At 59.1% G+C, this 112,807-nt stretch carries 103 protein-coding genes and 1 tRNA gene (2 of these 104 cut by a window edge); 71 read left to right on the forward strand and 33 right to left on the reverse strand.

All coding sequences use genetic code 11. The annotated features are described in order from the left end of the window. From RDK48_RS07965 to RDK48_RS08010, 10 genes are all read left to right on the forward strand, one after another. Positions 1 to 310 carry the 3' portion of a DVU0524 family FlgM-associated protein gene (locus RDK48_RS07965; protein WP_298994974.1) on the forward strand. It extends 125 nt beyond the left edge of the window, so the window shows 310 of its 435 coding nt (coding positions 126–435); its start codon lies beyond the left edge, outside the window; it ends in the stop codon at positions 308 to 310. 32 nt (positions 311 to 342) lie between these two features. Then, complete coding sequence (gene flgM, locus RDK48_RS07970) at positions 343 to 657, forward strand: flagellar biosynthesis anti-sigma factor FlgM (RefSeq protein ID WP_298994971.1); 315 nt, start codon at positions 343 to 345, stop codon at positions 655 to 657. A gap of 214 nt (positions 658 to 871) precedes the next feature. After that, entirely contained in the window at positions 872 to 1,984 is a 1,113-nt protein-coding gene (locus tag RDK48_RS07975) for a flagellar basal body P-ring protein FlgI (RefSeq protein WP_298994969.1), read from the forward strand. Continuing rightward, entirely contained in the window at positions 1,985 to 3,517 is a 1,533-nt protein-coding gene (locus tag RDK48_RS07980) for a rod-binding protein (RefSeq protein ID WP_298994966.1), read from the forward strand. A gap of 234 nt (positions 3,518 to 3,751) precedes the next feature. Next, positions 3,752 to 4,219, forward strand: coding sequence for a flagellar protein FlgN (locus RDK48_RS07985; protein WP_291443136.1), 468 nt, complete (start codon positions 3,752 to 3,754; stop codon positions 4,217 to 4,219). A gap of 2 nt (positions 4,220 to 4,221) precedes the next feature. Continuing rightward, complete coding sequence (gene flgK, locus RDK48_RS07990; protein ID WP_298994961.1) at positions 4,222 to 6,336, forward strand: flagellar hook-associated protein FlgK; 2,115 nt, start codon at positions 4,222 to 4,224, stop codon at positions 6,334 to 6,336. Positions 6,337 to 6,345: 9 nt separating this feature from the next. Beyond that, a complete protein-coding gene (gene flgL / locus RDK48_RS07995; protein ID WP_298994958.1) occupies positions 6,346 to 7,875 on the forward strand; it encodes a flagellar hook-associated protein FlgL in 1,530 nt (509 codons plus the stop codon). A 95-nt stretch (positions 7,876 to 7,970) separates the two neighbouring features. After that, complete coding sequence (csrA, locus tag RDK48_RS08000) at positions 7,971 to 8,207, forward strand: carbon storage regulator CsrA (protein ID WP_240823687.1); 237 nt, start codon at positions 7,971 to 7,973, stop codon at positions 8,205 to 8,207. Continuing rightward, the gene (fliW, locus tag RDK48_RS08005; protein WP_298994948.1) at positions 8,186 to 8,722 is read left to right on the forward strand and encodes a flagellar assembly protein FliW; all 537 of its coding nucleotides are present in this window, start codon (positions 8,186 to 8,188) and stop codon (positions 8,720 to 8,722) included. The genes csrA and fliW overlap by 22 nt, the downstream gene beginning before the upstream one ends. Before the next feature lie 758 nt (positions 8,723 to 9,480). Beyond that, positions 9,481 to 9,810 carry a YnfA family protein gene (locus RDK48_RS08010; RefSeq protein WP_298994945.1) on the forward strand — a complete coding sequence of 110 codons (330 nt, stop codon included), beginning with the start codon at positions 9,481 to 9,483 and terminating at the stop codon, positions 9,808 to 9,810. Positions 9,811 to 9,888: 78 nt separating this feature from the next. Here the strand turns inward: RDK48_RS08010 and dnaJ are convergent, their stop codons facing one another. Both dnaJ and rpoZ read right to left on the reverse strand, forming a co-directional pair. Beyond that, positions 9,889 to 10,995 carry a molecular chaperone DnaJ gene (gene dnaJ / locus RDK48_RS08015; RefSeq protein WP_298994942.1) on the reverse strand — a complete coding sequence of 369 codons (1,107 nt, stop codon included), beginning with the start codon at positions 10,993 to 10,995 and terminating at the stop codon, positions 9,889 to 9,891. Positions 10,996 to 11,101: 106 nt separating this feature from the next. Then, positions 11,102 to 11,338, reverse strand: coding sequence for a DNA-directed RNA polymerase subunit omega (gene rpoZ, locus RDK48_RS08020; RefSeq protein ID WP_022657721.1), 237 nt, complete (start codon positions 11,336 to 11,338; stop codon positions 11,102 to 11,104). A 259-nt stretch (positions 11,339 to 11,597) separates the two neighbouring features. On the opposite strand from rpoZ, the gene RDK48_RS08025 reads away from it, so the two are divergent. The 4 genes from RDK48_RS08025 to RDK48_RS08040 all read left to right on the forward strand — a co-directional run bounded on the left by RDK48_RS08025 (position 11,598) and on the right by RDK48_RS08040 (position 15,448). Beyond that, positions 11,598 to 12,401, forward strand: coding sequence for a tRNA 2-thiocytidine biosynthesis TtcA family protein (locus RDK48_RS08025; protein WP_298994938.1), 804 nt, complete (start codon positions 11,598 to 11,600; stop codon positions 12,399 to 12,401). Positions 12,402 to 12,436: 35 nt separating this feature from the next. Next, positions 12,437 to 13,336, forward strand: coding sequence for a M23 family metallopeptidase (locus RDK48_RS08030; RefSeq protein ID WP_298994935.1), 900 nt, complete (start codon positions 12,437 to 12,439; stop codon positions 13,334 to 13,336). A 485-nt stretch (positions 13,337 to 13,821) separates the two neighbouring features. After that, entirely contained in the window at positions 13,822 to 14,676 is an 855-nt protein-coding gene (locus RDK48_RS08035; protein WP_298994932.1) for a substrate-binding domain-containing protein, read from the forward strand. Beyond that, positions 14,666 to 15,448 carry a 4Fe-4S binding protein gene (locus tag RDK48_RS08040; protein ID WP_298994929.1) on the forward strand — a complete coding sequence of 261 codons (783 nt, stop codon included), beginning with the start codon at positions 14,666 to 14,668 and terminating at the stop codon, positions 15,446 to 15,448. Before RDK48_RS08035 ends, RDK48_RS08040 begins: the two co-directional genes overlap by 11 nt. A 1,205-nt stretch (positions 15,449 to 16,653) precedes the next feature. Here the strand turns inward: RDK48_RS08040 and gatA are convergent. The 9 genes from gatA to RDK48_RS08085 form a co-directional block, all read right to left on the reverse strand. Then, positions 16,654 to 18,114: an Asp-tRNA(Asn)/Glu-tRNA(Gln) amidotransferase subunit GatA gene (gatA, locus tag RDK48_RS08045; protein WP_298995411.1), complete on the reverse strand. Its 1,461-nt coding sequence runs from the start codon at positions 18,112 to 18,114 to the stop codon at positions 16,654 to 16,656. Between the two features lie 131 nt (positions 18,115 to 18,245). Then, positions 18,246 to 18,542, reverse strand: a complete 297-nt coding sequence (gene gatC / locus RDK48_RS08050) for an Asp-tRNA(Asn)/Glu-tRNA(Gln) amidotransferase subunit GatC (protein WP_298995414.1) — start codon at positions 18,540 to 18,542, stop codon at positions 18,246 to 18,248. Positions 18,543 to 18,576: 34 nt separating this feature from the next. Further along, positions 18,577 to 19,971 (reverse strand): hypothetical protein, encoded by a 1,395-nt coding sequence (locus RDK48_RS08055; RefSeq protein ID WP_298995417.1) that lies wholly within the window; start codon positions 19,969 to 19,971, stop codon positions 18,577 to 18,579. A 141-nt stretch (positions 19,972 to 20,112) separates the two neighbouring features. Beyond that, on the reverse strand, positions 20,113 to 22,029 hold the full coding sequence (dnaK, locus tag RDK48_RS08060; RefSeq protein WP_298995423.1) for a molecular chaperone DnaK: 1,917 nt from the start codon (positions 22,027 to 22,029) through the stop codon (positions 20,113 to 20,115). Positions 22,030 to 22,337: 308 nt separating this feature from the next. Continuing rightward, entirely contained in the window at positions 22,338 to 23,930 is a 1,593-nt protein-coding gene (locus RDK48_RS08065; protein WP_298995425.1) for a methyl-accepting chemotaxis protein, read from the reverse strand. A gap of 354 nt (positions 23,931 to 24,284) precedes the next feature. Further along, complete coding sequence (gene recR, locus RDK48_RS08070) at positions 24,285 to 24,896, reverse strand: recombination mediator RecR (protein WP_298995428.1); 612 nt, start codon at positions 24,894 to 24,896, stop codon at positions 24,285 to 24,287. A gap of 4 nt (positions 24,897 to 24,900) precedes the next feature. Beyond that, on the reverse strand, positions 24,901 to 25,212 hold the full coding sequence (locus RDK48_RS08075) for a YbaB/EbfC family nucleoid-associated protein (RefSeq protein WP_298995431.1): 312 nt from the start codon (positions 25,210 to 25,212) through the stop codon (positions 24,901 to 24,903). Between the two features lie 87 nt (positions 25,213 to 25,299). Beyond that, a complete protein-coding gene (dnaX, locus tag RDK48_RS08080; protein WP_298995435.1) occupies positions 25,300 to 27,324 on the reverse strand; it encodes a DNA polymerase III subunit gamma/tau in 2,025 nt (674 codons plus the stop codon). A 224-nt stretch (positions 27,325 to 27,548) separates the two neighbouring features. After that, positions 27,549 to 28,469, reverse strand: a complete 921-nt coding sequence (locus RDK48_RS08085) for a branched-chain amino acid transaminase (RefSeq protein WP_298995438.1) — start codon at positions 28,467 to 28,469, stop codon at positions 27,549 to 27,551. Between the two features lie 287 nt (positions 28,470 to 28,756). Between RDK48_RS08085 and RDK48_RS08090 the strand changes: the two genes are divergently transcribed. From RDK48_RS08090 to ldhH, 13 genes are all read left to right on the forward strand, one after another. After that, entirely contained in the window at positions 28,757 to 30,580 is a 1,824-nt protein-coding gene (locus RDK48_RS08090; protein ID WP_298995440.1) for a hydantoinase/oxoprolinase family protein, read from the forward strand. Between the two features lie 274 nt (positions 30,581 to 30,854). Continuing rightward, entirely contained in the window at positions 30,855 to 31,388 is a 534-nt protein-coding gene (locus tag RDK48_RS08095; RefSeq protein WP_298995441.1) for a GNAT family N-acetyltransferase, read from the forward strand. A gap of 75 nt (positions 31,389 to 31,463) precedes the next feature. Further along, complete coding sequence (locus RDK48_RS08100; RefSeq protein ID WP_022657741.1) at positions 31,464 to 31,937, forward strand: tRNA (cytidine(34)-2'-O)-methyltransferase; 474 nt, start codon at positions 31,464 to 31,466, stop codon at positions 31,935 to 31,937. Continuing rightward, positions 31,934 to 33,004, forward strand: coding sequence for a CobD/CbiB family cobalamin biosynthesis protein (locus RDK48_RS08105; protein ID WP_298995445.1), 1,071 nt, complete (start codon positions 31,934 to 31,936; stop codon positions 33,002 to 33,004). The genes RDK48_RS08100 and RDK48_RS08105 overlap by 4 nt, the downstream gene beginning before the upstream one ends. Positions 33,005 to 33,011: 7 nt before the next feature. Beyond that, positions 33,012 to 33,758, forward strand: coding sequence for a sulfite exporter TauE/SafE family protein (locus RDK48_RS08110; protein WP_298995448.1), 747 nt, complete (start codon positions 33,012 to 33,014; stop codon positions 33,756 to 33,758). 156 nt (positions 33,759 to 33,914) lie between these two features. Next, entirely contained in the window at positions 33,915 to 37,073 is a 3,159-nt protein-coding gene (locus RDK48_RS08115; protein WP_298995451.1) for an efflux RND transporter permease subunit, read from the forward strand. Between the two features lie 18 nt (positions 37,074 to 37,091). Further along, on the forward strand, positions 37,092 to 37,883 hold the full coding sequence (locus tag RDK48_RS08120) for a YkgJ family cysteine cluster protein (protein WP_298995454.1): 792 nt from the start codon (positions 37,092 to 37,094) through the stop codon (positions 37,881 to 37,883). Positions 37,884 to 38,047: 164 nt separating this feature from the next. Continuing rightward, entirely contained in the window at positions 38,048 to 39,262 is a 1,215-nt protein-coding gene (locus tag RDK48_RS08125; protein ID WP_298995457.1) for a bifunctional 3,4-dihydroxy-2-butanone-4-phosphate synthase/GTP cyclohydrolase II, read from the forward strand. Between the two features lie 110 nt (positions 39,263 to 39,372). Next, positions 39,373 to 39,933: a cytochrome b/b6 domain-containing protein gene (locus RDK48_RS08130; protein WP_298995460.1), complete on the forward strand. Its 561-nt coding sequence runs from the start codon at positions 39,373 to 39,375 to the stop codon at positions 39,931 to 39,933. A gap of 598 nt (positions 39,934 to 40,531) precedes the next feature. Further along, positions 40,532 to 41,917 carry an FAD-binding oxidoreductase gene (locus tag RDK48_RS08135; RefSeq protein WP_022657748.1) on the forward strand — a complete coding sequence of 462 codons (1,386 nt, stop codon included), beginning with the start codon at positions 40,532 to 40,534 and terminating at the stop codon, positions 41,915 to 41,917. 120 nt (positions 41,918 to 42,037) lie between these two features. Beyond that, positions 42,038 to 43,333, forward strand: coding sequence for a (Fe-S)-binding protein (locus tag RDK48_RS08140; RefSeq protein ID WP_298995465.1), 1,296 nt, complete (start codon positions 42,038 to 42,040; stop codon positions 43,331 to 43,333). A gap of 246 nt (positions 43,334 to 43,579) precedes the next feature. Continuing rightward, positions 43,580 to 44,206: a lactate utilization protein gene (locus tag RDK48_RS08145; RefSeq protein ID WP_298995468.1), complete on the forward strand. Its 627-nt coding sequence runs from the start codon at positions 43,580 to 43,582 to the stop codon at positions 44,204 to 44,206. A gap of 3 nt (positions 44,207 to 44,209) precedes the next feature. Continuing rightward, positions 44,210 to 46,360 carry an L-lactate dehydrogenase (quinone) large subunit LdhH gene (gene ldhH, locus RDK48_RS08150; protein WP_298995471.1) on the forward strand — a complete coding sequence of 717 codons (2,151 nt, stop codon included), beginning with the start codon at positions 44,210 to 44,212 and terminating at the stop codon, positions 46,358 to 46,360. A 369-nt stretch (positions 46,361 to 46,729) separates the two neighbouring features. On the opposite strand, the gene RDK48_RS08155 is transcribed toward ldhH, so the two are convergent. From RDK48_RS08155 to RDK48_RS08165, 3 genes are all read right to left on the reverse strand, one after another. After that, positions 46,730 to 47,134 carry a hypothetical protein gene (locus RDK48_RS08155; RefSeq protein WP_298995474.1) on the reverse strand — a complete coding sequence of 135 codons (405 nt, stop codon included), beginning with the start codon at positions 47,132 to 47,134 and terminating at the stop codon, positions 46,730 to 46,732. Positions 47,135 to 47,373: 239 nt separating this feature from the next. After that, positions 47,374 to 47,940: a hypothetical protein gene (locus RDK48_RS08160; RefSeq protein WP_298995476.1), complete on the reverse strand. Its 567-nt coding sequence runs from the start codon at positions 47,938 to 47,940 to the stop codon at positions 47,374 to 47,376. Positions 47,941 to 48,069: 129 nt separating this feature from the next. Beyond that, the gene (locus tag RDK48_RS08165; protein WP_308587884.1) at positions 48,070 to 49,194 is read right to left on the reverse strand and encodes a dienelactone hydrolase family protein; all 1,125 of its coding nucleotides are present in this window, start codon (positions 49,192 to 49,194) and stop codon (positions 48,070 to 48,072) included. 84 nt (positions 49,195 to 49,278) lie between these two features. On the opposite strand from RDK48_RS08165, the gene RDK48_RS08170 reads away from it, so the two are divergent. Continuing rightward, positions 49,279 to 49,923 (forward strand): DedA family protein, encoded by a 645-nt coding sequence (locus tag RDK48_RS08170; protein ID WP_298992166.1) that lies wholly within the window; start codon positions 49,279 to 49,281, stop codon positions 49,921 to 49,923. 3 nt (positions 49,924 to 49,926) lie between these two features. On the opposite strand, the gene RDK48_RS08175 is transcribed toward RDK48_RS08170, so the two are convergent. From RDK48_RS08175 to RDK48_RS08190, 4 genes are all read right to left on the reverse strand, one after another. Continuing rightward, on the reverse strand, positions 49,927 to 51,408 hold the full coding sequence (locus tag RDK48_RS08175) for an ATP-binding cassette domain-containing protein (protein WP_298992163.1): 1,482 nt from the start codon (positions 51,406 to 51,408) through the stop codon (positions 49,927 to 49,929). A 33-nt stretch (positions 51,409 to 51,441) separates the two neighbouring features. Beyond that, entirely contained in the window at positions 51,442 to 52,269 is an 828-nt protein-coding gene (locus RDK48_RS08180; RefSeq protein ID WP_298992160.1) for a histidinol-phosphatase, read from the reverse strand. A 283-nt stretch (positions 52,270 to 52,552) separates the two neighbouring features. Continuing rightward, positions 52,553 to 53,971 carry an NADPH-dependent glutamate synthase gene (gene gltA, locus RDK48_RS08185; RefSeq protein WP_298992158.1) on the reverse strand — a complete coding sequence of 473 codons (1,419 nt, stop codon included), beginning with the start codon at positions 53,969 to 53,971 and terminating at the stop codon, positions 52,553 to 52,555. Continuing rightward, positions 53,961 to 54,803: a sulfide/dihydroorotate dehydrogenase-like FAD/NAD-binding protein gene (locus RDK48_RS08190; protein ID WP_022657761.1), complete on the reverse strand. Its 843-nt coding sequence runs from the start codon at positions 54,801 to 54,803 to the stop codon at positions 53,961 to 53,963. Before RDK48_RS08190 ends, gltA begins: the two co-directional genes overlap by 11 nt. A gap of 298 nt (positions 54,804 to 55,101) precedes the next feature. On the opposite strand from RDK48_RS08190, the gene RDK48_RS08195 reads away from it, so the two are divergent. Beyond that, positions 55,102 to 55,386 carry a hypothetical protein gene (locus RDK48_RS08195; protein WP_192112300.1) on the forward strand — a complete coding sequence of 95 codons (285 nt, stop codon included), beginning with the start codon at positions 55,102 to 55,104 and terminating at the stop codon, positions 55,384 to 55,386. Positions 55,387 to 56,266: 880 nt separating this feature from the next. On the opposite strand, the gene RDK48_RS08200 is transcribed toward RDK48_RS08195, so the two are convergent. The 5 genes from RDK48_RS08200 to RDK48_RS08220 all read right to left on the reverse strand — a co-directional run bounded on the left by RDK48_RS08200 (position 56,267) and on the right by RDK48_RS08220 (position 63,221). Then, on the reverse strand, positions 56,267 to 57,748 hold the full coding sequence (locus RDK48_RS08200) for an aldehyde dehydrogenase family protein (RefSeq protein WP_298992154.1): 1,482 nt from the start codon (positions 57,746 to 57,748) through the stop codon (positions 56,267 to 56,269). Between the two features lie 340 nt (positions 57,749 to 58,088). Beyond that, complete coding sequence (gene cobM / locus RDK48_RS08205; RefSeq protein WP_298992151.1) at positions 58,089 to 58,877, reverse strand: precorrin-4 C(11)-methyltransferase; 789 nt, start codon at positions 58,875 to 58,877, stop codon at positions 58,089 to 58,091. Between the two features lie 4 nt (positions 58,878 to 58,881). Continuing rightward, positions 58,882 to 60,951 carry a precorrin-6y C5,15-methyltransferase (decarboxylating) subunit CbiE gene (gene cbiE / locus RDK48_RS08210; RefSeq protein ID WP_298992148.1) on the reverse strand — a complete coding sequence of 690 codons (2,070 nt, stop codon included), beginning with the start codon at positions 60,949 to 60,951 and terminating at the stop codon, positions 58,882 to 58,884. Then, positions 60,948 to 62,267, reverse strand: a complete 1,320-nt coding sequence (gene cbiD, locus RDK48_RS08215; RefSeq protein ID WP_298992145.1) for a cobalt-precorrin-5B (C(1))-methyltransferase CbiD — start codon at positions 62,265 to 62,267, stop codon at positions 60,948 to 60,950. The genes cbiE and cbiD overlap by 4 nt, the downstream gene beginning before the upstream one ends. Positions 62,268 to 62,270: 3 nt before the next feature. Then, a complete protein-coding gene (locus RDK48_RS08220) occupies positions 62,271 to 63,221 on the reverse strand; it encodes a hypothetical protein (protein ID WP_298992142.1) in 951 nt (316 codons plus the stop codon). A gap of 315 nt (positions 63,222 to 63,536) precedes the next feature. Here RDK48_RS08220 and RDK48_RS08225 point away from each other — a divergent pair, with 315 nt between their 5' ends. After that, complete coding sequence (locus RDK48_RS08225; protein WP_298992139.1) at positions 63,537 to 64,532, forward strand: OmpA family protein; 996 nt, start codon at positions 63,537 to 63,539, stop codon at positions 64,530 to 64,532. Between the two features lie 83 nt (positions 64,533 to 64,615). Further along, positions 64,616 to 65,197, forward strand: a complete 582-nt coding sequence (locus RDK48_RS08230) for a translation initiation factor 2 (RefSeq protein WP_298992136.1) — start codon at positions 64,616 to 64,618, stop codon at positions 65,195 to 65,197. A 282-nt stretch (positions 65,198 to 65,479) separates the two neighbouring features. On the opposite strand, the gene thrB is transcribed toward RDK48_RS08230, so the two are convergent. Further along, positions 65,480 to 66,043 (reverse strand): homoserine kinase, encoded by a 564-nt coding sequence (gene thrB / locus RDK48_RS08235; RefSeq protein ID WP_298992133.1) that lies wholly within the window; start codon positions 66,041 to 66,043, stop codon positions 65,480 to 65,482. 254 nt (positions 66,044 to 66,297) lie between these two features. Here thrB and RDK48_RS08240 point away from each other — a divergent pair, with 254 nt between their 5' ends. The 12 genes from RDK48_RS08240 (at position 66,298) to RDK48_RS08295 (ending at position 77,864) form a co-directional block, all read left to right on the forward strand. Beyond that, a complete protein-coding gene (locus RDK48_RS08240) occupies positions 66,298 to 66,942 on the forward strand; it encodes a hypothetical protein (RefSeq protein WP_298992130.1) in 645 nt (214 codons plus the stop codon). Positions 66,943 to 67,327: 385 nt separating this feature from the next. Next, positions 67,328 to 67,462, forward strand: a complete 135-nt coding sequence (rpmH, locus tag RDK48_RS08245) for a 50S ribosomal protein L34 (RefSeq protein ID WP_022657771.1) — start codon at positions 67,328 to 67,330, stop codon at positions 67,460 to 67,462. A gap of 36 nt (positions 67,463 to 67,498) precedes the next feature. Continuing rightward, entirely contained in the window at positions 67,499 to 67,891 is a 393-nt protein-coding gene (gene rnpA / locus RDK48_RS08250; RefSeq protein WP_022657772.1) for a ribonuclease P protein component, read from the forward strand. Beyond that, the gene (gene yidD / locus RDK48_RS08255; RefSeq protein WP_136400527.1) at positions 67,888 to 68,151 is read left to right on the forward strand and encodes a membrane protein insertion efficiency factor YidD; all 264 of its coding nucleotides are present in this window, start codon (positions 67,888 to 67,890) and stop codon (positions 68,149 to 68,151) included. The genes rnpA and yidD overlap by 4 nt, the downstream gene beginning before the upstream one ends. Positions 68,152 to 68,159: 8 nt before the next feature. Beyond that, entirely contained in the window at positions 68,160 to 69,809 is a 1,650-nt protein-coding gene (gene yidC, locus RDK48_RS08260) for a membrane protein insertase YidC (protein ID WP_298992126.1), read from the forward strand. A 40-nt stretch (positions 69,810 to 69,849) separates the two neighbouring features. After that, on the forward strand, positions 69,850 to 71,316 hold the full coding sequence (locus tag RDK48_RS08265) for a protein jag (RefSeq protein WP_298992123.1): 1,467 nt from the start codon (positions 69,850 to 69,852) through the stop codon (positions 71,314 to 71,316). A gap of 169 nt (positions 71,317 to 71,485) precedes the next feature. Continuing rightward, positions 71,486 to 72,898 (forward strand): tRNA uridine-5-carboxymethylaminomethyl(34) synthesis GTPase MnmE, encoded by a 1,413-nt coding sequence (gene mnmE, locus RDK48_RS08270; RefSeq protein ID WP_298992121.1) that lies wholly within the window; start codon positions 71,486 to 71,488, stop codon positions 72,896 to 72,898. Positions 72,899 to 72,901: 3 nt separating this feature from the next. After that, on the forward strand, positions 72,902 to 73,561 hold the full coding sequence (locus RDK48_RS08275; RefSeq protein WP_298992118.1) for a 3'-5' exonuclease: 660 nt from the start codon (positions 72,902 to 72,904) through the stop codon (positions 73,559 to 73,561). Then, positions 73,558 to 74,757: a GAK system CofD-like protein gene (locus tag RDK48_RS08280; RefSeq protein WP_298992116.1), complete on the forward strand. Its 1,200-nt coding sequence runs from the start codon at positions 73,558 to 73,560 to the stop codon at positions 74,755 to 74,757. Before RDK48_RS08275 ends, RDK48_RS08280 begins: the two co-directional genes overlap by 4 nt. Next, complete coding sequence (locus tag RDK48_RS08285) at positions 74,754 to 75,860, forward strand: pseudouridine synthase (RefSeq protein WP_298992114.1); 1,107 nt, start codon at positions 74,754 to 74,756, stop codon at positions 75,858 to 75,860. The genes RDK48_RS08280 and RDK48_RS08285 overlap by 4 nt, the downstream gene beginning before the upstream one ends. Before the next feature lie 377 nt (positions 75,861 to 76,237). Next, positions 76,238 to 76,867: a DUF47 domain-containing protein gene (locus tag RDK48_RS08290; protein WP_022657780.1), complete on the forward strand. Its 630-nt coding sequence runs from the start codon at positions 76,238 to 76,240 to the stop codon at positions 76,865 to 76,867. Beyond that, on the forward strand, positions 76,860 to 77,864 hold the full coding sequence (locus RDK48_RS08295; protein WP_298992109.1) for an inorganic phosphate transporter: 1,005 nt from the start codon (positions 76,860 to 76,862) through the stop codon (positions 77,862 to 77,864). Before RDK48_RS08290 ends, RDK48_RS08295 begins: the two co-directional genes overlap by 8 nt. Positions 77,865 to 78,280: 416 nt before the next feature. Here the strand turns inward: RDK48_RS08295 and RDK48_RS08300 are convergent, their stop codons facing one another. The 3 genes from RDK48_RS08300 to dut form a co-directional block, all read right to left on the reverse strand. Further along, positions 78,281 to 78,502, reverse strand: coding sequence for a TraR/DksA family transcriptional regulator (locus tag RDK48_RS08300; protein WP_022657782.1), 222 nt, complete (start codon positions 78,500 to 78,502; stop codon positions 78,281 to 78,283). Positions 78,503 to 78,632: 130 nt separating this feature from the next. Then, a complete protein-coding gene (locus RDK48_RS08305) occupies positions 78,633 to 79,832 on the reverse strand; it encodes an aspartate aminotransferase family protein (protein WP_022657783.1) in 1,200 nt (399 codons plus the stop codon). A gap of 74 nt (positions 79,833 to 79,906) precedes the next feature. After that, positions 79,907 to 80,377 carry a dUTP diphosphatase gene (dut, locus tag RDK48_RS08310; protein ID WP_298992176.1) on the reverse strand — a complete coding sequence of 157 codons (471 nt, stop codon included), beginning with the start codon at positions 80,375 to 80,377 and terminating at the stop codon, positions 79,907 to 79,909. A gap of 296 nt (positions 80,378 to 80,673) precedes the next feature. On the opposite strand from dut, the gene RDK48_RS08315 reads away from it, so the two are divergent. The 14 genes from RDK48_RS08315 to RDK48_RS08380 all read left to right on the forward strand — a co-directional run bounded on the left by RDK48_RS08315 (position 80,674) and on the right by RDK48_RS08380 (position 95,160). Beyond that, positions 80,674 to 80,940: a CD3324 family protein gene (locus RDK48_RS08315; protein WP_298992106.1), complete on the forward strand. Its 267-nt coding sequence runs from the start codon at positions 80,674 to 80,676 to the stop codon at positions 80,938 to 80,940. A gap of 179 nt (positions 80,941 to 81,119) precedes the next feature. After that, complete coding sequence (trmFO, locus tag RDK48_RS08320; RefSeq protein WP_298992104.1) at positions 81,120 to 82,487, forward strand: methylenetetrahydrofolate--tRNA-(uracil(54)-C(5))-methyltransferase (FADH(2)-oxidizing) TrmFO; 1,368 nt, start codon at positions 81,120 to 81,122, stop codon at positions 82,485 to 82,487. Between the two features lie 185 nt (positions 82,488 to 82,672). Beyond that, a tRNA-Val gene (locus tag RDK48_RS08325) sits at positions 82,673 to 82,749 on the forward strand. A 162-nt stretch (positions 82,750 to 82,911) separates the two neighbouring features. After that, positions 82,912 to 84,843 (forward strand): threonine--tRNA ligase, encoded by a 1,932-nt coding sequence (gene thrS, locus RDK48_RS08330; protein ID WP_298992101.1) that lies wholly within the window; start codon positions 82,912 to 82,914, stop codon positions 84,841 to 84,843. A 1-nt stretch (position 84,844) separates the two neighbouring features. Then, positions 84,845 to 85,381, forward strand: coding sequence for a translation initiation factor IF-3 (gene infC / locus RDK48_RS08335; protein WP_022657788.1), 537 nt, complete (start codon positions 84,845 to 84,847; stop codon positions 85,379 to 85,381). Between the two features lie 121 nt (positions 85,382 to 85,502). Continuing rightward, a complete protein-coding gene (rpmI, locus tag RDK48_RS08340) occupies positions 85,503 to 85,700 on the forward strand; it encodes a 50S ribosomal protein L35 (protein ID WP_022657789.1) in 198 nt (65 codons plus the stop codon). 369 nt (positions 85,701 to 86,069) lie between these two features. Continuing rightward, positions 86,070 to 86,423 (forward strand): 50S ribosomal protein L20, encoded by a 354-nt coding sequence (rplT, locus tag RDK48_RS08345; protein ID WP_298992095.1) that lies wholly within the window; start codon positions 86,070 to 86,072, stop codon positions 86,421 to 86,423. 328 nt (positions 86,424 to 86,751) lie between these two features. Further along, positions 86,752 to 87,789 (forward strand): phenylalanine--tRNA ligase subunit alpha, encoded by a 1,038-nt coding sequence (gene pheS, locus RDK48_RS08350; RefSeq protein WP_298992093.1) that lies wholly within the window; start codon positions 86,752 to 86,754, stop codon positions 87,787 to 87,789. A 6-nt stretch (positions 87,790 to 87,795) separates the two neighbouring features. Continuing rightward, complete coding sequence (locus RDK48_RS08355) at positions 87,796 to 88,233, forward strand: translation initiation factor IF-2 (RefSeq protein WP_298992090.1); 438 nt, start codon at positions 87,796 to 87,798, stop codon at positions 88,231 to 88,233. 30 nt (positions 88,234 to 88,263) lie between these two features. After that, positions 88,264 to 90,672 carry a phenylalanine--tRNA ligase subunit beta gene (gene pheT, locus RDK48_RS08360; RefSeq protein WP_298992087.1) on the forward strand — a complete coding sequence of 803 codons (2,409 nt, stop codon included), beginning with the start codon at positions 88,264 to 88,266 and terminating at the stop codon, positions 90,670 to 90,672. 78 nt (positions 90,673 to 90,750) lie between these two features. Next, on the forward strand, positions 90,751 to 91,104 hold the full coding sequence (locus tag RDK48_RS08365; RefSeq protein ID WP_192112323.1) for a MerR family transcriptional regulator: 354 nt from the start codon (positions 90,751 to 90,753) through the stop codon (positions 91,102 to 91,104). 104 nt (positions 91,105 to 91,208) lie between these two features. Beyond that, positions 91,209 to 91,928, forward strand: a complete 720-nt coding sequence (gene rpe / locus RDK48_RS08370) for a ribulose-phosphate 3-epimerase (protein WP_298992082.1) — start codon at positions 91,209 to 91,211, stop codon at positions 91,926 to 91,928. 11 nt (positions 91,929 to 91,939) lie between these two features. After that, positions 91,940 to 93,946, forward strand: a complete 2,007-nt coding sequence (gene tkt / locus RDK48_RS08375; RefSeq protein ID WP_298992077.1) for a transketolase — start codon at positions 91,940 to 91,942, stop codon at positions 93,944 to 93,946. A 44-nt stretch (positions 93,947 to 93,990) separates the two neighbouring features. Then, entirely contained in the window at positions 93,991 to 95,160 is a 1,170-nt protein-coding gene (locus RDK48_RS08380) for a phosphoglycerate kinase (RefSeq protein ID WP_298992073.1), read from the forward strand. A 228-nt stretch (positions 95,161 to 95,388) separates the two neighbouring features. Here the strand turns inward: RDK48_RS08380 and RDK48_RS08385 are convergent, their stop codons facing one another. Then, positions 95,389 to 96,294, reverse strand: coding sequence for a LysR family transcriptional regulator (locus RDK48_RS08385; RefSeq protein ID WP_298992068.1), 906 nt, complete (start codon positions 96,292 to 96,294; stop codon positions 95,389 to 95,391). A gap of 122 nt (positions 96,295 to 96,416) precedes the next feature. Here RDK48_RS08385 and RDK48_RS08390 point away from each other — a divergent pair, with 122 nt between their 5' ends. From RDK48_RS08390 to RDK48_RS08425, 8 genes are all read left to right on the forward strand, one after another. Beyond that, positions 96,417 to 97,370: a DMT family transporter gene (locus RDK48_RS08390; protein WP_298992063.1), complete on the forward strand. Its 954-nt coding sequence runs from the start codon at positions 96,417 to 96,419 to the stop codon at positions 97,368 to 97,370. A 100-nt stretch (positions 97,371 to 97,470) separates the two neighbouring features. Continuing rightward, a complete protein-coding gene (locus RDK48_RS08395) occupies positions 97,471 to 98,547 on the forward strand; it encodes a dihydrodipicolinate reductase (protein ID WP_298992058.1) in 1,077 nt (358 codons plus the stop codon). 143 nt (positions 98,548 to 98,690) lie between these two features. Beyond that, positions 98,691 to 99,041 carry a NifB/NifX family molybdenum-iron cluster-binding protein gene (locus RDK48_RS08400; RefSeq protein WP_298992053.1) on the forward strand — a complete coding sequence of 117 codons (351 nt, stop codon included), beginning with the start codon at positions 98,691 to 98,693 and terminating at the stop codon, positions 99,039 to 99,041. A 6-nt stretch (positions 99,042 to 99,047) separates the two neighbouring features. Then, the gene (locus RDK48_RS08405; protein WP_298992049.1) at positions 99,048 to 99,953 is read left to right on the forward strand and encodes a 4Fe-4S binding protein; all 906 of its coding nucleotides are present in this window, start codon (positions 99,048 to 99,050) and stop codon (positions 99,951 to 99,953) included. Then, positions 99,946 to 100,869, forward strand: a complete 924-nt coding sequence (locus tag RDK48_RS08410; protein WP_298992046.1) for an ATP-binding protein — start codon at positions 99,946 to 99,948, stop codon at positions 100,867 to 100,869. Before RDK48_RS08405 ends, RDK48_RS08410 begins: the two co-directional genes overlap by 8 nt. A 12-nt stretch (positions 100,870 to 100,881) precedes the next feature. Then, positions 100,882 to 101,259, forward strand: a complete 378-nt coding sequence (locus RDK48_RS08415; protein ID WP_192112333.1) for a NifB/NifX family molybdenum-iron cluster-binding protein — start codon at positions 100,882 to 100,884, stop codon at positions 101,257 to 101,259. A gap of 6 nt (positions 101,260 to 101,265) precedes the next feature. Beyond that, positions 101,266 to 101,631 (forward strand): response regulator receiver protein, encoded by a 366-nt coding sequence (locus RDK48_RS08420; RefSeq protein WP_298992043.1) that lies wholly within the window; start codon positions 101,266 to 101,268, stop codon positions 101,629 to 101,631. Positions 101,632 to 101,902: 271 nt separating this feature from the next. Beyond that, the gene (locus RDK48_RS08425) at positions 101,903 to 102,619 is read left to right on the forward strand and encodes a DUF134 domain-containing protein (RefSeq protein ID WP_298992040.1); all 717 of its coding nucleotides are present in this window, start codon (positions 101,903 to 101,905) and stop codon (positions 102,617 to 102,619) included. A gap of 102 nt (positions 102,620 to 102,721) precedes the next feature. Here RDK48_RS08425 and RDK48_RS08430 read toward each other — a convergent pair whose 3' ends face one another. Beyond that, complete coding sequence (locus tag RDK48_RS08430) at positions 102,722 to 103,498, reverse strand: MipA/OmpV family protein (RefSeq protein ID WP_298992035.1); 777 nt, start codon at positions 103,496 to 103,498, stop codon at positions 102,722 to 102,724. Between the two features lie 120 nt (positions 103,499 to 103,618). On the opposite strand from RDK48_RS08430, the gene RDK48_RS08435 reads away from it, so the two are divergent. After that, positions 103,619 to 104,218 carry a TetR/AcrR family transcriptional regulator gene (locus RDK48_RS08435; RefSeq protein WP_298992031.1) on the forward strand — a complete coding sequence of 200 codons (600 nt, stop codon included), beginning with the start codon at positions 103,619 to 103,621 and terminating at the stop codon, positions 104,216 to 104,218. 53 nt (positions 104,219 to 104,271) lie between these two features. Here RDK48_RS08435 and RDK48_RS08440 read toward each other — a convergent pair whose 3' ends face one another. Both RDK48_RS08440 and purM read right to left on the reverse strand, forming a co-directional pair. Then, on the reverse strand, positions 104,272 to 104,739 hold the full coding sequence (locus RDK48_RS08440; RefSeq protein ID WP_298992028.1) for a YccF domain-containing protein: 468 nt from the start codon (positions 104,737 to 104,739) through the stop codon (positions 104,272 to 104,274). Between the two features lie 163 nt (positions 104,740 to 104,902). Beyond that, the gene (purM, locus tag RDK48_RS08445) at positions 104,903 to 105,961 is read right to left on the reverse strand and encodes a phosphoribosylformylglycinamidine cyclo-ligase (RefSeq protein ID WP_298992025.1); all 1,059 of its coding nucleotides are present in this window, start codon (positions 105,959 to 105,961) and stop codon (positions 104,903 to 104,905) included. A 143-nt stretch (positions 105,962 to 106,104) separates the two neighbouring features. Here purM and RDK48_RS08450 point away from each other — a divergent pair, with 143 nt between their 5' ends. Genes RDK48_RS08450 through RDK48_RS08465 form a run of 4 tightly spaced genes read left to right on the forward strand, consistent with a single transcriptional unit; the run spans position 106,105 to position 109,352 of the window. Continuing rightward, the gene (locus RDK48_RS08450; protein ID WP_298992022.1) at positions 106,105 to 107,253 is read left to right on the forward strand and encodes a hypothetical protein; all 1,149 of its coding nucleotides are present in this window, start codon (positions 106,105 to 106,107) and stop codon (positions 107,251 to 107,253) included. A gap of 2 nt (positions 107,254 to 107,255) precedes the next feature. Then, positions 107,256 to 108,260 (forward strand): AmmeMemoRadiSam system radical SAM enzyme, encoded by a 1,005-nt coding sequence (gene amrS / locus RDK48_RS08455; protein WP_298992017.1) that lies wholly within the window; start codon positions 107,256 to 107,258, stop codon positions 108,258 to 108,260. Beyond that, positions 108,260 to 108,763 carry a cob(I)yrinic acid a,c-diamide adenosyltransferase gene (locus RDK48_RS08460; RefSeq protein ID WP_298992014.1) on the forward strand — a complete coding sequence of 168 codons (504 nt, stop codon included), beginning with the start codon at positions 108,260 to 108,262 and terminating at the stop codon, positions 108,761 to 108,763. Before amrS ends, RDK48_RS08460 begins: the two co-directional genes overlap by 1 nt. 58 nt (positions 108,764 to 108,821) lie before the next feature. After that, positions 108,822 to 109,352, forward strand: a complete 531-nt coding sequence (locus RDK48_RS08465; protein ID WP_298992011.1) for a translation initiation factor 2 — start codon at positions 108,822 to 108,824, stop codon at positions 109,350 to 109,352. On the opposite strand, the gene RDK48_RS08470 is transcribed toward RDK48_RS08465, so the two are convergent. Together RDK48_RS08470 and RDK48_RS08475 are read right to left on the reverse strand one after the other, a co-directional pair. Beyond that, on the reverse strand, positions 109,349 to 109,777 hold the full coding sequence (locus RDK48_RS08470; RefSeq protein WP_298992008.1) for a GNAT family N-acetyltransferase: 429 nt from the start codon (positions 109,775 to 109,777) through the stop codon (positions 109,349 to 109,351). The two genes, RDK48_RS08465 and RDK48_RS08470, sit on opposite strands and share 4 nt — an antisense overlap. Positions 109,778 to 109,908: 131 nt before the next feature. Beyond that, positions 109,909 to 110,805: a LysR substrate-binding domain-containing protein gene (locus RDK48_RS08475; protein ID WP_298992005.1), complete on the reverse strand. Its 897-nt coding sequence runs from the start codon at positions 110,803 to 110,805 to the stop codon at positions 109,909 to 109,911. Positions 110,806 to 111,292: 487 nt separating this feature from the next. On the opposite strand from RDK48_RS08475, the gene RDK48_RS08480 reads away from it, so the two are divergent. Then, positions 111,293 to 112,807 carry the 5' portion of a methyl-accepting chemotaxis protein gene (locus RDK48_RS08480; RefSeq protein ID WP_298992002.1) on the forward strand. It continues 243 nt past the right edge of the window, so the window shows 1,515 of its 1,758 coding nt (coding positions 1–1,515); its start codon is at positions 111,293 to 111,295; the stop codon falls past the right edge of the window.

Raw genomic sequence — 112,807 nt, forward strand, 5'->3', positions numbered from 1 at the left:
CGACCCTGATCCTTCTGCCAGCCGTCACATGATGGTTGAGAAGGTCGCCCGCGAGCTCTACGAAACCCTGCTCTATACTGGAAGCGACAATCCTGTGGTGGAGGAAATCCGCCAGGAACTTGGCCGTGAAGTGGGGCAGGAAGTGCAGTTTACCTATCCGCCTGGCGGCAGACTGCGTATAGTGGGGCAGGGGCCGGAAGGCCTGGAACCTTTATCGGATGAAAAACTGCGTGCGACCCGTAACGCCCTGTGGCGCGTCACACGAAAAAAAGTTGACGAAAGCATGCTTGACGAACCGCCTGCCATTTAGGTCGGCAGCAGGTTGAGCAAGCGGAGAGGACTATGGAAATTCAGGGAAAGATCAATACGTTTCTCGACCCCTACAGCAACACGGCCAACCTTGAAAAAAGCGGCGAAGCCAGACTGAAGGGCAGAGCCAGCGCCACACCTTCTGAAAGCCCGCAAGGGGACACCGTCAGTGTATCGCAGGATGCCCTGCTGCTGACGGAAGCACGGCGCACAGCCCAGAATACGCCCGATGTGCGCGCCGAAAAGGTGGAAGCATTGCGTATTCAGGTCTCCAACGGCACCTACAAGCCTGACAGCAAGCTTATTGCCGCCAATCTTGTGCGTGAGGAGCCGGGGTTGTTCAGGTAGGGCAGCAGCCGAAAATAATCACTAAAAAATACTCGAAAAGAGCGGTCAGGGAGCAGAATCCCTGACCGCTCTTTTTTGGTGGGCGGAGGGGCAGGAGGAAAACTGGTTGCCCAGGGCAGGGCAAAGGGGGGGAGGGGCCCAGCAGTACGTCGGCATGTTCGGCATGGTTTCTGCAATTCCCTGTGTGCCGGTATTCCGGCAAGGAGTCTGCGCCATGAAATTGACAATACTGCGCCATCCGGCCTTCTGGATAACCACCGCCGCCCTGCTTGTGTGCTGGGCCTTGCCTGCGCATGCCGTGCGCATCAAGGACATAGCAACGTTTTCGGGCGTGCGCGACAACCAGCTCATCGGTTACGGGCTGGTGGTTGGTCTGGCCGGAACCGGCGACAAGAAGGACTCCGTCTTTACGCTCAGTTCCATGAAAAACATGATGGACAGAATGGGCGTGGGCGTGGACGCCTCCGCACTTAAAATCAAAAACGTGGCCTCGGTCATGGTGACGGCGCGCATGCCCGTGTCGGCCAAGCCCGGCACCCGGCTGGACGTGACAGTGTCCTCCGTGGGTGATGCTACCTCCCTCATGGGCGGGGTGCTGTTGCAAACGGCCCTCAAAGGTGTGGACGGCAAGATCTACACCCTGGCTCAGGGCGCGTTGACCGTGGGCGGTTTTTCGGCTTCGGGCAAAGCCGCCAGCACCACAAAGAATATCGCCACCGTGGGTATCATCCCCGGCGGCGGCATTGTGGAACGGGGCATTCCCTTTGAGTTCAACCAGCAGGACAAACTCACGCTCAATCTGCGCGTGGGCGATTTCTCTACAGCGCAGCAGATTGCGGAACGCCTCAATGGAGCCATGGGCGGGCACTATGCCCGCGCTGTGGACGCCACCAGCGTGACCATGGACGTACCCCCCCAGTACCGCAACAACCTCGTGCCGCTCATGGCTTCAGTGGAAAATCTGGATGTCAGCCCCGACACCGCAGCCAAGGTGGTTGTGGACGAAAAGACAGGCACGGTTGTGCTTGGGCGTGATGTGCGCATCTCCCGCGCTGCTGTGGCCCACGGCAACCTGCAAATCACTGTGCAGGAAAGCGAACAGGTTTCGCAGCCCGGCCCCTTCTCTCAAGGGCAGACCGTGGTGACTCCGCAGACGGAAACCAACGTGCGCGAAGAAAACCGCCATCTTATGATGGTGGAAGGCGCGACCCTTCAGGAACTGGTGGACGGCCTCAATGCCATTGGCGCAACCCCCCGCGACCTCATCTCCATTTTACGGACAATGCAGGCCTCGGGCTCCTTGCACGCGGATCTGGAGGTAATTTAAATGACCACGCCCATGTCAACCGCTCTCATTCCTCCTGATGCCGGCGCGGGCGAAATTGCCCGCAAGGAAGTTCAGTCGCGCCTGGCGGGCATTGGCAATCTGGGCGGGAAAAATATTGACCCTGCGCAAAAGGAAAAGAAGCTGCGCGAATCTTGCGAGGGCTTCGAGTCCATCTTCATCCAGAAAATGTGGGAAGAAATGCGCAAAACCCTGCCCAAGTCCACCTTGCTGCACGGCAAAGAGGAGCAGTTCTGGCAGGGCATGTACGATCAGGAACTGGCCAAAAAAATGACATCAGCTGGCGGCATAGGTCTGGCCGATATGATGTACGCCCAGCTTTCGCGCAGTCTCACATCCGCAAGCCGCGCCACGGCAACGGATGCTTCCGCCATTCAGCGGCCGTTTACGCCCGAGGCCGCCCCCATGCTTGCGCCTGTCCCCGATGCAGGCAATGCGAACAGCGGCAATAATGGGGCCTCGGCAAAGGGCAGAAATGGAGCACCCGGTGCAACCACGTCCGTGTACGGTGGTGTTGCCCCCATGCAGGATGCCGGACAAGGCCAGAACGGCTCTGCCGCTGCACGCACCCTTACGGGCGATCAGGCCGCAGCAGGCGGGCAGGATCCTGAAGAAGCAGCGCGTCTTGCCGAGCAGGCCATGCAGGCCTCGGCCCAACCGGAGCGGCACAGGGTTGTGCGCACCACCAATGTTGTCGGCAATATGAATTCCGGCCTCAATCTTGCCCGCAAGGCGCAGTTTGAAGCGGGCAGCAAGCTGGGGCCCAATGCGGTGCGCCCGCCCATGCAGCAGATGCTGGGCCTTGCCCAGCCGCAGAGCAGAGCCACACAGGCAGATGGACAGAACTGGGATCAGGGCGGCATGCAGATGGATATGGCCGGCATGGGTATTCCGCCGCTTACGGGAAATGTATTTGACGCTCAGAATATGGATGCGGCTTCCAACGGGCAGCAGCAGGCAACACAACCGCCCATGCGTCAGCAGCAGATGCCAGGGCAAAATGCTATGGGACCCAATGGCCAACCTATGCAGCCTCCGCAGCCGCAAAAGGTACGCTATACCACCAATATTCCGCCCACAGGGCGAGGCGGCAAGCAGGGCTTGATCCGTACGCTCAATGTTGACGGCGCAGGCCCCAACAGCAATGCGGGTGCCGGCATTGCCGCCTACCATGCCCAGCAGATGCAGGGCGCAGGCATGCAGCAACAGGCTCCTGCACAGGGGGCACAGCCCGCAGCGCAGGTAGGCACCTTGCCCATGGGCCCGGCGGGTCAGCCCGCAGTTCTGGCAGCAAGTCAGCCCGCAAGCCCCGGCGTCCAGGCCCCCAATCAGCCTGTGAACCCCGGTGTTGCCCCAGTGGCTTCGCCCGCATCTACTCAGGGCGTGACCAGCCCAGTGCCACTGACAGGCGGGCAGATATTCGTGCGCCAGGGCGGCCAGGGCGGAGTAGCCAAGAGCGCGGCAGCCTCGGGTATACCGCCGCTGACAGCTACAGACGTGTACGGCAAACCCTAACTAATATCTGTTGCGAGATTGCTCCGGCGAGGGCTGAGCTGACGATGCCGCACGCTTCTGCGGCGCTTGGCTGCTCCCCCTGATCAATCTCTCGTTTAACCACTCTGGAAGCCTGCCCGGAAGGATTTTCAGGCACGAATTTTGCTTTAATTGTGCCGGGGCGGCAGTTTCTGCCTTTCTCTGTCAGGCAATATCCTGACTACGGCTGAAATCAATGGCCCTCGGGAGGTTCACATGCACAACGCCATTTACGAATCGCTTTCGCGTCAGGACAAGGCCCTTTGCCTGCTGCGCGACCTTCTTGAAGAAGAATATACTTGCCTTCTTGATCGCGATACTGATGCCGTGGTGTCTCTTGAGTTCTCCATACAGGAGCTGATCCGTCAGCTGGCCGTGGAAAAAACTTCTGTCATAAGAGGTCTGGGCGGCATGCGGGCCATGGAATATGCCGCTGCGCTGCCGGACGACATGGGCGCTGCCCTGAGGGAAATCCTGCAACGGATTGACACGAGCGAGCAGTCTGTTGCTCGCCAGGCCTCGCGCAACACCAACCTTTCTCTGGCTCTGCTTGATCAGAGTAGCCGCGCGCTTCAGGCGCTCACAAGTCAGGCCATGCCGCCCAAGGCGGAAACCTATGGTCGCCGTGGGGGCATGAGCGCCCAACGGCAGACGCAGGCCGCGTTGATCTCCGGGAGGCTGTAGTCATGCTCAGCGGTCTTATGAATGTGGGCAGGACTGCCCTCAATGCCGCGCAAGCCTGGATTTCGGTCACTGGCAGCAATATCGCCAATGCCGATACCGAAGGCTACACCCGACGCTATGTGGATCAGCGCGATGCGGGCACTCTTGTCTCCAAGCCTGGCGGCGAAGGGTTGGGAGTTAATGCACAGCAGGTATTGCGGTATTTCAACTCGTTTCTTGAAAGCTCCTACGTGCGACAGTCCACCAATTCTGCCCGTTGGAACGAGCAGGAAAACATCATGGGGACGTTGGAAAGTCTTTTCAACGAATCCAACCGGGCTGGCATAAGCTCTTCCATGAACGCATTTTTTACGGCATGGCAGAAGCTTGCGCAGCGCCCTGGCGATACCGCCTCGCGTGAAGATCTGCTCTCATATGCCGACAACCTTTGCGACATGCTCGGCAATACAGCCACATCGGTCAAGGCGCTGCAAAGCCAGATGGATGTTTCCATCAATCAGGGGGTCAGCCGCGTCAATGAGCTTTCCAAGAGCATTGCTTCCCTTAACAAGCAGATCAATGCCACGACCGTCGATGGCGTAAGCAATCCCAATGATCTGCTTGACCAGCGCGACCAGCTGGTGCGCGAAATGGCAACCTATGTCGATGTGAAGACCGTAGACTCTGGGGGCGGTAACTTTACGGTGTCGCTCACCACCGGGCAGCCCCTGGTGCAGGGTGTCAACACCAATGATTTGGAGATTCGTGAACCGCGCGCGGAAAGCCGACTTTCCAACGGTTCGACGTATACTGGCAGTATCAAGTATGACGGTTCCGACAGCCATGAATATACGGTGGATATTGTTTCCGGAGGCAATGCCGGCCCTGCGGGCACTGCAGGCAACCCCACGTTCCGCGTTTCGCTGGACGGCGGCAAAACCTGGCTGCGTGATGAGGACGGCAATGAACAGCACTTTGAAATAAGCGCCACGGGCACATCCACCGATCCCGTTCAGGTGAAGAATCTGAAGATATCCTTCGATTCCACCAGCAATTTTACCGTTGGCGACAAGTTCGACATCGTGCCCAAGACCGGGCTTTACTGGATTGAGCCCTCACGCGGCCCGCAAAACGTGACGCCCCAGGTGGGCTTTGACGGAACGGACACCGCCGGTCGTGTGTCAGGCGGCAAGCTGACCACCTACTTCAATATTCGAGACGACAATTGCGGTCGGTATATGGATGAACTGGACGCCACCGCCAAGTCGCTTATCTGGGAAGTGAACCGCATCCACAGCCAGGGTGCTGGCACCTCTCAGTTCGATTTTGTACAGGGGCAACAGGGCGTTTCCAACACAACGGTACCTCTGGGATCGGCTCAGGCCGTGCTGCCGGAGTCCAGCAGGCTCCAGGCCGGCAACGTCAATTTTTATTTTTACAACAAAACTTCGGGCGACTATGTTTCGTCGGGTCAGCTTGACTTCAGCGCCATTACACCCGGAACGCCGAACTTTGATCCCAGCAAGCACTCGCTGAATGATGTTGTTTCCGCCATCAATTCTTCGTTCCCCGGCAAGCTTACGGCCAGCATTCAGGATGGCAAGCTTGTGCTCAACACTGCGGCTGGCAGCAACCTGCAATTCGCGCTGGGCACCGACAGCACAGGCATGATGGCAGCCCTTGGAGTGAATACGTTTTTTACCGGCACCACTGCCAGCAACATAGCCACAAGCAAACAGTTGCACGACAATGAGAACTACATTGCCGCCGGGCAGGTCAACGGCCAGCAGCAGATAAATAAGGGTGACAACGCCACGGCCACGGCCATTGGCAAACTGGCCAGCACCAACGTGAGTATTTCAACCGCGTGGAAGACCACCACCAACCAGACCATCGGCCAGTACTATGCCAGCCTGGTTACGACCGTGGGCGCTGATACCCGCCTTGCCAAAACAAATTCGGAATACCACAAGGCCCTCACCAGCGACCTTTCCGAGCAGGTTAGTTCTGCTTCTGGCGTCAACCTTGACGAAGAAATGGCCAACCTGATCAAATACCAGCACTCCTACACGGCAGCGGCAAAATTGATAACCACCGCCGACCAGATGCTGCAAACCCTTCTTGGGCTTAAGCAATAGGAGCCCGACATGGCTATACGCGTTACGCAAAATACCATGTACGACAAAATGACGAGCCAGATGCAGAAAAGTCTGGCCGCCTACATGGAAAGCAACGAGCAAGGTTCTTCGCAAAAAAAGATCAACAGGCCATCGGATGATCCTGCTGGCACATACCGCGTCCTGGTGACCCGCAATGACATCAGCGCCACCACCCAGTACCAGAGCAATGTGGATACGGCCAAGGGCTGGCTGTCGCTTGCCGACAACGTGCTTGGCACACAGCTGAGCAACTCGCTGACAAGCCTTAAAGCTCTGGCTGAGCAAGCCTCTACTGGTACCTATTCGGCAGAGAACCGCAAACAGATCGCGGATCAGGCCCGTCAGATATTTGGCCAGATGCTCAATCTTTCCAACACCCAGTACGAGGGCAACAGCATTTTTGCCGGTCAGCGTTATGACGGCAACGCCTTTGAGGAAGGGTTGGCCCTGACCAGTGCCGACACCAACTGGGATACGGCCATTCAGGCCGGGGACTATACGATCCAGGGTGCGTCCAGCAAATCCATGATGGTCCAGTTTACCAGCACCGGGACGCTTGATGGCGGGGCGCAGACTTTCCGCTGGTCCAACGATGGCGGCACCACCTGGAGCACGGGCACTACGGCTGGCAGAACCCTGACTGCCAACGGTGTAACCGTCACCATGAAGAACGATATGGCAGTTACCGCAGCCGATACAAGCGCCGGGGCAGGATCAAAGAACGGTACGCTGGTCTACATCCGTCCCACGGCCGTCTATCAGGGTGACGACAATGATCCGCCGCCGACGATGACTGTTATGGGCGGGCCCGCCAATCTGACGACATCCGCCGCCGGATCTTTTGGCGGCAACGTGCTGTTGCGTATGGACAACAACGCCAACCTTTCCTTGACGGGCAGTACGGTCAACTATTCGTACAGCACTGACAGCGGATCAACCTGGGTAGCGGCAACTGCCACCACTGATGGTTCAAACAAGCTTCGGCTGCTCGTGCCAAGCGGGTATGTGGATATGGATGCCACAACGGTAGCTGGCAACACCGTAAACGCTGGCACGCAGATTCTTGTGCACCCTGACCGCGCCGATCTGAATCTTGAAATCATGAAAGGTTCGTATATTTCGGTAAACAACGTGGGCAAGGATATCTTTGGCGGATACTACGAAGGCAAGCCAGCCCTGCCGGGTTCGACAAACCTGTTTGACATGGTGGGCGAATTCGTCAGCTATTGCGAAAATAACAATCAGGAAGGCTGCCAGCAGACGCTCGCAAAAATTGCCACTGTGCAGCAGAATGTGCTCACCCAGACAGCCCGCATTGGCGGGCTTGAAAATCGGGTGTCAACTGCCAGCGATGTGCTCAGCTTTCAAAAGCTAGACCAGCAGGAACGATTGAGCTATACTGAAGACGTAGACCTGACCGAGTTGCTGACAAAGCTGACCCGGCAACAGTTGACGTATCAGACAGTGCTTCAGTCTTCTTCAAAGATAATGCAGATGAGCCTGGCCAGTTATCTCTGATGCCGAGTAGCGGCGGATTTTGCCGCCTGATGCCGGGCAGACATAAACGCTGCCCGGGAGCGGTTCATGCAACGATATAATTAACGGAAGCACCTATGCTCATATTGACGCGACGCCCAGGAGAAAGCCTATATCTGGGCGAAAATATACGCATAACTATCCTGGGCATGCAGGGTAAACAGGTCAAACTGGGCCTGGAAGTACCCGATGACACCACGGTATACCGCGAAGAAGTTTACAAGCGGGTTGTTGAGGAAAACCGGCGCGCCCTTGAAACCAGTAATAACGACCTCATGGTGGCTGCTGAACTATGGCACGAAACAAAGAAATAGAAATCGACACCCGTCTTGGACGCCGTTGTATCGATACGGATAAGGTTGTGCACTTTCCCCGTGGGCTGGCCGGGTTTGAAAACGAGCGGGATTTTATCCTGCTTCAGATCCGACCTGAAGCGCCCTTGCTTATTTTGCAGAGCGTGAATACCCCGGTAGTGGGCCTGTTGGTTGCCGATCCATACAGTTTTTTTGACAAATCCTACGCACCCCAGGTGGGAGATGCCGAAAGGCAGTTGCTCCATATCGAGAGCCTTGAGCAGGCAGCCGTGCTGGTGACGGTTTCCATTCCTGCGGGCGCGCCCGAGCAGGCTGCGCTTAATCTCACCGGCCCCATTGTCATCAACTATGAGGCCCGCGTGGGTTTGCAGGTGCCGCAGTGCGGCGAAGGATTGCAGCAGGTGAACCTGCACTCGCTCAAACCTGTTGAAGAAAAACAGGATGCGGAAACCACTCTTGCTGATGGTGCCAACCCTCAGGAATGTTGCTGCGCCAAGGCCACACCCACGGAATAACGCGTCACTTTTTTATGCCACGTTGACCCGGCTGTTGTGAAACAGCCGGGTTTTTTTGTATGGCAACTTCGGCTGGGGGGGCGTACTTGTGCATTGTTCACAGGCTTTGCCTGCTGTCATAGGAAAATAATTTTGTAACAATATGTATTTAATGAGTTTAGTGTTGCTTTGTCATGATGAAATTGTTAGTGGAAAAAACAGCGGTGGTGAAATTAATAACTTGCATGCTGTTTGATAAGGTGCTAGATTGAGCGCACAAACAGTCTAGGAAAGACCCAGTTAGCTTTGGAAACGTTAATTGATCGGCCTCATAACAGCCTGTAAAAATTACAGATGGCAACCCTCGGCAAAATCCGCAGACCCCTTCTGCGAATCCGTACCCCTTAACGGAACAGTTTTGCCTGCCTCTGCGTCCGTGCCGCTCTCTCCTCGCCTGGCGGAGCGGTAAACAGGACAATGTTGGCCCGGCGGCATACCACAGATGCCGCCGGGCCAAAATGTTTTTCCCGCCAAAGCAAAAGGTTGTCCACACCAAAAAAGTTTGCCGCACGCTTGCATGAGCGTATTGCTCAGCTTTGTTTCTGTGCTGTTGCACATATATCAGTCGCAGATATGGAGTGCGGATATTTGCTATTTTGCACCGCAGAAGATACTTGCCAAGTATACGGTAGATGTCCGGTTGCTGGCAGATTGAACGTGACACACAAAATCACACTGCGGCGCAATCCACTGCGGCCCACTACAGGGATAGTACATTGATGATCAAGACGTTCGCGCTTTTTGTGGCCACGGCCCTGGCAGAGATAACAGGGTGCTACCTGCCCTGGCTGTGGCTGCGCAAAGGCGGCTCTGCCTGGCTGTTGGTGCCCGCCTGCCTGAGTCTTGCGGTGTTTGCCTGGTTGCTGACCCTGCACCCCGCAGCCAGTGGCAGGGTCTATGCCGCCTATGGCTGCGTATATGTGGTTACAGCCCTCTTGTGGCTGCGCCTGGTTGACGGTGTACCGCTGGCCAGCACAGATATCTTGGGCGGTGCGGTGGCTCTGCTGGGCATGGGCATTATTGTTTCCGGCTGGAGAACCGCCGCTTGAAGGCTCGAATCCTCGGCCACAAATGCAAAAAGCCGGGTGCAAACCCGGCTTTTTTACGCTCAATACTGAGTGGAATGTTTAGTCGATGCCCATGGCCTTGCTGATTTTTTTTGCGGCCTTTTTGACCTTTTCCAGGGGGCTTTTTTCCGCCGCTGCCTCAAATTCGCGCAGCAGTTCTTCCTGCTTGGCAGAAAGGCGGGTGGGGGTAAGCACTTTCACCTCCACCAGCAGATCGCCGCGCGAACGACGTCCGGGGTAGGGCATCCCCTCTCCGGAAACGCGCAGCAGGGTGCCGCTCTGAATACCCTTGGGGATTTCCAGCGGCAGATTGCCGTCAAGGCCGGGAACTTCTGCCCGATGGCCCAGAGCCGCCTGCACAAAGCTGATCTCGAGGGCGTAAATAAGGTCTTGTCCCTGACGCTGCCAGCGTTTGTCCTGCTCAACGGTGAGCACAACATAGAGATCGCCAGCCGGGCCGCCGTGGACACCGGGCTCACCCTCGCCGCGAACACGCAGGCGGGTGCCGCTGTCCACACCGGCAGGCACGCGCACCACAAGTTCGCGGGTGTCTGTGGTGATGCCTTCGCCCTTGCACTTGGGGCAGGGCTTGGTGATGACTCGGCCCGAACCCTGACAGGAGGGACAGGGCATGGATATCTGGAAAAATCCTTGCGACCGGCGCACCTGGCCGCTGCCGCCGCACTGGCGGCATGTTTCCGCCTTGCTGCCGGGGGCCGCGCCGCTGCCGTTGCATTCGGAGCAGGTAACGTGCTTGGGCAGGGAGATGCTGATCTCGTCGCCCTTGGCGGCCTGTGCAAAGGTGATGGTCAGGTTGTAGCGCAGGTCAGCTCCGGCCATGGGCCTGGGGCCGCGCGTTGCGGTAGAAAAGCCAAAAAGATCGCCGAAGATATCGCTGAAATGCGCAAAAATATCATCGTTGCTGCCAAAACCACCCGTGCCGCCCTGAACGCCAGCGCGCCCAAAACGATCATAGCGCGCGCGCTTTTCAGGGTCGCGCAGCACGTCATACGCTTCGGCGGCTTCCTTGAACTTTTGTTCGGCCTCGGCATTGTCGGGGTTGTGGTCAGGGTGATACTTCAAGGCCAGCTTACGGTAGGCCCGTTTTATTTCGTCATCTTCGGCGCTGCGGCTTACGCCCAGCACTTCGTAGTAATCGAGCTCCATCGTAGTTCCGGTCACTGTGCGGCTTGTGCGCCTGTGCTAAAGGTTGTACATAAACGCGGCGGCTCCCCTGGGGAAGCCGCCGCGCGGACAATGTGTCCCCAAAAGGCTATTCCTCTGCGGCGGCCGCGTTATGGCCGGGCAGGGGGTTGTAAAGACTGTCGTCATCAGGCAGAACCTTTCCGGCGGCAATTTCGCGCAGGGCGGTTACGGCCTCTTTGTTGCGGGATTCTACCAGCGGTTCATAGCCTTCGCGGTACTGGTGCACACGCTTGATAGCCATCTGCACCAACAGAAAACGGTTGTCTACGCGCTGCTGACAATCTTCCACGGTAATGCGGGCCATGCTGCCTCCGTAAGTGCGCGGCTGAAACGCCGCATTCCGGGCCGCCACGGGCAACCCGGTTGATAAATAATACCGCCCGACCATTTGTAAAGGCCGGGCGTGTGCAAACGCCTTGGTGCAGGATTCCCCTGCTGAAATAAGAATTGATATATGTCGTCCGCTGTGCTGTCAATAGGGCTGCTGAAGCGGCAGCCAGTGCGGAACAACAAGCATCCTGAAAGTTGACGGGTTTGCCGGAAACAAGTTTACGGAAAAAATTATGAGCAGAGAAAAAAGATCATTCGCGCAGGAAACCTGTGTTAAAAGCGCGGGCAAGGCCATGCAAAAGACCGGCATGCTCTGGCCTGGATGCCGTGTGGCCGTTGCCGTTTCAGGCGGTGTGGACAGTTTTGTGCTGCTGCAAAGCCTTAAAATTCGCCAAGGAATCGTACCTTTTCACTTTGAAATCATGGCGATCCACCTCAACCCCGGCTTTGACGAGCAGAGCCACGCGACTCTTTTGCCCTGGCTGGCCAAGCGGGGCATACCTGGTCACATAGAAATGACAACCTATGGGCCGGACGCGCATTCAGAAAAAAACCTACGCAGGTCGGCCTGTTTCCGCTGCTCCTGGCTGCGGCGCAAGCGCCTTTTTGAGTTGTGCGCCCAGTATGGCGTGACCCACCTCGCGCTTGGGCACAATGCGGACGATCTGGTGCAGACGTTTTTCATGAATCTGAGCCGCAATGGGCGCGTGGACGGCATGAGCATGAATGAATCGTTTTTTGGCGGCGGCCTGCAACTGATACGCCCACTGCTGCTGGTGGAAAAAAAGTTTATCCTCAAGGCCGCCAAGCAGTGGGAACTGCCCATATGGGCCAATGCCTGCCCCTCGGCGGGCAATACCGCCCGCAGTTCCATGGGGGAAACCCTGCAACACCTGTATGGGGTATCCAAAGATTCGCGCCGGTGCATTTTTAATGGTTTGACTCGCTGGCAGCTTGAAAAAAACAGCGCGGCTGCGGGCTTGAGCGATGAGCCGTCCCAGCCGGACGCCGATGCGCGTGACGGCGTTGCGGATTGACACAGGCCGTATCCCGGCTCTAGAGTGTTAGCCCAATGCTGTTCGGCAAATATCACATAGTCATCTTCACTGAAGGTCGTAGCGGCAGCCGCAACCTGCGCATGCGCGGCTGGTTTGGCTTTATTGCCTGTGTGCTGGTGCTGGCCCTTGTGGCCTGCAATGTCTGGCTGCTGCGCAGTTGGCTTGAAACCCGGCATCTGGGCGACGACCTGCGCAATGCAGACAAAACCATTGAAGAACAGCGCCGCCAGCTTGTGAATCTGGTTGAGCGCATTTCTGTTGTGGGGCATGATCTGGAGCGGGTGCAGAGCTTCGACTCCAAGCTGCGCATCATGATGAATATGGAGAAAGATCCCACGGAGGCCGGTTCCATCGGCGACAGACCGGGGGATTTTTCGCGTACCTATCTGCCCTTGCATCGGCAGGAACTTGCCGCCCGCAAGATGCTTGAGTTCCTTACCCGACTCTCTGAATCCGTGCGGCTTGAAGAAGTGCGCCAGCAGGACTTGCTGCTGGCACTGCGCGAAAACCGCGATGCCCTTTCTTCCATGCCGACCATCTGGCCTGTGGTGGGTTTTGTTTCTTCCAGTTTTGGCTGGCGCTCGGCACCATTTGGCGGGCGGGGGCAGTTCCACAAGGGCCTGGACATCACCAACCGCATCGGTACGCCCATCATGGCTCCAGCCCAGGGCATGGTGACCCTCTCGGGGCGCGATGGCGCGTATGGTTTCAGTGTTGAAATCAACCACGGCAGCGGCATTGTCACCAAATACGGGCACATGCAACGTTGCGCAGTGCAGGAAGGCCAGTGGGTCAAGCGTGGCGAAATTGTGGGCTATGTGGGCATGAGTGGCCGCACCACCGGGCCGCATCTGCACTACGAGGTGCGCCTTAACGGAGTGCCGGTTGACCCCATGCGCTATATTCTGGAGTAGGCCCGACCATTTCCGATTGTTCGTTTTTGCATCATGAACCCGCCGCGCGCATCCATAAACGGTTTGCGGCGGCGGGCGCAAGCAATGGGGAAGATACGGCACCATGCGCAAGCACCACAAAATTTCTGGCAGGCCTACTAGCTGCGCGCACCGCATGCCCCGGTATGCTGGCCTGCGTGGCGGTTTCTGCCAATATCTGTCGGATGCTTGCGCGGCATTTTCGTGGTTGCAGATGTTGACTGCTGACATGCTTGCAGTCATGGGCGCGGGCATGACCTGACGTGCGGACTCTGTGGGGCAGGTTGTCTCGCTACGTGCCGCTGGTCGGGCTTTCCGCTGATTCCACTCTCCCGATCAATTAAGCTCAGGCGCTCCCCCTCCACAATCCAGGTTTCGCATCCCGAATGCGGAACCATTTTTTATTTTTAAGGGTTGAATGCGCGCTTTGCGCTTATGCAGGATCACTATTTTTTGTGGAGAGGCATATGGAAACTACCGAAAAAGGACGGCGCAATTTCCTCAAATCCCTGGCGCTGGGGGCAGCGGGCGCTGCCATGCTGACGCCGCAAACCGCCAATGCGGCGGAGGGCGGCACCTTGCAGGTATGGTCGTGCGGCGGCCTTGCCGAAGCCATGATGCCTGCGCATGAGGCCTATCAGCAGCAATCGGGCGTCAAGGTTGTCTACACAGGTGCCTTTGCCGCGGCCTTGGGCAAATCCCTGCTGACTGGCGGCGGGCAGACGGAGGTCTTTGCCGGGCGCGTCCTGGCTCTGGCCCAGAATCTGCGCAAGGCTGGCAAGATGGTCAATTTCAGGCCCTTGTGTTTTACCAGCTACGTCATCGCGGTTCCCAAGGGCAATCCCGCCAAGATCAACGATATTGAAGACCTGACGCGCCCCGGCGTGCGGGTTTCCATGGCGCGGGATGCTTCCGCTCCTGGTGGACAGGCGGTTATGGGCATCCTCAAGGCTGCGGACATCACGCCCAAGGTACTTGCCAACGTGCCCGAGCAGGGCAGTTGCGTGCAGCGTTCTGTGGAAAGCGTTGCCGAGGGTAAGGCTGACGCCATGATTGTGGAGCGGCGCATCACCCGCATGACGCGGTTTGCTGATCGGCTGGACTTGGTGGAAATTCCCGAACGGTTTTTCCCCGCCGGACCGCTGACTTTTACCGTGGGTATGATGGCCAACGCGACTGATCCGGCAAAGGCCGCAGCCTATATGGACTGGATTACCAGTGCGCAAGGGCAGGCCTTTTTTGAAGCGGCGGGTTTTATCCCCGCCATTTCGCCCAAGGGCATGGAACTTGTGGAAAAGCTGGGGGTAAAGGATGTTGCATGAAATTGTCGCCCGTCCCAGCCTGAGGCTGAGGGCGCTCCAGTGGTGTAATCGCGCAGTGCTGTTCGCCTCCACGCTGTTTTTGGGCGAATGGGCCTTGTTTGGCGTGTTCCGCTGCCCCTTTGTTGTGCCCTTTGTGAGCTGCCAGAACTGCCCGGTCATTACCTGTCCCGGTCAGGCCGCGCGGATGTTCTGGGGATTCTGGGGCGTGTGGCTGGCTGTGGCGGCCGTGTTTGGCAAGGCTTTTTGCGGCTGGCTGTGTCCTGGGCAGCTGGCGAACCGGGTTTTGGCGCTCAATCCTTTTCGTTTTGGCCCTAATCCCGTGGGCGTGGCTAATTTTCGCTGGGCCCGGTATCTAATGCTGGCGGCGGGGCTGACAGCCTGGTTTGTTCTGGGGCAACCGCGCGTGGACGTGCCTATTCGTGTGGGGGAATTTTGGCCCTCGGCCTGGCTTACGTGGAAGCATGCTTTCCCCATGTTGGATTTGCGTCTGCTTATCACCTTGGGCGGGCTGGCGTTGGGGCTGGTTGTGCTGATGTGCTGGTGCCGGTTTGTCTGTCCTTTTGGCGCGGCGCTGGAAGTGGCGCGCAAGTTTGCGCCGTTCCGTTTTTACAGAACTGAGCAGTGCAACGATTGCGACAAGTGCAGGCGGGTTTGCGTTATGAGGACGAGGCCGGGCGAGGAGAATTGCACCAATTGCGGTGATTGTGCGGACAGTTGCCCCACGGATTGCATCCAGTTTGGGGTGAAGCGGTATGGTCGCAAGGGGAAGTAAAGCAGAAAGGCAGGGATAGTTTTGCGGCGGGGTAGAGCCTGTCGAGCGTATTTACGCAAACCCGACTTTTTTGGCCTGACGGCGTTAAAATCCTGTTTTTGATGCTCACGTACTTGAGTACGCTGCGCTCAAAAGCAGGATTTTTCCTTGTCAGTCCAGAAAAATGCGTATTTTGCAAATTCACTCAACACCAGCCATCGCCCTCGCTTCGCTCCGGCGAGTTTAAGGAAGGCGACTCCACGACCTGCTTCTGATGTCGGGTGGGGGAAAGGCAGAAAAGGCAAAAAGGCAGGGAGAAAAAGGCAAAAGCAGGGGAGAGGGTGGCGGGGAGGGTGAGCCTGTCGAGCGCATTTACGCAAACCCGACTTTTGCACCCTGAATGCGTCAGCGCCGGGATTTTGATGCTCACGTACATGAGTACGCTGCGCTCAAAAACAGGATTTTTCCTTGTCAGTCCAGAAAAATGCGTATTTTGCAAATTCACTCAACACCAGCCATCGCCTCCGCGTCCGCTCCGGCGAGTTTAAGGAAGGCAACTCCACAACCAGCTTCTGATGACGGGCTGGATTCTTTTGAGTCGTAGATTTTTCGTCTGGTTATAGATGAATGGTAACTGGCATTACTGTATGCAATTTACCGATATGCTAAATTTTTTTGATATCGTGATTAGTCCTGTATTTGTGGCGACTGAAACTCCAGAAACTACGGGAAAAGAGTACGAAGCTATTTCCGAAACGAGCAGCTATACCTGTGGTAGTTGGCTGAAACGGATTCACATTCAAAGTGAAAGCGGACTCTGGCATTAACGCGGCGCGGAGGGAGATCACCTGAGCGAGCGCAGCGAGTGATGGAAGCTCCCGCAGCAGATGCCGCGTTGCCCTCGCCGCATGAAGAATGCTGAAAGCCCTTCTTAGGGGGTGTTCCGGGGGGAGTGCAGAGGGGGCCTAGGAGGGGCGCAGCCCCTAACAGGTCCCCTCTGCCCACGCCGGGGAGGCGTCCCAAACTCCGCCGGAGGACGGAATCCCGTGCCCGAAGGGCAGCAAAAAAGATCAGCATCGTCCAGCCTAGGCGAAATCGCACGTCGCGCAGGCGTCCCAAACCTCGGCGGGCGGCGAAGCGCTGTGCCCACAGGGCGCAATGCCGCCAGCAAAAAGGGAGCAAACCCTTAGGCCTGCTCCCAGCATATTCCATACGTCAAAAACAATTTACAACTTCGCCGCTCCAACCCCCGGCACAACCTGCTCCAAGGCATGCCCAAGAGAAAGCAACTCGCCCTCGGCAAAGGCTTTGCCAAAAAGCTGCATACCCACGGGCAGCCCGCTCTCGGCGCCAACACCCACAGGCATGGAAAGCCCGGGCAAACCCGCCAGATTGAGCGAAAGCGTGTAGGCGTCCATGAGGTACATCTGAAGCGGATCGGCGGTCAGGCTGCCCACATTCCATGCAGGAACGGGCGAGACCGGAGCCCACAGAGCATCGCATTTATCAAGGGCGGCAAGGTATTCATCGCGGATGAGGCGGCGCACCTGCGCGGCCTTGCGGTAGTACGCATCGTAATAGCCGGAGGAAAGCACATAGGCTCCCAGCATGATGCGGCGCTTGACTTCCTGCCCGAAGCCCTCGGTGCGCGAATGCACGTACAGCTCTTCAAGATTTTTGATATCCGTAGCGCGGCGGCCGTAACGAACACCGTCAAAGCGGGCGAGGTTGGAACTGGCCTCGGCCATGGCGATGATATAGTAGGTGGCGATGGCCGCATCGGTGTGCGGCAGGCTCACTTCCACCAGTTCGGCGCCCTGGGCCTGAGCAATGCTCATGGCGTTCTGGCATACGGCGCGCACTTCAGGGGCCAGCCCTTCGCCAAAAAATTCCTTGGGTATGCCCAGCCGCGCGCCCTTGAGGGGCTTACTGTTCAGTGCGGCCACATAGTCGTCCACCGGGCGCGGAGCGCAGGTGCCGTCACGCTGGTCATGCCCGGCAATAACGGCCAGCACGCGGGCGCAGTCTTCCACGCTGCGGGTCAGCGGGCCAACCTGATCCAGTGAGGAGCCATAGGCAATAACGCCGTAGCGCGACACGCGGCCGTAGGTGGGCTTGAGGCCCACGCAACCGCACAATGAGGCAGGCTGACGGATGGAGCCACCGGTATCAGTACCCAGCGAAGCAAAGCATTGCCCGGCAGTGACTGAGGCTGCGGAGCCACCGCTGGAGCCGCCGGGAACGCGATTGACGTCACGCGGGTTGCGGGTGGTCTGGTAGGAGGAGTTTTCCGTGGTGGAACCCATGGCGAACTCGTCCATGTTGTTCTTACCCAGAATGACGGCCCCGGCCTCGCGCAGTTGCTGCACGGCAAAGGCGTCATAAAAGGGGGTGTAATTTTCGAGAATGCGCGAACCGGCAGTGGTGCGCAAGCCCTTGGTGGAGAGGGCGTCCTTGACTGTTACCGGCACACCCCACAGGGACTTGGCAGGATTGGGGCCTTCCTTGTCCATGGCGGCAGCAGCGGCAAGCGCCCCTTCCTTGTCCACGGTCAGCATGGCCGCTATGCGCGGCTCGGTGGCGTCCATGCGCGCAAGGCAGGCCGTAACGGCGTCAACTGCGCTCAGTTCCTTTTTTTGCAGAGCCTGAGCGGCTTGTGTGAGCGAGAGGGAACAAATTTCGGTCATGGCGTTCTCAAATATGTTCTGCACTGCGGTTTGCGCAATGCTGTGCGTTTTTGTGCGAGATGCTCCGGCGTTGGTGATCCACCGGGCTGCTGCACTGGGCCGGGGCAGAGCAATATTGCCCTGAAACTGCGCTAGACGATGCGGGGCACGATGAAATATTCACCATCGGCCTCGGGGGCATTGGCGAGCACTTCACTGCGTTCACGCCGCCGGGCCGACACATCGTCCCGCAGGGGGCCGGGATGCTGGGCCGGGCTGTACAGCGGTTCCACATCCTTGGTGTCCACGCGCGCAAGCACGTCCATATAGGCCAGAATATCGCCCATCTGGCGGGCAAACAGGGTCTGTTCTTCTTCGCTGACGCTCAACCGGGAAAGCGTAGCCATGTGGGCCACTTCTTCCAGACTGATGGTTTTGTTGTCTGCCATGTGTCGTCCTTTAAAGGCATGCCTGCGGGCGCGATCAGCGCGCAGCGGGCAGGCTGAGTTTATACGAGGGGCGCGGCGTGTTGCTCATGATGGGCGCAGACGGCGGCGTCTGCCCCGTCTGCACCGCCGGGGCGGCTTCCGCACCTGCGGCAGGGGCCGCAAGGGGTGCGCCGGTGGCGTCCACGGGGGGCAGACCCTGCATGCGCAGAGCAGCCTGCTGCAATACGCGAGCGCGAGTTTGCTGGAAGGTTTCCACATCCACGGGCGTCATACCCGTGGGCGAAACGCCGAACAAGAAGAGCTTCTGATGGGCAACGCCCGCGTTGTCCCACGTAATGGGGGCCATGCCCCAGATCATCTTGGAGGCGCGCTGCGCGCGGGCCGTAATCTGCGGTGTTGTCAGGCGCGAATCAAGCCCCATGGACACGGCAAAGCGCACGAAGTCGTAGCCCAGGGCGTTCCAGAAGTCCGTGCCGGGTGCCTGAAGGGCGCGGGGGGCCTGCGGCTGGTTCCATGCGCCGGGAAAGACCGCCAGAGCGAATTTGTCGGCATTGGCAATCGTTTTGCCGGAGAGGCTCTGCTCCCAAAGCGTGGTTCCCAGGAGCACCAGCCGATCCTCGCCGTTATAGAGCAGGCTTGTGGTTAGCATTTCCATGCTTTTCCAAGAGTCAGGCAGCAACAGGGCTTCAAAGGAGGTCTGCGGCACAGGGGTTTTGCTGCCCTGCGGCGTCTGGGCGTTGATGAGCGGAGCCACGGCATTGCTCCACGAGGTGGAGTCGGCGGGGTTATACGAGGCCTTTTGCAACAGCATGTTGTGGCTGGCAAGGCTCTGCTCCATGAGGCCGGTCATACGCACACCGTAGGCATCGGTAGGATAAAAAGCCCCGTAAGTGCGGATGTTCAGGCCGGTGCTGGCAAAGTTGATGAGCGTGTCGATCTGGTCTTGCGGGCTGGGGAAAAAGCGCCAGGCGCGCGCACCTTCGTCACCCTGTTCAAGCGAAGGCACAAAGGTGAAGAAGGCTCTTTTTTCGAGCTGACCGTGCTCGCGGGCCTGAGCGTAGTTGCGCGCCTGCAGGGGGCCGCCCACAACAGCGCAGGCCGGGGGCAGCGCGTCCAGACGCTGCAACCAGTCGGCTGCTTCTGTGTTGACCGTTTCAATGCGCATCTTGACGCCGTTGGCGGCAAGCTCGGTCTGGGCCATCTGCGCGCCGTGGCGCACCTTGCTCGCAATGGGAGCATACGTGCCGGAAGACGGCAGGGCCAGCACCACGCAGGGGCCGGAGGCGGGCGCGGAGGCAACCGGTTGGGGTTTGGGTTCGGGCGCTCTTTGACCAAGGCCAAAGGGCATCTGACACGCGGCAAGACAGCCAAGAAGCGCCAGCAGCGAAACGTTGCGAGCCAGCGCGGCGAAAGAGCGGCAAAAATTCATGACGGTATCCTGGTTGTAGTACCGGCAGGCCCGCCGTGCGCGGGCCGCAAAAAAAGGTCTGGTTCAGGGAACCAGACCTTTTTAGTACAGGGTAGGCGTGGTTGCAAGTTCGGGGCGTGTGCCGCCGAGCTGCCCTTGCCCTTATTTCTTCACTTCAGTGTAGTCTGCGTCCACAACATCATCGCCGGCATTGCCATGCTGCTGGCCTGCGCCCGCGGCTCCGGCTTCTGCGCCGGGCTGGCCGCCAGTCTGCTGGGCCTGCTGCTGATAGAGCTGCTCGGCAAGCTTGTGCGAGGTCTTGGCGAGGTCATCGGTGGCAGCCTTGATAGCTGCGGCGTCTTCGCCTTCCATGAGCTTGCGCAGAGCGGCGATTTTGCCGTCAATGTCGCTCTTGAGCGCGGCGTCGGCCTTGTCGCCCAGATCGGTCAGGGATTTCTCCGTGCCGTAGATCAGGCTGTCGGCGTGGTTGCGCGCTTCAATCAGTTCCTGCTTCTTCTTGTCGTCAGTGGCGTGGGTTTCAGCCTCGCGCACCAGGCGCTGGATGTCGTCTTCCGACAGGCCGGAAGAAGCCGTGATCTTGATGGACTGTTCCTTGCCGGTGCCCATGTCCTTGGCAGACACGTTCACGATGCCGTTGGCGTCAATGTCAAAAGACACCTCAACCTGCGGCACGCCACGGGGCGCCGGGGGAATGCCAGCCAGGTCAAAACGGGCCAGGGTCATGTTGTCGGGCGCCATGGGGCGCTCGCCCTGAAGCACGTGGATGGACACAGAGGGCTGGTTGTCGGACGCAGTGGTGAACACCTGGCTTTTGCGCGTGGGGATGGTGGTGTTGCGGTCGATCAGCTTGGTGAACACGCCGCCCATGGTTTCAATACCAAGGGAGAGCGGGGTCACGTCGAGCAGCAGCACGTCCTTGACGTCGCCGGTGAGGATGCCACCCTGAATGGCAGCGCCCATGGCCACAACTTCGTCCGGGTTCACGGAGCGGTTGGGCTCCTTGCCAAAGAACTTGCCCACAACCGTCTGCACCAGAGGCATACGGGTCATGCCACCCACAAGAATGACTTCGTCAATCTGCGAGGCATTCATGCCAGCGTCGGCCAGAGCCTTTTTGCAGGGCTCAATGGTGCGGTCAACAAGGTCGCTGACCAGCGATTCAAGCTTGGCGCGGCCAATCTTGACGAGCATATGCTTGGGGCCGTTTTGGTCGGCAGTGATAAAGGGCAGGTTGACCTCGGCCTCCATGGAGGTGGAAAGGTCTTTCTTCGCCTTTTCAGCGGCTTCTTTCAGGCGCTGGAGGGCCATGCTGTCCTTGGAAAGGTCAATGCCGTTTTCACGCTTGAATTCTTCCACCAGGAAGTTGATGACGCGCTGGTCAAAGTCTTCGCCGCCAAGGAAGGTGTCACCATTGGTGGCGCGCACTTCCACGACGTTGTCGCCAACTTCGAGAATGGAAATATCAAAGGTGCCGCCGCCGAGGTCGAACACAGCGATCTTTTCGTTGGCTTTTTTGTCCGCGCCATACGCCAGCGAGGCCGCAGTGGGCTCGTTGATGATACGCTTGACGTCAAGACCGGCGATGCGGCCCGCGTCCTTGGTGGCCTGGCGCTGGGCATCGTTAAAGTAGGCGGGCACGGTGATGACAGCTTCGGTAACGGTTTCGCCGAGGTAGGCTTCCGCATCTGCCTTCAGCTTGGCCAGAATCATGGCCGAAACTTCAGGCGCGCTGTAGGTGCGACCATCAACTTCCACGCCAGCGTCGTCATTTGCAGCCTTGACGATGGCGTAGGGCGAATGCTCTTTCCAGCGGCCAACTTCGGGGCTTTCAAATTTACGGCCCATGAGGCGCTTGATGGCGAAAACCGTGCGCTTGGGGTTGGTAACAGCCTGGCGCTTGGCAATATCGCCCACCAGACGTTCTTTATCTGTAAAGGCGACCACGGAAGGAGTGGTACGGCCACCTTCGGGATTAGTGATGCACTTGGGGTCCTTGCCCTCCATTACGTAGACGCAGGAGTTAGTGGTACCCAGGTCGATGCCTATGATCTTGGACATATCTGAATCCTCCTCAGGAAAACTTCTCTGTACGCTTCGCGCTACCACCTCCGAGGGGCCTCAGGGAGTGCGCAAACGGCGGCGAGCGCGGGAAAATCAGCGCCATTGGTTGGGCGCGAACAATATGTAAGTCCTTCTCCGTTATCGTCCAGAGCGGTTGGGCAAAAAAAATCAAAAAACTTGCGCAAGTGGTGGGTTGCGAGCGTAACCCTGACATTTTTTCCCCGTGAGCAGCGTAAAAAAAGCCGCCGGAAGTGTTTTCCGGCGGCTGAATTATGTCAGGCTCTGGTGCCCGGTAATTTTATGGATTACGCCTTGGCAGCGTGTTTTTTGTCGTCCTTGCGGATGTCGTCAAGGATGTCCGTTACAATATTGACCTGAGCGGCAAGATCACGCACCTGACCGGCGGCGGCATTGGTGGCCTCGGCAATGCGGGCGCTCAGCGTGTTGACCTCGGCAATATTGCGGTTGATTTCTTCTGAGGCTGCCGACTGTTGGGTGGCTGCCGCGGCAATGGCGGAAACCCGGCTGCTGGAATCGCCTGCGAGATTTGAGATAAGGTCAAGCGAGTGCCCCGATTCCTGCGCCATATGACTCACTTCTTCAATGGAATTGACAGTGTGATCCACTGTGGTGGCGCTTTTGCTGGTACCTTCCTGAATGGCGGCAATGGCTTTTTCCACCTCGCTGGTGGCGCTCATGGTCTTTTCGGCCAGTTTGCGCACTTCGTCCGCCACCACGGCAAAACCGCGACCGGCATCGCCAGCGCGGGCGGCCTCAATGGCGGCGTTAAGGGCAAGCAGGTTGGTCTGGTCGGCAATGTCGCGGATGAGCGTCAGCACTGCGCCAATATCCCTTGCCTGTTTGTCCAGTGTGCTCATTTCGCCCTTGAGGCCAGAGGCCTTGCCCTGAACTTCCTGCATATTCTTGATGGTGCGCAGCACAATGTCCGCGCCTTCCTGAGCGTGTCCCTGCACGGAATTGGCCGCATCGGCAGCGCCATCTGCATTGTGGGCCACTTCAAGTACGGTGGAGTTCATTTCGTCCATGGCTGTGGCGGTTTCGGCCATGCGGTCAGCCACCGTGCCGGACTTGTCGCGTACATCGTTGAGTGATTTGTCGAGAGTATTGGCGGCATGCTGCAATGTTTCCACAACGCCCTCAAGCTGGTTCACAGTCTCCATGCGGGCCTTGTGCGCGGCTTGATCAGCTTTCTTTTCAAGGGCAATGCGTTCGGTGATGTCCTCGCCAATTTCTACATGGCCCACCACGTTGCCGCGCCGATCCTGCAAAAAGTCGAGCATGATCTGCATGGTTTTGCCATTGGGCATCTCATTGATGACCTGCTTGTTGCCCAGGCGTAGTTGCTCAATGCCGCACTGCGGCGTGTTGCAGATGTTGCCCTGCTTTTCCGAGCAGTGCTTGCCCACCACATCCCCCTGACAGGACTTATTCATGCTCTCAAGCGCGATCTTGTTGCAGAAGGTCCAGACCATTTCGTTGTCTGTCACCGAAATGGAGAGGGGCAGGGTATTGAGTATGCTCTCGTACCAGTGGGCCTGGCCTTCGAGCTTGGCAACCATTTCCTGCAGGGCAGTGGCCATGTGGCCCAGGCAGTCGGAGCGGTCTATTTCCAGCTTTGCTTTTTCATCGCCAGCGGCAATAGCCTTGGCGTAGAGCACAATTTTACGGATGGGACAGAGTCTGTTGCATATAAAAAAAGAGCCAGCAACGGCTAGCAGAAGTGTAAAGCCGCCGCCAATCAGCAGGGCTTTCAGGGCGGCAGCGCCGGACAGGGCATCTCCCAGAACCATGGTAAACCCGATGAGCATGGCCATACAGGCCAGCACGAGACCCGCAACAAAAACAAAAATGATACGATAAGCCAAAGTCATGTTCATGGAATGGAACCTCATCCTGCGCCTTTGATTTGCTGGCAAACACCATTTGGCCCGGGCGCTGTCAGTTGGCCAGTGCAAAGAAATGCAACGCGCAAACAGAAACCATCCCATTGAGATTCCTGAAAGTTTTTACGATGCATGTGTCTTTGGCAAAACACGTAGCATATATTATGTAATCAATACTATATGCTGGGAGGCAGAAAAACAAGGAGATTGCGCAAATGTGCACAAATCACAAACGCATTGCAGGGCAACGCAGACAATCTCCGTGTTGCCCTTCTTACGGCAGAATCATCGAAAAATTTATACCGGAGTGAAAAAAAAGACGAGTCGCTGAGTTGGATATGCGGGATGTCAGGAGAGATCCTGCCGGAATTGCAGGGATTGTCGCAGGGTTTCTTTGTCCATGAATTTTACTTCGGCCCCAAGGGGAATCCCCTGCGCAAGACGCGAAACGCGCACGGCGGGGAACTGCCTGCGCACCATCTGCCGAATGAAGGAAGCTGTATTCTCTGCCTCAAGCGTTGCGCCCAGGGCTAGAATAAGCTCCTGCACCTCGCCCTCGCCCAGACGCTTCACCAGTCTGTCCATGTCGAGGCTGTCGGAATCCATGCGCTCAAGAGGGGCGAGCAGGCCGCCCAGTATCAAATACTGGCCGTGATAAAAGCCGCCTTCGTCCAGTGTGAGCATGCTGTCCCATTCCGTGACAAGGCAAAGCGTGTCGCGGGCGCGCTCCGTATCGGAACAGACGGCGCAGGGGTCAGTGGAAGAAAGCCCGCCGCAGCGCGAGCAGAGGTGCAGATTGTCGCGCAGGTCGTGGATGCCGCGCCCAAGACGCCGTGTTTCGGCTTCCGGCCATTTGAGCAGGGCCATGGCAGCCCGCATGGCGGATTTGGGGCCAAGGCCCGGCAGACGCGAAAGCTGCTCTACCAGGGCCTTGAGCGGTTCGGGAATCCGATCGTGCATGGCTCTAGAAAAGGCCGGGCAGCTTGATGCCGCCGGAGATGGAGCTCATTTCGCGCTCCATGGTTTCGCGGGCGATGCGACCGGCTTCGTTAACGGCAGCCAGAATAAGATCCTGGAGCATTTCAACATCATTGCCTTCAAGGGCTTTGGGATCAATGACCAGCTTGCGCAGTTCCTGCTTGCCGGAAACTTCGGCCTTGACCATGCCGCCGCCGCTGCTGGCTTCGTAGCTGTGCTCACCCAGTTCCTGCTGAAGCTTGGCGATCTTGCTCTGCATAACCTGCGCCTGGCGCAGAATGTCGTTCATGTTCCGCATGTGTTTCTCCTTGCGTCTGTTGCATGCTTCCGGTTCCGGCGGCGTGGGCCGGGCGGACGCGGAAAGTTTTTTCAGTTGTCAGCGGCCTCAGCGGTTGTCCTGATCCACCGGGCGGCACCCTTTGACCCGTGCGTTCAGCACTTCAAGGCAGGGCTGCAACTCGGGCCTCTGGCTGAATTCTTCAATAAGTTCCGCCTCAGGGCGATAGGGCCGGGGCGCCACGAGTTCCAGCTGCGTCTGCCCTGCGCCGTAGGCGGCCAGAGCTGCTGTCAGCTCCTCGCGTCCGCGCTCAAGCTGAAACAACTGGGTTTCAGCCTTGGGGGAGAGGCGTAAAATTCCGTCAGCCCATGTGGCGCTCACGCTGCGCAGCAAATGCTGGCGCGGCATGTCGCGCCCGGCGCCTTGCCATGAAGAGCAAAAATCACAAAATGCCGCCCAGTTGCAGGCTGCCTGACCTTCCTGCTTGCCCTGGCCTGGTGTGCCCGCGCCGCTGTGGTTGAGGCCTTGCCCGCCTGTGAGGCTTGCGCCGGAGTCCGGCTGGTCAGAATCACTGGGGCCAGTTCCATATTGTCCAGAATCCTCTTGCCCTAAATTTCGAGGGCCAGAATCTTCCTGACGGGGGGCCTTCTGGCCTGGACTACCCAGACTTGAGTTGCCCAGATTTGAGCTGCTCTGGCTTGAGCAACCCTGGTCAGGCCCGCCATAAGCAGGTCTGTTCTGGTCTGGTTGCACTGCACCTGTTTGCGCACCGGGCCGCCAGGGGCGGTGCGTAGGGGCTGCAAAATTCTGGGCCGCGTCAGGCTCGTCGGCTTCCGCATCGTCCGCATCATTGGCGGCGTGCTGGCCCGTGGCGGCATCCCTGGGCCGGGATTGCGCCATCTGCGCGCTTCCGGCGGGCATTTCCGCTCTGTTTTCCACACGTTGCCCAGAGGGGGGCACGGCATGAGCCTGCTGGGTTCCCTGTCCGGCTCCGCCAGCCTGTCCAACGGGGCCGGGCGTGGCTTGCCCAACGGGCAGCAACTGCGGCAGCAGGGCAAGGTTGAGCAAAAGCAGTTCAAGCGCTGCTGCTGGTTCCGGGCTTTGCACTATGCCGCGCTGCGCGTCAAGGGCCATCTGCCATGCCGCGTGCAGATGCGCGGCAGAAAATTGCGGGGCAATGCCCTGCCACAGGGCGGCTTCGTCTGCAGGAAGGCGCAAGCTCGGCACAATGGCCTGACCGCTCTGGCGCAGCAAAAAAAGGTTGCGCAGATTGCCTGCAAGCTCCCGCATGAAAAAGCCAATATCCACACCTTGCTGCAATATCTGGCCGCACAGGTTTGCCACAGCGGCGCAATCCTGCCCTTGCAGGGCGGTAAACAGCTCCGCAAACAGTTCCTGCCCTGCGAGGCCGAGCACCTGCCGGGTGGCTGCAACGGTGAGTTCCTCGCCGCCAAGGGCAAGGGTCTGATCGAGCAGCGACATGCTGTCGCGCACGCTGCCCGCAGCCCTGCGCGCAATAAGCCGCACGGCCCCCTCTTCAAAGGCGGCGTTTTCTTTGCGCAGCACGGCAGTGAGGTGGGCAAAGAGCGCGTCTTCGCTCAGGTGGCGAAACACAAAATGCTGGCAGCGGCTCACAATGGTAATGGGGAACTTGTGCGCCTCGGTTGTGGCAAAAATAAAGACCACGCGTTCCGGCGGTTCTTCCAGCGTTTTCAGCAACGCGTTGAATGCGTTGCGGGTAAGCATGTGGGCTTCGTCAATGATGAAGATCTTGTAGCGGCCTTCCATGGGCGCGTAGCCGATGGTTTCGCGCAGGGAGCGGGCGTCTTCCACGCTGTTGTTGGAAGCGCCGTCGATCTCGGTCACGTCAACGTGCACGCCCTGGGTGATCTTGCGGCACTGCTCGCACTGGTTGCAGGGTTCCGGCCCTGGTGCATGCTGGCAGTTGAGCGCCTTGGCAAAAATGCGGGCAATCGTAGTTTTGCCCACGCCGCGAGTGCCGCTCAAAAGGTAGGCGGCTGCGGGCCTGTCTTCTGCCGCAGCGCGGGAAAGGACGGCCTTGACCATGTCCTGTCCTGCTACCTGGGCGAAGTTTTGCGGCCTGTATCGTGCGGCGAGGGAAAGATGTTTCATGGCGCTCGTTGCCTTTGAAAGATGACCAACGGGCTGTCGGGCAGTCCCGGATTGCGCTGCGCGCGAACCCGCAGGAAAGGCTGTTACCTGTTGTGTCCGCGCTGCGCCGGATTACGACGCGGGTTGGACTTATTTACTCTTTGGCATCCGGCAGCCCCGCGAGGGCGGAACTGCCGGATGCATATCTCTATAGCGGCGGCATTGCGGCCCGCCGTTTGTCTGCACTAAATGGTAAAGCGGTGCAGCCAGCCTTCGTACTTGGGATTTTCGCCCTTGACGATGGCAAAGTATTCTTTTTGCAGATGCTTGGTCACCGGGCCAGCGTGTCCAACGCCGATCTGGCGGTGGTCAAGCTCGCGGATGGGGGTGATTTCTGCCGCGGTGCCGGTAAAGAACGCTTCATCAGCTATGTAGAATTCATCGCGGGTGAACTGCTGTTCTTCCACGGTGTAGCCGAGGTCTCTGGCAAGCTTCATGACGGAATCGCGCGTGAGGCCGCCCAGAATGGACGTCCAAGGCGTGGTTTTGATCACGCCGTCGCGTACGATAAAGATGTTCTCGCCCGTGGCTTCGGAAACATAGCCGTTGGTGTCGAGCATCACGGCTTCGTCATAGCCGTCTTCCTTGGCCTCCATCTTGGCAAGGATGGAGTTGATGTAGTTGCCGGCGGCCTTGGCCTTGGACATGCTGGTATTCACATGGCTGCGGGCAAAGCTGCTGGTCTTGACGCGGATGCCTTTTTCAAGAGCTTCTGCGCCAAGGTACGCGCCCCACGCCCAGGCGGCGACGATGGTCTGCACCGGGTTGTTGCCGGGGTAGACGCCCATTTCGCCGTGGCCCACAAAAGAAAGGGGGCGCACGTAACCTTCGGGCAGTTTGTTGGCCTTGAGGGTCTCAATACAGGCGACTACGAGCTGTTCAGCCGTGAAGGGTACTTCCAGGCGCATAATCTTAGCGGAGTTAATTAGGCGCTTGCAGTGGTCTTCCAGACGGAATACGGCAGAAGTGCCGTCGGCGCAGGCGTATGCGCGAATGCCTTCAAATACGGCGCTGCCGTAATGCAAGGCGTGGGTCAGCACATGAACCTGTGCTTGTTCAGAAGGGAGCATTTTTCCGTCAAACCAGATAAACTTTGCGTTCTGCATGGCTTTCCTCCGCAGTAGCCTGCTGTATAAGACGCGGGCGCGCCGGGGCAGTCCCGGCGGTTGCCGCAAGAGCAAAAATCTACTGAAAATGACCGAATATGGCAAGCAATTGCGCCAGTGGGAGAAAGAATATCCACAATTGCGGGCGCATGGAGCAGGCAAAGGGGATGCGCGGTGCGGCAGGGCGGGTAAGGCCGCCTGAAAACTGCCCAATAATAAGGGCTGGCCCTGCGGATGGCGATGCCGTATGTTCAGGGCCAGCAAACAAGTATTATGAGGCCGGAATTATGAGCGAAACATATGTGCTGGGCATTGACGCCGGGGGTACGCATACCGATGCCGTACTGCTTGCCTGCGATGCCGCCGCAGAAGAAATGGTTCCGGACGGGACGGGCGCAGATGGATTTGGCGCCGAAGCGTTGCCCTCCGCCCGGCTGGTGGCCAGCGCCAAGGCGCGCACCCGTCACGACAATCTGCCCGCGTCTGTGCGAGAGGTGCTTGCCGCCCTGGCAAAGGCTGCTCCTGACTGCGATTTTGGCGCTATTTCACGCGTGACGCTTGGGGCGACTTTGGCCGTCAACGCCTTGGTGCAGGATCGTGCAGACCCTGTGGGTCTGGCACTTTCCGCCGGGCCGGGGCTTGACCCGCATCGTTTTGCAATGGGCGCGCATGTCTGCGTTGTCCCTGGCGGGCTGGACCACCGGGGCGTGGAGGTCAGCCCTCTGCGTACAGCCTTCCTGCCTGCCGCTGTCAAGGAATGGGAGACGGCGGGGGTTGCCGCCGTGGCCTGCGTGGGCAAATTCTCGCCGCGTAATGCTGCGCACGAGCTGGCCATGAGCGAGGCCGTGCGGTCGGCTGCGCCGCAGATGTCCATAACTGTGGGGCACAGGCTTTCGGGGCGGCTCAACTTTCCCCGGCGCATGGCAACCGCCTATTTCAACGCCGCCGTGCAACGCCTGCACAATGAATTTCTGGACGCCGTGGAGGCGGCCCTTGCCGAAGCTGGCATTACAGCCTCAGTGCGTCTGCTCAAGGCGGACGGCGGTGCGGTGCCGCTGACGCTTTCGCGCCGGGAGCCTGTGCAGTCCATACTTTCCGGCCCTGCGGCCAGCGTCATGGGCGTGCTCGCCCTGTGCGGCGGCAGCAAGGCCATGAGGCAGGGCTGCTCCCTGCTGCTCGATATGGGCGGCACCACAACAGATATGGCGCTCTTTGTGGACGGCTCCCCGGTGGTGGACAGGGACGGCATGCTGCTCAAGGGGCGGCGCACCCTTGTGCGCGCTCTGGCTTCGGTTTCCATCGGTGTGGGCGGCGATTCGCTGCTTACGGTGGATGCCGCGCCCGACGCTGCGCGCCCGGTTCAGGTCGGCCCCTTGCGTGAAGGCCCGGCCATGGCCTTTGGCGGTTCACGGCCCACTCTGCTGGATGCTCTGAACATATTGAATTCTGCCGCTGGCCCGGCTGACGCGCAGGGCATCCATGGCGGGGATGCCGTGGCGGGCGATGTGGCAGCATCCATTGCGGGCATTGCCGCCCTGGCCGCAGAATGCAGTCTGTCTCCTGAATCTCTGGCCCAAATGGCCGCAGACGATGCCCTTGCGCAGGTGGCTGCCGCAGCTCGTGCCCTGACCGATGGCATCAATGCCCGTCCCATTTATACTCTGGCGGCCCTCAAGGCTGTGCGCGAGGCGCGCCCGCAGCATGTGTGGCTGGTGGGCGGCCCTGCGGCCTGCATTGCCCGGCGCATGTCCACAGCGCTGAACATGCCCGTGGAAACACCACCACACGCCGATGTTGCCAATGCCGTGGGCGCGGCCCTGACCCTGCCCACAGACGCGCTCGAACTCTACGCTGATACCGGGCGTTGCGTTCTGACAATCCCGGCGCTGGAGCTGACCGAGCGCATCGGCAAGGGCTACAGCCTGAGCGAAGCCCGCCAGCGGGCCAGCGCCCTGCTGCGCGAAAGGCTGGAGGCGGCTGGCATCAGCGGCGCGCGGGTGGAAGTGACCGAGGCCGACATATTTGCCACGCTGGATGACGCAGGTTTTGGGAGCAAGGATATTCGGGTTGTGTGTCAAGTAGTTCCCGGCCTCTCCGCCAAGGTAGGCTAGGTGAGCGGGTGCGCCGTGCGTGTCTTTTTCCTTTCGGCTGTGTCAGCATCGGTTTCCATTTCGGTCGAGTACCGCGCTGTACACTCCCTGCATGAAAACCGAAGCTTCCTTGCCGAAAGAAAAAATCCATCGCACGGTGCACCCGCTCACGAAGACATTCAAAATTTCGGTGGAAAGCAAGTGACACTCCGTGCAGACATGCCCTGTTGGGGTGAGTTTCAAAGAATTGAAGCCCCTATTTACCGAAAGTGACACGAGAAGCGCGGCGATTGATATGAAAATTCCTCAGGGATACACCATAGAGCTGGCAACGGCAGATCTTGTGCCCCTGCTGGCGGCCATAGAAGTGGCCGCTGCGGGGATTTTTCCTCCAGGTTCCATACCGGATCACATCCGCTCCGATTTCACGCCTGTGGACAAGCTGCATAAAGCTGTTCAAAACAGTCTTCTCTGGGCGGCCCTTGACCAAGCGGGCAATCCTGTGGGCTATGCCTATGTGCGGTTGATTGACCATGCCGCCCTGCTTGCCCAGATTGACGTGCTCCCCGACCACATGCGCAAAGGCATAGGAGCAGCGCTCATTGGGCTGGTTGCAGGGCGCTTGCGGCAGCGCAAACTACCCGCCCTCTATCTGACAACGTTTACCCATGTGCCCTGGAACGCGCCATTTTACGCCCGGTTGGGCTTCACGGCGCTAGATGATGCGGACGTGCCCCAGTTTCTCAAGGATATTCTTGAAGAAGAAAAGCGCTGCGGCCTGACCAACCGCATGGGCATGCGCCTGCCCCTCGCGGGAGAGGGCAACTAAATCTGTTTACCACGGCAATATGGCTGGCACCTCCAGTCTGAGCCATTCACCCTATTACCACCAGTCAGCTACACCATGCAGATAGTTCTTTTTGAGCCGGAAATTCCCCCCAATACAGGCAATATCGCCCGGTTGTGCGCCGCTACGGATACCACCCTGAACCTCATTGAGCCTCTGGGCTTCAAGCTTGAAGACCGCTACCTCAAGCGCGCGGGGCTGGATTACTGGCCCAACGTGCGGCTGCGCGTATGGCCCGATTGGGCTGCCTTTGCGGCGCAAGGGCAGCAGGGTGCGCGTCTTGTGCTGACCTCGGCCAAGAAAGGGCAGGTCAGCGCTCCGGCCCACCAGTTTGCCTTTGAGCCGGAGGACTGCCTTGTATTCGGGCCGGAAACGCGTGGTCTGCCGCAGGAAATTCTGGCGCTTTCACCCCACCGTATCCGCATTCCCATGCTGGAGGGCCGTGTGCGCAGCCTCAACCTTTCCACCTCAGCGGGTATTGTGCTGTACATGGCCCTGGCCCGCACCGGCCTCATGGAGGATTGGGCGTGAGTCTGGCGCAGCTATTCCCCTATTCCGTGTGGGAATGCTGGTGGCTTGCCCCTCTGGCCCTGATTTTTGATCTCTGGCTGGGCGACCCTGACCTGCCGTGGCGGCATCCTGTTTGCGCGGTGGGCAAGCTGCTGAACTGGCTGGAAGCTCCGGCGCGGCGCTTTATGCGCAAGAACGGGCCGGATGTCGAGCGCCAGCGCGGGCGCTTTGCCGGGGCAGTTGCCCTGGCAGTGCTTGTGGGCCTGACGGGCGCGGTTGCGTGGGGGCTGGTTTCCTTGCCGGTGGTTGGGCCGCTGCTGGCCCTGTATCTGGCCTGGGCCGGGCTTGCTCTGGGCAGCCTGCTGCGCACCGGGCAGGAGGTGCTGCGCCGGGTGGAACACTATGACGAGCCGCAAGCGCGAGAAGCGCTTTCGTGGCTGGTCAGCAGGGACACTTCCAGCATGGATCGCCCCCTCATGCGCAAAACCCTGGCCGATACGCTTTCTGAAAATCTTACGGACGCCTTTATGGCTCCTTTTTTCTGGCTGCTCGTGGGCGGACCTGTGGCCATGTGGTGCTACAAGGCCGTGAGCACTACTGATTCCATGTGGGGCTACGTGACGGAAAAGTGGCTCTGGCTGGGCTGGGCCGGGGCGCGCGGCGATGATGCGCTGGCCTACGTTCCTGCCCGTTTGTCGGCCTGCGCGGCCTGCCTTGCGGACAGATGCGCGGCCTTCTGTGAGCATCATCTACGTTTTTTGCCCGGCAAGATGCGGCCTGTACGCCATTGGCAAGGCCGTTGGCCCGGTTTCCGGGTTGTAACCCGACAGGCCGTGGGCATGCCAAGCCCCAATTCCGGCTGGTCCATGACGGTCTGCGCATGGCTGTGCGGCGCGCGCATGGGCGGGCCGTCCGTGTACTTTGGCACGCTGACACCAAAACCCTGGCTCGGGCCGGAACAGGGCGAGGCCGCGCCCTGGGATCGCAAGCGCTTGCTGGCGCTTTGCGAACTCTTGCGCTATAGCGCCTTGTGTGGGGGACTGACGCTCTGGCTGTGCTTCATGGTGGTCAGTCTGCCTAATTTTTGAGGAAGATATGTCGTTAATAGTGCTGGGTGCTGTATGCCTGCTGGTGGGTATTCTGGTCGGGCTTACGGGCGTAGGCGGTATCCTTGTTCCTCCGGGGCTGATCCTGCTGAGCGGGCTTGAGCCGCACGAGGCCATGGGGACGGCGCTGGCATCCTTTTTGCCCATCGCGCTGGTGGGAACCGTCATGTACCGCCGTTTGGGCCATGTGGACTGGTCGCGGGCCACGCCCTTTATGATCGGTGGCCTCGCGGCTCTGCCGGGGGCCGTGCTCAACGCCAGCATCAACGCAAAGCCGCTGGTGATTTTGCTTGCGGGCATCATCCTGTTTGCGGGCTTTTGCGTATTGCGGCCCCCCAAGGCTGGCGGCAGCATTTTTTGGCAGAGCAGGGCGGGATTTTTTTTCATCGGGGCGAGTACGGGCTTTCTGGCGGGCATGACCGGCGCTGGCGGCCCGGTGCTGACCATCCCCTGGATGATAGCCGCCGGGGTTGCCCCAATGACGGCTGTGGGCCTTGCCATGCCGTATCAGGTGGTTACAGCCCTGTTTGGCACCGTGGGCAATATAGCTGACGGGCATGTGGATTTTGCCCTGTTGCCGATAGTATGCATTCTTGAAATCGCTGGTTTTGCATGCGGCGTGGTTCTGGCAAAACGCACGCCCACGGGCATGCTGCGCACCCTCATTGGCGGCGTATGCTGCTTACTTGGCCTGTTTTTGCTGCTGCGCGAACTGGAGCAGTATTTTTTGAATTGATCGGAATGGATTTTTCCAAAGCAGGCTTGGGCGGGCTTTGGCCGCCACAAGGCGAGTGGCTCAGACGTTGATTGTTTTCCACGGGCAGACCTGATTCGGGCTGCCCCTTTGCCGCAAGGCAAGTATGCCGTCCATTGCATTCCCCGAGGGGGCCGCATGAATATCGCCGCGCTTTTTATCCGCCGCCCTGTGGCCACTGTGCTGATAATGCTGGGCATGCTCTTTTTTGGCGTGTCGGGGTACCGCAACCTGCCTGTAAACCAGTTGCCCACGGTGGATTTTCCCACCATTCAGGTGCAGGCCGAGCTTGCCGGGGCCGACCCGGAAACCATGGCTTCCTCCGTGGCTACGCCGCTGGAAAAAGAATTCTTCACCATTGCGGGCATCGATTCCATTTCATCGGTCAATTCCACAGGCCGCACACGCATCACCATCCAGTTTGCCCTTGACCGCAATATCGATGCCGCGGCTCTGGACGTGCAGTCGGCCATCGGCCTTGCCCAGCGCCGTTTGCCCTCCAACATGACCGTGCCGCCGAGCTTCCGCAAGGTGAACCCCGCCGATCTGCCCATCCTGCAATTGCGGGTATCGTCTGCCACCTTGCCGCTCTATGTGCTCAATGAATACGCGGACACGCTCATCGGCCAGCGCCTTTCCATGGTGGACGGCGTGGCCCAGGTGGTCATTTACGGGCAGAAGCAGTACGCCGTGCGCGTGCAGCTGAATCCGGACGAGCTGGCTACACGCGGCCTTGGCATTGACGAAGTGGCCGATGCTGTTGCCGCAGCCAACAGCATGCTGCCCACAGGCTCGCTGGAAGGGTCGCACCGGGCTGATTCCATCAAATCTTCGGGCCAGCTTATGAACGCCCGCGCTTTCAGTGACGCGGTGGTGGCCTACCGCAACGGCGCGCCCGTGCGTCTGCGCGATCTGGGCGAAGTGGTGGACAGCTTCAAGCAGGACAAGCAGCTCACCTGGAGCAACGGCGGCGCGCCCAGCATCATGCTGGCCGTGGAGCGCCAGCCCGGCACCAATACCGTGCAGGTGGTGGATTCCATCCGCGCCCTGTTGCCCGCGCTGGAAAAGCAGTTGCCGCCCTCCGCCAAGGTGGAGGTTTTTTACGACCGCTCCGAATCCATCCGCGAATCCGTGTCGGACGTAAAATTCACTCTGGTGCTTACGGTATTTCTGGTGGTGCTGGTCATCTTTATCTTTTTGCGTAACCTGCCCGCCACCATCATTCCCAGCCTTGCCCTGCCCATGTCGGTTATTTCGACCTTTGCCGTCATGTCTGTGCTGGGCTACAGCCTGGACAACCTCTCGCTCATGGCCCTGACCCTTGCCGTGGGTTTTGTGGTGGACGATGCCATCGTCATGCTTGAAAATATCGTGCGGCATCAGGAAATGGGCAAAGACCCGCAGACGGCGGCCTTTGACGGCTCGGCGGAGATCGGCTTCACCATTGTTTCCATGACGCTCTCGCTGGCGGCGGTGTTCATTCCAGTGCTGTTCATGGGCGGCATTGTGGGGCGGCTGTTCCGCGAATTCGCGGTGGTCATCATTGCCGCGATCCTGAGTTCCGGCGTGGTTTCGCTCACGCTCACGCCCATGCTCTGCGCCTATTTTTTGAAGGCCCAAGGGCGGAACATGGCCGGGCACAAGCCTGCCGTGAGCGGGCTGTACGGCGCACTCGAACGATGTTTTGACAGGCTGGCCGACCTGTACGCCCGTTCGCTGGATGTGGCGCTGCGCCATCGGCGCATTACCCTGTTGGCCTCTTTTGGCCTGTTGGCCCTGACAGTATGGCTGGGCATGATTATTCCCAAGGGCTTTTTGCCCACGGAAGACATGGGTCTGTTGCAGGCCAGCACCGAGGCGGAGCAGGGCGTGTCCTTTGAGGGCATGGTGCGCGCGCAGCACAGCCTTGATCCCATGCTAGAATCCTCCGCCCATGTGGCGGCCTACAACTCCATTGTGGGCATTGTGGGCGGCAGCCAGAGCATGAACAACGGCATTCTGCTCATGCGGCTTGCGGAGCACGACAAACGCCCCGGCATTGAGGCCGTGGCCCAGAAGCTGCGCAAGGATCTCAACACCTCGCCTTCCATGCGCGTATTTGTGCGTGTGCCGCCCACCATCAGCATTGGCGGCCGTGCGTCCAAAGCCCTGTATCAGTACACGCTGTTTGGCCCGGATATGGGCTCGCTTTTTGAAAGCGCCCAGCGCATTGAGGATGCCCTGCGCAAGCTGCCGGAATTGCAGGACGTCAACAGCGATCTGCAACTCAAGAATCCTGAACTGCGCGTGACCATTGACCGCAACCGCGCCGCAGCGCTAGGCGTGACCCCGCAGCAGATAGAACTGGCCCTGCAGTCGGCCTATGGTTCGCGCGAGGTTTCGACAATTTATGCGCCTACGGATGACTATTCGGTCTTTGTGGAATTGCAAAAGCCCTTCCAGAAAGATCGCTCGGCCCTTTCGCGGCTCTATGTGCGCTCCAAGGGCGGCGATCTTGTACCGCTGAATACCCTGGCCCAGTTTTCCACCGGGGTTGGCCCCATCGCGGTTAACCACAACGGGCAGTTCCCCTCCGTGACCATCTCGTACAACCTGCGCCCCGGTATTTCGCTCAGTCAGGGTGTGGGCGCGGTGGAGGCGGCGGCGCGCCCGCTGCTGCCCGATACGGTGACCGCAGAATCGCAGGGCACTGCGCAGGCCTTCCAGAGTTCGCTCAAAGGTATGGGCTGGCTGCTTGTGCTGGCCATTGTGGTCATTTATCTTGTGTTGGGCATTTTGTACGAGAGCTTCATCCACCCGTTCACCATTCTTTCCGGCTTGCCATCGGCGGGTTTTGGCGCGCTGGCGACCCTGTGGCTGTTCGGCATGGAGCTTGATCTGTATGGTTTTGTGGGCATCATCATGCTGCTTGGCATCGTAAAGAAAAACGCCATCATGATGCTCGATTTCGCACTGGAAGCGCAGAAGAAGGATCCGTCCCTTGACCCGCTGGCGGCCATTACCCAGGGCTGTCATGTGCGCTTTCGGCCTATCATGATGACCACCGTGGCCGCGCTCATGGGCGCGCTGCCCATTGCCGTGGGCATTGGCGCAGGGGCAGATGCCCGCCGCGCGCTTGGTCTGGCTGTGGTGGGCGGGCTGTGCTTTTCGCAACTGGTCACGCTCTACATCACGCCAGTGTACTACTACTATATGGAAAAACTCTCCCGCAGGCTGGGACGCCTCTGGGGCGGGCGTTTCAAGCAGAACCGGCAGGAGCATGCGGAGAAAGGGCAAGCCTTTCCTCCTTCGCACTGATCCGGCCCTGGAGAACCTATGAGTATGCAGAATTCCTCTTTTTCACCCATGCCCGCCGATTCCGGCGGGGCGCCTGTTTGCAGGCGCTGCGGCACCTGCTGCCTGCTGGGCGGGCCGACCCTGATGCTGAGCGACGCCGCATTGCTGGTGTCCGGCACCTTGACCCTTGAAGCTCTGGTGTGCCTGCGCGCCGGGGAGTGGGCACGGGACGACGCGCGCAAGGCATTGCGGCCACTGGAAGGGGAACGTATCAAGATTGCCGGGCCCGGCGGCAGGGTGCACCCCTGGCGCTGCCGCTATTATCGTGAAAGCGCGGGCTGCGGCATCTATGAACAGCGTCCTGCGCAATGCACGGCCCTGTTCTGCATGGACACCGGGCCGCTGGAAATGCTGCTTGCCAAGGCCTCGCACCTTGGGCGCTATGCGGCTCTGAACGCGCTGGCCAACGGGATCCCCGGATTTTCCACCCTGAGTGCTGCCAGCAGGGCATTGCTGCCTGACCTTGTGAGTGCGCATGAAGAGCAGGTTTCTGTGCGGGCGGTGCTTGAACTGGCCGACAGGCTGGGATTTTTTCCGCAGCAGGCGCAAGGCCTGACGGTGGAGCGTTGTGCGGAGCAAGGCCCGCTGGAGGGCAGCGAACGGGAAGCCGCCGTGGCGGAACTGGGCGAAGCCGCCCGCTTGGACGCCGCTTTTCGCGACCTTTGCGTGGAGCGCGCAGGCGTACCCCGCGCCATGTTACCCTTTTTGTTCGGTAGGTCGGTCAAGGATCTGCTGGCAGAGGTAGGCCTCAAGCCTGTTTCGGGCGGTTAGCCCCGCGCGGGCGAGTTGCCTCTGCGTGGCGGCCCTGCCCCTTTTGCGGGCAGAAAGGCGCTGGGCGTTTGCCCCCGCCTGCGGTTGACAGAACAGGCCTCCGTACCTAACCTTTGATGAAAGTAAAAAAATCACGCCCCCCGGCGGGCAATGAAGGAAGCAACATGCCATTGTGCAGCATTGAAGAGGCCATTGCCGACATCCGGCAGGGCAAAATGATTATTCTGGTAGATGACGAAGGCCGCGAAAACGAAGGCGACCTCACCATGGCCGCCGAGCATGTGACTTCGGAAGCCATCAATTTTATGGCCAAGTTCGGCAGGGGGCTCATCTGCCTGCCTATGGCTCCCGAAATCATTGACCGCTTGCAATTGCCCCTGATGACCCAGCGCAACGGCTCGCGCTTTGGCACCAACTTCACCATTTCCATTGAAGCCCGCGAGGGCGTGACCACGGGCATTTCCGCCGCCGACCGCGCCACGACCATTCTGGCTGCCGTGGCAGACAATGTGCGGCCTGACGACATCGTCACCCCTGGCCACATCTTCCCCCTGCGGGCCAAGGCTGGCGGCGTGCTTTCGCGCGCCGGGCAGACCGAAGGCGGCGTTGACCTTTCCCGTCTGGCCGGGCTCAAGCCTGCGTCTGTCATCTGCGAAATCATGCGCGACGACGGCACCATGGCACGTATGCCCGACCTTGAAATTTTTGCCGAAGAGCATGGCCTCAAGATCGCCGCGGTCAAGGATCTCATCCGTTACCGCCTTGACCGGGGTCAGGTTTCCGTGCGCCGCGTGGCGCAGGCCCACCTGCCCACGCGTTTTGGCGAATTCTCGGTCATTGCCTATGAAAGCGAAAATGAACCCGGCACGCATCTGGCTCTTGTGAAGGGCGACCTTTCCACGCCGGAGCCGGTGCTGACGCGCATCCACAGCGAATGCCTCACGGGCGATGCCCTGGGTTCACTGCGTTGCGATTGCGGCGGCCAGTTGGGCGCTGCCCTGCGCCAGATTGAAAAAGAAGGACGCGGCGCGCTGCTCTACATGCGTCAGGAAGGGCGCGGCATCGGCCTCGCCAACAAGATCAAGGCCTACGCCTTGCAGGATGAAGGCTACGACACGGTCGAAGCCAACCGCAAGCTGGGCTTCCCCCCGGATTTGCGCGACTACGGCACTGGCGCGCAGATGCTGGTTGACCTGGGCATCCACAAGATCCGTCTGCTGACCAATAACCCCAAAAAGATTGTGGGGCTTTCCGGTTACGGCATCGAGATCGTGGAGCGGGTATCCATTGAAATGGAAGCCTGCCCGGAGAATGAAAACTATCTGCGTACCAAGAAGGAAAAGATGGCGCACATGCTTTCATGCTCGTGCCTCCATTAGATATGTCGCGCCGCCCCTTGGGGCGGCGCTTGTCTTTTTGCAGGGATTGAAGCCACAGGCGCGCCGTTGAGCCGCCGTTCTTGAATAGTTGCAAAACAGGGAGCGACGCTATGGGCTTGGGTGAAATGCTGAAAACCCAGTTGGGTTTGCTGTGGAAGTTTCTTGGATTTTTTCAGCCCCCGGTGCTGCGTTTTTTGCACGCGCTGGTGGTCTGCCTGATAATGGTGCAGGTGCTGACGCAACTTTTTGGCCTTGGCACTGTCCACATGATTCTGGGCCTTGTGTTGTGCGTGCTGGGATTTGGGCTTGTGGCATGTGGGCTTGGCATGCGGGGGCCGCGCCACTACTTTCCCTATCTGTGGGGTGACATGGATCAGCTTGGCAGGGACGTTGCGGCCATACGCAGCGGCAAGCTGATTATCACGCCGCGCCCCAAGGGGCTTGCCTGTGTTGTGCAGGGGCTTGGCATGGGTGCCTTGAGCATGGCCCTGCTCACTGGTCTGTGGTGGTTCCGCTCATGGCAGATGGGTGATGTGTCGCACACTGCGGCAAGCCTGCACAGCATCTTTGTATGGCTTTTGATGGCCTATGCCGTTGGGCATGGTGGCATGGCGCTGGGGCATTTTTTCTTTTGGAAGCAGGCCGCGGCAAAAAAGCCTCAGGCAAGCTAGCAAAATCTGTCCGTTCGGGCATATCCGCTGGTATCTGCCGTTGACGGCAGCTATTGGCAGCGGTAATTTTTTTGTGGCGGCGCGCGCTGCGCCGCCACATCCTCACAATCGCCTGATTCCGGCATGTCTGCCTGGCAATGGGCCGTCCTTTTCACGTCTCCTCTCTGGTTGAGTTTTGCGATCCGTTGGGAGAACACGGAATATCTTTTTTCATGACAGCCGCAGAATTTTTTTTATGTTTTCCTTCCCGCCAGACGGCAGGGAACTTTGTGCGCACTGCGTCTTCACAATACCGCGTATAAGGCTTAACTGTTTAAAACGATTTGAATTGCAATGATGCAGATCGCATTGCCCCGGCATGGGTGCAACGACAGTAGGCAAGCTTTTTTGCGAGAATGTCAGACTGTGATACCAAAGTTTTTTGGCTCGTGCCCTTTGCAAACTTGTCAAACAACGCTATACGACTTCATTCTCGTAAAAAAGTTGACCGACTGTTCAAACAACCGTATGGGAATCCAAATCTGTCAGGCCCGCGCAAGGGGCGCGAGGTCTGTGCCTTACCATAAAGACGTTCATGACGGACTTTTAAGGAGGCCTTATGGCAAGCCAGGCGTTGATTAAGGATTTTGAAGACATGATCGGCAAGGAAAACGTGTTCAGTTCCGAAGCCGACCGCATGAGCTATTCGTATGATTCTGCGGTGCTGCCGCCAGTCATGCCTTCTTTGGTGGTGCGCCCCACTACCAAGGAGCAGCTCGGCCAGTGTGTGAAAAAACTGTATGACAACGGTATCCCCATGACCGTGCGCGGCGCGGGAACCAACCTTTCCGGCGGCACCATCCCGGACAAGTCCGAGACTGTGGTTATTCTGACCACCGGCCTTAACCGCATCATTGAAATCAATTCTGACGACCTCTACGCTGTGGTGGAACCGGGCGTCATTACTGCTGAATTTGCGGCTACCGTTGCCAAGAAAAATCTTTTCTACCCCCCCGATCCGGGTTCCCAGGCAGTGTCCACCCTTGCGGGCAACATTGCTGAAAACGCTGGCGGCCTGCGCGGCCTCAAGTACGGTGTTACCAAGGATTACCTCATGGGCATCGAATTTTTCGACGCCACGGGCGAAGTGGTCAAATCCGGTTCGCGCACGGTCAAGTGCGTTACCGGTTACAACCTCGCCGGCATGATGGTGCAGTCTGAAGGCACGCTGGGCATTATTTCTGAAGCCATTCTCAAGCTCGTGCCGCCGCCCAAGGCCTCCAAGGCCCTGATGGCAGTGTTCTCTGACGTGCAGGACGCCGCCGACGCCGTGGCTGGCATCATTGCCGCCCACGTTGTGCCCTGTACTCTCGAATTCCTCGACAATAACACCATCGTGCGTGTTGACGACTTCACCAAGGCTGGTCTGCCGCGCGAAGCGGGCGCCATCCTGCTCATCGAAGTGGACGGCCACCCCGCCCAGGTTGCTGACGATGCCGAAGCCGTTGAAAAGGTGCTGAAGGCCAATCACGCCACCGCGGTGCACGTGCCCAAGGACGCCGCCGAAAAGTTCAAGCTGTGGGAAGCCCGCCGCATGGCCCTGCCCGTGCTGGCCCGCGCCCGTCCCACCACCGTGCTTGAAGACGCCACCGTGCCGCGTTCGCAGATCCCTGCCATGGTCAAGGCCGTCAACGACATCGCAGCCAAGTATCGCCTTGAAGTGGGCACCTTTGGTCACGCTGGCGATGGCAACCTGCACCCCACATTCTTGTGCGACAAGCGCGACGCCGACGAATTCAAGCGCGTGGAAGAAGCCATCGACGAAATGTTCGATACGGCTATCAAGCTGAAGGGTACGCTCTCCGGCGAACACGGCATCGGCACCGCCAAGTCCAAGTGGATGGAAAAGGAAACCTCACGCGGCACCATTCTGTTCTCGCAGCGGCTGCGCCGGGCTCTTGACCCCAAGGGACTGCTTAACTCCACCAAGCTGGTGGGCATCTAGGCAGTTCGCTCCGGCATTGCAGAGGCGGGGTCTTTTGGCCCCCGTCTTTTCCGGGGGCTGCCCGCCCAGTGCGGGCGCTACCGGGCAAGAGCTAAAATTCAACCGCTCCAGGAGCGTTTCATGAGTACTATGCACGAACTGGCCCAGCGCCTTATGGCCCTGGACGACAGGATCACTGCCTGCATGAAATGCGGCATGTGCCAGGCCGTGTGCCCCATGTTCGGCGCCACCGGTATGGAAGCTGACGTGGCTCGCGGCAAGCTGGCCCTTATTGACAACCTGGCCCATGAGATGATTCAGGACCCTGCGGCTGTGGCCGAAAAACTGGGCCGCTGCCTTTTGTGCGGTTCCTGTCAGGCGTCCTGCCCGCCCGGCGTCCAGATTATGGACGTCTTCATGGAAGCCCGTGAAATCGTAAACGAGTTCATCGGCCTGCACCCGGTCAAGAAGATGATCTTCCGTTCGCTTCTGACCAAGCCTGGCCTCTTCAACTTCGCCATGCGCGTTGGCGCGCCCATGCAGGGCCTGATCTTTGGCTCGAGCAACGACGCGCAGGGTACCGTGTGTGCGCCTCTGCTCAACTTCATGCTGGGCGACCGCCACATCCACCCCCTGGCAAAAACGCCTCTGCACGCCCGCTACGGCGCGCTTGACGAGCCTCGCCGCGCTGGCGGGCTCAAGGTGGCGTTCTTCCCCGGTTGCGTGGGCGACAAAATGTACACAGATATGGCAGAAGCCTGCCTGAAGGTGCTGCGTTATCACAACGTGGCCGTGTTCATGCCCAAAAATCTCACCTGCTGTGGTATTCCGGCGCTTTCGTCCGGTGATGCCAAGGGCATGGTGGAGCAGATGCGCGTGAACGTCGAAGCCCTCAAAAACGGCGACTTCGACTATATCCTCAGCCCCTGCGGTTCCTGCACCTCCACGGTCAAGGAACTGTGGCCCCGCTACGCGCACCGTCTGGGTTCTGCCGAAAAGCACAAGATTGAAGAACTGGCCGCCAAGGCCATGGACATCAATGCCTTCCTGGTGGATGTGCTCAAGGTGCAGCCCGCCGAGCAGGCTCTGGAAAACGCCGTCAGCGTGACCTACCACGATTCTTGCCACCTCAAGAAGTCGCTTGGCGTTGTCAGCCAGCCCCGTTCCGTTGTTGCGGCCAACCCGGCCTACAAGATTACGGAGATGGCCGAAGCTGACCGCTGCTGTGGCTGCGGCGGGTCGTTCAACCTCTTCCACTACGACTATTCGCGCAAGATCGGCCAGCGCAAGCGCAACAATGTGGTGGCTTCCGGAGCCAAGATTGTGGCCGCCGGCTGCCCTGCCTGCATGATGCAGCTTGAGGACGTGCTCTCGCACAACCATGACTCCGTGCGCGTCAAGCACACTGTGGAGTTGTACGCTGAAAGCCTGAAGTAACATGTGAGCGCGGCGGGGGACTGTGGTTCCTCCGCCGCGTTTATCAACCCGGCGGTTATTCTGCCAGAATGCCCATCTGAAGAAGAGCCGTGGGGGTTTGTTTCGGAAGCTATGGGCGTGTTACGCCGTTCGCAGGAATATGAGCGCAAACAATGGCAGCGGGTGAATCCGGCCCTCTGCACACTACTTTTCGCGGCGAAGCTGCATGGTTCAAGAACCCGGCGTGTTTTGAAAAAGGAGTTGTTTATGACACATCAGGAATTGGTAGAAGCCTTTTCCGCCAAGGCTGCGGCTGTTAACGCCGTAGTGCAGGAAGTGCCCAACATGGCAGCCGCCTTGCAGTATGTTGTGGACGTTTGCGCCAACAAGGCTCCCGCAGAGCTTTTGGCTGACGAACCCGGCACGGAACAAGGCCCCCTTGGCCCCAATAAGGTTCCCACGCGCGTGCAGCGTGTGGTGGCAGCGCCGCAGCTTGGCGACGCCGACTTTGCCGCGCTGGCAGCTGCCTGTGAAGAAAAAGGTTTTCTGTGCATTCGTGAAGGGCTGCGCAACTATCTTGCCGGTATTGACGTGGGCGTTTCCACTGCCGAGCTTGGCGTTGCCGCCAGCGGCACCTGCCTGCTCAATACCGACAGCGAAGACGTGCGCCTTACGGGCATGATCTCGGAAGTTTCCGTGCTAATGCTGCGCAAGTCCACCATCTATCCCGATCTGCCCTCCATAGCCCAGTTGCTGCGCGAGCGCATGAACGAAGGTACTGCCACGTACACCACCCTGGTGACTGGCCCCAGCCGTACCGCCGACATTGAACGCGTGGCTGCCGTGGGCGTGCATGGGCCGCTGGAACTGCATATCATTCTGCTGGAGGACTAACCCATGCATGACGCCCTCAAGAGCTCATCGGGATATCATAAGGAACTGGACGAAGCCCTGAACGACGAATTTCTGCGTCGCACGCTTGATACCTTTGCCGTGGCCTACCGCGCCAACCGCGAAGCCGTGTTCAAGGAAGTGGACGAGAAAGCGCTGATCAAGCAGATCGCCGACGCCAAGGACTACGCCTGTCAGCACATGGACGAACTGTACGCTCAGTTCAAGGCCGAAGCTGAAAAGCGCGGCGTGCACGTGCACCGTGCCGCCACCGCTGCCGAAGCCAACGACATGATCGTTCGTATCGCCAAAGAAAACAAAGTGAAGAAGGTGGTCAAGTCCAAGTCCATGACCGCCGAAGAAATCGGCCTGAACACCGCGCTGGAAGGCAATGGCCTGATCGTGGACGAAACCGACCTTGGCGAATGGATCATCCAGCTGCGCCACGAAGGTCCTTCGCACATGGTTATGCCCGCCATCCACCTTTCGCGTTATCAGGTGGCGGACGACTTCACCAAGGCCACCGGCGTCAAGCAGGATTCTGACGTGCAGCGTCTGGTCAAGGTGGCCCGCGTGCAGTTGCGCCGCAAGTTCATCGCCGCCGACATGGGCGTGAGCGGCTGTAACTTTGCCGTGGCCGAAAACGGCGCGATCTCCACCGTGACCAACGAAGGCAACGCCCGCATGGTTACGACCCTCCCGCGTGTGCACGTTGCCATTGCTGGTCTGGACAAGCTCGTTGCCAAGCTGGACGATGCCCTGGTGGCCCTTCAGGTGCTGCCCCGCAACGCCACCGCCCAGCGCCTTACCTCCTATGTTACCTGGATGTGCGGCGCAGGCCCCTGCGCAGCCAATGCCGATGATAAAAAGATCCTGCACGTTATCTTCCTCGATAACGGCCGTACCGAAATCGCCAAGGATCCCCTGTTCTCGCAGGTGTTCCGCTGCGTGCGCTGCGGCGCTTGCGCCAACGTCTGCCCCGTGTACCGCCTCGTGGGCGGCCACAAGATGGGCTACATCTATATTGGCGCCATCGGCCTGATCCTTACCTACTTCTTCCACGGCAAGGATCGTGCGCGGATTCTCAGCCAGAACTGCATGGGTTGCGAATCGTGCGCCAATGTGTGCGCTGGCGGCATCGACCTGCCGCGTCTTATCCGCGAAGTGCGCTCGCGCCTCAACGTGGAACAGGGCGCGCCCATCGAAGCCAACCTGCTTTCCGCTGTGATGAAGAACCGCAAGCTGTTCCACAAGCTGCTCAAGTTCGCCAGCTTCGCCCAGAAGCCCTTCACTCGTGGGGCGCAGTTCCAGCGCCATCTGCCTGCCGTCTTCCTTGGCAAGCACAACTTCAAGGCTCTGCCCGCCATTGCCAACAAGTCCTTCCGCGACCGTTGGCCCGAACTGGCCCCCAAGGTGCAGAACCCCACCTATCGTGTGGCTATCTTCGCTGGCTGCGCCCAGGACTTCATCTACCCCGAAGAACTGGAAGCCTGCGTGAAGATTCTGGCCGCCAAGAACGTGGCCGTGGACTTCCCCATGGAACAGTCCTGCTGCGGCTTGCCCCTCGAAATGATGGGCCAGCGCAAAACCTCCATGGATGTGGCCAAGCAGAACATTGCGGCCTTCCGTGGCGGCAACTACGACTACATCATCACGCTGTGCGCCAGCTGCGCCGGTCATCTTACGCACCACTATCCTGAAATTCTCGACAATGATTTCTCGACTGTGGAAGCTCAGGCCTTTGCGGCCAAGATCATCGACTTCAGCTCCTTCGTGCATGACGTGCTGGGCCTCAAGGCCGAGGACTTCAACAAGTCTGCGCAGAAGGTCACCTACCACGCCGCTTGCCATCTGTGCCGTGGCCTGGGCGTCAAAAAGGCCCCTCGCGACCTTATTGGCGATGCGGCTGAATACGTGCCTTGCGAGGAAGAAGAAGTGTGCTGCGGCTTTGGCGGCAGCTACTCTGTGAAGTTCCCCGAAATCTCCGCCCAGCTGCTGGACAAGAAGATCGCCAACATGAAGGCCACTGGCGCTGACCGCCTGGTGGTGGACTGCCCCGGCTGCGTCATGCAGATCCGTGGTGGTGCTGAAAAGCAGGGCCTCAAGATCAAGGTCGATCATATTGCCGAGCTTCTGGCTGAAAACCTGAAAAAGTAATCCAACGAAACATCTTCCTGCGGATTGAAAGCCAAGGCTCTTCATCCGCAGGAAAGTTGAGGGAAGGTGCGGTTCTCCACTGTGGGGAGGGCCGCACCTATATCTTTTTCAAATTTCCGTGTTGAGCTGCTTGGGAAGATGAGGTTCTGCGCGCCGTACGTTTTGGCCTTTCACGCCCTGCGGCGCCAGCGTGGGCATTATCTGCACCGTGCTGTGATGCTTAATCCTGGCGTGTTCTAGAATGCTGGCGGCAGAGTCGTAGCTCATATGTTGCAAAGGCCGCTCAGCAGTGCTGGGCGGCCTTTGCGCATAGATCGGGCTGGCGGTCTGGTGGATTGTCTGGATAACCCTTTGTAGAATCCTGTTCTTCTAATGACTGCGTTGTTTACCTGGGAGTTGCTTCCAGTACCAGTTGCTCACAAGCGTATTGTCACGTGACGCCCACTCTCCGCATGATTCAAAATAGTCCAGCACGCTCTGTTCCTTGGGGCTGAGTTCAAGCCCGGAGCGTGCCATCTGGCGCATGCGGATAAAGATCACCAGACATTCAAAAAGCGAAAACAGATCGTCAGTCTCCAGGGCATCCTGGTTCAGGTATTTTGTAAATTCCTGATAAAAGGGGTTGTGCTCGTCAACTATGGCATCATAATCCGTGCTGAATTCCTTGAGTGACATAATGCCTGAAAGAAAGTGTTTTTCGAAGGGGCACTCATGACCCTGTCCTGCTTTGGCACAGAGGCGCTGCATAAGTTCTAAATGATCTGAAAGCGGCATAGCTTGGCTCCTGAGACAAAATGTTCTGCTTGGAGATAGCTTATCTTCTATAAACATTCAAATTAAGCAGGCGAAAAAAAGCCCGCTCTTGTTCCGGGCAGGCTGTGATTATAAGCAGTGTTAAAAGGCCGAGTTTGAAACTAAAATTATTTAAGCAGTCTACTTATTATGCTCTTTGAACTGTAAAAAAGTTTTTTTGATTTTTTTGCTAAAAGTAAAGGTTGCTTTTTGCAATTAGGCTAGCGCTGGTTGCGCCGTGGTTGCAGATACTGCGGCTGAAAAAGTAGGCGGTACTGCTTCACTGTGGACAGCCGCTGAGGGGCTGTTACTTCGCCTTCGATAGACAGCGCCTTGTCGGAAAGCCCGAAGGGTTGAAGCTGTCCGGGCGGAACATCCATGTGCGAGAGTCTCTCGCCGCTGACATTGAACACCGGAAGGCTGCTTGAAGAAGAACCAGCCATAAGAACAGCGGTGGCATTGGCCGAAGGCGAGACGTTTTTTCCAGCGGCCGAGCGCTGTGAGGTGGCGTTGAGCAGGCTTGGCATGGAGACTTCGGCCCTACGCAGCACATCAATAAAGTCGTTGCCGGTGCGCCCAACAAAGGTCACAAGCGAAGAGCCGTCGCCGTACACAAGCAGGCTGACGGGCATGGTGCCGCCGTGTATGCCAAAGTAGGCAGGGCGCGCGCCAGCTGGCATGACCACCCAGCCTTGTTGTTCTGGCAAACCCTGGCTGTCTGTGCTCCAGGCGGTTGCGGGGATAAGGGCAGTCAGTAAAAAACAGAACAAATAAAGTGTGTTCCGCATATTATCCTGTTCCGGATAGGGAAATTTGCATGTTACGGTATGATTCTACCGCCATGTCACACCCTTTAGTGAGGCGCGCGGCAATTGTCAAGGAGACTGTGAAGGCGCATGTAATATGCCTTTACAAGCCTACCCGGGGCGGCGCTTTTTGGATTTTGGCGCAGGCTGCGTAGTTGGCTCTGGCGCTGCCTTTTGCGGCTGCGGCGTAAGGTCGGGCGGCGGTGGAATCTGGGGCAGATTCTGGGCATTGCCAAGGTAGTGCAGAAAAAAATCACCCAGGGATTCCGTCATGCGTCTGTGGATTGCCCCGCGTGTTTCTTCCGTGACCGAGCGGCACAGTTCAGGCAACTCCATGGCCAGAGATTCGGGGCATGGAGCCATGAGCGCGCCCGTGTCGGCCTGCGGCAGGCTCAGCCAGCGAGGTTTTTTATCCATAAGTTCAAATATGCGCCGCGCATGCAGGGCTGGGTTGTTCAGGCTGTCATTGGGCGCGGCCATAATCAACAGCGGCGGGTAGAACCAGTGGAACGACTGGCGCGAAAACAGCATGCCAAAACCGGGCGCCACCGCCGCGATGGCGTGAATGCGCGTGTCGGCGAGGCTGCGTGTGAGCGGCAGGTTTTTGCACAGCGATTCCATGCGTTCGCGAGCCCAGGTATTGCAATACATGTCGTTTGGAGCAGTGCGCGAGCAATAGCTGGCCCAGCCCTCGCAGTCGGGCAGTGCACCGCCCAGCAGCAGAGCCGCCGCGCCGCCAACGCCAAAGCCGATTACTCCGATGCGCGAAGCGTCAATACTGGGCTCCACTTCGGGATCATGCAGGAGCAGGTCAATGCTGCCAGAAAGTTCGTGCGCACGGTTTTCAAGCTGCTGCCAGGTCAACAGGTTGTCCATGTTGTCCATGTTGTCGCCAGGGTGATTGGGGGCAGCCACCACAAATCCCAGCGATGCCAGCCAGGCGGCGGTATCATGGTAGGAAAAACGCGTTCCTGCGGTATCGTGCGAGAGCAGAAGCAGGGGAAAACGCCCGTCCACAGCCTTGCCTGCGCGGGAGGCGGAAATCTCCCACGGAGCATAGTTGAGATCACGCGGCGGGCGGGATGATGGATACCACACATTCACATCCAGGCGCAGGCCTGTTTCCGGCGACCACTGTCCAAGCGTTCTGAAGCCGACCATATAGGTGTCGGCAGCATTGGCGGCAGGAGCGAACAGGAGCAGGGCAAGGACAGCTATGGTGGTGAGTACGCGCATGGCTGTGTTGTGCCACAAGCGGCCTTGGGGTACAAGAGCAGACCGAAGGCGCGGCAATGCGCCCGATGAGGGAGATCAGCCTTTATGGAACTACTGAGCAGCTTTGTCAGTTTTATTCTGCACATAGACGTGCATTTGTTTGAGCTTGCCGATCAGTACGGGCTGTGGCTTTACGCCATACTGTTCGTCATTGTTTTTTGCGAAACAGGCCTTGTGGTAACCCCCTTCCTGCCAGGCGATTCCCTGCTGTTTGCCTCCGGTGTGGTGGCCGGGGCCGGGCTGTTGGGCTATGGCGAAGTGATGGGCGTACTGCTGGCGGCGGGCATACTGGGCGATGCGGTGAATTATTTGATAGGGCGGCATGTGGGCCCGGCCATCTTTTCGCGCGAGAACCGCCTTATCAAAAAGTCCCACCTGCTCAAGGCGCACGACTTTTACGAGAGGCACGGCGGCAAGGCTATTGTGCTGGCCCGCTTTGTGCCCATTGTCCGTACCTTTGCGCCCTTTGTGGCGGGCATTGCCCTGATGCATCCGCCCACGTTTTTTCTGTTCAACATCACGGGCTGCGTACTCTGGGTGGGCGGGCTGGTTTCCGCCGGGTACTTCCTCGGTAACCTGGAATGGGCGCGGCAGAACTTCAGCCTGATTGTTTACGGCATCATCATTGTTTCCGTGCTACCCGTTGTTATTGAAGTAGCGCGCTCCAAGTTTGGGAAGGGCAAGGATTAGGCCCTACAGCACCACACGCAGGCGTCCGCCTTCCATATGCGCCTCCCTGTTGATGCACAGGGGGGCGTCTTCATTATGGTGGGAGACAAAAATCATCTGGATGCCCTGCAAGGCAAGCTGATCCAGCAAATGCAGGTACTGGGCGCGGCTTGGCGCATCCAGGCCGGAGCAGGGTTCATCCAGCAGCAGGATATCCGGCCCGCCCACCAAAGCGCGCGCCAGGAACAGGCGGCGCAACTGACCCGTGGACAGATGGCGGATGGATTGCCGCCCAAGCTGCTTCAACCCCGCGGCGCTTTCATTGGGGAACATCTGGGCCATGTGGCTTGCGGCCTCGGCCCGCTCGGCATCAGAAAAACGGCGGTATACGCCTATGCTGTTGTCAAAACCCGTGCAGACCATATCAAGCGCATTGAGGGAATAGCCGTACAGAGCCTGCGAAAGATCTGACACAAGGCGCACGCCTTTGCGCAGGGCTTCAAGGGTATCTACCTGCCCACCCTGACCGGGCAGCCAGCGGTCAAATCTGCCCCCGGCGGCAACAAATTCATCCCCAGCCAGCAGGCGCAGCAAGGTGGATTTGCCCGAGCCGTTGGCCCCGGTGATGCGCCAGTTTTCGCCCTGATGCATGCACCAGCTGATGTTGTGCAGCACTTCCTGCCGATCAATGAATACGGTGACGTTATCCAGATCAAGCATGGCGTGCCCGCCGTTGAGCACGTGCTCCGCAACGCCAGAGGCATTGTCGTTCTGCTGCATCTTCGGCGCTTCTTCGCTGGCCTCAGACGCAGGCGGCGCTGTGAGCAGACGGCCATTACGCACATAACGGCGGCCAGCGCACCAGTCGGGAATATTGGCGGCGCGGTGCGCCGTCATCACAACCGTGCAGCGGCTGGCGTACTCACCGAGGGTCTCAAAGAAAAGCTGGCGATAACGTTCGTCAAGGCCTTCATCGCACTCGTCAAGCAGCAGCAGAGTGGGGGCGCGCAGCAGGGCGCGTCCGAGCAACAAAAGGCGCAGCTGCCCCTGCGAAAATGTGGGTACAGTGCGTTCAAGCAGGCCTTCGGCGTCAAGGCGCGCGGCCATGTCTTCCACAGCCTGCCGCCTGTAAGCCGTGCTGTCGGCATAGACCAGGGGGGTATCTTCAAAGCCTGTGAGCAGCAGGTCGCGGCCTGTGAGATCCCAGGCCTGCCGCTGATAGTTTTCCTGCTGCGCAGGAGAGACAAGGCTTGTCATGCCCCTGCCCGCCAGTGGGGAGTCTTCCGGGCCGTCAGGCCCGTGCCACTGGATGCGCCCTTGGGCGGGCCACAGCTCGCCGCGCATGAGCCGCAGCAGGGTGGACTTGCCCGAGCCATTGGGGCCAATGAGTGCGCAGTGCTCGCCGCGCCGCACCTGCCAGTTGATGTTGTGCAGCACATGCTTCTGGCTGGCGTCACCGGGCAGGAAAAGACTTACGTCATCAATGGATACAATAAGTTCGGACATACGTGATCCGTGGTGTCAAAGGCATGCGCCGTTTTACAGGGGCAGCACAATCCGCTGGCCCCGATTAAAAATGGTGTACTCGGCAAAGCCGAAGGCGCGCGCGTAGGAGGCCAGCCGGGCAAAGCCGTAGCCCACGTCATCGGTGCCGTGCGCATCTGAGGCAAAACTCACGGGCAGGCCCATTTGCGCGGCCATAAGCATGATGGGCGGCGCGGGGTAAATTTCGCGGCAGGCCTTGCGCAGACCAGCGGAAGATATCTCCATGCTCATGCCCATGCGTTGCAGGGCCGCAAGGCCGCGCTGCACCAGCGCCATGCTTTCCGGCTTTGCCAGCCAGATGTGAAACTGCTCCACAGAGAAAATCTTGATGAGGTCAGGGTGCGCTGCAATGTTGAAGAGGCCGGATAGGATCATGCGTTCCCAGGCTTCAAAATAGGCCTGGTACTGCTTGTCGCATTCTTCCTGCGAAAAGGCTTTCCACGGCTCAGCGCCATCGTCAAAGCCCCAGTGACCGATAAAATGCACGCTCCCCAGCAGGTAATCAAAGTCAAAGGCGGCGCAGGAGGCGCGGGTGTAGTCCTCCTGCCCTTCAAGCCAGTCCATCTCCATGCCGAACAAAACGTGGCAGGGGCCATTGGGGTTGGCGGCCTTGAGGGCGCAAACCTCGCGCACGTAGTCCGGCAGATGGCGGGTCAGTTGCTCGCGGTATTCGTGGGTGTAGTCAAATCCCACGGGCCGGGGCGAGTGCTCGGTAAAGCCCATGTATTCAAGCCCCTTGGCCTGGGCGGCAGCGTACATTTCTGCCGGAGTGTTGCCGCCGTGAGAATACTTGGTGTGCGTGTGCAGGTCTGCGAGAATCATGCTGATCTTCCTGAATATGCCCGGGCCGCGCCTTTGGCCCGCCGGAGAATGACATTCCGGCCCCTGAAAGGGGATGTTGCCGATATAAAAGGGCCTGCCGTGGCGGCGCAGGGGGCGGCAGGTCTGGTGCTGGTGTGAACTCTGGTTTGAGTATGACCGCGAACTGCAGGTCTGGCAAGCGGGGGGCCAAGGGGCAGGCGGAATTGCGGTCTTTTTTGGGGATGGGCCATGAAAAAAGGGAGCCTCCAGCGGAGACCCCCTTTCATCAGATGCCGGGCTGCAATCAGCCTGCGATTCTTTTGACTATTTCCTGTCCGGCCTTGCGCCCCGCGCCCATGGCCAGAATGACCGTGGCTGCGCCGGTGACGATGTCGCCGCCCGCAAAGACGTTGGGAATGGAGGTTTCGCCAGTGGCCTCATCGGCCTCGATGTAGCCCCACTTGTTCAGCTTGAGCTCAGGGGTAGCCTCGAGGAGGATGGGGTTGGAACGGGTGCCCAGAGCCACAATGGCAAGGTCGGTGGGCAGGTCGTATTCCGAGCCTTCCACCGGCACAGGCCTGCGGCGGCCAGAAGCATCGGGCTCGCCCAGTTCCATACGCTGCAGGGTTACGGACTGAAGGCGCATTTCCGCATCGCCGTTGAAGCGCAGCGGAGCGGAAAGCATGGCAAACTGCACGCCTTCTTCCTCCGCATGCTCTAGTTCTTCCAGGCGGGCGGGCATTTCGGCCCTTGTGCGACGATAGACCACATGCACGCTTTCCGCGCCCATGCGCAGGGCTGTGCGCGCCGCGTCCATGGCCACGTTGCCCGCGCCGAACACGGTAACGTGCTTGCCGGGGTAGGCCGGAGTGTCCTGCGAGGGGAAGTTGTAGGCGCGGCCAAGGTTGACGCGGGTGAGGTATTCGTTAGCGGAGAACACGCCCACCAGATTTTCGCCGGGAACGCCCAAAAAGACGGGCAGACCAGCGCCAACGCCAATGAAAATGGCGTCGTATTCCTTGCGCAGGTCGTCAATATCAATGGTACGGCCACCCACGGAATTGAGGTGAAAGTCCACACCGGCCTGACGCAGGCCGTTGATTTCCGTGGCTACCACATTCTTGGGCAGACGGAAGGCGGGGATGCCGTAAATAAGCACGCCGCCGGGCTCGTGCAGGGCTTCAAACACATCGACCTTGATGCCTGAGGTGGCGCACACGCCAGCACAGGTCAGGGACGAAGGGCCGGAGCCGATGCAGGCCACCTTTTTTGCACCCAGGGGCAGGGCGCAGGCATTGGTGCCGGTCACCTGCTCACAGGCTGTAGTGGCGATATACGTGTCTGCCACAAAGCGCTCAAGGCGACCAATGGCCACGGGCTGACCCTTGGCCTTGAGTACGCACTTGCCTTCGCACTGGTGCTCCTGGGGGCACACGCGCCCGCACACGGCGGGGAGGCTGTTGGTGGTCTTGATGATGCGGTAGGCGGCGTCCATGTTGCCTTCGGCAACCTGATGGATAAAGTCGCGGATTGGCACTTCAACAGGGCAGCCCGAGACGCACAGGGGCTTTTTGCACTGAAGGCAGCGGCTGGCCTCGGTCTGAGCCATTTCCTTGGTGTAGCCAAGGGCGACTTCTTCAAAATTGGCGCGGCGCACTTTTGCGGGCTGGCAGGGCATGTCCACACGGGGAGCCACGGTCTTTTTGGGTTTGCTATTCTCCATGGCTGACTCTCCGGTATTCTTCAATGGAAATGGTTTCCTGCTCCCGGTAGGCGGCCAGGCGGCGGCGCAGTTCGGGAAAATCCACTTCGTGACCGTCAAATTCGGGGCCGTCCACACAGGCGAACTTGGTTTTGCCGCCTACGGTGACGCGGCAGGCGCCGCACATGCCGATGCCGTCAACCATGATGGGGTTGAGGCTGACCGTGGTCTTGACGCCAAAGGGGCGCGTGGTTTCCGCCACGGCGGCCATCATGGGCACGGGGCCGACCGCCACGACTTCAAATACGTCCTTGTCTTTTTCCAGCCGGTCGCGCAGAAGCTCGGTAACAAGGCCCTTGTGGCCGTAGCTGCCATCGTCCGTGGAAACAAGCAGTTCATCCACAAAGGATTTGAGCTCGTTTTCAAAGAGCAGCAGATCTTTGCTGCGAGCGCCGATAACGCCCACTACCTTGTTGCCGATGCGGGCATGGCCCTTGGCGATGTGGTGCATGGCGGCAATACCGGTGCCGCCGCCCACGCATACGACCGTACCGCGTTTTTCAATATGGGTGGGGTGGCCCAGGGGGCCGCAGACGTCAAGAATGGCATCTCCAACGCCGAGCGCTTCAAGCATGGCGGTACTCTTGCCCATAACCAGATACACTATGGTAATGGTGCCGTTTTCCCGGTCAGTATCTGCAATGGTCAGCGGAATGCGCTCGCCCTGTTCGCTCATGCGCAGCATGACGAAGTGGCCGGGGCGCGCTTTTTGCGCGATTTGCGGCGCGTGGAGCACCAGTTTGCTGGTTTTGCCCGGGATCAGGCTTTCCTTGTGCAATATAGGTGTTGGCATAGGTTCTCCTCGTCAGGCATCTGAGTTGCTGCATGGTAGCTGCGATCGAAATTACTTGCAAGTAACAGTTTTATCGTATCTCTTTTACATGACTGATATAATTTGTTCTCCGTTTTTACTTTGCGCTTGCGGGCATGCAATGGGCCTTTTTTTTAGACGTAGCCTAAAGATCTGGCCTAATGTTCCGATAAAAATCTTGACGAGTGGGGAAGGGGAGAAGGTACAAAACCAAACAAGGAGGCGGACAGGGCCAACCCCTTTGCAAGGAAGCAAGTGATCCATTCATGGAGGAATGGTCATGTCGCAACACATCGGTGACGTTTTCCAGTTGGGAGCCTCGCCGCCTGAATTGGCCGATGACCCATCACACAATCGTGATCTGAGGCTGGTTGAGCGGTATCTTGCAGTTCTGGAAGAAAACAAAAAGGCATGCCGCTCGGCTTTGACTGACGCGGATATGGCTTTGGACATGGCGGGTTTTGTGCGGCGGCAGCTGCGCAGACCTGCCCAGATGCCCAGGATGTCTCCGGCCTTGCTGGCCCTGGCTCTTGTGAGGCGCGTTCCTGACGCGCCCGAACAATAAACCGGACGGACTTCTACGTTGAATTCCGGCCCGGATGCAGAACGACCATGCGTTCTCAATGCATCATTAACGGGGCATTGCAGAACACAAACCACTAGCATCACTTTTCCGTGACATGATAGGGGGCATGGCAGTCCGCAATCCATGACGAATTCTCCACTCATAGAGAGGCGGGGGCGTGGGGCCTCTGCCTCTCGCGTTTTATGCGCCGCAAATATCTTCAGTCAGTGATGGCCCGCCTCTCGTGCTGTCGTGCAGCGGCAGCACCGAAAAGATTGAGCCGGTCGCGGCTTTTGCCGGGCCGATAGCGAAATCTTTTCGTGCCTTTAGCCGAGGTGACCCTCGGCGCATTGCGCCTGTAGCGGGGGCGTGGGGCCTCTGCCTCTCGCGTTTTATGCGCCGCAACTATCTTCAGTCAGCGATGGCCCGCCTCTCGTGCTGTCGTGCAGCGGCAGCACCGAAAAGTTTGAGCCGGTCGCGGCTTTGCCGCGCCGAGAGCGAATGCTTTTCGTGCCTTTAGCCGAGGTGACCCTCGGCGTATTGCGTTAGTAGCGGGGGCGTGGGGCCTCTGCCTCTCGCGTTTTATGCGCCGCAAATATCTTCAGTCAGTGATGGCCCGCCTCTCGTGCTGTCGTGCAGCGGCAGCACCGAAAAGATTGAGCCGGTCGCGGCTTTTGCCGGGCCGATAGCGAAATCTTTTCGTGCCTTTAGCCGAGGTGACCCTCGGCGCATTGCGTTAGTAGCGGGGGCGTGGGGCCTCTGCCTCTCGCGTTTTTATTGCGGCTTTCAGTGTCTGCCCCGCCAGAGAAAACGGCCCCTTCCGGGGCCGTTCTGATACGTCGGCAACCGCCCAGAGCGTTTGCTGCATGTGTGCTTGCTGCTAGGGATAGAATCCCGTGGGCTTTTCCGAGAGGTTGATGAGGATGTTTTTTTGCTGGGTGTAATGCTCAAGAATGATCTTGTGCGTTTCACGCCCGATGCCCGACTCCTTGTGCCCGCCAAAGGGCGCGCCCGCCGGAATGCTGTTGTAGGTATTCACCCACATGCGGCCTGTTTCAATGGCGCGGCTTATGCGCATGGCCCTGTTGATGTCGCGTGTCCATACCGCGCCGCCCAGACCGTAGGGGCTGTCGTTGGCCATGGCCACAACTTCCTCTTCTGTCCTGAACTTGATGATGACCGCCACGGGGCCGAAAATTTCGTCCTGCGCCACACGCATGTTGTTGGTGACGTTGCCGAGCAGCGTAGGACGCATGAAGCAGCCCTTGGCAAGCTCGCCATCCGTGATGCGCTCGCCGCCGCAGAGTACGGTGGCGCCCTCCGCCTTGGCCTGTTCAATGCAAAGCTGAATGGCCTTGAGGTGCGATTCGTAAATCTGCGAGCCCATCTGGGTTGCAGGATCCCACGGCAGGCCAACCTTGACGCGGTTGAAGCGTTCCACGGCTTCTGCCACAAACTGGTCGTAAATGTCCTCATGCACAAACACGCGCGACCCGGCGCAGCATACCTGCCCCTGGTTGAACAGAATGCCCATTTGCAGGCCGTCCATGGCCAGATCCCACTGACAATCGGGAAAATAGATGTTGGCCGATTTGCCGCCCAGCTCAAGGGTGGAGGGAATGAGGCGTTTTGCCGCTGCAAGGCCAACCTGACGGCCAACTTCGGTAGACCCAGTGAAGGCCAGCTTGCGGAAGCCAGGATGTTCGAGCATGAACTGGCCAGAGCGGGAGCCGCGCCCGGTGATGACGTTGAACACGCCCTTGGGCAGCACGTCTGCAATGAGCCGCGCCAGTTCCAGCACGGAAAGGGACGTGTGGTTGGAAGGCTTGAACACGGTGCAGCACCCGGCGGCAAGCACGGGGGCCAGCTTCCAGGCGGCCATGAGGAAGGGGAAGTTCCACGGCACAATCTGGCCCACAACGCCGATGGGCTCACGGAGCACCAGGGACATGGTGTTTTCGTCCAGCATGACGGCGGTGCCTTCATCGGCGCGCACCACCCCGGCAAAGTAGCGGAAGTGGTCGGCGGCAAAGGGAACGTCCACATTCATGGTTTCCCGGATGGGCTTGCCGTTGTCCAGAGTTTCCACCATGGCAAGGTGTTCTTTGTTGGCGTCAATAATGTCTGCAATTTTCAGCAGCATATTGGCCCGTTCAATGGGGTCGATCTTTTTCCAGCCGTCCCAGGCCTTGTTGGCAGCCGCCACAGCTGCGTCCACGTCTTCCTTGGTGGCTTCGGCGCATGTTGCCAGGCGCTCGCCATTGGCAGGGCAGAACGTTTCAAACGTGCCGCCGTCAGAGGCCTGTTTCCACTGGCCGTCGATGAATAGGGAGTACGAATCCTGAAGGTCCGGTTTGTTCATGAATCACTCCTTTTTTTAAAACCATGATTGTCTAAAAAGACAATAGGGGAGATATATGGATTGCAAATCCATATTGAATAGTAGATTTTTGTTCATATTGACATGATTTAATACATATTGTGAAAAAAAATACAATCTAAAATTATATTTATATAATCAGTCAACACTACAAAATCTGCTTGTTGCGTAGTAAATAAAGCAATGCAGGCTTATTTTGCAAATGTGTCACGCTATTATTGCGTAGCAGGATGGCTTGATCAAAAAAGATATGGGATTCAGGCAGGATGTGTGAAAGCACCCTGCCTGAATCCCATATTAATGGCGGTATGTCGGAATGAAATCAGCTTTTTGCTGTGCGGTAGCCGTGCGAAAAGTCGGCGGCATACAGGCGTGAGGGCGCGCCCTCGCGGCTCTCTGCGGGCAGCACAAGAAAGACTGTCTGCCGGGTGAGGTTGTGGCGGGTTATGCACTGGGCCAGTTCGCCCAGCGTTGTCCAGTGCAGCTGCTCCTCGGGCCAGCTGACCATATGGGCGCAAAAAATCTGTGTTTCGGGCGGCAGGCTGCGCGAGAGCTCGTCCTGAAGAGCCTGAGCCGATGCTGCGGAGAGGTACACGGCCATGGAGGCCCCATGCTGCGCCAGCAGATGCAGATGTTCGCGCGGCGGCACCGGGGTGCGCCCTTCAAGGCGGCTGATAATGAGGCTCTGGGTTACTTCCGGCACGGTAAAGGTAATGCCCGCCGCAGCCGCAGCCGCACAGGCGGCGGTAACGCCCGGCACCACACGCCAGGGGATGCCGTCCGCATCCAGCAGGGCGGCCTGCTCGCGCAAGGCGCCATACAGGGATGGGTCGCCCGTATGCACACGGGCCACGGCGCGGCCCTCCAGCGCGGTTGCCCGCACCAGCGCATGGCACTGCTCAAGATTCAGCGGGGCGGAATCCACAACCATGGCGTTGGGCGGGGCGCAGGCCACCACCTCGCGCGGCACCAGCGAACCAGCATAGAGCACAAGGGCGGCCTGCTCAATGGCCTTGCGCCCCTTGATGGTCATGAGGTCTGGATCGCCTGGCCCTGCGCCCACAAATGTAACGATGCCGGGCGTAATCGCGGTCTGCTGCGCGTTGTCCATGCTGTTACCTGCCTTCGGGCTGTGCGCCGGACTGGATGGGAGCAGGCGCGGGTTTTTGGGCGGCAAGCAAAAATACGGGGTTCATGGCCGCCAGGTGTACATCGCCGCCAAGGCTCTTGCCTTCAGATGCGCTGATTTGCAGAATTTCGACAGGCCAGCCCAGGTCTTCAAAAAAGCGGCGGCACAGGCTGAAACTGTCCAGAAGCACACAACTGACCACCACGCGCCCCCCCACAGGCAGGCGCAGGCACACGTGCCCCAAGATGTCATCCCCGTCATCGCCGGAAAGGCCGCCACCTATAAATACCCGCTGCGGATCAGGCAGACCGGGCAGGCATTCGGGGGCTTGCCCGAGGCGTACTTCCACATTGGCCGCGCCAAAGCGGCGGCGGTTTTCCTGAATGCCCATGGCGCGCCCGGCGGAGCGTTCCACCGCGATCACGCGGCCCTCATGCGCCAGCACGGAAGCTTCAAGAGCCACAGCGCCCGAGCCGGAACCGAGATCCCACACCACATGCCCGGCTTCAATGCGCAGCAGCGCCAGAGCGGCGGCGCGCACGGGCTTTTTGCTTATGAGGCCCCGGTCAACCGCAAGCTGGTCGGCGTCAAGCCCAAGATGCGGGCGGCGGGCCGGAGCCATCGGTATCAGCACCATTGTGCAGGCCGGGCCAAATTCGCGCCCAGCGGCATCGGCCATGCTCAGGTGGCTGACGCATTCATCGGCAGCGCCCATGCGTTCAAAAATATGGGCATCAAACCAGTCCACCCCACGGTCGAGCAGATGGCGGGCAAGCACATCGGGCGACATGCGCGCATCAGTAAGGATGCAGAGCGGGGCATTCTTACCGCAGGCCACGTTGAGGGGGCGCAAATCATCTCGACCGTGCAGGGAGAGGCAGATAACCTTGTGCCACGGCAGGGAAAGGCGCGCGCAAGCCTGCTGCAGAGAACTGACAGCGGGCAGCAGGCGCACGGCATCTGCCCCCATGCGGCGCACAAGGGTCGCGCCGATGCCAAAGAGCAGTGGGTCGCCGTCTGCCAGCACAAGCACACGCTCCCCTGCGGCCCGCAACTGGCTGAGCCGGGTGAGCAGCGGTTCCAGCGGCGTGGTCAGGGGCAGCAGTCGCGCCTTGAGAGCGGGGCCTGCTGCGGGTGAGGCATTCTGATCGTCTGCTGTCTGGTCATGTGCGGGCTGACCTTCTGTGGAATGCCCGTCTGCGGCACCCGTTGCTGCCAAGTTTGAGGTGTTGCTGGATTCCAGACTACTGCCGGAAAATTCCTCCAGCAGCATGCGTCCGGCGCAGATCACATCGGCTTGTTCCGCCAGCTGGCGCTGTGCTTCGGCCAGACCAGCCAGGCCTCGCGGACGTGCGCAGTCGAGGCCCATGACCGTGATGGGTTCGGGCGCGACAGTCGTTGGCTCAAAAACAAAGAATGACTGCAACATTTCCGACATGGGCGGCCAGTCATCCTGCTCGGATGTGCCCGAACCGACAGGGCTGGCGGGCGTGGCTGCGCGAGTTGCGGCAATGGTAGGCGCGCTTTCGGCCTCAGGTGCGGCCTGTGTGGTATTGGCGGCAAGAGTGCTTGTAGCTGCTGTTGCAGCGGATTCGACTGCCAACTCTGCGGGTGTGGCAGGGGCTTCATCTGCGTTTTCGGGAGCGGAATCTATAAGGAGGGGGTCATCCCTGTCTGATGCGTCCGCATCTGCCGTTTCGGTATTCGTATTGTCAGCGGAAGGCAGTGCTTCATCAGCGGTAACAGGGGCTTCAATTCGTGCAGTGTCTGCGTCAGCGGCGGCATTGCACGTAGCGGTGGGCTCCGCAACGGCGCAGATATTTGGGGCAGCAGCCGGGGCGTCAGCAGAAAATTTCGGCAAGTTGGCAGCCTGCTCATCAGCCTCGGCAGCGGCCTGCGCAAGGGGCTGACCTGCAGGATGCTCGCAGGGAGTCGCCAGTGGGCCAGCGGCAAAGGCCTCGGCCGGAACTGTGTTGGCTGCGTCATCGTCCCGTGTCTGGGTGTCGGGCGTATGGGTTGGCACGGCAAAGCCGGGCAGTGAGACCTGATGTTTCATAACGCCAATAATTCCCTGCCGTCAGTGTGAAAAAGGTGCAAGCTCACGGGGCGGCCTGCAAAAAGTTGCGCTGTGCGTGCCGCCTGCTGCGCCACCCGCTTGATAGTCTCTGCCCCGGCGCTGTCTGCCAGCAGCAGTTCCAGTGCGTGAGCCGCTGTTACGCACCGGGTGATGGCATCCGCGCAGGCAGCGCCAGCCTCGCTGGCAAGCCGCCCAAGGGCCTGCATGTCCAGCGTGGAATCCTTGGCATGAGTGTACGCATGCCCTTGGGCCAGCTTGACCAGTTTACCAAAAAAACAGCCCCAGATAATGCGTTCAAACTGCATGCTCCCCACAGCTTGCAGGGAGAACTGCGCAAAATCCGCCACCTGCACAAAGCATCGCTCCGGCAGCTCGGGGTAGCGCTCCATAAGCAGCCGTTCAGAGCGCCTTCCCGTGGTCAGGCACGCACATTGGCAGCCTGTGGCGCGGGCCACGGCAAGCCCCTGCTCAATGGTGGCCTTCCACGCATCATGGCTGAACGGACGCACCGTGCCCTGGGTTCCCAATATGGAAATGCCGCCTTCAATGCCCAATCTGGGGTTGAAGGTCTTGTGCGCCAGCTGCGCGCCATCAGGCACGCTGACAAATACCGTCAGCCATGTGCGGCACTGGAGGGCAGCGGCATATTCCTGTTCCTGCGCTTGCAGGGCGTAGGTTATCTGCTGGCGTGGCACCGGGTTGACCGCAGCCTGACCAATGGCTACAGGCAGACCGGGCAAGGTGACGCGCCCCACCCCCGGCCCTCCCTTTATAATGATGTGGTTGGGGTATGCAACTGCCATGTCGGGGGATGCCCCCCCGGCGTTATGGGCGGGCGTATGCCGTGCCGCATCCTCGACCTGGTTTGCAGGGCGATGCTTGGGGGGCAGCGCGCTCTCGACCACCGTGGCCGTTATGCGCGCGCCAGACGTGGCGTCAGGGTCATCGCCGCCGTCCTTGATTATGCTGGCGTGGGCAATGGCAATGATGCCCGGTGGAGGTGGATCGGCCAGCCCGCTTGCGGGGCCAGCTTCGGCAGCAGCCCATGCGGCGTCCAGTTCCGGCGCAGGGCCTGTGGCGCAGCTTTCAATGTTCAGGCGCAGCCAGCCCCGAGGCTCAGGCAGGCCATTGCTGTCCTTGCACTGATTGTGCTTGCCCTGACCACCCCCAAAAGGGGGCAGGGGCACCGGGACTGCATCCGGCGCTGTGCCCGTGCGCAACAGTTGCAGCGCGGCCAGTGCTGCCCCCGTGGCGGCGCTGCCGGTAGTGAACCCTTCCCGAAGCTTTTCGGCCATGCGTCAGCTCAAAGTGGGGGACAAACTGGATGTCAGACCGGGAGCCGGATTTGGGGCCAACCCGGGCCGGGCGTCTGGATCGGGCAGCCAGACCTTGCCACGGGCCACAAGCGACACCGGGCCGTCTATGCCAGCCATATCAAGGCCGCCTTCGGCAAACAGCCGCACGTCCAGGGCCGAACCGCCGGGCTGCATGATGGAAAAAGATCGGCGCGTGCCTGCGTGCGCAAGGCACAGGGCCAAGGCCAAGGCCCCTGAACCGCAGGCATTCTCAAGAAATGTTGTTCCGGCATCGCGCACATGCACAAGGGGCAGCATATCCAGCAGGCCCTGGCATTCCCGCCACCAGATGACTCCCGCGGCAGGTTCGGCCTCAAGGCCGTGCTGCTGGCGTAACTGGGCGGCCACGGCATGGCAGTCATCGGGCAGGGGGTGCGTTGCCCCGCCAAGCAGCAGATGGCAGATGCCCGGCAGGCGAACCAGATGCGCGCCTTTTTCTATAGTAGTAATGGAATATTCAGGGAGGCGCAGCAGGGCCTCCACCTGCCAGAGCGGGGCAGAGCCTCGGGTGCGCAGGCGCACAGGCGTCTGCCAGCCGGAAACCTGAATTTCATCAAAGCGGACAGGGTTTTCTGCGGGGGCAGCAGCTTCGGGCGCTCGCTCGTTGCGAGGGGCAATTCCGTCCAGCATTCCCTGTTCCGGGCCTGAATATTGGGCAGAGTATGCCAGCAAGGCCCCCACAGCGCGGCTGGCATTGACGCAAAATTCACCGCCTGCCATACGCAGCTTGTGCTGGGGCAGGTTCACAAATCCCGCCTGTTCGCCCCCAAGCATGGAAGAATCCAGCGCCAATGACGCCAGACGCGCCTGTTCTGCCGGGCGCTGGCCAGTGTCGGGGAAAAGCAGGGTGGTGTTGCCCCCGGGGCTCCATTTGGAAAAAATAAGTGCAGGCATGGAAAATCCTTGGTTCTTGACAAAGTATGCCTCAGCCCCGGCGGGCTGTCCAGCGCTGGCGGCAGAGTGGGGTCAGCCGCCGGATTTTTGCTGACAAAAGGAAATAATCGGATGTACGTTGCAGTTGGACTGTGATGAAAAAGCGAAAGAGTGTTTCCTATTTACAACTTGCGGTTTTTCCTAAACGCGGGTATGTGAAAGGCAGTTGCCGTCTCCAAGGCCTATGGCTGTGAGTGAGCCGGTAACGTGGCGGGCACACCGCGATTTACTGTTGTTGACGGTAATCGACGACACTAACAACGTTTGGGAGGCAGTATGAAATCGTTTCGTCTTCTTGCTCTTGCGGCCGCTCTTGTTCTGAGCTACGCCGTGGCCGCTGCGGCCGCTCCAGCTTGTAACAAGAAAATTGAAAGCTTCGACTTCGTAGTGGACTATTCTGGTTCCATGATGATGAAGAACGACAGGCTCAAGCAGGACAAGATCATTGTGGCCAAAAATGTGCTCACGCGCATCAACGCCGCTATCCCCGCTCTGAGCTACAATGGTGGCTTGCACACCATTACGCCCAACAGCGCCATTATTTCTCAGGGTCCCTGGGACCGCGCCGCCATGGCCGCGGGTATCAAAAAGCTGCGTAGCGACTTTGATATTTTTGGTCGTATGACCAGCATGGGCACTGGCTTGCAGGCGTATGAACCCTTCATCTCCAGCATGAAGCGCGACGCCGCCCTGATTCTCGTGACCGACGGCGACAACAACCGTGGTACCGACCTCGTGCAGGTTGTGAGCCAGATGTACGCCAGCCAGCGTAACCTGGTTGTGCATGTTATCTCCCTGGCCGATACCCCCAACGGTGAAGCCACCATCAAAAAGCTCGGCGCTCTGAACTCCAACGCCATTGTGGTGCGCGGTGAAGAACTGGCCACCAGCGATGCCGCTGTTGAACGCTTTGTGCTTTCCGTGTTCTGCAAGGACGAAGACGTCATCGTGCTGCGCGGCGTGCACTTCGCTTTCAATTCCTATGCTCTTGACGGCAAGGCCATGGGCATCCTGAACGAAGCCGCCACCCTGATCAAGAACAACCCCAACAAGCGCGTTGTTCTCTCCGGCTGGACCGACTTTGTGGGTTCCGATGCTTACAACATGAAGCTTTCGCAGGAACGCGCCAGCTCCGTGAAGAACTACCTCGTGAAGCAGGGCATCCCCTCCAGCCGCATGACCGCCATTGGCCGCGGCAAGTCCTTCAAGTATGACAACAAGACCGACGAAGGTCGCGCCATGAACCGGCGCACCGAAGTGTCCTTCGAGTAATCTCGGAGCGTCTTCGCGTCAGTCGAATTAAAGCAAAAGCCGGGTGGTGTATGCCGCCCGGCTTTTTATGAGGTGCATGGCACATGCGTAAGATTCTGGCACTCATTCTCACGTTGGGGTTGACCACTGGCGGTTGCGCCTGGTTTGGCGGCTCTTCTTCCACAGATGAAGAAATAAAGCCCGCTCAGCCGCAGGAACAGACCGCAGCCCCCGAACCGGCCCCGGCCCCTGTTGCTCCTGCCAAGGACGCTAAGGGCAAGAAGGGTAAAACCAAGGCCGAAAAACCGGCTGAAGTTAAGCCCGTTGCCACCAAAAAAGGCGCGAAGACCGAAGCCCAGGTCGCCGCCGAGCTCACCATGGTGGGCAACAGGCTGGCCGCCCAGGCTGCCCGCACGGTGATGCCTTCCAAGTCTTCCAGGGAAGTGCGCCAGGACGGCAAGGATTACGTGGGGACCTACATTGATGTGGACTCTTCCAACGTAACCACTGAATTGCGCCCCAGCCCCACTGGTCAGTACGTCGGCTTTATCCGGTATCAGGAAAGGGTAATGGATTGCCGTGGCAAGACCCGTCAGGAAGCTATGTCTACTGCTTCGTGCGAACAGGTCAAGGCCCGCAACATTAACGAGCTGATCCGTTTTGACGGTTCGACCTGGCAGTATTAGCAAAAGTAGTAACGCCGCTCTGGTTGCGCGCTGCCTGGTGCTGCGTTCTGCCGGAGCGGATGTTCCACGCTCGGTGATTTGCCGTTCGTGAAGAGATTTCAGCGGGGTTTCGGCCCCGCTTTTGTTTTTTTTGATCGTGAGCGGCGGTGCCACCGTACAGACAGAACTGCACCCGCAGGCTGGCCCTGATATGCAGAATGGACCGGGCTTTGGCCCTGGCAATACTGTCAGAACAAAATGGGTGAATGGCTCTTGCCAGTGGTGGGAGCGGCAAGAGCCAGATCAGGCGGCATCGCCTTTCAGAAAACCCTCGGGCAGGTGATCGCGAATCCAGCGCGCGCACTGGGCCGGATTTTTACCCTCGGCGGGGCAACGCAGGGTTGCATAATATGTATACAGGGCCTTGCGTTCGTTAAAAATATCCTCGAGCTTTTCGCCGGGGTTCATGGCAATGCCGCGTTCTGGATTGCGGGCGATGCGTTCTTCAATCAGATGAAAGGGCACATCAATATAGACGATAGGCCCAAGCGCAGCCAGATGCCGCATGGCCGCATCGCGGTAGATGACGCTGCCGCCAGTGGCTATGACCGTTCTGTTGGCCTTGATGGCGCAGATTACTTTGCCCTCGGTATCCAGAAAGGCTGCTTTGCCCAATGTGTCGGTGATGTCTTGCAGGCGTGCGCCGTAGGCGGCTTCGATCAGGTGGTCGCTGTCAACAAAAGCCCATCCCAGCTCTTGCGACAGGGCTGAACCCACAGTGGATTTACCCGCTCCGGCCATGCCTATGAGGGTTATGCAGGGGGCAGGCATCGCGGGGGCTGCTGTTAAATCCGGCTTGCTGGACATGCGGACTCCTGAATTGCTTGAATGGAAGCGCATGGCCTCTATGCTGTCATGCGGGTGCGTACGTAAATTTCTGAAAGTAAATCGGTTAGTGGGAATGTGCCCAAGCCAGCGCTGCCTGTCAACGCCGGGCTTTGCCAACCAGCGGCTGACGGTGCGCAGGCGTTCTGCATTCTCCTCCGCGTCGGAGCTTTCTTTTTTTCGCAGGCTAAAGTTTTTTTGCTTCAAGGCCGATAAGCGCAGTAGAGGTGAGTTTTATGCGCAAGTCAGTTGGTATGCTATTGCTTGCTTTTTTGGCGTTTTCCCTTTGCCGCGCTCCCGTTGCGGCCGCCGTGGAGGCCGTCCCCCTGCCGCCTCAGGTACCTGCTCACACAGCCACCGGGGCCACCAACCTTACTGATGTGTGGCTGCACAGCGGTGGCGGGCGGCTGTATTGGAACACACTGGTGACGCCCCGGCAGATTGCGCTGGAAGGGGCGCGGTTTGTGGATCCTGCGGCTGTACCGGAGTTGGCCATGACACCTCAGGTGGACAAAAAAACGCCCGCGCGCCAGGCAAAGCGCAAGGTCAAGGTTTCAAAGGCCGCCCCGCAGCCCGCCACATCTCCGGCACCCAAGGGGGTGGGCAAAACATCTCTTCCGGCGCCTGTCAGCAGCAGCGCCATCCCGCCGCTGAGCAATGCTGCTCCAGCGCAGGCCAAGTCTGGCGCTTCTGCTGCTGGCGCGACCAAAGCGGCCAATGCTGCGCCCGCGCCAAGTTCTGCGCCCATGCCATATTCGTCGGCAGCGGCATCGTCTGTGGGCAGTATTGGTGGTGCTGGTAGCGGGGCTATGCCAGATGTGCCCGCACCACCGGCATTTTCAGCGGATGACGTGCTGCCGAGAGCCAACGCCCGGCCTTAACGCCTTGAGATATCGGGTATCCTGGTTCGTGATGACTGCGCACGCGAACCATGTTTGCCACACGAGCCGCCTGCGCCGCTTTGAAGTATCCGCTAAAAAATGTGTGAAGGCGCTGAGATCAGATTTTTTTTGAGCGTGGCGCGTTTACTCTTGCGGCATGTTTGCAACAAGGGCATTGTAGTCGCGCGTCGTATGGGGAATCTGGCGCTTGACGGAGACCGTGCTGGCGTGTATGTAGCTTCTTCCATATATTTTAACGCCAGGGCAATGCTGCCCTTCCGCGCTTAAAAGCCGGGGGTAGCCCCAAAACCGCTCAGGCCCGGCGTGCCGCATCGCTCCGGTGGTCGGCCCAAGGCCCTGCCGGAAATTTTTTAAGGAGTCTGCCATGAAAAGAACATATCAGCCGAGCAAAATCAGAAGGGCCCGCACTCACGGGTTCCGTACCCGCATGGCCACCCCGAGCGGGCGCGCCATCATCCGTCGTCGCCGCGCCAAGGGCCGTAAGGTTCTGAGCGCCTAGCGGGGCGGGCTTGCCCCGTTCTACATGGGTATTCCCATGAATCAGAATGGTCTGCCGCAGCACCTGCGGATACGCCGTAGGGCGGAATTCGTAGCGTGCTATGAGCGGGGCAGGCGTCTGCATACAGAGCATTTCCTTGTTTTTGTGCTGTCGGGCAATAGTCCCGGTCTAGCTGCGCGCACTGGCATGGCTGTTTCCCGCAAGGTAGGCAATGCTGTTGTGCGCAATCGCGTCAAAAGGCTGCTGAGGGAATTTTATCGCCTGCATCGCAGCGATTTGCCCAAAGAAGCTGACATCGTTACCGTTGCTAAAAAGCATGCCGGAGAGGCTGCGCTGGATTTGGCCAGCGTAGCCGCCGAGCTTTTGCCGCTGATGCGGCGCGTGGTTCGGCGAGAGCCGGGCCGTCCGGCATTGGATGGGCTGCCATGAGTCATTTGCTGCGTAATCTGTGCATATTACCCATACGCGTTTACCAGCTTTGCATCTCGCCAGTGCTTCCCCCCGCCTGTCGGTTTTATCCCACCTGTTCCGCCTATGCCGCAGAGGCCATCATGACCCACGGCATATTCCGGGGCGGCTGGCTTGCGCTCAAGCGTCTTGCCCGCTGCCACCCCTGGGGCGGTTCAGGCTATGATCCTGTTCCACCACCAAGACGTCCCCGTGACGTCCCGCCACTGTCCCAGGAGTGAACGCCCTCATGCAAGACGGAAAAAATCTGATCATCGCCATCCTTTTGTGCCTCGTCGTTATTGTGGGCTGGAGTTACGTGTCCGAGTACATGGGCTGGGTCCGCAAGCCTGATCCGGCCATTGTTGCCCAGCAACAGCAGGAGCAGCAGCAGGCTGCCCAGCAGCAACAGGCCCAGCAGACCGCCGCAACCGCGCAGCAGGCCATGCCCGTATTCACGCCCGCCCCGGGCCGCGACCTCACGGTCAACTCCCCCCTTTATGAAGCCGTTTTTCACACTGGCGGCGGCGCGCTGCGCTCCTTCAAGCTCAAGCAGTATCAGACCGGTCTTGCGGTGGATTCCCCGCTGGTCAACCTTGTTGACCCCAAGACCGCCGCAGTTGCCCCTCTGGGCCTTGTGGTAAACAGCCAGCCCTCGTGGAGCACAGGCCAGTGGTCTGTGGAAGGCAATGAAAACGGCCTGAACATCGGCGCCGGACAGCAGGGCGTGCTGCGCTTTGACGGCGAGGTGGACAGCCTGCGCGTTATCCGCGAAATGACCTTTAGCTCCGATACCTATCTTATCCGCGAAAAAATCCGTGTGGTGAACACCACGGATCAGGCCCGCAGTGTTCGCGTCAGCTACACTGTGGCCGCCGATGCCAGCAATGCCGCAGGCGACCGTTACGATGCCATGCGCCTTGCCTGGGACAACGATGGAAGCCTTGGCGAAGAATCTTCGCCCAAAACGCTTGAAACCACAGGCGCGCAGGTTGCTGGCAAGATTTACTGGGCTGGCACCATGAGTACCTATTTTCTTGCTGCGGTGCTGCCCGGCGACACGAGCAACGTGACCGTCAAGGGCCGCATGCAGCAGAACGTGTTCCGCGCTGCCGTTGAAGAACCTGAAGTGATGCTCGGCCCCGGTCAGGAGCGCGAACTTACGGTTTCTTACTGGGTTGGCCCCAAGGAACGCGCCAAGCTTGCCGCCGTTTCTGACCAGCTTGCCAAGAGTATTGACCTCGGCATGTTCCATGTGATCGCCAAGGGCTTGCTGTGGCTGCTTGAATTTTTCCAGAAGTACGTGAACAACTGGGGCGTGGCCATCATTTTGCTGACGGTTCTCATCAAGGCCCTGTTCTGGCCCCTTACGGCCAAGAGCTACGCCTCCATGGAAAAGATGAAGAAGCTTCAGCCGCACATGGTGGCTATTCGTGAGAAGCACAAGGACAACAAGGAGCTCATGAACAAGGAAGTCATGGCGCTCTACAAGACCTACGGGGTTAACCCGGCCAGCGGCTGTGTGCCCATTCTCATCCAGATGCCCGTGTTCTTTGGCCTGTATCAGGCCCTGCTCACGTCCATCGAGTTGCGTCACGCGCCCTTCATCACCTATCTGCCCGGCACTGACATCATCTGGCTGGCTGACCTTTCGGCTAAAGACCCGTTCTACATCACGCCCGTCGTCATGGGCCTGACCATGTTCATCCAGCAGAAAATGAGCCCCCCGGCCACTGACCCCACCCAGCAGAAGATCATGATGTTCCTGCCGCTGATCTTCACCGCCATGTTCCTGAGCTTCCCCTCGGGCCTCGTGGTGTACTGGCTGGTCAACAACATCCTGTCCATTGCGCAGCAGAGGATGATGGCGAAGAAGTTCTCTACATCCGCAGCGAAGTAGGCCGCCCCGGCGGGTTCGCGTGACACAGCAAGGGGTTCGTATGGAAGGGTTTAAGGAATTCCAGGGCAAGGATCTCGACAGCGCCATAGAAGAAGCCTGCGGCTACTTCAATACAGCGCGTGAAAAGCTCGAGATTGAAATCGTGCAGGACGCCAAGTCTGGCATTTTCGGCATCGTTGGAGCGCGCAAGGCTCAGGTTCGCGCAAGGCGTGTGCAACTGCGCGAGACTGTGGAAAGCATTCTGGGCAGAAAGAACGGCGAGGGGGCTCCGGCCCCTGCGCCGTCTGTCGGGCAGCCCGCATCCGCGAGTGAGAACTCCGGGGCTGTGGAGCAGCGCAAAAACGGCGGCAATCGGCAGGAGCAAGCGCCTACGGCTGCACCTGAGCCGTCAGCATCGGCTGCCCCCAAAACTTCGGGTGCTCCCAACGCTCCCGAGGTTCAGGCCGAAAATGGCCGGGGCGATGGGCGCGACCGCCAGCAGGAGGCCCGCCCTCAGCGTAATCAACAAGACGACAGACGCAACCAGCAGGATGACAGGCGCAACCGGGGCCGCAACCGCAAGCCGCAGTCTCTGGACGCCTTTGAGAGTGAAGAAGATCTGGATGCCGCCGTTAATGGCAATGTGCTGGAGAAACCCGCCGACCGGCCCTTTGACCGCCGGGGCGAGCGTAACGGCAAGCCTGACAGAAATGGGGCCAAGCCTTCCGGCAGAAATTCCAGAAACGACCGGGGCCGTGACCGCACAGGCAGAAATGTGGAAGGCGGAGAAGGCGTGGAGGCGGTCAATCCCGCTGAAACCCCTGCGCGCGAAGCCAGAGGGCGGCGCAATGATTCCCGGCCTGACAATCAAACTGATAATCGTTCAAGCAACCGCTCCGACACCAGGAACAGCGGCAGGGCAGAGGCCCGTTCCGTCCAGCGCGAGAATCACCGCCCAGAGCGCGCACCGCGCCCTGACGCACCTGCGGATGGACTGGAAGATGATTTTGAAGCCGCAGGCGAGGGTTTGCCGGTTACTCCCCTGGAGCAGCTTGACGCCGCAAAACTTGAAGCCCTTGTGGATGAAACCGTGCGCAAGCTCATCCGGCCCATTACAGGGGACGGCGTGGGCATCACCGTCAAGATCGGCGGCGGCAGGGTTTATGTGGGCATTGATTGCGATGAAGACTCCGGCCTTCTGATTGGTCGCGAGGGGCAGACCCTCGCCGCCCTGCAATACATGATATCGCGCATTGTATCGCGCGGTATGAATGCAGCCGTGCGTGTGCAGCTTGACGCCGGTGAATACCGCCGCCGTCAGGATGAAAAACTGCGTGAAATGGCTCTGGCTCTTGCAGACAAGGTGCGCCAGAGCGGGCGCTCCTACTCCACAAGGCCGCTTTCTTCGTACCATCGGCGTATTGTGCACGTGTGCCTGCAAGAGGCCGTTGACGTGCAGACCCGCAGTACGGGCGATGGCCCCATGAAGCGCGTGGTAATCATGCGCAGAAAGGGAGAACGCGCCTAGCTTCAGCCTCACTGGCAGATGCGCTAGGCGCGCTCATACCGCAAGCGGGGCCAGCAGGGTCTTGAAGGTGCTTGTTACGTTGCCGGAGAAACAGCCTGACTGGGCGCAGATCTCCGGCAACACGCGTTGGCGAGGCCGCGCAAACATAGGGCAAGATATGGAAACAGCAATGCAGACAGATCGTGGCGACACCATCGCCGCCATTGCAACCCCTCCCGGTGCCGGGGGGATTGGCATAGTGCGCCTTTCCGGCCCTCGGGCCAAGAAAATTCTTGCCCGTATGTTTCTGCCCCTTTCAGCACAGGTGGAAAATTTTCACCCCTGGCTTTTGCACAGGGGCCGCGTGCTGGACTGGAACGGCGAGGCGCTGGATGATGCCTTGGCTGTTTTTATGCCTGGGCCGCGTACCTTCACGGGCGAAGATGTAGCCGAGATTCACAGCCACGGAGGCCCCTTTTTAGTGCAGGCCGTGCTTGAAAGTGCGCTGCGCCATGGGGCGCGGCAGGCTGAACGCGGTGAGTTTTCGCGCCGCGCCTTTGTCAACGGGCGCATAGATCTGAGCCAGGCCGAAGCCGTGGCCGAGCTTATAGCCGCCCCCTCGCGCGAGGCCCTGCGCTACGGGCTCAACCGCCTGGAAGGCGTTCTTGGTCGGCGCACTGCCGAACTGCGCGAAGAACTGGAAATGCTGCGCGCCCAGATGTGTCTTGCTGTGGATTTTCCTGACGAAGAAGTTGAAGGCATGGAACCAGCCGCGCTCTGTGAAGTTCTTGACAGGGTCATGCTGGCTGTGCGGCGGCTGCTGGCCGGGAGCAGACGGGCCCAGATCGTGCAGCAGGGCGCCGTGGTGGTGCTGGCTGGCGCGGTGAATGCTGGCAAATCCAGCCTTCTCAATGCGCTGCTAGGGCGCGAGCGCGCCCTTGTGACCGATATACCCGGCACAACGCGTGATTTTCTGGAAGAAACCTGCAATCTTGATGGCCTGCCAGTGCGCCTGACAGACACAGCAGGCCTGCGGCAGGCTGAAGAAACCGTTGAGCAGCTTGGCGTAACGCGCAGCCGCGAAAAAGTTTCGCAGGCTGACCTTGTTGTGCTTGTGCTTGATGGCGGGCTGCTGGGTGAGGAGGGTGCGGCGGCAGAGGTCTGCCCTGACCCTGCGGCCAGCGAGGTTCTTGACTCTGTGGGCGACACGCCCCTGCTCGTGGTGTGGAACAAATGTGACATTTGCATGCCAAAAGTGTTCCCTCCCCGCTGGATTGGTGCGCGAACCTGTTGCGCAGTGAGCGCACTTTCCGATACATATGTCGAAGAGCTTGCAACCATGTTGCGATCTGTGCTGCTTGGGGGCGGTTCGGATGCCGCGCCGGAAGACGGTCTTGCGCCCAACGCAAGGCAATCCATGGCGCTGGAAAAGGCTTTGAAAGAACTTGAAGGGCTGCGTGCTGATGTTGTTGCAGGGCAGCCTTACGATTGTTGCGCGGTCAGACTTGATATGGCCGCCGCTCATCTGGGGGAAGTGACCGGGCTTTCCAGCCCGGCTGAAGTGCTCAACAGCATATTTGCCCAATTCTGCATTGGTAAGTAACCTATGGATATGGACGTTTTGCGCCGCAGGCTGAGTTGCGAAGAAATCAACGGCATGCCCCTTTTTCATTACGAAGGGCCAGTGCAGGTTATTCGCACCCTGGAGGACTGGAAAAATGCGCTGCCGGATCTGCGATCCGCAGATTTGCTTGGATTTGATACGGAAACACGGCCTTCCTTTCGCAAGGGACGCCGCAATTTTCCGGCTTTGATCCAGCTTGCCACGGCCAATGCCGTGTATCTGGTGCAGTTGGCCTTTTTGCCGTTCGGGCCGCATGTGGTCGAAATTCTGGCAAATCCCGATCAGGTCAAGGCTGGTGTGGGCATCCGCGACGATATGCGTGATCTTGCCCGCCTGCACGACTTTGAGCCAGCGGGGCTTGTGGATCTTGGCGGCGTGGCCCGTGCGCACAAAATGCCCAGTCAGGGTTTGCGCACCCTTGCGGCTAATTTTTTTGGCTGGCGTATTTCTAAAGGTTCGCAGTGTTCTAACTGGAGCCTCATGGAGCTGACCCCGCGTCAGATTGCCTACGCCGCCACCGATGCCTGGATCGGACGGCTGATTTTTTTGCGCATGTGTGAAATGGGGCTCATTCCCTCCTGTCGCAGCGCGTCTGAGGACGTGCCGTGCAACGATGCCCTGGCAGCGGGGAGCTCCGTGTGAGCGAAAGTGCTTCGCTGTTCTGCTTTCCGCCCCTTGGCCCCAGACTGGTTTTTTTTACGGGCGGCACGGCTCTGCGAGATCTGAGCCGTGAACTGATCCACTACACCCACAATTCCGTTCATCTTGTCACGCCCTTTGATTCCGGCGGCAGTTCTGCGGCTCTGCGCCGTAGCTTTGCCATGCCTGCCGTGGGCGACATCCGTAACCGTTTGCTGGCTCTGGCCGACAGCGCGGTTGTGCCTGCCTCGGTAATGGAATTCTGCGCCAGCAGGCTGCCGGAACAGTCGGCGGAATGCAACGATCCGCACGAACTGCGCCAACAGTTGCGCGCCATGGGCAGCGGGGAGCATCCCGCATGGGCGGCGATGCCGCCGCTGTTTGCAGATGCGCTGCGTCTGCATCTCAATTTTTTTCTGCAACGCATGCCCGAAGATTTCGACCCCTTCCGCGCCTGCTTGGGCAATCTGATCCTGGCCGGGGGCTACCTGCACCACAAGCGGGTGTTTGGCCCGGTCATGGCCTTTCTCAGTCGGTTGCTGCAAACGCGCGGCGTGGTACTGCCCATTGTGAGCGAAAGCCTGCATCTGGCGGCAGAGCTGGAAGACGGCTCTCTTGTGGTGGGCCAGCACCGCTTTAAAAATCTCAGCGGAGCAGTGCGGCGGCTGTTCCTCACCGTGCACGAACCCGGCCGGGGATCCGAGCAGGCAGAAAAACTGCAAATCCCTTGCCGCCCGCCTCTTGCCCCGGCCTCGGTGGCTTACCTGCGTTCGGCGGCAGCCATCTGCTATCCCATGGGCAGTTTTTACACCAGCGTGCTTGCCAACTTGTTGCCCCAGAATGTAGGCCGTGCCGTGGCTGCCGTAGAGTGCCCAAAAATTTTTATTCCCAATACCGGAACAGACGTCGAACTGCACGGCCTGACCGTGGCGGGGCAGACAGCCATGATCTTGCGCCATCTGCGTGAAGACGCCCCCGATGCCCCCGCCGAGGCCCTGTTGCAGACCGTGCTGGTTGATGCCCGTAATGGTCGCTACGAGGGCGGGCTTGATGCTGGTGAACGTGACGCCCTCGCCCAACTGGGTGTGCGGCTGGTAGAAAAACACATGGTCTACGAAAATGACCCGCAGCGCCATGTGCCGGAATTAACCGCCAAAGCCCTGCTGGAGCTTGTTCCCGGCAGTTCGGTGACCCTGTGAGCAATGAAACTCCTCCCGTATCTTGCATCGAGGCGCAGCAAGCGACTGCAAAACAGTTTGAAGCCTCCGGTGCAGACATGATCGGCCAGAGGCTGGACTATGCCCTGACCTTGCTGCTGCCGCAGATGGGCCTGCGGGGGCGCAAGCGCAGCATTGAAAGTGGGCAGGTGCTCGTCAATGGGCGCTCCTGCAAGGCAGCGCAACGTTTGCGTAAAGGCGATGTGGTTTCGCTGGCGGATGCGCCGACCGCTGACCAGCAGACCCAGAACTCCGTTGTTGACGTGGCCGATACTGACGCATGCCCCGCAGATGCGAATTTTGAGGCTTTGCCCAGGCTTTTGGAGCGGCAGGGCGAGTTCTGCTTTTTTTACAAGCCCGTGGGTTTGCACACTGCCGCATTAACAGGCGGCAACATGCCCAGCCTGGAGAGCATGCTGCCGCAGTTGCTGGCAGGGCAGGGCTGCACTGAGGCTGGCCCCCAAGATGGTGCGGATATGAGTGCGGAGGCTGTGCCCCCTCAGTTGATGCAGCGCCTTGATTACGGCACTTCTGGCATTGTGTGCGCGGCGCTTTCCCCGCAGGCGGCCAAGACTTTCCGATTGGCCGAGGCGGCTGGACGCTGTGAAAAGCGTTATGTTGCGCTTTTGGCCGGGCGGCTGGAAGAAGATTTTACCGTGACTTTTGCCCTGCGCACGGACAAGCGCAGCAAAAGCCGCGTGCTTGATCGCGACGCCGGCTGCACACGCTGGACGAATTTTACGCCCTTGCATTATTTTGAAGGGGACGACCTGCCGCAACTCGCCCTCACAATGGATCCACAGTTCCACCGTGCAGGGCTGACCCTGGCCGGGTGCCGCATCCGGCGTGGCGCACGCCACCAAATCCGTGCGCATGCCGCCGCTGTGGGGCACCCCCTGTGGAACGATCCCCTCTACGCAGACAAAGATCCCGAAGCTGAAGCTCAAACATCCCACGGCACGTTCTATCTGCACCATGGCTGTCTGCTGCTGCCGGGGACAAACTGCGTCATGCCGCCCCCCTGGTCTTTTTTGCCAAAAGCTGTTGCCCGGCAAGTTTTGGAATGGCTGACATCTGTCGATTGAGCTTTTCTCAGGTTGGTTGTTTTTCTTCAAGTTCACGTAGCAAAGTATTGCGCGCCAAACAGCGCCGTATTATAGATTGTGCGCTCAATCTGTAACGGAATTTTCCCGCGAAAAGTCGCGTCAGCCGCGGAAATGCGCAAAAGAATGACCTCATAACATACCGCTATGATTTGAGTTCTTTTTTGCTCATTGAAAAGTTTAATTTGACGCCCTGTTTTCTCTTGGCACAAAGTTCAGCCCGGTATAAACGGAAGAGGTCAAACGGGTTGGCGAAGTGATGCTCTGTTCGCCCCCGGAAGCTGCGCGCCCGGGCAATGCCTGCGCAAACAGCTACCATTCGTGGCGCTCCGCGCTTGCAACCAGTTCAAGGAGAAAGGATGTTTCCTGCTCTACTGCCCAAATCCGCTCCGTTTTTTGCCATGCTCAACGAGCAGAACGATCTGCTGCGCCGCATGTCCGCCCTGCTGGTAAACATGCTGGAAGACGTTTCCAACATGGATCACGTGCACAAGGAAATCGCCTTTCTGGAAGAAGAGGCCGACCTGCTGCACAGCAAGATCATCCGGGCGCTTTCCCAGACGTTTATCACGCCCATCGACCGCGAGGACATCCTGCGCATCAACCAGGAACAGGAAGAGTGCATGGACTGCCTGCACAGCCTGAGCACGCGGCTGCATATTTTTGAATTTGCCTCAATCCGTTTTCCCGCCTTGCAGATGGCGCGCACCATCAGCGCCATGCTTGAGTTGACCTATGAAATGCTTGCTGGCCTCGCCAATCGGCGCGACTGCCACAAGACCCGTGCTTTTCGCGGCCTGCGCAGCGAATGCGATATGGTGCTGGCCGTGGGCCTGGCGGAACTGATGGACGAGCATCAGGAGCTGACAAGCAAGGCTCTCATGCGGGTGCTCAAGTGGAGTCAGGCCTATGAGCGCATGAACATCCTGCTTGAGCAGGTCAATGCGCTGGCGGAAACCATTGAAGAAGCGGTGCTGAAAAATGTTTGATATCCCCGTGCTGCTGGCGCTCATTGTGCTGGTAGCCCTGGTGTTCGACTTCACCAATGGCGCGCACGACTGCGCCAACGCCATTGCCACCGTGGTTTCCACCAAGGTGGTGACGCCGCGTTTTGCGGTGGGCGCTGCGGCCCTGCTCAATCTTGGCGGGGCACTGCTTGGTACTGAAGTGGCAAAAACACTGGGCAGCGGCATTGTTTTGCCGCAGGTGGTGGAGGGCAGCCATGTGCTTGTGCTGGCCGCCCTGGTGGGGGCCATCACCTGGAACTGCATAACCTGGTATTTCGGCATCCCTTCATCGTCGTCCCACGCCCTGATTGGCGGGCTTATCGGCGCTGCTGTGGCAGATGCGGGCTTCAGCGCACTGAACGCCAAGGGCATCTGGGACAAGGTGCTGGTGCCCCTTGTGGCCTCGCCCCTGGCTGGCTACGCAATGGGTTTTTGCTGCATGTGGGTCATTTACTGGATCTGCGGAAATATACACCGTCGTAAGGTCAATGCCTCGTTCCGGCGTCTGCAACTGCTGTCAGCCGCGCTTATGGCCACCAGCCACGGCCTCAACGATGCGCAGAAGACCATGGGCATCGTCACCCTGGCCCTGATGATTTTTGGCAAGATTGACACGGTGGAAGTGCCGCTGTGGGTCAAGCTTTCCTGCGCCGGGGCCATGGCTCTTGGCACCGCCGTTGGCGGCTGGAAGATTGTTAAGACAATGGGGCACCGTATTTTCAAGCTGGAGCCTGTGCACGGTTTTGCTGCGGAAAGCTCCGCCGCCCTGGTCATCACCGGCGCATCCCTCATGGGTGCCCCGGTCAGCACCACGCACACCATATCCGCCTGCATTTTTGGTGTGGGGTCTTCCAAAAGGCTTTCAGCAGTGCGCTGGAATGTGGCCGCAAATCTGGTGACCGCATGGGTGCTCACCTTGCCCGCTGCGGCAGGCGTGGGGTTTGTTTCCTACTGGCTGCTGCATTTTATCTGGAACTGACCGGACGTTGCACGCACTGCGCTGGCCTGGCGGCCCGCCTTGCGAGAGAGACCATTCAAAAACCCTGTCCCCGCGATCTGCCGGGACAGGGTTTTTTATTTCAGGGTGTATGCGTAGAGCCGTAGGCTTCCATTTGTCTGCCTGATACAGCCAGTGAGCATCAAGTTCTGGTCAGAACAAGGATGTCCGGGGCATGCCGCAATGATTGCGGAGATGGAAGGGCTTGCAGAGGGGGAGAAAATCGCGCGCAAATGGTGCCGTCACGCTGGCAGGATCAAAAGCCGAGCGCAATCAGTGCGCGCTCGCCTGTGTGCGGGCGCGCTGCACATGCAGATATCGCCGGGGGGTGTCAGCCGCGCAGGCCTTATCACGCAAGGTGCGCCAGCGGCTGGGCCGCAAGAGGGCACCCAGTGCAGTTAGTCGCGGCTGCCTTCGCGTTCTTCCTGGCAGGCTCGACACAAGCCAACGCCGGGCAGGGCTTCAAGGCGCTTGGCGGGGATGGGGTCACCGCATTCACGGCAACAGGCTACGCCGTTGATCCATTCCGGGCCGCCGCGATCCACAGCGGCACGGGCCCGCAAGAGGGCTGATTCGCGGTCAAGGCGCTCCAGCTCGGTAGCCTGATCAAAAACGTCCATGAGTACTCCTTGTGTAAAGCAAGCGGCAACCCCGCAGAGCGGGGTTGCCGTAATTTTTGCAGAATATTTTCAGGAAGCCCTATGTAGTGTACAATCGTGCTTCTGTAAAGACCCGGACAGGTCGATTTTTTTAAAAAGCCTTCAAAATGTCTTCAAGCGTGGTCACAAAGCTGTCCAGATCCGCCTGTTCAATGTTCAGGGGCGGCAGGAGGCGCAGGGTGATGCCGTGGCTCAGATTGCATATGAAGCCCCGGCGCAGCAGTTCTTCCCACACATCCTTGCCTGAAACGGTCAGCTCAATACCCAGCATGAGGCCAATGCCGCGCACTTCGCGGATTTTGCCGGGAACGCGCTGTTGGAGCGCGGCCAGCTGGGCCTTCATGTGCTCGCCCAGAGTGCTGGCGCGGTCTGCCAGCTTGTCGCGCAGCATGATTTCAACCGTCTTGGCCGCCACAGCGGAAACAAGCGCGCCGCCGCCAAAGGTGGTGGCGTGGCTGCCCGCCTCAAAGCCCTGCGCGACTTCGTCCGTTGCCAGCATGGCGCCCATGGGCAGGCCGTTGGCGAGCGATTTGGCCATGCTGATGATGTCGGGCGTGAGGCCGCAGGTCTGGAAGGCCCAGAACTTGCCGGTACGGCACAGGCCCGCCTGCACTTCATCGCACATAAAGAGAATGTCGTGCTTGCGGCACAGGGCCTCAACACCGTGCAGGTAGTCTGCGGGCAGGGGCACAATGCCGCCTTCGCCCTGCACCACTTCAACCAGCACTGCGGCGGTAGCGGGGGTGATGGCGGCTTCCATCGCTGCAAGGTCGTTGGCCGGAACCTGCTTGAAGCCCTCGGGCAGAGGGGTAAAGCCATTGCTCAGGCTTTCGCGCCCAGTGGCTGCCAGTGATCCGAGCGTGCGGCCATGAAAGCAGCCCTCAAGGGTAATGATTTCATAGGCATCGCGCTTTTTCACGCTACGCATGTAGCGGCGCGCCAGCTTTATGCAGGCCTCGTTGGCTTCCGCACCAGAGTTGCAGAAAAAGGCCTTGCTGTGGTGGCTCGTTGAGAGCAGCAGCCTCGCCAGTTCCAGCTGTTCTTCCTGATAAAACAGGTTGCTCACGTGCCAGAGCTTGTGCGACTGGGCCTCAAGGGCGGCGCAGATTTCATCATTGCAGTGGCCAAGGGCCGTTACGGCAATGCCCGCCAGCAGATCGACATATTCCTTGCCGTCCACATCCCAGAGTCGCGCGCCCTTGCCTCGCACGATAGCCAGCGGGTAACGGCTGTAGGAACGGCAGAGCAGGCTCTCTTCCCCGGCTTTCACGGCGGCAAAGGCTTGTGACATGGACAAACTCCTTCTCGGTGAACGTATGAATGGTGGAATGAATGAAAGTCGCTGGCGGTTGCCAGTGCAGAGTATCAGCGTCCGGTGTGACCGAAACCGCCGGAACCGCGCTCTGTGGCAGACAGTTCCGTAACTTCACGCCATCGCGGTCGCACAAAGGGCTGAAAGATGAGCTGGGCCACGCGCTCGCCGTTCTGGATGCGGCGCTCCTGGCCGGAGGTGTTCAGAAGGAACACCAGAATTTCCCCGGTATAGTCCGGGTCGATGATGCCGACGCCCTGGGCGACGGTTATGCCGTCGCGCGCGCCAAGGCCGCTGCGCGAGTAAACAAAACCGGCAATGCCAGCCGCGCGGGGCTGCACACTGATGCCCGTGCTTACCTTGAGCCTGCCCCCGGCGGGAATAACCGCTTCGGGCGTATCAAGGCAGGCGCGCAGATCCATGCCTGCCGACTGGTTGGTGGCGGGAGCAAGAAAATCATCCTGCCCCTGGGCATAGAGTTCACGCGCGCCGGGGCGCACAAACGCAATGTCCACGGGGGCCATGCCCTCGTGGAGGTCGTTTGCCTTTTCGGCGGTGTGCTGCTGTGAGTGGTCGTCGCGCATCGGTTGTTACTAGCGCAGCTTTTCGTTGGGGGCAAGAGCCGGATTGGGGCGCAACCCTGTTGACTTGGCATTTTGCTGTGTATACAGAAAATCTATTATCAACACTCAACAGGATTATTGGATGTACACTTACCAGGATTCTGCCCGTTATGCATAGCAGGGGCTATTGCATAACAGCTTGATTGTTTAGGCAATAGCCCTTGCTCCGTCCTGACATTTCATCGGGAGGAAGCATTATGGGCTATAAAAAAGCGACTAAAGTTCTGCCGCAACACCTGTTGCGGGCCGTACAGGAATATGTTGACGGGGAATACCTGTACATTCCCCGCAAGGAAGAAAACAGAAAACACTGGGGAGAAACCGCCCCCAACCGTGCCTTCCGTGCTGCCAGAAACACCGAGATGGCTGCGCGGCGTAAGGCGGGCTGGTCTGTTGCGCAACTGGCGGAACGGTATTTTCTTTCCGAAAAAGCGGTCTACAAAATTCTTGCGGCCTTGAACTGAGGCCAACCGAGACTGGCGGCAGCTGCACAGGATTGTTCCGGCTGTTGTGGTCATGCTCGCAGGAATGTATTTGTTTGCCTTCAGCGCCCTGACGTGTCGGGGCGCTTTTTGTTGGGTAAGAAGCGGGCGGGCTTGCCATCAGGCGGGATTTCTTTCAAGCTGCGCGGCAAGGAGAATATATGCAGATTATGTCCATAGCCGTAGTGGGCGGCGGCCTCGCCGGGTGCGAATGCGCCCTGCATCTGGCCCGCGCTGGTCACTCCGTAACCCTGTTTGAACAAAAGCCGGGCCACAGGTCGGCTGCCCATATCAGCGAGCATCTGGCCGAACTTGTATGCTCCAACTCCCTGCGGTCAGATGAACTCACATCCGGCGTGGGCCTGCTCAAAGCCGAAATGCGCGCTCTGGGCAGTGATTTTATGGAACTGGCCGATGCCCACCGCGTACCCGCTGGCAAGGCGCTGGCCGTTGACCGCGAGGCTTTTGCCCGCGCCATGACCGAACGCGTGGCCGCGCAGGCCAATATCACCATGGTGGAACATCAGGTGGCCTCGCTGGATGACCCGGTGCTCGCGCCCTTTACGGGCGAGGGCGGGGCAGTGGTGCTGGCTGCCGGGCCCATGGCCTCAGAGGCGCTTTCCGCCTCGCTGGCAGAAGCTGTGGGCGCAAAGCACTGCTATTTTTATGACGCCATCGCGCCCATTGTGTGGACGCACTCCCTTAATATGGGTGTGGTGTTCCGCGCCTCCCGCTATGGGCAGGAAAACGGCGAGGCCGACGGCGAGGGCGACTACCTCAACTGCCCCATGAGCCGCGACGAATACGATATTTTTTATGCGGCCCTGCTGGAAGCGCAAAAAGTCTCTGCCCATGAATTTGAGCAGGAAAAGCATTTTGAAGGCTGTATGCCTGTGGAGGCCCTTGCCGAGCGCGGCCCGCGCACCCTGACCTTTGGCCCTCTTAAACCTGTGGGGTTTGTGGACCCGCGTACAGGGCGCAGACCTTGGGCCATTCTGCAACTGCGGGCAGAAAAGGCCAACAGCGAAACCTGCAACCTTGTGGGCTGCCAGACCAAGCTGACCCAGGGCGAGCAGGCCCGCGTGTTCCGGCTGGTGCCGGGCATGGAAAATGCGGAGTTTGCGCGCTTTGGCAGCATGCACCGCAATACCTATGTGAACGCGCCTGATGTGCTGGCCCCGGATTTGTCGCTGCGGGCGCGGCCCGGCGTGTATCTGGCGGGGCAGATCACAGGGGTGGAAGGCTATGTGGAATCAGCCGCCAGCGGCCTGTGGTTGGCCCTGCTGCTCAATGCCCGCGCACGTGGTCTTGAATTGCCGCATCCGCCGGTGGAAAGCGCTCTTGGCGGGCTGCTCAACCATCTGCGTACGCCGGTAAAGCATTTTCAACCCTCCAACGCGCACTTCGGCCTTGTGCCGGAACTGGGCGAAAGAGCGCGCAAAAAAGATCGCAAGGCCTTGTATTCCGCCCGCGCGCAGGAAACATTCGGCGAATGGCTTGCGGCGCAGCGCGAGGCAGGCGCTATTTAAGATGCTTGCAGAGGCTCGCGTTTTTTGTAATGATATTTGATGCACGTGGTTGCAATGATTTCTCCGGCTGCACACACGCAGGCACATGGCGCATCTATCAGGGTTTCAGAGATAAATTGCGGCAATGTGTCAAAAAAGTGTTGACGGCGGCATGGGGAGTAGCTATATAACCGCTTGCCTCATGTAGGAGCGTAGCTCAGGTGGCTAGAGCACTTCCTTGACACGGAAGGGGTCAACAGTTCAAGTCTGTTCGTTCCTACCAAATGACTCTTCGGGGATAGTTCCCCTAAACGGCGGAAGGCCTTGGCCCCGCCCATAGCACAGGTCGCTTGATGCGACCCGAAGACCGGATTCGGCGCAGTGGGGAGGTTTACCTCCCCACTTTGTTTTATGTGCCTCCGGGTATTTTTGTAAGGAGCTTTTCATGGAAGTCCGTGTGGAAGGGCAGATGGTGGAAGCCGGTGACTCCGTTGCTTCTGTCCTGCAAAAAGCCTTGAGCGGCAAAAAGTTCAAGGCGGCTGTGGCCGCACGCGCCGATAATGGCGCTCTGCTGGATCTTTCCGCCCCCCTGCCTGCTGGCTGCGTCGAGCTTGCGCCCGTGTACGCCGACTCGCCCGAGGGGCTGCAAATGATCCGCCATTCCACCGCCCACGTCATGGCGGCGGCGGTCAAGCGTCTCTTCCCCACTGCCAAGGTCACTATCGGCCCCTCCATCGACACCGGATTTTACTACGACTTTGACGTGGAAAAGCCCTTTTCCAGCGAAGATTTCCCCGCTATCGAAGCGGAAATGCAGCGTATTGCCGATGCGCGCGTACCCTTCACCTGTAAGGTGCTGCCCAAGGCGGAAGCTGTTGAAGTGTTCCGCAATATGGGCGAAGCTTACAAGGTTGAGCTGATTGAGAGCATCGATGCCGACACGGTGTCGCTCTATACATGCGGAGATTTCACGGATCTGTGCCGTGGCCCCCACGTGCCGCACACGGGTTTTGCCAAGGCGGCAAAGCTCATGAGCGTGGCCGGGGCCTATTGGCGCGGTGATGAAAAGAACCGCATGCTTTCCCGCATTTACGGCACTGCCTTTGCCGACCAGAAGGCTCTGGACGCCTACCTGAAGCAGCTTGAAGAAGCCAAGCGCCGCGACCACCGCAAGCTTGGCCGCGAGTTGAGCCTCTTCACCTTCAAGGAAGATGTGGCCCCCGGCATGGTCTTCTGGTTGCCCAGAGGCATGATGGTGCGTACCATCCTTGAAGACTTCTGGCGGCGCGAGCATCTCAAGCGCGGATACGAAATCGTGCAGGGGCCGCAGTTGCTGCGCGTGGAAACGTGGCAGAAATCCGGCCACTACGACCACTACCGCGAAAATATGTATTTTACGCAGATCGAGGAAGACGCCTACGGCGTCAAGCCCATGAACTGCATCTCGCATATGCTCATTTACGGCAACGAGTTGCACAGCTACCGCGATCTGCCCCAGCGTTATTTTGAACTGGGCGTGGTGCACCGCCACGAAAAGAGCGGCGTGCTGCACGGGTTGTTGCGCGTGCGCCAGTTCACGCAGGACGATGCCCATATTCTGTGCGCGCCCGAGCAGCTTGAGGGCGAAATTCTTGAGGTCATCCATCTTATCCGCGACCTCATGAATCTCTTCGGCTTCCAGTACAAGGTTGCCGTTTCCACCCGGCCCGAGAGCAGCATCGGCACGGACGAAGCCTGGGAGCTTGCCACCAACGCGCTCACCAAGGCTGTGGAAAAGGCCGGACTGCCCTATGAGATCAATGAGGGCGACGGCGCGTTCTACGGCCCCAAAATTGACGTTCGACTGCTTGACTGCATTGGCCGTGAATGGCAATGCTCAACGATACAGGTTGATTTTACCCTGCCGGAGCGTTTTGACCTCACCTATGTAGGGCAGGACGGCGAAAAGCACCGTCCGGTCATGGTGCACCGGGCTATCATGGGGTCGCTTGAGCGGTTCATCGGCATTCTCGTTGAGAACTTTGCCGGTGCACTGCCCACATGGCTTGCGCCCGAGCAGGCCCGTCTGCTTACCGTGACGGAAGCGGGCGATGAAGCCACCCTCAAAATGTGCGAAGAACTCAAGGCGATGGGCATTCGCGCCACCGCCGATACCCGCAACGAGAAACTGGGCTTCAAGGTGCGCGAGGCGCAGCTGGCCAAGGTTCCGTATATTCTGGTGGTGGGGGAAAAAGAAGTGCAGGCGGGCGGCGCCAATGTGCGCCTGCGCAATGGGGACAATATGGGGCTCAAATCCGTAGCGGAAATCGCCGCGCTGATCCGGACGGATGCCGAAGAGCCTTTCAAACAAGGAGGGATGCGCTATAGCTTCGCCTAATATGAGATTCCGTCGCGACATGCCACAGGACGGCGTGCGTCGCAACGAGATGATCCGCGCCCGTGAAGTGCGCGTGATCGCCGCCGATGGCGAGCAGCTTGGAATTCTGCAACGCAACGATGCTATTGACCGGGCCAAAGAAGCCGGCATGGATCTTGTGGAAGTGGCTTCCACTTCTGAACCGCCCGTTTGTCGCATAATGGACTACGGCAAGTTCAAGTACGAACAGCAGAAAAAGAAGCAGGAAGCCAAAAAGCGGCAGGCCGTGGTGCAGATTAAGGAAATCAAGGTTCGTCCCAAAACCGATGACCATGATTACGAAACCAAGGTCCGCCACATCCGCCGTTTTCTTGAAGAGGGTGACCGCTGTAAGATTACGGTGTTTTTCAGGGGCCGCGAAATTGTGCATAAAGATCGCGGCATGGCCATTCTTGAACGGGTTGTGCAAGACCTTGCCGATATCGCCAAGGTGGATCAGGAAGCCCGCGCTGAAGGCCGCACCTTGCAGATGATGCTGGTGCCCAAAAAGCAGTCGTAGGCCGTCTGTGCGGGGGATGTGAATTTCCCCTTGCGTAGTTCGGTGCTTTGGGGCATTATGCCCTTCCCTCGGTGCGCCCGTAAAACGGCGTCCGAGTGTATACGTTTTTAAGGAGTACGCCATGCCCAAGATCAAAACCCGGCGTTCCGCCGCCAAGCGTTTTTCGCAGACCGGCAGCGGCAAGTTCAAGCGTCGCCGCCAGAACCTGCGCCACATTCTGACCAAGAAGGCCGCCAGCCGCAAAATGCGCTTGGGTCAGTCCACCCTGGTGGATCAGACCAACGAAAAGGCTGTGCGTCGGATGCTGCCCAACGGATAGCTGATTTGCCCCTTCGCCCGTTGGCTTTGTCCGCCTGCGGGACGCGCCTCGGTCACATAGGTCTAACTATGCTCCGCTCGGCGCTTCCCTTGGCTTTCGCGCCAACGAACGAATTTGCTGCGTCAGCCTGTCAATGATGACGGGGATGGTCGGCAAGGCAAAATTATGTGCAAATTGCAGCGTTAGCTGCGGCGAGTGCTAAAAGCAAATTCTGACGGGAAAAGGTAATTCAGCGCGATGCTGCGGCATCGGCGGCGCATGCGGAGCCGCGACTGACGTTCAATCCGCGTCTCTCATTCGAGAGCCTGAAGTTTTTTACGCTCCCCAACGGGCATTCCTCCGCCTAGTTGGGAGAAGGAGGCAACGCATATGCGTGTGAAGAGAGGTCTTGCAAGTCATCGTCGTCATAAGAAATATTTGAACGCAGCCAAGGGTTTTCGTGGTGGTCGCAGCCGTCTGTACCGCACCGCGCGCGAGGCTGTGGAACGCTCGATGCAGTATTCCTATGTGGGCCGCAAGCTGAGGAAACGCGATTTCCGCACTCTGTGGATTCTCCGCATCAACGCCGGCGCGCGTCTGAGCGGTCTTTCCTACAGCCGTTTCATGCACGGCCTCAAGCTGGCTGGCATTGAACTGAACCGCAAGGTTCTGGCTGACCTTGCCGTGTATCACAAGGACGACTTCGCCAAGATCGTCGATCTGGCCAAGACCGCTCTGAATTAAGAGCGGTGCTCCCCGCGCCGGAGGGAGACCTCCTGGCAGCGACGCCTGTGTCTTATAGGGCGCAGCGCGGCTTGCGGGAGCGGGGCCTTGCATGGTATAAGGCGCGGGCGGTGCACAAGCGCCGTCCGCGCCTTGATTTTTTTGTATCGCCGGGGATTGCCCGGCGGGCAGGGCGAATTCATGCCGTGAGGATGCGCAGGCCGCAGAAATGGCAGGATGTTCCGCAGGGCAGGGCCGTCAGGCCTGACCGAGAGCGGGTGCCGTCATTTCCGTTTTTCTGCGTCTCCCTTAACAAAAAGCCGCGCCGCGCGGCATTGGGATATCCGCTATGGATCTGATTTCTGCACTGGAAAGCCTGGTTCCCGAACTTGAAAAAGGTCTGGGCCAGGCTTCTTCGTTGGATGCCCTTGAGGCTTTGCGCGTGGATGTTCTGGGCCGCAAGGGCCGCATAGCCCAGATCATGGCCCAGTTGCCCTCGTTGGCCCCGGCAGAGCGCCCCGCCGTGGGCCAGACCGCCAACAGCGTCAAAGAGCGCTGCAACGCACTGTTTGAAGCCCGCAAGGCCGCTCTTGAGGCTGGGCGCGAGGCCGAAGCACTGCGCCGTTTCGATCCTTCCGTCCCCGGTCGCGCGCCCTGGCGCGGCAGCCTGCATCCCACCACTCTGGTGACGGAAGAAATCTGCCAGATTTTTCAAAATTTGGGATTTGACGTGGCTTCCGGCCCGGAAGTGGAAATCGACTACTACAATTTTGAAGCCCTGAACATGCCGCCCGAGCATCCCGCCCGCGACATGCAGGATACCCTGTATGTCACCGAAAAGGTGCTCATGCGCACGCACACCTCGCCCGTGCAGGCCCGCACCATGCTGGCGCGCAAGCCTCCTCTGGCCGTCATTGCCCCCGGCAAGGTGTACCGGCGCGACAGCGACCTCACCCACACCCCCATGTTCCATCAGATCGAAGGCCTCATGGTGGGCGAGGGCATCAGCATGGCCCATCTGCGCGGCACGCTCACAGCCTTTGTGCGCGCGGTCTTTGGCGCTGAAACCCAAGTGCGCTTCCGCCCCAGCTTCTTCCCCTTTACCGAACCTTCGGCAGAAGTGGACATCTCCTGCTGCATGTGCGGCGGCAAGGGTCACATTGGCGATGCGCCCTGCCGCGTGTGCAAAACCACGGGCTGGGTTGAAATCCTTGGTTGCGGCATGGTCGACCCTGCCGTGTTTGAAGCCGTGGGCTATCCGGCGGACGTCAGCGGCTTTGCCTTTGGCATGGGCGTGGAACGCGTGACCATGCTCAAGTACGGCATTGGCGATCTGCGGATGTTTTTTGAAAACGACGTGCGCTTTCTTGGCCAGTTTGCCCGGTAGGACACTATGCCCAGCGTCATGATCCCCATATCTGGCAGCAATGCCCGCATGCGCGCAGGCCGCCTTACGGCCTTGCCCGTGTGTATTGTATTGCTGGGCCTGTTGGCGGCGGCATCTCTGTTGCCCGGCAGCCCGTGCTGGCTGGCGGCGGATGAAGCTCACGCCGCCTCAGCCTACACCCCGCGCCATTCGGGCATGGATGCGCCGGGCGAACCCAAGCGCATCGAAACCTTGCCCAGCAAGAACGCAGGGCGCACGGCAGAAGGCGGCATGGGCTATACGGACGCTTACGGCAACACCATTGACGACCGCCAGCCGGAAGAAAAACCCGCTCCCAAACGCCCAAGACCTGGGGCCTACGGTGTGGGCGCGGGCCAGAGCGAGCGCTACGAGCGCCCACTGCCCGATCCGCAAAATCAGACTCCTGCCTGGAGTTTCAAATAACCACGCCAAGGCGCGGAAACAGGACGAACTATGCTGCTCTCACTTTCATGGCTGCGTGAATTTACTCCGTATGAAGGAACGGCTGAGGCGCTGGGCGACCGCCTGACCATGCTCGGCCTTGAGCTGGAAGACATCAGCCGGCCCTACGATGCCATAAGCTCCATTGTGGTGGGGCATGTGGTTTCGTGCGACAATCATCCGGAATCCGACCATCTGCACGTCTGCAAGGTGGACGCCGGGCAGGGCGAGCTGCTTGATATCGTTTGCGGCGCCCCCAATGTTGCTGCAGGCCAGAAAGTGCCTGTGGCCCTGGTGGGCACCAAGATGCCCGACGGCATGATGATCAAAAAGGCCAAACTGCGCGGCGCGCCTTCTTTTGGCATGATCTGCTCCGAGCGCGAACTGGGCCTGACCGAAGACCACACCGGCATCATGGTGCTGCCCGAAAGTTTTGTGGTGGGCAAACCTCTGGTGGAGCAGCTTGAGCTTGACCGCGAAGTGCTGGATATTTCCATCACGCCCAACCGCGCCGACTGTCTTTCAGTGCTTGGCCTTGCGCGCGAAACCGCCCTGGCCTGCAACCTGCCGCTCTCCATCCCCGAGCTGCCGCTGGAGCTGGACTCCGGCGCAGAAGTGCTGGTGCCCATTGATATTGATGACCCCGAGCACTGCTGGCTGTATTCCGGCCGCGTCATCACGGGCGTCAAGATCGGGCCTTCGCCCATGCGCCTGCGTCACCGTCTGCATGCAGTGGGTGTGCGCCCCATTTCCAATATCGTGGACGTGACCAACTATATTCTGTTTGAATGCGGTCAGCCCTTGCACTCCTTTGACATGGACAAGCTGGAAGGCGGCCGCATCGTGGTGCGCCGCGCGCAGGAAGGCGATACCTTTACCACCCTTGACGGGCAGGAACGCGCGCTCACCGCAGCCGACCTCTGCATCCGCGACGGCGCTCGCGCCGTGGCTCTTGCTGGCGTTATGGGCGGCCTGAACAGCGAAATCTCCGATGCCAGCACCAATGTGTTTCTGGAAAGTGCGGTCTTCAAACCCGCCACCATCCGCAAAACATCACGCCGTCTGGGCCTCTCGTCCGAAGCGTCCTACCGCTTTGAGCGCGGCATCGACCAGCAGCGCACCGTGTGGGCGCTTGACCGAGCCTGCGCCATGATGGCCGCCGTCAGCGGCGGGCGTGTACAGCGCGGCCTTTCCATCAACGAGCCCCGCCTCTTCAAGGCGGCCAGCATTGAATTCCGTCCCGCGCGGGCCGATTCCCTGCTGGGTGTGCAGCTTGGCGCGGACTTTGACGAAAAGGTGCTCACCGGCATGGGCTGCAATGTGGACAAGGGCGAAAGCAGCCCCGTGTGGCGCGTCAGCCAGCCCTCCTGGCGGCCCGACCTCACCCGTGAGGCTGATCTGATCGAAGAAGTAGGCCGCGTGCACGGGCTGGATACCATTGCCCCCGTGCTGCCCGCTATTGCCCGCAACCTCGACCGCGCAGGCGAGCCGGAATCCCGTTACGGATTCTGGTCGCGCCTCAAGCACTGGGGCGCTGGCCTTGGCCTCAACGAAGCGGTGAACTACAGCTTTGTGGGCCACAAGGATATGGATCATCTTGCCATGCCGCGCGAGGGCCGCATTTCCATCATGAACCCGCTCTCGGCGGAGCAGGATGCCCTGCGCACCGCCCTGGCCCCCGGCCTCATGTACGATCTGCGCAACAACCTCGCCCAGGGAGCGCAGGGGCTGCGGCTGTTTGAACTTGCCAATATTTTTGAAGCTGACGCCTCCTCTGAAACCACCGCCCGCGAAACGGGCATGCTGGGCGTGCTCCTGTATGGCGCGCGCTACGACACGGCCTGGCCCCAGGCTGAGGGCGACATGGATTATGCCGACCTCAAGGGCGTGGTGGAAAACCTGCTGCACTATCTGCATCTTGAAGCGCCCATCTATGAACTGGCTCAGAAGCATGCCTTTTTGCTGCCCTGCGTGAATATCTTTGTGGATGGCCGCGCCGTGGGCTTCATGGGTCGGGTCAAGCCCGCCATGGCCGATGAATATCATGCCCGCAAGGACGTGTGGCTGGCTGAAATGAACCTCGACATCCTGCGTGAACTGCACGATGCCGCCACGGTGCGCTTTGCGCCCCTGCCGGTGTATCCGCCCGTGCGGCGCGACATTACCGTGACCGCCGGGCCGGGCCTCAAGGTGGCCGACATCACTGCCCATGTGCAGGGGCTCAAGCTGCCTTTGCTGGACGGAGTGACTCTGGTCGACTGCTTTGAACCCAAGACGGAGCAGGGCGGGGAACCCTTGCGCAACCTGACCTTCCGGCTCACGTTCCGCCATGCGGAGCGTACCCTCAAGGATACGGAAGTGGACAAGGAGCGGGAGAAGGTGGCACAGTCGCTTGTAAGCGCTCTGGGCGTAAAGATCTAACACAGTGCGCGCAGGCCCGGCTTTTTCGGGCCTGCGCAATTCCGGCACATTTTCAGAGAGTGTCAGGAGGGGTATGACATGTCGGACCACACGCCCGACAATACCTACCGCATAGGTGAGGTCGCAGAACTGCTCGACCTCAAAACCCATGTGTTGCGCTTCTGGGAAACGGAGTTTCCCCAGTTGGCGCCGCTGCGCACCGGTAAGGGGCAGCGCCTGTACACGGAAGAAAACGTGGCCCTCTTGCGTCGTATCCGGCAGTTGTTGCACGAGCAGGGCATGACCATTGAAGGCGCGCGCCGCGTACTTGCGGGCAGCGCCGTGGTGGATGAAAGCCTGCCCGAACGCGTGGCGGCGGTGCCGGACCCGGATTTTATGCGTATGCTCCAGCGGGAGTTGATCTCGTTACGCCGCCTGCTCAGCGAAAAATAGGCTGCGGCCTGCTGGTGTAAGAATATTTCAGGGAAGGGACGCGGGGGAGGCGACCCTTTCTGTTGGTGGCCCTCCCCCGCAAACACGCTCACCCCGATATAATCATGATCTTATCGCCCTCATTGCTGTCTGCCGATTTTGCCCGTCTGGCCGAAGAGCTTGGCGCCCTTGAGGCCGCCGGAGTCACCTGGCTGCATCTGGACGTGATGGACGGGGCTTTTGTGCCCAACATCACCTTTGGTCCCCCGCTGATAAAGGCTCTACGGTCTGTCAGCGGGCTTTTTTTTGACGTGCACCTCATGGTGAATGATCCGGCCCGCTATATTGCCGACTTCCACAAGGCAGGGGCAGACATGCTGGTCATCCATGCCGAGGCCGACAAGCACCCGCAGCGCACGCTCACGGCCATCCGGGCCATGGGCTGCAAGGCGGGGCTTGCCCTCAACCCCGGCACGGATGTGAATGCTGCCCGCTGGCTGGCGGCGGATATGGACATGCTGCTGCTCATGAGCGTGAACCCCGGTTTTTCGGGTCAGGCATTCATCCCCGCCACGTTTGACAAAATCCGCGCCGCCCGGCAGATGCTTGACGCCAACGGCGGGGCAGAGGCGCTCATCCAGATCGACGGCGGCGTGTGCCCAGAAAACACGGCCCAGCTTGTGGACGCCGGGGCGGAAGTTCTTGTATCCGGCTCGGCCTTTTTTGGCCACAAACCTTACGACAAACGGCTTGCCGCCTTTATGGCTCCGCTTGCGGGCAGAACGCCCCGCCATGCGGAAGATGCCCTGAGACGCCGCGCCGCCAACCATATCACGCAAAAATAGAGGAAAGAGTCATGCCCACCCGCAGACAGTGCGCCAATGCCATCCGCGCCCTTGCCATGGACGCCATTGAAAAAGCCCGCTCCGGTCACCCCGGCGCACCTCTGGGTATGGCCGACATGGCCGAAGCCCTGTGGCGTCATGGTTTCAAGCACAATCCGAGCAACCCCCGCTGGTTTGACCGCGACCGCTTTGTGCTTTCCAACGGCCATGCCTCCATGCTGCTCTATGCCTTGCTGCACCTCACGGGCTATGATCTGCCCATGGAGGAACTGCGCAATTTCCGCCAGTGGGGAGCCAAAACCGCAGGGCACCCCGAATACGAGCCTGATCTGGGTATTGAAATGACCACTGGCCCGCTGGGGCAGGGTATTTCTTCCGCCGTGGGCATGGCGCTGGCCGAAAGCATGCTGGCCGCCCGCTACAACACTCCCGAGCACACGGTTGTGGATCACCACACCTATGTGTTCACGGGCGACGGCTGCCTCATGGAAGGCGTTTCGCACGAAGCCTGCTCGTTGGCTGGCACCTGGGGCCTGGGCAAGCTCATTGCCCTTTATGACTCCAACGGTATTTCCATTGACGGCAAGATTGACGGCTGGTTCAACGAAGACGTGGCGGCCCGCTTCCGCGCCTACCACTGGCAGGTCATCGGCCCCATCAACGGGCATGACGCCGCCGCTCTGGACGCCGCCATTGCTGAGGCCAAGGCCGATCACAGCCGTCCCAGCCTGATCATCTGCCGCACCCACATTGGTTTTGGTTCGCCCAAGGCCGATTCCGCATCCTGCCACGGTTCGCCCCTTGGTGATGATGGCATTGCAGCTACCCGCGCGGCTCTGGGCTGGACCGAAGAACCCTTTACAGTGCCGCAGGATCTGTATTCCGCGTGGGACGCGCGTGAAAAGGGCAAGGCTGCCGAGGCCGCCTGGGAGCATACCTATGCCGCCTACGCCAAGGCCAATCCCGAGCTTGCCGCTGAATTTACCCGCCGTATGCGCGGCGAACTGCCCGAAGACTGGGCCGCCATAGCGCGCGGCATGATTGAAGAAGCCGTGAGCAAGGCCGAAACCACGGCAACGCGCGTGGCCTCCAAGAAAACCCTTGAATGCCTCGTGCCCCGCCTGCCCGAACTTGTGGGCGGCTCCGCCGACCTCACCGGCTCCGTAGGTACGCTGACCAGCGCCTCCGAGCATATGGACGTGCAGACCCACAAGGGCAACTATGTTTCCTACGGCGTGCGCGAATTCGGCATGAGCGCCATCATGAACGGCTTTGCCCTGCACGGTGGGTTCATCCCCTACGCGGGTACGTTCATGTCCTTTGCTGATCAGGCCAAGAACGCCCTGCGCTTGGCCGCCATCATGGGCATCCGCGCCGTGTGGGTGCTGACGCACGACTCCATCGGCGTGGGCGAAGACGGCCCCACGCACCAGCCTGTGGAACAGCTCGGCATGCTGCGCCTCATGCCCAATTTCAATCTGTGGCGTCCCTGCGACACGGTGGAAACCGCCGTGGCCTGGCGCAGCGCCCTTGAAAGCGCGCATACGCCCACCGGGCTTTCGCTCTCACGTCAAAATCTGCCTTTCTGCCAGCGCGACGCCGCCCAGGTGGAAGCCATTGCGCGCGGCGGCTATGTGCTGCGCGACTGCGAAGGCACACCCGAGATCATCCTTATCGCCACTGGTTCAGAAGTGTCGCTTGCCCTTGAAGCCGCTGACCAGCTTACCGCAGATGGCCGCAAGGCCCGCGTGGTCTCCATGCCCTGCGCTGAGATTTTTGACGCGCAGGACGCAGCCTACAAGGAAAGCGTACTGCCCCGTGGCGTGCGCGCCCGCATTGCCATTGAAGCCGCCGCTGCGGATTACTGGCGCAAGTACGTGGGCCTGGACGGCGCGGTGGTGGGCATGGAGCGCTTTGGCGCTTCCGCCCCTGCCAAGATCATTTTTGAGCGTCTGGGCTTTACCGTGGCGCATGTGCTGGAAGTGGCGGAAGGCCTTTTCCGGCAGCTTGGGAAGTAACTGGCCGACAGAACGAAGCAAATCCTCTTACAGGGAGAACGCATATGCCCATCAAGAAAATGCAGGATCTGGACCTGACCGGCAAAACCGTTGTGATTCGCGAAGACCTGAACGTGCCCATGAAGGACGGACAGGTATCCAACGACAAGCGCATCCGTGCTTCGCTGCCCACCATTACCACGGCCCTTGAAAAAGGCGCAGGCGTGGTGCTGCTTTCGCATCTGGGCCGCCCTACAGAAGGGCAGTATGAAGAGCAGTTCTCCCTTAAGCCCGTGGCCGCCCGCCTCTCCGAGCTGCTGGGCAAGCCTGTTGCCCTTGCCGCCACGCTGGAAGAAGCCAAGGCGGCTCCCGGCACCGTGACCCTGCTTGAGAACGTGCGTTTTCTCAAGGGCGAGAAAAAGAACGATCCCGCCCTGTCCGAGCAGTTTGCCGCCCTGGGTGATGTATATGTGATGGACGCCTTTGGTGCTGCCCACCGCGCGCATGCCTCCACAGAGGGCGCGGTGCGCGTTGCCAAGGTGGCCTGCGCCGGACCGTTGCTTCAGGCCGAGCTGGAGGCCTTTGCCAAGGTGCTGAACAATCCCGCCCGCCCGCTGGCAGCCATCATCGGTGGCTCCAAGGTGTCCACCAAGCTGGCCCTGCTGGAAAACCTGCTGGAAAAAGTGGATGTGCTCATTGTGGGCGGCGGCATTGCCAATACCTTCCTTGCGGCTGCCGGGTACATGGTCGGCAAGTCGCTGTACGAAGAAGACCTTGTGCCCGAAGCCAGGCGCATTATGGAGCAGGCCAAGAACCTGAACAGGGACCTGCCCCTGCCCGTGGATGTTGTGACCGCCGAGGAACTGGCTCCCGGTCAGGCGGCTACAACCCGCGCCGTGGGCGACGTGCCCGCCGACCAGATGATTCTGGACGTTGGCCGCGACACGATCGCGCAGTACAAAAAGCTGCTGTCCAAGGTTGCCACCGTGGTGTGGAACGGCCCTGTGGGCGCGTTTGAAACTGATCCCTTTGGCGAAGGCACCAAGGCACTGGCGCACTATCTTGCCGATTCCAAGGCCTTTGTGGTGGTGGGCGGCGGTGATTCCGTGGCTGCGGTGGAAAAGTACGGCCTGTCCGAAAAGATGGGCTATATCTCCACCGGCGGTGGCGCATCGCTGGAACTGCTGGAAGGCAAGGTGCTGCCCTCTGTGGCGGCGCTGGAAGACAGAGGCTAGGGCCTGTGCACTATGGCTCTTTTGCCCTCTGTCTGCGTCAGGAAGCCTTTTTATTTCGGTCGAGTACCGAAGGGAGTACACTCCCTTCATAAAAAGGCTTCCTTCCTTGGCAGAGAACAAAATTGCTCATAGAGTTAACAAACCCTAGTACATGCCGCTCTGCGGCAGCGTTCATAGCTGATTCAGGCCCCCGGCTCTCAGGATTCGGGGGCTTTTTGCGTGTGGCGCTCAGGCCCGAGGACGCAGGTTTTTAAAAAACGGCAATTGCATGATGAAGTCGCAAAACTGCCGCAGCACCGCGCTGGACGCGGTGGTTTTAAGCACTGTGCGCACCTGCGGCAGGGGTGGCAGGCCGCACGTGCCGTCAAGGATGACAAAGCGTCCGTCCATATCCCAATCGGGGAGGGCGGTTATGCCAAAACCCGCCAGCACCGAACTGCAAAGGCTTTCGTACGAGGCGCTCACATAGGCAAAGTCGTAGCTTCTGCCTGCGGCATTGAGGGCTTCCAGCGTGGCGGCGCGCCAGGGGCTACCCTCGCTGTAGGCGGCCAGCGGCACTGGCGTGGTAGGCGCAAGCTCAATGTGTCCGCCGCTGGCCCAGTGCAGGGGCTGCTGCGCCAATACCTCGAATATGCCCTCGGGCGCGTGGCTGCTGTCAAAGCGGTACTGGTTGATCAGGGCCACATCCAGGCTGCCGTCTGCCAGCATGCGGTCAATATCCGCAGACATGGCCGAAATAACACCGATCTGAAGGTCTGGGTTCAGGGCCAGCAGGCGGGCCACAGCTGCCTGCAATTCCACCGTGCTGAAACTTGGCGGGATACCCACCGTGATGCGCCCCCGCAATTCAGGTTGTCGGGCTGCGCGCAAGACCGCGTCAAAGCGCAGCAGAATATCCTCCAGTTCCGGCAAGATGCGTTGCCCCGCCGTGGTGAGGCCAAAGGTGTGCCCGTTGCCCCTCTCCACCAAAATGCAGTTGAGGTGCGCCTCCAGCTTTTTGACAGACTGCGTCACCGCCGACTGGCTGCGGCAGAGCTGCTCCCCGGCTTTCTGAAAGCTGCGGCTGTGGGCCACGGCAATAAATGCCCGCATATGTTCAAGGGTAATGCTGCGCGTGTCTGCCGGGAGTTTCATAACGTTGACCGCCTTAAAATAAGATGAACTGATTTGTTCATGATAAAAATAAATTTTACAAATTATCAAGCCCCCGCCTACTGTGGACGCAAGTATATTGCTGCAAGGGGTAGGGGTGAAAAATGGAAAAAACAGCAAGTGTGGAAAGGCCGTTGGAAGCGCACGGGCCAGGATTGGGACACGGAAGCGCGGCAAGCACGGCCCAAAAGCGTCTGAACTGGCGGCACGTGGCTGTGGGCGTATGCTTTAGCGTTATCTGGAGCTCAGCCTTTGTGGCGGGCAAGATTGTGGTGACGGAAATGGGGCCATTCGTAAGCCTGTTTTACCGCTTTGTGGGCACTGTTTTTGTATTGGGCCTATTGTGCGGCAAAAGCCTGTGGGGGCCGCAGGCGGGCAGGGCGATGCGGGCGGGATTTGTGCTCGGCCTGCTGAACAACGTGGCCTATCTGGGGTTGAGCTTCTCTGCCCTGCAACAGGTATCTCCCCCCTGGGTTATTGTGATTGTATCCTGCTCGCCCTTTTTCACTCTTATGCTTGGCGTTGCGCGCGGGCTGGAATCGTTTAGCGCGGCAAAGCTGCTGGGCTTTGGCCTGTCGCTGGCGGGCATTGTGCTCATGGTGGGCGCGGGCAAGCCGGACGGCGGGGCTGTTCAGGGCCTGCTGCTGGCTGCCGGGGCAACAGTGGCTTTTTCCGTAGGCGCGGTGCTCTTTCGCGGCAGATACAGCAACATGCCGCTGCTACCCGTCAATTTCTGGATGTCTGTCTGCGCCATGCTCTGTTTTGCTCCACCGGCCATGCAGAGCAGTGTGACGCCTTTGGCGGTTTCCACCCCGGCCCTGCTGGGACTGACCTGGCTTGCGGTGGTGAGCCTGCTGGGCATGGCCCTGTGGCTGCTGCTCATCCGCACGCAGGGGGCATCCACAGCCGCAGCCTACAATATGCTCAATCCCCTGGCCGGGCTGGCGCTTTCGGCACTGTTGCTGGGCGTGCCCATCCTGCCTGCCGATGTGGTGGGTGCTGCCGCCATTGTGGCGGGCCTTGGCGTGGCTTTGGGCGTGCGGTTGCCAAAGCGCTAATTTTTCAATCCGTGACATGCTTGTTTTTTCACAAGCGGCGCGTATGGTGGAACTGAAGGCGTATTTCAGGTTGTGCGCATCCCAAACCAGGAGGAAACTCATGAGCAAATTGCGGATTGCCCAGTATGGTTGCGGAAAGATGTCCAAGTATTCCATGCGATACGTGTACGAAAAAGGCGCGGAAATTGTAGCTGCCTTTGACGTGAACCCCGCAGTGATCGGCCGGGATATCAGTGCCATCATTGGCGGGCCGGAGCGGGGCGTTATGGTGCACCACGCTGACGAGGCCGACAAGGTACTGGCAGCGCTCAAGCCCGATGCCTGCATCATTACCACCATGAGCCTCATGCGCGATATCGTGGATGCTCTCATGGTCTGCGCCAGAAACGGCGTCAACGCCATCACCACCAACGAGGAAGCCATCTTCCCCATGAATTCTTCGCCCGCCATCACACGCGAGGTGGACGCGATGGCGAAAAAGACGGGCTGCACGGTTTGCGGTTCCGGCTATCAGGATGTGTTCTGGGGCAATCTGATCGCCACTCTGGCCGGGGCCATGCATTCCATCAACAAGATCAAGGGCAGCTCTAGCTACAATGTGGAAGACTACGGCATCGCCCTTGCCAAGGTTCACGGCGCGGGGCTTGACCTGCCCGTCTTTGAGAAGGAAATAGCCTCGGCAGACGCCATCTCGCCCGCCGAACGCCAGCAGTTGATCGAGCGCGGCGAGTTTTTGCCCTCCTATATGTGGAACGTCAACGGCTGGCTGGCTGAGCGTCTGGGCCTTACGGTCAAAAGCCAGGTGCAGAAGTGCGTGCCGCAGACCCACAGCGCCGAATTGCGTTCTGAAACGCTGGGCATGACCATCCCTGCCGGGCACGCCACGGGCATGTCGGCCGTGGTGACCACGGAAACGGCGGAGGGCATTGTCATCGAGAGCGAATGCGTGGGCAAGGTTTACGCGCCTGGCGAGGTTGACCGCAACGACTGGACGCTCATGGGCGAGCCGGATACGCAGGTGGTCATTACCCGTCCCGCCACGGTGGAACTGACCTGCGCCACCATCGTCAACCGCATACCAGACCTTATTAACGCCGCGCCGGGCTACGTGACCACCGACCTTATGCCGGTCAACAGCTACAGGGTAAAGCCGCTGGATCATTACGTGCACAAGTAGTTTCTGCATCCCCCCCGGGCCGCCATGTGGCGGCATGTCCGCCGTATCAGCAAAAGTTGGTGCGGCGGATTCTTTATTGTGTTGACATTTTTGCGTGCAGGATTATGCTCATTTGAGCAAAAATAACGAGCAAGGGAGTAGCCATGAAAGTAGCCGTTTCAAGCGAAGGGCCGGGGCTGGAATCGCAGGTTGATCCACGGTTCGGCAGGGCTGGCGGATTTGTGATCGTGGATATGGACACCATGCAGGCAGATTATGTGGACAACGGCGCATCGCAGGCAGCAGCGCAGGGCGCTGGCATCCAGACTGCGGAGCGGCTGGCGGGGCTGGGCGTGCAGGCCGTCATGAGCGGCTACGTGGGGCCCAAGGCTTTTACGGCCCTCCAGGCGGCGGGGCTGGACGTGTATCAGGATATGGACAACCGCAGCGTGGGCGAAGCCGTGTGCTGCCTTGCCGATGGTTCGGTCAGCCCGGCCACGGCTCCCAACAAGTAGGCCCGTATGCGTATTGTGATTGCCAGCGGCAAAGGCGGCGCGGGAAAGACCACCGTGACCGCCTGTCTTGCCGGACATTGGGAACGCGATTTGTTGCTCGTGGACGCGGACGTGGAAGCGCCCAATCTGCACCTTTTGCTGCACCCGAACCTCGCGGAGCCGGAACCGGTATATCTTGAAGTACCGGAACTGGTGGAGGAAAAATGCACGGGCTGCGGCGCATGCCGCCCCATGTGTTCCTACGGGGCCATTGCCATGATGGGCGCAAAGCCAATGTATTTCCAGGATATGTGCCACGGCTGCGGCGGCTGTTTTGAGGTGTGCCCGGAACAGGCGCTGCGCGTGGCGCAGCGGGAACTTGGCGCACTGTTGCAGGGTTCTGTGTCCACTGGCGGCAAAACGCTGCCCTTCCTCATGGGCCGTACCCGCGTGGGCGAGGCCATGACTCCGCCGCTCCTGCGCGCGCAGGAACGCAAACTGGCAGAACTGCTTGCGGGGCATCCCTCTGACGTACTCATGGACGCTCCCCCCGGCGTGAGCTGCCCGGCCATGACAGCGGCGCGTGGCGCGGGTGCCGTCTTGCTGGTGGCGGAACCAACCCCCTTTGGCTTTTATGATTTCAAGCTGGCGCACGCAGCCTTTGCGCAGTTGGGGCGGCCCGTTGCCGTGGTGATGAACCGCGTGGGCATGGAAGGCAACGCCGATTGCGAGGATGAACTGCGCGCATGGTGCGCGGGCGCAACACTGCCCATACTGGCAGAACTGCCCTTCCAGCGCGAGGCAGCCCACGCCTATGCCCACGGCTTGCCGCCCACGCAAGCAAAGGGCGCGACCGGGCAGGAATGGCGGCTGCGCTTTGCAGAACTTGCCGTCAAACTGCGGGAGTTTGCCAAGGGGGCCAGCCATGCGTGAGATAGTTGTTATCAGCGGCAAGGGCGGTACGGGAAAAACCACTGTCTGCGCCGCATTTGCCGCACTGGCCCATGCGCAGGGGCAAAAGGCAGTACTCTGCGACCTGGATGTGGACGTGCCGGACATGCACATTCTGCTGAACCCCCAGGTGCAGCAGGAGGAAGTTTTTATTTCCGGCAATACGGCCCGCATCAATCCTGATCTGTGCACAGCCTGCGGGCGTTGCGCCGAGCTGTGCCGCTTTGATGCGGTGCGGCTTGAAAATGGCCTGTACTGCATAGACGAACTGGGCTGCGAGGGCTGCGGCGTGTGCCACAAACTTTGCCCTGCGCACGCTGTGGAATTTCCCGAACGGCGCTGTGGCGTGTGGTATGTCAGCGACACCCGTTTTGGCCCCTTTGTACATGCGCAGCTTGACCCCGGGCAGGAAAATTCGGGTCGTCTGGTGGCCCTGCTCAAGCGTCAGGCCCGGGACAAGGCAACCAGTACGGGCGCAGACCTTGTGCTGTGCGATGGCTCGCCAGGTGTGGGCTGCCCTGTGATCAGCTCCCTCTCCGGCGCAGCATTGGCCGTGGCCGTGGTAGAGCCAACGCCTTCGGGGCGGCATGACTTTGCCCGTGTGGCGGAGCTGTGCGCGCATTTCCGTATTCCCGTGGCGGTGCTCATCAACAAGGCCGACCTGAACGCGGATGAGGTGGCCCGCATACACGCAGTGGCCGCAGAAGGCGGGCACCATGTGGTGGGCGAGCTGCCCTTCAGCCCGCTGGTCACGCAGGCCATGGTGCGGCGGCAGGCTCTGACCGAAGAAATTTCAATCCTTACCCAACCCCTTGCCGAAACTCTGGCAGCAGCCTGGGAGCGCGTGTGCTCTCTGGCATCGCAGCCGGGGCGGCAAGGCGGCATAAAACACCTGTAAAAGGAAAGCATCATGAGCAAGACTATTCTGGCAATTCCTTCGCAAATGCCCGGCGGCATGGATTCCGGCATGGGAATGCATTTTGGACATTGCGATATTTACACCATCGTGGAACTGGAAAACGGTCAGGTCGCCGCCCAGTCCACCCTTGAATCCATCCCGCACCAGCAGGGCGGGTGCATGGCTCCGGTGCAGTATCTGGCCTCCCACGGCGTCAATGCGCTTCTGGCTGGCGGCATGGGCATGCGCCCCCTCATGGGCTTCAACCAGATGGGCATCAGCGTGTATTTTGCAGGCAACCAGCCCACCGTGGGCATGGCCGTGCAGGCATTTTGCCAGGGCAAACTGACGGAATTCACTCCCGAGCATACCTGCGGCGGCGGGCATTAAACCGTTATGAAACGCTCCATTCTGTTGCAGTCAGGGCGGCCCGCAGTTTTTGCCGCCTTTGTGGATGAGCTTGAGCGGCAGGGCTGCACCGTAACGACAGTTGCCGATGCAGAAGCCTGCAAAAAAAGCGTCCAGAGGCAGGCCCCTGCGCTGGTAGTGCTGGATGCCGCCTCGCAGGAGCAGGCGAAACAGGCTGTCATCGGCATCATGCGTGTGAACGCACTGGTGCATACGGCGGTTGTCAGCGATATGCCGGAAGATGTTTTCCATGACGTCATGGAAGGCCTGGGCATTCTTGCCTCGCTGCCGACTACGCCCACAGCGGACGATGCGCGCCGCGTGACGCGCCTGCTGACGGAGCTTCAGGCCTGATAGAATGATAGCCGTCATGCGCGGCAGGTTTTACTGTTCCCGCAAACCATTGTCCGTACCCTTGGTTTGCACGGTGCCTTGGGCGCGCACTGCCTGCGCGCAAACAGCCTTCGGCCCACGGGAAGCATGGCCGGGCTTGAACCGGGTTTACCCCTCCCGGTTTTTGCCCGGTCATGCGCAAAACGGCAGATGGGCACGGCCACGGCTTGCGCCACTTGCGCGAGGCGTGGCATTGGCTTATTCTCAAATAAAACCATATTACTGGGAAATTATGCCAAGACCTTGCCATTGCAGGCGCGTGAGCGCCCTGCCAAAAAACAGATGTTTCAAGCCCAACGGTATTCCCCTGCATGAACTTGAAGAGGTTGTGCTGTCGCTGGATGGCCTGGAAGCCCTGCGGCTGGCCGACTTTGAAGACCTGAATATGGATGCCGCCGCAGCCCGTATGGGTGTTTCGCGGCATACCTTTGGCAGGCTTTTGCGGCGCGCGCGGCGCAGTGTGGCTCAGGCTCTTGTGCAGGGGCAGGCCCTGCGTATTGAGGGCGGGGTGTGCGCTGTGGATGCAACTGTCGAGGGGGCAGAAAGCGAGGATGCCATGCCGGGCGGACTGGTGGTGGCTGTGCCAAGCATTGCCCCCGGCGGTCCGGATGCTGCGCCCAACGCGCATTTTGGCCGATGTGAGTTCTACACCCTTGCCAGGGTGGAGGACGGAACTATCGGGACGGTCAGCATTCAGCCCAATCCCATACATCAGGGCGGGGATTGCGCCGGGCCGGTGCAGGCCCTTCTACGTCTTGGAGTTGGCGCACTGCTTGCGGGCGGCATGGGCATGCGGCCCCTGCGGGCTTTGCAGGAGGCAGGTATAGCCGTGTATTACAATGCCAATCTGCCCACCGTGGCCGACTGCCTTAACGCATTTGCTGCGGGCAGGCTTGTTCCTTTCGGCCCTGGGCATCTTTGCCAGAGCGGTTGCGCTTCTGAACGGTAGAGCTGTGCAGACCGCGGCAAAGGCCCGCACTTTTCCGCCCGTTCAGAAAGCGCCCTTGGTGATAACCCAGCGGCAAGCCGCCGGGAACAACGTCAATCTGCTCTAAAACGCGTAAAGAAAGCCCCCGCTCAACGAATACTTGTTGTTGCGTTCAACCATGGGGCTGTCGGTTATTTCCTGTCCCAAAAACTGGCTTTTTCCACTCACAAAAGCGCTCCAGCTTTCTGTAAGGCCGACCCTCAAGGTCAATTCGGCATAAGGCGAGAGGGCTGATTCCGGCGAGTAGTTGCTCAGGCCGCTGGCTCGGGCCTCGCTCTTGCTCACGCCGTAATAATAGTCGTTGTAGTTCACGTCGGTCCACTGCACGCCAGCCGTGGGGATAAGCGACATATTGGCAAAGCGGATGGGGTAGGAATAGGAGGCATCGGCCATCACGCCCTTATTCACGCCCAGCGCATCGGTGGAAAGGGTGGCTGCCAGCACGCCAAGTTCGGTGCGCAAGCGGTAGTTGATGCCAGCCATTGCCGAGGCATAGCGGTCATCAAGCTTTTTCATGCCCGAGTTGTCGCTCCATGAGGCATAAAAATGCTGCGGCAGATACGAAAGCTGCACGTTGACCTCATGATATTCGTTCTTGAACAGGTGCACACCGCCGCTCAATCCCCGCAAATACAGATACTCGCCTTCATATCCCAGCAAGGGCAGTGCCGTGCCCAGCCTTTCCACGCCCTTGTATTCCGAGGTGGAAACAGTACCGCCAATGCCGAGGTTGAATCCCCAGCGATTGCTGTCGCTCTTGCCGTCTTCTGCAATGGCAGAAAAAGCCATTAAAAGAAAAATGGTTAATGTCGCCAAGCACGACAATCCCCGTATTTTCATGAACCCTCCCGTGCAACAAAGCCATTGCACTTTTCATGGAAAATCTGTAATCAATTGATTACTCAAAAATAGCCTCATGAAACCAACTGTGTCAAGTCGCAGCAACTATAGGGGATAGCAATGGCTCCTGAACGTAAACCAGCCACGGGCCCGCAGCGCAAACGCAATGCCGCAGAAACCAGAAACCGTCTTTTGCAGGCGGCGCGAAGGCTCTTTGCCAAAGCCAGCTACGGCAACGTCGGGATACGGGAAATCGGCGCGGCGGCAGGGGTAAACCCGGCACTCATCAGCCGCTATTTTGGCTCAAAAAGGAATCTTTTTCTTGAAGTGGCGTCCATTCTGAATTCAGAAGGTATTGAGGCCCTGCCTGATGTGCCGCCTATGGAAAAAACCAGTATGGCCATGGGCAGCATTCTCTCTGGCGGAGCGCAGAGTGCATGGGCCACAGATTTTCGCATCACGGCCCTTTCTGCGCTGGATCCTAATGTTTCGGACGTGATGGCAAAAACGTACGACAATATCCGTCAGCAGATCATGGAGGTGCTGCCTGGTGAACAGGCGGCCACGCGGGCAGAACTGATACTGGCGCAGATCATGGGGGCGTCAATGGTCGTTAATCTGCTGCGCGGAGCGGATTCGCCCCGGATCGACATTGAGTACATGAATAAATTTTATGCAAAGCAACTGGCGGAACTGTTCGCCTGCGAACCTGCGGACTGAAGCTACGCCAGCTCCGCAATTTTTGATCGCGCGGTGATGCGGCAAAGCGAACTTTAATAGCGCCCGTCGCGGAAGCCTCGTTCTGCTGCTGCGCGTTCGGCAGCATCGGCCAGGGGCGCGGGTACAATGGTCTTGCCGATGGGGCAGAGGGCCAGCGCAGCAAGTTTGACGTGCTGCCACGCAAAAGGAATACCGATTATGGTCACCGCGCACATGACGGCGGAGACCAGATGCCCCATGGCAATCCACACGCCCGCCAGCACAAGCCATACGATGTTGCCTACTGTGCCCCACGGGCCGGTGCCTACGTCCTGTCTGCCGGTGAGCACATCGCGCGCAACGGGCATTTTGCCGAAGGGGAAAAAAGCGAAACTGCCCATGACAAAGCATGCCCTGCCCCAGGGGATGCCAACGATGGAAATAAAGCAGAGCACTCCGTATATCCACCACACAAGGCCCATGACAATGCCGCCGCACAAAAACCAGATGGCGTTCCCAAGGCAACTTATGGCGTCGTTCATGATATCCTCCTGAAGTGGGCCGTGTGGTATTCATGCGGCCATTGAGCGCTGAGTATGTCAACGCAATGCGAAAAAGAAAAGCAGTTTGAAACGAAAGGGCCGCCCGGTGATGCCGGGCGGCCCTTTATAATCTGGGCTAGAGCAGATAAACAGCCAATATGCCCTAGAAGTTGATGATGACCTGTTCCTGGTCGTCATCCTTGGAGCGGCGGGCTATCTCGCCTATGCACCATGCCCGCAGCTTGAAGGCCTGAATGCGATTGATCGCTTCTTCGGCCTGATCGGCGGGCACCACCAGCACATAGCCGATGCCGCCGTTGAATATTTGCAGAATTTCCGGCCAGCTGAGGTTGCCCGCTTCCTTGAGCCAGTTGAAGACGGGGGCCATCTGCCAGCTGCCAAAATGAATGCGCGCTTCCACCTGTGCGGGCAGTACACGGGGAATATTGTCGTAAAAGCCGCCGCCAGTGATGTGGGCCATGCCCTTGACGTTCATGTCGCGCAGCAGGGAGCGCACCGCTTCCACGTAGATGGTGGTGGGCGTCAGCAGCACATCGCCAACGCTGGCTCCATCCCCGCCGGGGAAGGGATCGGTGAGTGAAAGGCCGCTCTGGTCAAGCACCTTGCGGGCCAGGGAAAAGCCGTTGGAGTGCAGGCCCGAGGAGGCGATGCCGATGATCTTGTCGCCCACCTGAATGCCGGAGCCGTCAATGAGCTTGGCATTATCCACAATGCCCACGCAAAAACCGGCAAGGTCATACTCGCCTGGCGCGTACATGTCGGGCATTTCGGCGGTTTCACCGCCAAGCAGGGCGCATCCTGACTGGCGGCAACCTTCGGCCACGCCGCCAATGACGGTCTGGGCGGTTTCTACGTCAAGCTTGCCGGTGGCAAAGTAGTCAAGAAAAAATAGGGGGTTGGCACCCTGAACCAGAATGTCGTTGACACTCATGGCCACAAGGTCGATGCCCACAGTATCGTGCTTGTTGCAGGCAAAAGCCAGTTTGAGCTTGGTTCCCACACCATCGGTGGAAGAAACAAGCACAGGTTCGGTCATGCCGTTGAGGTCAGGCCGGAACAGGCCGCCGAAGCCGCCAATATCGGAAATGACGCCTCTGGTCTGCGTGCTCTGAACCATGCCTTTGATGCGTGAAACAAGAGTGTTTCCCGCCTCAATATCAACGCCTGCCTGAGTGTAGGCTTTTGCGCGGTCGCTGGACATCCGTTGCCTCCTTTGAATCTGCGCTACATAACATAGGTTCTTTCAAACCCCAAGCGACTTTTTGAGGCCCTGCCCGCGAGTTTTTTCATAGACCGGCTTGCTCGCCACTGCTAGAATAAAGCCGGAGGGGTAAGGAGCGTGCCATGCGTGGATATGCCGGATTGTATATTTTCTGCGCCGTACTGACGTTCGTTTGTTCCGGCGCGTCCCTTGCTGCGGATGGCGCTGCGGAATACCGCGCGCCTGTGTCGGGTGTGAAGCTTGGCCCCGTGCAGCCTGCTCAGCCTGAGCCGCCTGCTGCGCCAGGCCCGCCATCTGTAGAGAAGCCAGCTGCGTCGCAACTGCCTGGCCCGCAGCCAGGGCAATCGGTGGGCCAGCAGCCAAATCAGCAGCCAAATCAACAGGCGGGCCAACAGGTGGCTGGGCCGTCACCCGCTTTGCAGACTGCCGCTTCCGGGCAGCCGACCCCCTGGCCCAATGCGGGAGGCATGGCCCCCTATTCCTCTTTTGGTTCTCTGCCGGGGCCTGCGGACGCTCCTGCCCCCGCTCCTGCTCCCACTGCGGCTCCTGTGCCAAATCCTGCGGACGTGCCACCGCCAGCGCCTGCCCCGGGCTTTGCCCCCGAGTATGCGCCAGGTTATGGGCCTGGCTATGCGCCTTATCCTGCACCCGCACCCGGCTGGCAGGGACAGGGCGACAGCGTTGTTTCAGGCACAGGGCAGCTCCAGGGTGAAACTTTCAACGACAGGGGCATCGCGACCCAGTATCGGGATCCGCAGACTGGCGACATCGTTACCTCTGTGGTGCCGCCCGCTCCACCGGACCAGCAGAATTACGGCACTTTTTTTGTGGCTCCGCAGATTTACCCCGATGGCAACCACTGGGGGCCCAATCCGTATGGCCCCATGCCCAGACCCGGTGGGCCTTCGTGGCCGGGGCAGCAGAACATGCCCTCGGTTATCTGGCAGCCCGCGCCGCAGCCAGACCATAACAGGCATCGCCATGACGACAGGCGGCATGACGACAGACCTTATGATGATCGGCGCTATGACGATCGGCAGTATGATAATCGCCGGTATGATGACAGGCCACACGATGGTCGCTACGATGGCCCTCGCCGCGAGCAGCATGATTCGCGCGACGGTGGCTACAACGGGTCCAACAGGCCGCGCGACAACAGCCATGACCAGCGGGGAGATGACAGGTATAACCCGCGCCCCGGCAATCAGGGCGATTCACAGTATGACCCGCGCGGCGCCGACAGGGGCCGTGATGGAAGGGAGAGGCGTTGAGCATGCTTGCCGCGCTTTGGGATTCTCAGCCTGACGGAACTGTTGTGTGCCGTCTGTGCGCTCACCGTTGCCGCCTGCGCAAAGGGGCCAAGGGCATTTGCGGGGTGCGCGTCAACATGCGGGGAGAAATGGTTTCTCTGGTCAGCAGGGTCGTTACCGCTGCTGCCATGGATCCCATTGAAAAAAAGCCTCTTTACCATTTTTTGCCCGGCAGCAAGATTTTCTCTGTAGGCAGCGCCGGATGCAACTTTTCCTGCCATTTCTGCCAGAACAACAACATAGCCCACGTGCCGGAAAGCGGCATAGTGCCCGGCAAGCGCGCTGCGCCAGAAGATCTGCTGGCCTTGGCTCAGGCCAACCGCGCCCAGACCATGGCCTTTACCTACAACGAACCCACGGTCTTTTTTGAATTGCTTTACGAAACCGCAGGCATGGCGGCCAAAAAAGGCATACGCAGTGTGCTTGTGACCAACGGCTATATGTCCAAGGATTGCCTGGCGGCTCTGAGCCGGTGCATCTGCTCCGCCAATGTGGATCTGAAGTCATTCAGCGAAGCCTTTTACCATAAATATTGCGGCGGGCATCTTCAGCCTGTGCTGGAGAATCTGAAAGCCATCAAGAAACTTGGCTGGTGGCTTGAGGTCACTACTCTGGTTATTCCCGGCCTCAATGATGGACAGGCGGAAATGGAAGCGCTGGCAGCCTTTATCCGTGACGAGCTGGGGCCGGATACTCCGTGGCATGTGACGGGTTTTCACGGCGCGCATCTGATGATCGACCATCCGGACACGCCGCTGGCGACACTTGAGGCCTGTTGGCGCATCGGGCGCGAGGCCGGGTTGAATTATGTTTATATAGGAAATACGCGCAGCCCCTTGGGCAGCAATACGTTTTGCCCAGAGTGCAATGCGCTGGTTATTGAACGGAACGGATACGACACGCGGGTGCTGGGCGCAGAAGGCAAGTGCCCCAAGTGCGGCGTGCAGATCCCGGGAGTCTGGAAATAATGATTCTTGTGTATACTGGTGACGGCAAAGGAAAAACCAGCGCATGCGTGGGGCAGACCGTGCGCGCCCTGGGGCAGAATCTGGTTGTAGCCTTTGGGCAGTTCATGAAACGTGATGGGCAGGCGGGCGAGCAGGCCATGCTTGCCAAACTGCTGGGAGAGCGCTTTTTTGCCGGTGGGTTGGGCTTTTTGCGTACCGATGCAGAGCGCCCCGCGCACCGTGAGGCCGCCCTGCGGGTACTCGGCTGGGCTCGCGAGCAGCTCGAGCAGGCAGACATGCTGGTGCTGGATGAAAGCCTGTATGCCCTGAGCGCCGGGATACTTGGGCAGCAGGAGCTGGAAGAACTCATGGCGCTGGCACGCGCCAGGGATTGTCATCTCGTGCTGTCTGGCCGCAGTGCGCCAGAATGGCTCGTGGATGCGGCAGACCTTGTGACCTCCATGACCGAAATCAAGCATCCTTGGCGCACGGGCGTCAAAGCCGCTCCGGGCATAGAATTTTAGCCTCTGTGGTTGCCTTTCTGGGTATGTTCGCCAGTATTTGCAAAAGGAATTCGGGTATATGTCTGTGTTGACCATCTATGTGGCCGGGTCTTTCAAGCACAAGCACGGAGTGCGCCTTCTGGGGCGCGAGCTGCGGGGCATGGGCTGCCGCATGCTGGACTGGACAGACAAAGCCGTGCCGCCGTCAGGGCTGACCCCCGCCGAACGGCGCATCTGGATGGACACCGACCGTGACGGCGGCGAGGTCTACGCCTTTTGCCACAATGCCTGCCTGACAGCGGACATGGTCATCTATTACGGCGCGTCAGGCCAGGATGCCGGGGTGGAAGTGGGGCTGGCCGCCGGGGCTGGAGTCCCTGTGCTCGGTATACGCGGCCCGCTGGAAGGGCCGGGCCTGATGCTGCACGGGGCTGTCAGCGGTTGGGTTGACAGCGTGGAAGAAGCGCTGGACGTTGTGGCTGCCTTGCTGGCCTATGCCGATGCCGACTGGAGAAATTTTGAGGCCGAGCCGAACCCGGTGTTGCGCCACATGGGTGCGAAGCTGCGGGAGCGGGCTGATAAAAAATATAGTAATTCAGCCGATAGTTAACGCCTTTTTTCGAAACGGGCATCACCGTTTTCCAGCTCTGCTGCGCGCGTCCACCCAAGGTGGGCGTAGAAGCCAGCGGCACGGCTGCTCCCATCTGTTTCGAGCCAGATCATCTCATGCCGGGCAAGTAGAAACGCCTCCACCTTCGCCAGCAGATGCTTGCCCACGCCTTTATTCTCCCACTCCGGGCGCACAAAAAGTGCAAAAACGCTGCCATCTTCCTCATCCGCCATGGCAAAGCCCACGGTCACGCCTTCCGCTTCGGCAATCCATGTGCATTCAGCCTCGCTGATAATGCTGCCAATGCTTTCTTCAGTAATGCCCATATGTCTGAGCTGTTCAAAAGACAGGTGATTTTCGCGCACGTTGGTGCGGATGGCAAAGATATCGTTGATGTCAGCGGTAGTGGCTGGCCGGATGGTCATGATTGCACCTGAGCAAGGTTTGGTTGGTTCGCAGTAAGTGGGGAGTCGATGGCGGAAGCGCAGAACCTTGGCGGCATTCTCCGTTGCCCCTTTTGCGTGGGTGGTTCAGAGATATCAAAATAAGAGTATTGTCATATATCTGCCAGTCCAAAGTTGCAGAATTGATTGCGAATTATTGATATAATGTCAATGACTTCTTTTCTGTTTTCGCCTTTCCGCAAATAGCAGGATATATCAATGAAATTATCGCTGGAGCGTATTGGAATATACACGTAGCCAGGGATGATTGAATTGACAATACCGCGTGGAAAAATCCCCACATGTGATCCTGTTGCGATGGTTGCCAGTGCGGCAACGTATCCATTTGCTCTAAAGCCGATGAGCGGCGTGAATCCTGCATTTTTGCACATGGCCGCCAGGGTGCTGCTGTAAAAGGGAAAGAATTTTTCAGACAGAACCACAAACTGGTCGTCTTTCAGCTCGCCTAGGTTAAGCATCTTTTTTCCCGAAAGCCGATGCGCTGCCGGAATGACCGCAAACAACTCAGCCTTGTGCAGTGTTATCTGTTCAAGACCATCACAGTTGTCTGTGTCTGCGCCCCGCGTGATTGAAATATCAATATGATTGTTCTTCAACGCTATAAGCTGTCTTTTTGCATTGAATTCATGGAATCTGATGTAATCCATTCTGAAATTCGCGTAACGCAACTGTTCAATAAGGTCGAAAATCATAATGCTTGGGCAAAATCCAATGTTTATGACGCATTTTTTGTGTGAATTTTTTAAGTCTGATATTGCTTCATGAATCGATGAAATGATTTTTGTGGCGAGTTTGTAGAATTTTTTGCCATCATTTGTGAGAATCATGCCATCTTTTGTTCTTGAAAACAGTGGAGATCCTACAATATTCTCTATTTCTTGTACTATCCTTGTTACTGAGGGCTGAGACAGGTGTAACATGTGCGATGCTTTTGAAATGCTTCGTGCGGATGCAACCATCATTAATGTTTTAAGATGTCTTATTTCCATGATCGTACCTGGTGCATCAAGCGTTTGCCTTTGCAGTTGAGAGTCTGGCTATCAATAAATAAGCATCAAATTAGAAAGTAGAGTATTTTCTCCATTTTTTGGATTAATAATTTATTCACATATTATTTTATAGTATATAATTATTTTTGCATGACAGTATATATCACTATGGGACTTGAATCAATGTTAGACTCAAATATTTACGGTGTGCATGCGGCATGCAAAAATAATATTTTACTTATTAGTATTGATCATCTAGTGCATTAAAGTAAGAAAAGGTGTTAGAGGGTGTATTGTAAAGAGATTGGACGTGAAATAACCCTGTATATACATTATATACTGTTTGAGTGCGATATTGCTGAAATACACACTATTGTCCATGTATATGCAGCACTTTCATCAATAAAAATGGCAGACTGGAGATTTTGACGTGAGGTCATGCCCTTTTGGGCACTAAAATAACGTGCATCGATGCGGGGTTTAAAACATGCGGTTGTCCACAAAACTTATCTTGTCATTTGCTGGCATGATTATTGTTATTTTGGCGATTTCAACATCATCCATGATCAGTACTTCAAAATTGGATGAAAGTATTGATGATGTTGATAAAGCGTATATTCCTGCTGTGATAGCCGTTGGTGATATGCATTTAAATTTTTGGACAGTGAGAGCAAACCTGACAACTATGCTTCTTGCGCGCGAAGTATCTGCCGCTGCGCGGTATGACTCAATAATCAAAGAGTCCCTGCAAAAAATTGCAGAGGATCAAAAAAAATATATTGAATATACAGCGTTGTTTGATGGGGACATTGCTGCCCAGGCAAAAAAGCTGATCCGGCAGATAGATGATATCTCAGAAGGTATGGGAATTATAAGAAGAAATTCAACAAAGCTGGTTGCTGAAGGAAAATTTGACGAGGCGACAGCCCTGTTCTCCGCAGAATACGGTCCCCAGTTTCGCAAGCTTGCCCCTGTCTATGCGGAGCTGGTCAACCTGACGACCAGGAGCTGCAAGGAAAATATGGTTGACGCCATAGCACTTGGCGCAATGGCAAAAAACACCGGTTTGGTGCTCAGCCTGCTTGCTGTCGCCATCAGTATAATAATTACCTATCTGCTGACGCGCAGCGTTATGCGGCAATTAGGCAAAGACCCTGGGCAGCTGAATGCACTGGCCCGCCGCGTTGTTGATGGGGATTACGAGATTGCTGACGGCAGTGCCAGAATTGGCGTCTATGATTCAATTGTATCAATGGTTGAGTCGCTTAAAGCCAACATGGAAAAGGCTCATAATGAGTCGCTGAACGCCCAGAATCAGGCTGCAAAAGCCACAGAGGCCATGCGCAATGCCGAGGAATCCGGCAAGATTGCCCAGTCAAAATCCAGCGCAATGCTGGCGGCGGCAGCGCAACTGGAAGAAGTGGCCCATGCGGTCAGCTCTGCCTCAACGCAGCTTTCTGCCCAGATAGAACAGGCCGACAGGGGCGCAGTGCAAACTGCGCAACGGCTGGGTGAAGCAGCTACCGCCATGAACGAGATGAATGCCACCGTGCAGGAAGTTGCCAAAAATGCTGGTGCGGCGTCATCCGCATCGGCAGATACCAAGGCGAAGGCCGAGCACGGGGCCACGATTGTGGGCAACTCGCTGGAGAGTATCCAGCTTGTGCACCGCCTCTCGATGGAGCTGAAAGATGACATGGCGCAACTGAATGGGCATGCGCAGGATATTTCACAGATCATGACGGTCATTTCCGACATCGCCGACCAGACCAATCTGCTGGCCCTCAATGCTGCCATCGAAGCGGCGCGGGCAGGCGAGGCCGGGCGCGGTTTTGCCGTGGTGGCTGACGAAGTGCGCAAGCTTGCAGAAAAAACCATGGCTTCAACAACGGATGTTGGGCGGGTGATCCGTTCCATTCAGGAAAGTACCACGAAAAGCCTTGTTTCAATGGATAATGCCGTCGAGCAGGTCAATACTGCTACGGAGAGCGCCAGCCTTTCT

This window comes from uncultured Desulfovibrio sp. (assembly GCF_902477725.1).
Lineage (GTDB): Bacteria > Desulfobacterota > Desulfovibrionia > Desulfovibrionales > Desulfovibrionaceae > Desulfovibrio.

Excerpts from the sequence above, each read along its gene's own strand:
- flgM (WP_298994971.1), top strand. The coding sequence starts at position 343 with ATGGAAATTCAGGGAAAGATCAATACGTTTCTCGACCCCTACAGCAAC.
- RDK48_RS07975 (WP_298994969.1), top strand. The coding sequence starts at position 872 with ATGAAATTGACAATACTGCGCCATCCGGCCTTCTGGATAACCACCGCC.
- RDK48_RS07980 (WP_298994966.1), top strand. The coding sequence starts at position 1,985 with ATGACCACGCCCATGTCAACCGCTCTCATTCCTCCTGATGCCGGCGCG.
- RDK48_RS07985 (WP_291443136.1), top strand. The coding sequence starts at position 3,752 with ATGCACAACGCCATTTACGAATCGCTTTCGCGTCAGGACAAGGCCCTT.
- flgK (WP_298994961.1), top strand. The coding sequence starts at position 4,222 with ATGCTCAGCGGTCTTATGAATGTGGGCAGGACTGCCCTCAATGCCGCG.
- flgL (WP_298994958.1), top strand. The coding sequence starts at position 6,346 with ATGGCTATACGCGTTACGCAAAATACCATGTACGACAAAATGACGAGC.
- csrA (WP_240823687.1), top strand. The coding sequence starts at position 7,971 with ATGCTCATATTGACGCGACGCCCAGGAGAAAGCCTATATCTGGGCGAA.
- fliW (WP_298994948.1), top strand. The coding sequence starts at position 8,186 with ATGGCACGAAACAAAGAAATAGAAATCGACACCCGTCTTGGACGCCGT.
- RDK48_RS08010 (WP_298994945.1), top strand. The coding sequence starts at position 9,481 with ATGATCAAGACGTTCGCGCTTTTTGTGGCCACGGCCCTGGCAGAGATA.
- dnaJ (WP_298994942.1), bottom strand. The coding sequence starts at position 10,995 with ATGGAGCTCGATTACTACGAAGTGCTGGGCGTAAGCCGCAGCGCCGAA.
- rpoZ (WP_022657721.1), bottom strand. The coding sequence starts at position 11,338 with ATGGCCCGCATTACCGTGGAAGATTGTCAGCAGCGCGTAGACAACCGT.
- RDK48_RS08025 (WP_298994938.1), top strand. The coding sequence starts at position 11,598 with ATGAGCAGAGAAAAAAGATCATTCGCGCAGGAAACCTGTGTTAAAAGC.
- RDK48_RS08030 (WP_298994935.1), top strand. The coding sequence starts at position 12,437 with ATGCTGTTCGGCAAATATCACATAGTCATCTTCACTGAAGGTCGTAGC.
- RDK48_RS08035 (WP_298994932.1), top strand. The coding sequence starts at position 13,822 with ATGGAAACTACCGAAAAAGGACGGCGCAATTTCCTCAAATCCCTGGCG.
- RDK48_RS08040 (WP_298994929.1), top strand. The coding sequence starts at position 14,666 with ATGTTGCATGAAATTGTCGCCCGTCCCAGCCTGAGGCTGAGGGCGCTC.
- gatA (WP_298995411.1), bottom strand. The coding sequence starts at position 18,114 with ATGACCGAAATTTGTTCCCTCTCGCTCACACAAGCCGCTCAGGCTCTG.
- gatC (WP_298995414.1), bottom strand. The coding sequence starts at position 18,542 with ATGGCAGACAACAAAACCATCAGTCTGGAAGAAGTGGCCCACATGGCT.
- RDK48_RS08055 (WP_298995417.1), bottom strand. The coding sequence starts at position 19,971 with ATGAATTTTTGCCGCTCTTTCGCCGCGCTGGCTCGCAACGTTTCGCTG.
- dnaK (WP_298995423.1), bottom strand. The coding sequence starts at position 22,029 with ATGTCCAAGATCATAGGCATCGACCTGGGTACCACTAACTCCTGCGTC.
- RDK48_RS08065 (WP_298995425.1), bottom strand. The coding sequence starts at position 23,930 with ATGAACATGACTTTGGCTTATCGTATCATTTTTGTTTTTGTTGCGGGT.
- recR (WP_298995428.1), bottom strand. The coding sequence starts at position 24,896 with ATGCACGATCGGATTCCCGAACCGCTCAAGGCCCTGGTAGAGCAGCTT.
- RDK48_RS08075 (WP_298995431.1), bottom strand. The coding sequence starts at position 25,212 with ATGCGGAACATGAACGACATTCTGCGCCAGGCGCAGGTTATGCAGAGC.
- dnaX (WP_298995435.1), bottom strand. The coding sequence starts at position 27,324 with ATGAAACATCTTTCCCTCGCCGCACGATACAGGCCGCAAAACTTCGCC.
- RDK48_RS08085 (WP_298995438.1), bottom strand. The coding sequence starts at position 28,469 with ATGCAGAACGCAAAGTTTATCTGGTTTGACGGAAAAATGCTCCCTTCT.
- RDK48_RS08090 (WP_298995440.1), top strand. The coding sequence starts at position 28,757 with ATGAGCGAAACATATGTGCTGGGCATTGACGCCGGGGGTACGCATACC.
- RDK48_RS08095 (WP_298995441.1), top strand. The coding sequence starts at position 30,855 with ATGAAAATTCCTCAGGGATACACCATAGAGCTGGCAACGGCAGATCTT.
- RDK48_RS08100 (WP_022657741.1), top strand. The coding sequence starts at position 31,464 with ATGCAGATAGTTCTTTTTGAGCCGGAAATTCCCCCCAATACAGGCAAT.
- RDK48_RS08110 (WP_298995448.1), top strand. The coding sequence starts at position 33,012 with ATGTCGTTAATAGTGCTGGGTGCTGTATGCCTGCTGGTGGGTATTCTG.
- RDK48_RS08115 (WP_298995451.1), top strand. The coding sequence starts at position 33,915 with ATGAATATCGCCGCGCTTTTTATCCGCCGCCCTGTGGCCACTGTGCTG.
- RDK48_RS08120 (WP_298995454.1), top strand. The coding sequence starts at position 37,092 with ATGAGTATGCAGAATTCCTCTTTTTCACCCATGCCCGCCGATTCCGGC.
- RDK48_RS08125 (WP_298995457.1), top strand. The coding sequence starts at position 38,048 with ATGCCATTGTGCAGCATTGAAGAGGCCATTGCCGACATCCGGCAGGGC.
- RDK48_RS08130 (WP_298995460.1), top strand. The coding sequence starts at position 39,373 with ATGGGCTTGGGTGAAATGCTGAAAACCCAGTTGGGTTTGCTGTGGAAG.
- RDK48_RS08135 (WP_022657748.1), top strand. The coding sequence starts at position 40,532 with ATGGCAAGCCAGGCGTTGATTAAGGATTTTGAAGACATGATCGGCAAG.
- RDK48_RS08140 (WP_298995465.1), top strand. The coding sequence starts at position 42,038 with ATGAGTACTATGCACGAACTGGCCCAGCGCCTTATGGCCCTGGACGAC.
- RDK48_RS08145 (WP_298995468.1), top strand. The coding sequence starts at position 43,580 with ATGACACATCAGGAATTGGTAGAAGCCTTTTCCGCCAAGGCTGCGGCT.
- ldhH (WP_298995471.1), top strand. The coding sequence starts at position 44,210 with ATGCATGACGCCCTCAAGAGCTCATCGGGATATCATAAGGAACTGGAC.
- RDK48_RS08155 (WP_298995474.1), bottom strand. The coding sequence starts at position 47,134 with ATGCCGCTTTCAGATCATTTAGAACTTATGCAGCGCCTCTGTGCCAAA.
- RDK48_RS08160 (WP_298995476.1), bottom strand. The coding sequence starts at position 47,940 with ATGCGGAACACACTTTATTTGTTCTGTTTTTTACTGACTGCCCTTATC.
- RDK48_RS08165 (WP_308587884.1), bottom strand. The coding sequence starts at position 49,194 with ATGCGCGTACTCACCACCATAGCTGTCCTTGCCCTGCTCCTGTTCGCT.
- RDK48_RS08170 (WP_298992166.1), top strand. The coding sequence starts at position 49,279 with ATGGAACTACTGAGCAGCTTTGTCAGTTTTATTCTGCACATAGACGTG.
- RDK48_RS08175 (WP_298992163.1), bottom strand. The coding sequence starts at position 51,408 with ATGTCCGAACTTATTGTATCCATTGATGACGTAAGTCTTTTCCTGCCC.
- RDK48_RS08180 (WP_298992160.1), bottom strand. The coding sequence starts at position 52,269 with ATGATTCTCGCAGACCTGCACACGCACACCAAGTATTCTCACGGCGGC.
- gltA (WP_298992158.1), bottom strand. The coding sequence starts at position 53,971 with ATGGAGAATAGCAAACCCAAAAAGACCGTGGCTCCCCGTGTGGACATG.
- RDK48_RS08190 (WP_022657761.1), bottom strand. The coding sequence starts at position 54,803 with ATGCCAACACCTATATTGCACAAGGAAAGCCTGATCCCGGGCAAAACC.
- RDK48_RS08195 (WP_192112300.1), top strand. The coding sequence starts at position 55,102 with ATGTCGCAACACATCGGTGACGTTTTCCAGTTGGGAGCCTCGCCGCCT.
- RDK48_RS08200 (WP_298992154.1), bottom strand. The coding sequence starts at position 57,748 with ATGAACAAACCGGACCTTCAGGATTCGTACTCCCTATTCATCGACGGC.
- cobM (WP_298992151.1), bottom strand. The coding sequence starts at position 58,877 with ATGGACAACGCGCAGCAGACCGCGATTACGCCCGGCATCGTTACATTT.
- cbiE (WP_298992148.1), bottom strand. The coding sequence starts at position 60,951 with ATGAAACATCAGGTCTCACTGCCCGGCTTTGCCGTGCCAACCCATACG.
- cbiD (WP_298992145.1), bottom strand. The coding sequence starts at position 62,267 with ATGGCCGAAAAGCTTCGGGAAGGGTTCACTACCGGCAGCGCCGCCACG.
- RDK48_RS08220 (WP_298992142.1), bottom strand. The coding sequence starts at position 63,221 with ATGCCTGCACTTATTTTTTCCAAATGGAGCCCCGGGGGCAACACCACC.
- RDK48_RS08225 (WP_298992139.1), top strand. The coding sequence starts at position 63,537 with ATGAAATCGTTTCGTCTTCTTGCTCTTGCGGCCGCTCTTGTTCTGAGC.
- RDK48_RS08230 (WP_298992136.1), top strand. The coding sequence starts at position 64,616 with ATGCGTAAGATTCTGGCACTCATTCTCACGTTGGGGTTGACCACTGGC.
- thrB (WP_298992133.1), bottom strand. The coding sequence starts at position 66,043 with ATGTCCAGCAAGCCGGATTTAACAGCAGCCCCCGCGATGCCTGCCCCC.
- RDK48_RS08240 (WP_298992130.1), top strand. The coding sequence starts at position 66,298 with ATGCGCAAGTCAGTTGGTATGCTATTGCTTGCTTTTTTGGCGTTTTCC.
- rpmH (WP_022657771.1), top strand. The coding sequence starts at position 67,328 with ATGAAAAGAACATATCAGCCGAGCAAAATCAGAAGGGCCCGCACTCAC.
- rnpA (WP_022657772.1), top strand. The coding sequence starts at position 67,499 with ATGAATCAGAATGGTCTGCCGCAGCACCTGCGGATACGCCGTAGGGCG.
- yidD (WP_136400527.1), top strand. The coding sequence starts at position 67,888 with ATGAGTCATTTGCTGCGTAATCTGTGCATATTACCCATACGCGTTTAC.
- yidC (WP_298992126.1), top strand. The coding sequence starts at position 68,160 with ATGCAAGACGGAAAAAATCTGATCATCGCCATCCTTTTGTGCCTCGTC.
- RDK48_RS08265 (WP_298992123.1), top strand. The coding sequence starts at position 69,850 with ATGGAAGGGTTTAAGGAATTCCAGGGCAAGGATCTCGACAGCGCCATA.
- mnmE (WP_298992121.1), top strand. The coding sequence starts at position 71,486 with ATGCAGACAGATCGTGGCGACACCATCGCCGCCATTGCAACCCCTCCC.
- RDK48_RS08275 (WP_298992118.1), top strand. The coding sequence starts at position 72,902 with ATGGATATGGACGTTTTGCGCCGCAGGCTGAGTTGCGAAGAAATCAAC.
- RDK48_RS08290 (WP_022657780.1), top strand. The coding sequence starts at position 76,238 with ATGTTTCCTGCTCTACTGCCCAAATCCGCTCCGTTTTTTGCCATGCTC.
- RDK48_RS08295 (WP_298992109.1), top strand. The coding sequence starts at position 76,860 with ATGTTTGATATCCCCGTGCTGCTGGCGCTCATTGTGCTGGTAGCCCTG.
- RDK48_RS08300 (WP_022657782.1), bottom strand. The coding sequence starts at position 78,502 with ATGGACGTTTTTGATCAGGCTACCGAGCTGGAGCGCCTTGACCGCGAA.
- RDK48_RS08305 (WP_022657783.1), bottom strand. The coding sequence starts at position 79,832 with ATGTCACAAGCCTTTGCCGCCGTGAAAGCCGGGGAAGAGAGCCTGCTC.
- dut (WP_298992176.1), bottom strand. The coding sequence starts at position 80,377 with ATGGCCCCCGTGGACATTGCGTTTGTGCGCCCCGGCGCGCGTGAACTC.
- RDK48_RS08315 (WP_298992106.1), top strand. The coding sequence starts at position 80,674 with ATGGGCTATAAAAAAGCGACTAAAGTTCTGCCGCAACACCTGTTGCGG.
- trmFO (WP_298992104.1), top strand. The coding sequence starts at position 81,120 with ATGCAGATTATGTCCATAGCCGTAGTGGGCGGCGGCCTCGCCGGGTGC.
- thrS (WP_298992101.1), top strand. The coding sequence starts at position 82,912 with ATGGAAGTCCGTGTGGAAGGGCAGATGGTGGAAGCCGGTGACTCCGTT.
- infC (WP_022657788.1), top strand. The coding sequence starts at position 84,845 with ATGAGATTCCGTCGCGACATGCCACAGGACGGCGTGCGTCGCAACGAG.
- rpmI (WP_022657789.1), top strand. The coding sequence starts at position 85,503 with ATGCCCAAGATCAAAACCCGGCGTTCCGCCGCCAAGCGTTTTTCGCAG.
- rplT (WP_298992095.1), top strand. The coding sequence starts at position 86,070 with ATGCGTGTGAAGAGAGGTCTTGCAAGTCATCGTCGTCATAAGAAATAT.
- pheS (WP_298992093.1), top strand. The coding sequence starts at position 86,752 with ATGGATCTGATTTCTGCACTGGAAAGCCTGGTTCCCGAACTTGAAAAA.
- RDK48_RS08355 (WP_298992090.1), top strand. The coding sequence starts at position 87,796 with ATGCCCAGCGTCATGATCCCCATATCTGGCAGCAATGCCCGCATGCGC.
- pheT (WP_298992087.1), top strand. The coding sequence starts at position 88,264 with ATGCTGCTCTCACTTTCATGGCTGCGTGAATTTACTCCGTATGAAGGA.
- RDK48_RS08365 (WP_192112323.1), top strand. The coding sequence starts at position 90,751 with ATGTCGGACCACACGCCCGACAATACCTACCGCATAGGTGAGGTCGCA.
- rpe (WP_298992082.1), top strand. The coding sequence starts at position 91,209 with ATGATCTTATCGCCCTCATTGCTGTCTGCCGATTTTGCCCGTCTGGCC.
- tkt (WP_298992077.1), top strand. The coding sequence starts at position 91,940 with ATGCCCACCCGCAGACAGTGCGCCAATGCCATCCGCGCCCTTGCCATG.
- RDK48_RS08380 (WP_298992073.1), top strand. The coding sequence starts at position 93,991 with ATGCCCATCAAGAAAATGCAGGATCTGGACCTGACCGGCAAAACCGTT.
- RDK48_RS08385 (WP_298992068.1), bottom strand. The coding sequence starts at position 96,294 with ATGAAACTCCCGGCAGACACGCGCAGCATTACCCTTGAACATATGCGG.
- RDK48_RS08390 (WP_298992063.1), top strand. The coding sequence starts at position 96,417 with ATGGAAAAAACAGCAAGTGTGGAAAGGCCGTTGGAAGCGCACGGGCCA.
- RDK48_RS08395 (WP_298992058.1), top strand. The coding sequence starts at position 97,471 with ATGAGCAAATTGCGGATTGCCCAGTATGGTTGCGGAAAGATGTCCAAG.
- RDK48_RS08400 (WP_298992053.1), top strand. The coding sequence starts at position 98,691 with ATGAAAGTAGCCGTTTCAAGCGAAGGGCCGGGGCTGGAATCGCAGGTT.
- RDK48_RS08405 (WP_298992049.1), top strand. The coding sequence starts at position 99,048 with ATGCGTATTGTGATTGCCAGCGGCAAAGGCGGCGCGGGAAAGACCACC.
- RDK48_RS08410 (WP_298992046.1), top strand. The coding sequence starts at position 99,946 with ATGCGTGAGATAGTTGTTATCAGCGGCAAGGGCGGTACGGGAAAAACC.
- RDK48_RS08415 (WP_192112333.1), top strand. The coding sequence starts at position 100,882 with ATGAGCAAGACTATTCTGGCAATTCCTTCGCAAATGCCCGGCGGCATG.
- RDK48_RS08420 (WP_298992043.1), top strand. The coding sequence starts at position 101,266 with ATGAAACGCTCCATTCTGTTGCAGTCAGGGCGGCCCGCAGTTTTTGCC.
- RDK48_RS08425 (WP_298992040.1), top strand. The coding sequence starts at position 101,903 with ATGCCAAGACCTTGCCATTGCAGGCGCGTGAGCGCCCTGCCAAAAAAC.
- RDK48_RS08430 (WP_298992035.1), bottom strand. The coding sequence starts at position 103,498 with ATGAAAATACGGGGATTGTCGTGCTTGGCGACATTAACCATTTTTCTT.
- RDK48_RS08435 (WP_298992031.1), top strand. The coding sequence starts at position 103,619 with ATGGCTCCTGAACGTAAACCAGCCACGGGCCCGCAGCGCAAACGCAAT.
- RDK48_RS08440 (WP_298992028.1), bottom strand. The coding sequence starts at position 104,739 with ATGAACGACGCCATAAGTTGCCTTGGGAACGCCATCTGGTTTTTGTGC.
- purM (WP_298992025.1), bottom strand. The coding sequence starts at position 105,961 with ATGTCCAGCGACCGCGCAAAAGCCTACACTCAGGCAGGCGTTGATATT.
- RDK48_RS08450 (WP_298992022.1), top strand. The coding sequence starts at position 106,105 with ATGCGTGGATATGCCGGATTGTATATTTTCTGCGCCGTACTGACGTTC.
- amrS (WP_298992017.1), top strand. The coding sequence starts at position 107,256 with ATGCTTGCCGCGCTTTGGGATTCTCAGCCTGACGGAACTGTTGTGTGC.
- RDK48_RS08460 (WP_298992014.1), top strand. The coding sequence starts at position 108,260 with ATGATTCTTGTGTATACTGGTGACGGCAAAGGAAAAACCAGCGCATGC.
- RDK48_RS08465 (WP_298992011.1), top strand. The coding sequence starts at position 108,822 with ATGTCTGTGTTGACCATCTATGTGGCCGGGTCTTTCAAGCACAAGCAC.
- RDK48_RS08470 (WP_298992008.1), bottom strand. The coding sequence starts at position 109,777 with ATGACCATCCGGCCAGCCACTACCGCTGACATCAACGATATCTTTGCC.
- RDK48_RS08475 (WP_298992005.1), bottom strand. The coding sequence starts at position 110,805 with ATGGAAATAAGACATCTTAAAACATTAATGATGGTTGCATCCGCACGA.